The following is a 115,343-nucleotide window of genomic DNA, read 5'->3' on the forward strand; positions in this document are numbered from 1 at the left end:
TGCTTTTGGGCGGGCGTGCACCATCGCTCTTCGATGTGCTATATCATTGAGACCGCGCGCGGTAGGGTTGCCGTTTCGGATTGCGTCTTCAAGTACGATAATCTGGAGCAGATGATCCCGCTCGGCATACAGGAGAGCATGGAAGAGTTCTATCGCACGTGCCGGCGCATCAAGCGCGAGGCGGATATCTTCATCCCGCTCTACGAACCGGAGGTCGCGCGCCGACATCCGCAAGGGATCATCGCGTGAGCTTTCGCGCCACGATCTTTCACCGGTCGCCGCAAAGGCGGCATAGGTCAGAATGAGCGAGCGTTTGAGCGGAAAAGTTGCGATCATCACCGGCGGCGCTTCAGGGATAGGACGCGCGACGGCCATCCTCTTTGCCGAAGAGGGCGCGCGCGTCGTCATCGCCGATGTAAACGAAACGGCGGGCGCGCGCGTCGCCGCCGAGATCGAAGGGCGAGGCGGCAAAGCCCTGTTCGTGCCGACCGATGTCGCACAAGAGGCGGATGCTCGGCGCGCGTGCGAGCGGACTCTGAGCGTCTATGGTCAACTCGATATACTGGTCAATAGCGCGGCGATCTTCAGTTTCAGGGGATTGACGACGTCCGTCGCCGAATGGCAGCGTTCGTTAAGCGTGAACGTCATCGGGACGGCGCTCATGAGCCGTCATGCTGCAGAAGCGATGAAAAATCGCGGCGGCGCGATCGTCAACCTCGGCTCGATTTCGAGCTTCGTCGCTCAACCTTCCTTTATCCCTTACAGCGCGACCAAAGCGGCGATCGTGCAGATGACGCGCAACATGGCGATGGATCTCGCGCCTTTCAACATCCGCGTCAATTGCGTCTGCCCGGGAACGATCCTGACGCCGGCGAGCGACGATTACGTCAAACAGGCCGGCATGAACCTCGAGCAGTATATCGCCGCCGAGAGCGAGAAGACTTTGCTCAAAAGAGTCGGTCAGCCGCGCGAAGTCGCCTGCGCGATCCTTTTCCTCGCCTCGGACGAAGCTTCGTTCATCACCGGGACCTATCTGCTGGTCGACGGCGGTTACACGGCGAAGTGAGAGGGCACGTTCGCCCATCCGCGGGGCGAGTCTGAATATTCGCATATCATCTTATAACCTTGTAATGCTTCGATGATCGTGTGATAATGTGTCCCGCGTTCGTGTCGGGAAGAGTCGAAGACTTCTTGAGCGCGGGAGGATTTCCGGTGGAAGCGAAAGAGCGGATGTTGAAGTTGATCCAACCGATTTCGAAGAAGGATCAGGTTGTGTTGGCGATCAAAGAGGCGATCCTTTCCGGCGCCATCGCTCCGGGCGATCAGATCGTCGAAAGTCGGCTCGCGCAGCAGCTAGGGACGGGGATACCGCTGGTCCGCGAAGCGCTCATCGAGCTCGAGCATCAGGGATTCGTGCAGAAGACACCGTATAAGGGAACGACCGTCACCAAACTCGGGCCGAGCGAGATCCGTCAGATCTTCGAGCTGCGCGTCGAGCTCGAAGCGCTCGCCGTTCAATGGGCGAAAGAGAAGGCGACGGAAGAGGATCTTGCCGAGCTGCAGAGTCTCGTCAAGAAGATGAAGCGCGCCGCGACGGATCTCGAACTCGATCTTTTTTACGAGAACGATCTGGCATTTCATCGCAAGTTGTGGCAGATATCAGGCAACGTCTATCTGGCCGATGCGTTGGAGAGGATCGTCGTTCCGCTCTTCGCTTTCTTCGTGATGAAGACCAAGCGTCGGCGCGAATCTTACGTCGAGAGCGCCAATTCGCACGCGAAGATCGCGGAAGCGATGCGCAGCGCGAGCGCGAGCGAACTGCGTCGTTTGATGAAGCGCTCGCTCGCCAGCTGGCAGGATGAGATGCTCGAACTTCTCTTCAAGGAAGAAGAACCGCAAAAGTCATAGCTCTGCGCCTGAAGGCGAACGCTTCCAGCGCCGGACGATTCGGTGAGATGGGGGAGATGTTCGCCGAAATCGTCGCGTGTGGACCGAGGCCGATCGCTGCGCTTCGGAGCGCGAGACCGTTGACTGGGGCTTTTTGAAAGTCGATATTGGCGCGTCGATGCGCTTTCGTTTCGAAAGGACATGGCCGAAAAGATCTCTCTTCGCACGGCATTCTCTTTGCTCATCTTCGTCTCGCTTCTTTCGACGAATATCCGCGCCGATCTTGGCGACCTCGAGCGCGGGTTTGAGCGCCCGCCCGACGATTGTCGGATCATGATGCGCTGGTGGTGGTTCGGTCCAGCGGTGACGACGCGCGAACTCGAACGCGAGATGCGGTTGATGAAAGATGGGGGCATCGGCGGGTTCGAAGTGCAGCCCGTCTATCCGCTCTTGCCTGACGATCCGGTCAACGGATTTCGCAACCTCCCTTTCCTCTCTGACGAGTTCATCGCCGCGCTGCGCTTCACTTACGAGAAGGCGCGAGAGTTGGGCTTGCGGATGGATCTGACGCTCGGCAGCGGGTGGCCGTTCGGCGGCCCACAGGTTGGGATCAGCGATGCCGCCGGGATGTTGCGCGTCGAACGCGCCAAAGTCCGTGCCGGAGAAAGGCGCGTTCCGTTGCCATACGTCACATCGGGAGAGAGGTTGATCGCCATCTTCGTCGCCCGTACGGATGAGCGCGGCGAACTCATCGCGAGCAGTCTGCGTGAGATCACGGAGACCAGAGATGGGGCGGTTTATCTCGATGGTGAGGATGCGCCGCGCGAATTGCTGTTTTTCATCTCGAGTCGGACCGGGATGCAGGTCAAGCGTCCGGCTGTGGGTGCCGAAGGTTACGTGCTCAACCATCTGGACCGGTCGGCGGTCGAAAGGTATTTGCAGAACGTCGGCGAGCGTTTGCTGAGCGCGTTCCCGTCGGGAGCGCCGTATGCCGTCTTCTGCGATAGCCTAGAAGTTTACAATCAAGACTGGACCGATGATCTGCTCGAAGAGTTTAGGAGGCGACGCGGTTACGACCTGAAGCCGTATCTGCCAGCTTTGGTCGCGGACATCGGTCCGCAGACGGCGGCGATCCGGCACGATTGGGCGAAGACGCTGACCGAACTGCTCAACGAGCGCTTTCTGGCGCCGCTCGAGTCATGGGCGGCGCGGCACGCGACGCGCGTTCGCGCGCAGGTCTACGGTGTTCCCGCCGCGGTGCTTTCGAGCAACGCGCGCATTGATCTGCCGGAAGGCGAAGGTCATCAGTGGCGCTCGTTGAGCGCGACGCGCTGGGCCTCTTCCGCCTCGCACATCTACGGGCGTCAGGTGACCTCATCGGAAACTTGGACGTGGCTGCACTCGCCCGTTTTTCGCGCCACTCCGCTCGACGTCAAGGCCGAAGCCGATCTTCACTTCCTGCAGGGCATCAACCAGTTGATCGGGCACGGCTGGCCCTATACGGCGGAAGGCGTCGAATATCCGGGATGGCGGTTTTACGCCGCCGGAGTCTTCAACGAGAAGAACCCGTGGTGGATCGTCATGCCGGATCTCGCGCTCTACTTGCAACGGCTGAGTTTCATGATGCGACAGGGGCGCCCGGTTAACGACGTCGCCATCTATCTGCCGACCGATGATGCGTGGGCGCGCTCTTCCGCCGGGCGCGTGAACATGATCGAGCACTTGCGCGCCGCGGTTGGCCCAGATGTGGTCGCGCGCGTGCTCGAGGCCGGGTACGGATTCGATTTCTTCGATGATGAAGCTTTGATGCGCGCCGGGCGCATCGAACGCGGCGCTCTCGTCCTCGGCGATAACCGCTACCGCATCGTGATCTTGCCGGGAGTCGAGCGCATCCCGCTAGAGACGTTGCGCCGGTTGGAAGATTTCGCGCGAAGCGGCGGCGTGCTCGTCGCCACACGGCGACGCCCGAGCCTGGCGCCGGGTTTCGCGGCGAGCGAGGAGGAGAGGCGCGCCATCGAGGATGTTTCGCGCCGATTGTTCGAAGGCGAAGGAGCCCCGGCGCGCTTCATCCCCATGGAGGATCAGGGTTTGACCTCCGCGCTTCAGACGCTCGCGCAACCCGACGTGCAGCTTTCGCCGAAGATCTCCGAGATAGGTTTCGTACATCGTCGAACTGACGATGCTGAGATCTATCTCCTCGTCAACACATCGAACGCGAGGCGAATATTCAAAGCGACTTTCCGTGTGCAGAAGGGGCGAGCCGAGCGTTGGGATCCGTTGACTGGGCGCCGCATCGCCATCGAAGCGGAACGAACGCCACAGGGCTTGAGCGTCGCGTTGGATCTTGCGCCCTATGAATCGTGCCTGATCGTCTTCACTGACCGCGCGCTGCCGATTGCGCGAAATGACGAGCTTCAGATCGGCGCGCTCGATTTGAGTTCCGATTGGAATGTCGCGTTCGCTGGCGGCCCATCGATTCAGATGCGCGAACTTCGCTCGTGGACCGAGTTGGAAGCGACGCGCTATTTCTCGGGCACGGCGACGTATGAGAAAGAGTTCGATCTGCCGGCTGAATTCGCGCGCTCGGGCGTGCGCGTCAAGCTGGATTTGGGCGAAGGCCGCGCGCTCGAACCGAAGATTCTGCGCTCGGGGATGCAGGCTTGGTACGAGGGGCCGGTGCGCGAAGCGGCGGTCGTTTACGTCAACGGTCAGCGCGTCGGTTCCGTCTGGGCTCCGCCATACGCGCTCGACGTGACGGGTTTTTTGCGGCCTGGGCGAAACCGGATTCACATCGAGGTCGCCAATCTCGCAGTTAACTACATGGCCGGGCGCAAACTTCCCGATTACCGGCTGCTTAACTTGCGCTACGGCGAACGCTTCCAACCGCAGGATATGGACAAGATCCAAACGGTGCCAGCCGGATTGTTCGGCCCCATACGTCTGATCGCTACGCGAGACCGCGCCGCCGGTCGATAGGGAAGCGCTTTACGGAGACGATCGAGTCAGGCTGAACGATCTTTCAGAGTCGAAGCTATATTTCGAAATGATCGCATCAGGTCGCATCATCAAAAGCGCCCTTCGTTTAATATTCGTCGTCGCTTGCGCGACTGCGGTCAGCTTTGCGGCCTCGCCGCCCAGAAGAAAGTTCAATTTCAATGTGGACTGGAAGATCTGGGTCGGAGACCTGCCTAACGCGGCGGATCCGGACTTCGATGATTCGAAGTGGAGGACCGTCACTTTGCCTTATGCGTGGAACGAGGACGATGCCTTTAGGAAAGATATCAAAGATCTGCCCACGGGGATCGCCTGGTACCGCAAGCATTTCAAGCTGCCGGAGAGATTCCGCGGGAAGAAGATATTTCTGGAGTTCGAAGGCATCAGGCAAGCCGGCGACTTCTACCTCAACGGCCAGCACATCGGACTGAGCGAAAACGGCGCGATGGCCTTCGGTTTCGACATCACGGACTACGTGAAATTTGGCGGTGAGGAGAACGTGCTTGCGGCGCGCATCGATAACGATTGGAACTACAGGGAGCGCGCCACGCGCACGAAGTTTCAGTGGCAAGATCGAAATTTCAACGCCAATTACGGCGGGATCGTCAAGAACGTCTATCTGCATGTGACGGAGAGGCTCTATCAAACTTTGCCGCTCTACTCCTCGCTGGGGACGGTTGGCGTTTACATCTACGCGGACGATTTCGCTATCCCGAAGGGTGAGGCGACGATCCATGCTGAATCACAGATCAAAAATGAAGAGGATGTTACCCGCGAGGTTCAATTCGAAGTCGAGCTATTAGATCTCGACGGGAAATTGGTAGCGCGCTTTGCGGGTGAGCGAATCGCCATCGCGCCGGGGGAGGTGAAGATCGTTCGCGCCGCGAGTCGTATAAGCGGCTTGCGCTTCTGGAGTTGGGGATATGGTTACCTTTACACGGTGCGAACCATTTTGCTGGTGAATGAGCGCCCCGTAGATGTTGTGGAGACAAAAACGGGCTTTCGGAAGACCGAGTTCAAAGATGGGATGCTTTATCTCAACGATCGAGCGATTCACATCCATGGTTACGCGCAACGATCGACCAATGAATGGCCCGCCGTGGGATCGGCTGTGCCGGCTTGGTTGAGCGATTACAGCAACGGTTTGATGGTTGAGGGCAATGCCAATCTCGTCCGTTGGATGCACGTCACCCCTTGGAAACAGGATATCGAAAGCTGCGATCGCGTCGGATTGATGGAGGCGATGCCGGCGGGAGACGCCGAAAGCGATGTCAGCGGCGTGCAGTGGGAGCAACGGAAAGCGTTGATGCGCGATGCCATCATCTACAATCGCAACAATCCGAGCATCATCTTCTATGAATGCGGGAACAAAGGGATCAGCGAAGAGCATATGAGGGAGATGAAGGAGATACGCGATCTGTATGATCCTCACGGAGGGCGAGCCATCGGCGCCCGCGAGATGTTGGATAGCAAAGTCGCCGAATACGGCGGCGAAATGCTCTACGTCAATAAGAGCGCGACTAGGCCATTGTGGGCGATGGAGTATTCACGTGACGAGGGGCTGCGCAAGTATTGGGACGATTTCACTCCGCCATACCACAAAGATGGCGATGGGCCGCCTTACAACGGACAGCCGGCTCAGGCCTATAACCGGAATATGGAATCGCACGCCGTGGAAGACGTCTTGCGATGGTATGACTATTGGGAACAGAGGCCCGGCACCGGCAAGCGCGTCAACGCTGGCGGCGTCAATATCATCTTCTCCGATACTAATACTCACCATCGCGGCTCGGAAAACTATCGGACCAGTGGCGAAGTGGATGCGGTTCGGATCAAGAAGCAGAACTTCTATGCCAACCAGGTGATGTGGGATGGATGGGTCGATGTCGAAAGGCCGCGCATACACATCATCGGACATTGGAACTACCGCCCCGGAGTGGTGAAGGATGTCTATGTCGTCTCGTCCGCCGTGAGGGTCGAGTTGAAGCTGAACGGGCGTTCGTTGGGTTGGGGCGAGCAAAGTCATCGTTTTCTGTTCGCCTTCCATCGCGTGAAGTGGGAGCCGGGGATGTTGGAGGCTATCGGCTACGACGCGAACGGGAGGATCGTCTGCACCGCACAGGTGAAGACCGCGGGACCGCCCGCGGCCATCCGCTTGACCCAAATTGAAAGGCCGACTGCATGGGTCGCCGATGGACATGACCTGGCGCTGATCGAGGTGGAGGTCGTGGATGCGGAAGGTAACAGATGCCCTGCGGCGCTGAACCTGATCCATTTCGACATCGAAGGACCCGCTGAGTGGAGGGGAGGAATAGCTCAGGGGCCGAATAACTACATCCTTTCAAAGGATCTGCCGGTTGAAGGCGGAGTCAATAGAGTCCTGATCCGTTCGAGAAGACAACCGGGCCTTGTCACCGTCAAAGCGACGGCGGATGGTTTGCGCTCGGCAGCGCTTGCGCTGGTTTCGAAACCCTTTCCCGCTCAGGACGGCCTCAGCCAGATACTCCCTTCCGATGGACTCCCATCTCGCTTAGATCGTGGGCCGACGCCGATGAGTCCGTCGTTCAAAATGACGCGCATCCCGGTCAAAATCCTGCGCGCCGTGGCTAGAGCGAATGCGGAGCGAGCGCAGGCCAGTTTTGATGATAACGAACGCACGGCTTGGACGAACGACGGAAAGCTTTCAACCGCATGGATCGAATACGAACTTGCAAAAGAGGCAACCGTAAGCGAGATCGTTCTCAAATTGAATAATTTCCGCACTAAGACCCATCCGCTCGTCGTCACCGTCGATGGACGCGAGGTCTTCAGAGGGATGACGGCCGTTAGTTACGGATACTACACGATCAGATGTAGACCCCATAAAGGTCGGCGAGTCAAGATACAGCTGTCATCCGCGGTCGAACAGAAATACCTTCCTACGACTGAACTGTCGGGCAAAAAACTGAGCGATGGCCTCACCGAAGGAGCCGCCAGTGAGTTGGGTATCATCGAGGCGGAGATCTATGAGGGCGCGTCACCATAGGAGGTGAAGCCAAGTCGGGATGCAAGTGGGCGATGTAGAGGACGACTGGGATTGCGACTTCAGCCCGCGAGAGAGGGAGCGGGCCGTGCGCCATCGGCGCGATTCAAACATCATAATATGATCTTGCGTTCTTAAAAAAAGACGATATAATCGATCCTCTTCCAAAGGCTTAGGCCAGATGTCCGGCATAGCAAATCGGTGAAAGGTTAAACCAAAAACGCCGAACAGTCCGTCAGTTGGAGAGAAGTTGATCTACTAGTTTCCGTATGAGTCGAGATGATTTGTATGTTGGTTGAACCATTTGAGTGTGATCCGATCTATTGGTTTGAGAAAAGATCTTGACAGCCGCGGGCCATTGACGCAAAATGGGCGCCCATCGGGCGAGTCGAAGGGCCATTTTTGTTCAAACGCCTAACATAGACCCGAAGGCGAGATTGCGTTTTGGGCCTCGCGAAAGATTTTAATGCGACAGCCATGGGTGGAAGCGAAGCGCTGGCTTTCGCCCGTCGTGCGATCTGGCCACGAGGCAGCGTACCTTCCTGCATTGGTTCGAATCAAGGGGCAAAGCATGCGAGTTTTTAGGAGGAGAAGATGAGACTGTTAATCTGTAAACCGGTGAACGCGCTCGTCATCGCGCTCGTCGCCGCGGTCATCCTCTGTTGTCCGCTCAAAGCGGCTGCTCAAGAGACGCGCGGCACAATCCGTGGCACGGTGACGGATCAGAACGGAGCGGCGGTGCCAGGTGCCGTTGTCACCGTAACGGATCTGGCCCGCGGAACCTCGATCACGTTGACGACGAACGGCGAAGGCTTCTATCAGGCGACCTATCTTCTGCCCGGAACGTACCGGATCACGGTCGAGAGCTCCGGGTTTAAAAAGTACATGCAGAGCAACGTCGTGTTGCAGATCGGGCAGACGATCGAACAGGACGTGACGCTCGAAGTCGGAGGGACGCAAGAGGTGGTCAACGTCACGACCGATAATCCACCTCTCGAGACGGCCAAATCCGATTTGAGTCAGACGGTCGATCGGAAGCGGATCTCGGAGCTGCCTTTGGTCCACGGCGATCCGTATACGTTGATCAGTCTATCGCCCGGCGTTTCGTTCACGGGCAGCGCGCGGCTCGATCGCCCGTTTGAGCCGACACACATCGTCGGCTACGCGATCGATGGGACGCGCGGCAACCGCAGCGATTTGACGATCGACGGCGCGCCGAGCACGGCGACGGCCAATGCCAACGAGGTCATCGCCTCGTATGTCCCGCCGACCGACATCATCCAGGAGTTCAAGGTGCAGACGGCGACCTTCGATGCGCAGTTCGGCAACACCGAAGGCGGCGTCACCAGCATCAGCATCAAATCGGGCACCAACCAGCTTCACGGTTCGATCTACTATTGGACGGAACCGGGAGGATTGGCGGCGAACGACTTTTTCGGCAATTCGCGCGGCCAAGCGCGGCCCTACACGTACTCGAACCGTTTCGGCGGAAACGTCAACGGTCCGGTCTATCTCCCGTGGCTCTATAACGGTCGCGATCGAACCTTCTTCCTCTTCGGTTACGAGGGGATCAGGGATTCGCGCCCGCGTTTCGATGCCGGCGCGAACACCTTCGTTCCGACCGAGGCCTTGCGTAACGGAGACTTCTCGGCTTACGCGAGCAACATCACGATCTACAACCCGTACACGCGGCGTCCGAACCCGAACGCGCCAGGTCAGTACATCGCCGATCCGTTCCCGGGGAACATCATCCCGCAGAACCTGATCAGCCCGGTGGCGAAGGCGATCTTGAAATACTACTCGCTTCCCAAGCAACCGGGGCTTCTCGGCAACATCTTCGATTCCACGTTGACCGAAAAGACCGATCCTTACGATAACTTCACCTTCCGTGTGGACCAGGTGGTCAACAGCAAGAATCGGCTCTTCGTGCGCGGCAGTTGGTATAACCGCGACAGCCACTACAACGATTACATGGGGACGCCGGCGACCGGCGTGAACTTCAAATTCATCTCGCGCCAAGGGGTGATCGATGACGTACATGCGTTCAATGCGACGACCGTGTTGAACGTGCGATACGGCTACAATCGCTTCATCCGTTGGCAAGATCAAGAAGAGGATGCGCGCGGATTCGATCTGACGTTGCTCGGATTCCCAGCCTATTACAACAACCTCGTGCCTGCTGATGTCCGACGGTTCCCGCGCTTCGATTTCCCAGCGAACACGATCTTGGGGACGGGGTTTTCGAACGAGTTCAGGCCGAACGACATCCACTCTTTCTCGGCCATCTTGAACAAGACGATCACCACACATTCGGTGAAATTCGGCGGCGAGTTGCGCATCTATCGCGAGGACTCGCGCTTTACGAGCAATGACCAGACAGGGCAGTTCATCTTCGACAACACCTACACGCGACAGAACAGCGCGAGCGGCACGGACTGGAACGGGCTGCAAGCCTTCGCCGCATTCCTTCTGGGTTTGCCGACGACGATGCAGATCGTTCGGCGCGCCGATTATTCCGAGTACTCGAAGACGTGGGGCTTCTTCGTCCAAGACGATTGGCGCGTCAATAGCCGTCTGACGCTGAACCTCGGCTTGCGTTATGAAGTGGAGACGCCGCTCGTCGAGCGAAACAACAAGAGCGTTTCGGGGTTCGATTTCAATTACGTGCAGCCGGTCGAGGCGATCGCCCGGGCCAGACTGGCCGCCAATCCCGTGCAGGGGATCGATCCGAATAACTTCAACGTCCGAGGCGGATTGCTCTTCGCCGGCAAAGATACGGGAAGCGGTCTTTACGAGACGCCGAAAGACACGTTCCTGCCGCGACTCGGTTTCGCCTATCAGTTGAACGATAAGACCGTCCTGCGCGGCGGATTCGGCCTCTTCGCCGGCTTCCTCGGCCAAAGGCGCGGCGACGTGATCCAGCCCGGTTACACGCGCACGACCGTCATGCCTTTGACCGTGAATGCCAACGGCGCGCCGATCCCCTATTCGATGTCCGCGCCGTTTGCTAACATCACGATCCTCGAACCGGTCGGCAACGCCTTGGGGCGCCAGACCGGCTTGGGAACCAGCATCTCGTTCTTCAATCAGCATCCGAAAGTCTCGAAGCAAGCGCGTTGGCAGATCGGCATTCAGCGTGAGTTGCCTGGCGGTTTCGTCGCCGAGGCCGTCTATGTCGGCAACTACGGCTATGACATCGAAATCTCGCGCAACATCAACGCGCTGCCCAATCAGTACTTGAATACGGACAACTTCCGCAGCGCGGCGATGAACAGCACGAACTCGTTCTTGACGGCGCAGGTGCCGAACCCGTTTGCCGGCTTGCCGGAGTTCCAAGGGACGTCGCTCTTCAATGCGACGATCGCGCGCTCGCAGTTGCTGCGGCCTTACCCGCAGTTCGGCGACATCACGACGACGAACAATGACGGGAAGTCTTGGTACAACGCCGGCCAGTTCTCCTTGCAGAAGCGCTTCTCGCAAGGCTACACGGTGCAGCTGAGCTACACCTTCTCGAAGTGGCTGCAGGCGACCGAGTACTTGAACGCGGGCGATCCAAAACCGACGAAGATGATCTCGGATCAGGATGCGCCGCATCGATTGTCGGTGAGCTGGATCTACTCGCCGCCTTTCGGCAAAGGGCGACGGTTCCTTTCGGAACCGAACTGGCTGCTGAACGCGCTCGTCGGCGGATGGCAACTGCAGGGCGTCTATACCTACCAGAGCGGATTCCCGGTCAATTTCTCGAACGACGCCTTTTACAACGGCGGCAAAATCTCCATCGACCATCCGACGGTCAGTCGTTGGTTCAACACGGATGCCTTCACCTCGGTGTTGAACGCCAGCTCGAACGCCGCGACGCCCGTTTCGCACCTGCGGACATTGCCTTTCCGCTTCAGCGATGTGCGCGTCGATCCGATCAACAACGTCGATCTCTCTTTGCTCAAGGATATCTTCTTCCGCGAGGAGATGCGTTTGCAGTTGCGGTTCGAGGCGATCAACGCCTTCAACGAACCGCTCTTCCCGGGGCCGGTCGTCAATCCGACCTCGCCGACCTTCGGCCAAATCTCGGCCTCGAACCAGAACAATTACGCGCGGCGCGTTCAGCTCGGGATCAAATTCCTCTTTTAGGCTCGGGCCGAAAGGTCGGATGAGAGGGGGCGGAAGGTCTTCCGCCCCCTCTTTTCGTCTCTCCGAGCCGCATCCTCAGAGGATTCCGTCAGCGGGCGGCGAATCGCGCGCCTCCGGCAATTCAAAAGATCATATTATGATCTTGCATTCTTAAAAAAAGGTGATATAATCCGCTTCGCTCTGCGCCGCACCGGCGCGCGGTTCATCTCGCAAAAAAAGGCGTCGAGCCCGACGAAGAAGAGTTTGCGTCTGCACGGCTGGGAACGTCCGCTTCGCTGACGAACGCAAGACGATCGGTGGGCGATCTGTTCGCCAGCGCCGCGATTTTCGGCGCTGGGAGTGCGCGCGTTCGTCTTGCGGCGGTGAGTTTATCGTGCGGATCTCACTGGGCCAGCGAGGGAGTCACACGGATCGAGGCTGGAGCGTCCGTGAAACGAATCTTAAGGAGGAGTAGACACATGCGCCTGACGCGAGTGTTCATCGCTATGGTCTTCTCGGTTTGCGCCGCGTTCGCGCAGACCAACAAAGGTGGCATCAGCGGGACGGTCTTCGATCCCAATGGTGCGGCGGTCGCTGGCGCGACGGTGACGATCACCAATCTCGGCACGAATCAAAGCATACAGGTGACGACTTCGGAGAGCGGCGCCTATTCGGTGTCGAATCTCGATCCGGTCACCTATAGCGTAACGGTCGAGGCCGCTGGCTTCAAAAGGGCGGTCGTCGAGCGTGTGAAGGTCGACACGGCGGTCACGACGACCGTTAACGTGACATTGGAGCTAGGCGGCCTCGGCGAGCAGGTGACGGTCGTTTCCGATGCGCCGCTCATCAACGTCGAATCCGGGACGACGAGTCAGACGGTGATCGAGCGTGAGATTCAGGACATCCCGCTTAACAACCGGAGCGTATTGGATCTGGCCGTGACGTTGCCGAACGTCTCGGGCGATGCCGGTAGCGAGGATCCGACAGTGACATCGGGGCAGCCTGTCCCCGGATTCAATTTGAGTTTGAACGGCGGGCGGCCCGGCAGCACCGTGATCTTAGCCGATGGCGTCAACAACACGGGCGTCGGCATCGCGCGCGCCGTGGTGAGTTTCACGCCGGAGACAGTACAAGAATTCACGGTGCAGACCTCGGCTTACGATGCTTCTTTCGGCAGCACGGGCGGCGGCGTGATCAACGCGACGACCAAGTCGGGGACGAACAGATTCAATGGCGTGGCGCTCTGGTACACGCGCAATCCGGCGACCAACGCGCGCGTCTGGACACAAGGGAGCGTCCGTCCGCCGAACAACCTGCGCTACAATCAAGTCTCGGTCACGGTCGGTGGGCCGGTCTATTTGCCGCGCTTTGGCGAAGGCGGGCCTTTCTGGTATGACGGACACAATCGCACCTTCTTCTTCTTCGCGTATGAGCCGCGGTGGCGACGCGATTTCGTCGTGACCGACGCGCTTTTGCCGACCGACGCGATGCGCGCCGGCGATTTCAGCAATCTGGTGCGCTTGAGCAACGGTTGGGCGCCGAAGGATGTGGTGGCTCAGTTTCCGCAGATTCAAAATCAAATCATAGATCCGAATCCGGCCATCTACCGGCAGTTCAATTTGGATCCGGTGACGCGCCGTTTGACGCCGATCATCTTGCAGTCGGGCCAGACCTATCCGCAATTCAGCTACAACGGGCGTTTGAACGTCATCCCGCCAGAGTATTTGGATCCGACGGCGTTGAAGGCCTTGCAGTATCTGCCGCATGCTGGCAGCTATTTCATCAACAACAGCGGGCAGCTTGCCAACTACATCGTCAACCGTTTCGTTCGACAGGACGAGACGCGCTATACGTTACGTTTGGACCACAACTTCACAGCGAGCAATCGCGCCAACTTCCGATTGACCGTGACGCCAGCCATCGGTTTGAGAGGGTTCGGCAGCGACGTGAACGGTAACACGGGCGTTTACAGCGACGCCAAGCAGATCGTCATCGGCGACAATCACACTTTCTCGCCGCGAGTGGTCAACGATCTGCGTCTGAGTTATACGCGCGGCGTCTTCAGCGAAGATTTCTGGCCCGAGTTTTCGATCAAAGGCGGGCGCAATCTCGCGACCGAGCTCGGCATCCCGAGCTTGACGGCGGGCGGCATCCCGCTCTTCAACACGAACGCCGATGGCGTCAACGCTTTCGCCTCGATCGGTTCATCGGGTTCGACCAACAACTTCAACGTCGAGGAACGCTATAACATCAACGACACGATCTATTGGACGCGCGGCAATATGAGCTGGAAATTCGGCGTAGATCTATCGCATGCGCTGCTGAACGTTATCCCGTTCTTCGGCGCGACGGGTGGGCGCTGGGATTTCCGTGTCGTCAACACGAGCAGCAACCGCACAGCCAACACGACCGCTGGCGGCAACGTCTTTGCCAGTCTCCTGCTCGGCGTTCCCAATCAGGTGCTCGCGCGCCCATTGCTCATCCCATACTACTACCGTTGGAACAGCGCGGCGGCCTTTGTGCAAGACGATTGGAAAGTGCGTCCCAATCTGACTTTGAATTTGGGATTGCGATATTCGCTGCAACTGCCGCGCACGGAGAAGAACAACCTGCAGGGCGTCTTCCTGCCGGAACTCGCCAAAGAGTTTCCGTTGCCTACTCCGATCACGGTTGCGGGGCGGACCTTCACGACGGCGCTCGTGCCGCCGTTTGCTTTCGCCGGGCGTGGCGGGCGTTCGAAGTACATCTTCCCGCCCAACTATCTCGATTTCGAGCCGCGTTTTGGATTCGCTTGGAATCCGGGCGTGCCCGGTTGGATGAGAGGGCGTTCGCTTGTGATCCGTGGCGGTTATGGTCTTTCGCACCTTCCGCTGACGGGTAACAATCGATTGCCTAATCCTGATTTCGGGGCGACCAACACGATCAGCACGACGGCCACCGGGTCAACTGGGGCGGTCGATCCGACGCAGCCCGTGCGGATGTGTTGCAATCCGCCTCTTTACAACCCGGTTTCGCCCGAAGCGGCGCTCAACATCCCGCCTGACGGCTTGATCTATCTCAACAGCCTCGCCATCCCTGGCTTTGCCGTTCCCAAAGATGTCAAGACTCCTTATGTGCAGAACTGGAACTTGACTTTGCAGTACGAGCCGATTCGCAATCTGGTCGTCGAGATCGCTTATGTCGGAAGCAAAGGGACGCATCTCTTCATGCCGCTCATAAACCTCAATCCGCGCGATTTCGATTTCGTCGAGTTGCTCAATGCGAACAACATCAATCCCGACAACACGCGCACGGATCCGCTCGGCCGTCGAGGGTTGAATGGCGCCGTTCTCTCGATCCCGAATGGGACACTGGGCTCGAGGTATTTGGGCTTCGATCGTCTCTTCGAGTTCTATGATACCTCGGCCAATAGCATCTATCATGCTGGCTATATCAGCGTGCGGCGGCGCGTCTCGCGCGGGTTGACTTTGAATGCCAACTACACGTATGGCAAGTCGATAGACGACGCATCGGATGCCAGTCCCGACACTCGCGTCTTGGCGGTGCCGAGCGTTCAAGGGCACGTCAGCTTCGGTGCCCCGCGCAGCGCGGATCGCGCCGTTTCGACCTTCGACATCAAACACAACTTCAATACCACTTTCATCTACGATCTGCCTTTCGGGCGCGGACGGCAGTTCCTCGCGCACGCCAACCCGCTAGTCGAGGGAACGCTCGGCGGGTGGACCGTCTCGGGCGTCTTCCGCTTGCAGGGTGGGACGCCGTTTGTGCCTTCGATCGTCGATGCGAACGGTTTGAGCGGTATTACGCACACGATCCGTCCGGACATCGTTCCCGGTGTGCCGCTGAAAAACCCGCTTTGGTCTCCAAACTGTCGCGTCGGTCAGACTTGCGAGCCGTACATCAATCCAGCGGCCTTCATGCGCCCGGTGAAAGGGGAACTCGGCAATGCGCCGCGCACGCTCGATGTTCGTGGGCCGATGCAGCAGTTCTTCGACTTCTCATTCCAGAAGAACTTCCCGCTCCCGTGGATCGGAGAGGATGGACGGCGGCGCGTGCAGTTCCGCGTCGATCTGATCAACGCCTTCAACCATCCGGTCTTCCGTTTGAACAATCTGGATTTCATGGGAATGCCGGATGAGACGCCGCTTTCGGCTGCCGAGTACGATGCGTGGGTCGCTTTTTCGCCTTCAACTAGGCCAGCGCGCTCGACGCCGGCAGGCGCACAGCTCTTCTCGACCATTCAAAGCTTCATCACGAGCAATCGTTTGCCGAGCGGCGCGTTACCGCCCGATTACTATCACATCCGATTGCCGCAAGGGTTCGCGACGCGCGATCCGAACTCGTTCGACATCAGCACGCTTGAAGGTTTCAAGCTCTTCCGTTTGCGGAAGGCTTATAGTCCAAACTTCGGGACGCTGCGCGAGCTCGGCAATCCGCGTTACATCCAATTTGGTATTAAGATCTACTTCTGAGCGTGGGGCGAGGTGAGGATGGGCATCTTGCGATCATGCCTTGGGGAGAGGAGGGATCGAGCTAGGCGAGATGCGATGAAGATCGCATCTCGCCTTTTTCTATGGGCGATCCTCTTTTCATCGTTCATTGCCGTTTCGAGTTCGGCGCAACCTTCCTACCGGCGGATACTCTTCGACCGTAATGCGCATCCCGCCGTGCGCTCAGCGGCGGAGATCTTGGCGCGCAAGCTCGGGCTTTCGACCGAAGAGATCGTCAGCGTGGACCAGAGCGCGCTCCCGCGCCGCGGAGAGATCGTGCTCGAGGTCGCGGCGGATCTTTCTCCGGACCAGTTGAAAGAGCTTGGCCCGAAAGCCAGATCGTTGAAGTATGACGGTTACATGATCGCTTTTCGGGATGGCGGCGCGCTCATCTGCGGGGCGCGTCCCCGCTCGCTGCTTTACGCGGCGGGGGATTGGCGACTTTGGAAAGATATATCGGCGGGCGACTTCGTGCGTGAACCTTCATTCGCCATTCGCACCGGACAATATGATGAGAATCGCTCGGTCGCCGAGTATGTCGCCGAACTGGGCGTCAACGTCATCATCGGAAAGCCGAACGATCACGTCGTCACGCTCAGGGAGACCTTGCCTGAAGTTTATGCGCGCCTCGACCCACAAGAGAAAGAAAGGCTCGAGGCGGCGCGTGCGGCGCGCATGCGGGAGAATCTGGAGTTGGCGCGAGCGTGTCACGATGCGGATGTAGATTTCTATGCTTTTCTTTTCGGCAGCGATTTCGCCCGCTGGTCGCCTGCGCTTTATCGTGCGGCTTTGAAGGCGTTCCCTTCGATCAGAGGCGTCGCGGCGCCATCCTCTTTCGAGAAGGCCTCTTTGTGCCCATCCGATCCGCTGACATGGAAGCTCGTGCGCGCATACATCGAAGACCTCATCGCGCAGACCGGAGCCGATGGTCTCTACGTGACTTTCTGGGATCATTATGGCCTTTATTGTCAGGATGAGCGTTGCCGTCATAATGGATTGAACAAGTTCCCGAATGAGCTTTACGAAGCGGTCAAGCAGTACGATGCGGCTTTGCGGCCTTTGAAGAAGAGGCTCGTCGTGCGCACGTGGTCCTCGGGCGTGCCGCACTGGTTGCGGGGCGAGTTCGTCCATGCGCCCGGTTACGGCCATTTCGGCGGCACGGGCGTCGAATTGTGGGGGCGCGTCATTCGCGAGACGCCGCCCGACATAATCCTTCAAACGAAGGTCTACAACGCCGATTGTCAACCTGACGCTCCTTTCAGTCCGCTGATCGGACAAGCCAGACCGCACGCGGAGATCGCTGAATACCAGATTTCCGGTCAGACCATCGGCCGTTTCTACTTTCCGGCTTCGACCGTGGACTACATTGCGCGCACGATGCGCCGCGTCCATGAGTTGGTGGGAGGCGAAGGCGGGGTCAACATCTTTCCGGGCGGCACGCGACAATCGAACTATTCGGTCTTCGATGACATCTTGAACAGCGTGAACCTGTACGCTTGGCGGGAGCTTTCTTGGAACGTCAACGCCAACGTCGAAAAGATCTGGACCGATTGGGCGCTCCCCATTTATGGCGAACGCGCCGTTCCGCACGTCATCGAAGCGCTGCGCCTTTCGGAAGAGGCCGTCTATCGCACCTTCTCGACGCTCGGCATGGGGTCGGAAACTAACTCATCTTTTGCCGAAAACATCGAGCGACGCGAGACGTTGCTCAAATACACGAACCGTTACTACCTGCCCGAATATGCGCGATTTCTTGAGCCGACCAAAGAGAACATCGAGCGCGTCATCGCGGAGAAAGAGGAGAACTTACGCCGCATAGATCGAATGTTCGCGGCGTTGGAGCGCGCGCGTCCCCACTTGCGTGCTGAACAGTATGCGGAGATGCGGACGCGATTCGATTGGCTGAAGGAATATGCCATTTGCGCGCGTTACCTCGATGAGAGTCTGTGGCGCTATCGCTACTTGCGCCATCTCGCTTCGATGTTGACGACCGATCCCGAGCAGCTCAAATACATCGCCGCCGCCTACGATGCCGTGATGGAGCACGAGAAGCGCCTTTTCCGTTACGATCCGGCGCAGAAATTCAGTTGCTATAACACGACCTTGGGCCAGTTGCGAATCAAACCGTCGCTCGGCAGCCCGGTGCCGTTGATGAAAGAGCTTTACGAGAAATCGAAGCAGTTGATCGAAAGCGCGGTTGGACCGGACTATTTGCCAACCGAATGGCTTCGCTGAAGCGGCTCTGTGTGGTGGAGAGCGGACGGTCGCGATGAACGACAGCTTTCGGCGGAGTGCGATGATTCGAATTAGCTTCCATCCGTTTAGGAGGTCACGACGATGAGAAACCGGACCGATCTTTCCCGAAATTCTTTGGCTCTCATCTCGCTTTTAATTTTCGCTAGGTGCGTTCGGGCGCAAGTCGAGCCGCCGCGCGAGTGGATCGATCCCGACACGGGCCATCGCGTCATCCGTTTGTCGGAAGAGCCGGGCAGTCAGAGCCTCTACTTCCACCAGAACGCTTATACGCCCGATGGCCGCAAGTTGATCATCTCGACGCCGACGGGGATCGCCGCTGTCGATCTTCAGACGCGCGCTGTCGAGAAGATCGTCGAAGGGCGCGTGCGCATCATCATGGTCGGAAGGAAGACCGGCAGCGTCTACTACATGCGAGGCAACGTCGTTTACGCGACCGATCCGCGAACGCGCGCGACGCGTGAAGTCGCCAAGCTTCCGCCGCGCGCTTCAGTTTCAACGGTCAACGCCGATGAGACGTTGCTCGCCGGGGCCATCACCGAAGGCGCGTTCGACGCCAGACCGGGCGCAAATGGACCAGCCGCCGCGCCGCAAGACAACTATCCAGGCAAAGGCGAGATGATGGAGCGGCGTCTTGCCGCGCGCATCCCGATGCAACTTTTCACCATAGATACCCGAACGGGCGAGATGAGGACGCTGTTGCGCAGCACCGATTGGCTCAACCACATACAGTTTTCGCCGACCGATCCGACGCTGCTCATGTTCTGCCACGAAGGGCCGTGGCACAAGGTGGATCGCATCTGGACGATCCGCACCGATGGCACGGGCTTGAAAAAGATCCACGAACGCACGATGAAGATGGAGATCGCTGGCCACGAGTTCTTCAGCGCCGACGGCAAGTGGATCTGGTACGATCTACAGACTCCGCGTAGTCTGGTCTTCTGGGTCGCAGGCTACAACATCGAAACAGGCGAGCGCGTGTGGTACAACTTGCAGCGCAGCGAGTGGTCCGTGCATTATAACATCTCGCCCGATGGGAAGCTGTTTGCCGGGGATGGCGGTGGACCAAATAGCGTCGCCGCGCCGGGGAATGGGCAGTGGATCTACCTCTTCCGTCCGGTAGCTGTGCCTGATCGTACGGAAGGGGCGCTGCCCGAAGCCGGGCTGATCTCTCCGGGCCTCTTCCAAGCTGAGAGGCTGGTCAATCTCTCGAAGCATGATTACCGGCTTGAACCAAACGTGACGTTCACGCCCGATGGGCGATGGGTCGTCTTCCGCTCGAATATGCATGGGCCAACGCACGTTTACATGGTCGAAGTGCAAAAGAGCGGCGGTCAAGCGCGGCGTGCGAATTGACTTCGTTCGCCGCATCCAGAAGATCGGGCGAAAGACGTTCTACCTCATGAGCACGAAACGTGATCCGTCAGAGGCGATGATGCGAAGTTGGAGACGATGGTTTCGCGTCGCGGCGTGGTCGGTTTGCGCCTCGCTCCTCCTGATCTCGGCGAGTTTTGCGCAGCGATCGGAGGTTGGTCCAGATACTTTCGTCGGGGAATTTCGCCAAGAATCTCAACCGCCGGACGAACCGTTGAGCCTCTGGTACAGGCGACCGGCGAAACGTTGGGTTGAAGCGTTGCCCATCGGCAACGGGCGGCTCGGCGCGATGGTCTTCGGCGGGATCGAACGCGAGCGGTTGCAGCTCAACGAAGACACGCTCTGGGCCGGTGGGCCATATGATCCGAACAACCCTGAGGCGCTGGCGGCGCTGCCCGAAGTGCGTCGTCTGATCTTCGCCGGGAAATACACGGAAGCGCATCGGCTCATCGGCGAGAAGATGATGGCCAAGCCGATCAAACAGATGCCCTATCAACCGGTCGGCGATCTGATCCTCACTTTCCCGAAGGTCACAGCCGTCTCCGATTACCGGCGCGAACTCGATCTCGACGAAGCGATCGCGCGCGTTCAATACGTCGCGGATGGCGTGCGCTTCGCGCGCGAAGTCTTCGCCAGCCCCGTGGATCAAGTCATCGTCGTTCATCTGAGCGCGAGCGCGCCCGGACGGCTCGCTTTCAACGCGAGTATGCAGACGCCGCAACGCGCGACCATCGGCGTCGAGGGCTCCGATACGCTCGTGATGAGCGGGACGAGCGGAGACGCGCAAGGGATCAAAGGACAAGTCCGCTTCCAAGCGCGCGCGCGCGTTCAAACGCGAGGTGGGAGGTTGGTCGCGACGCGAGATTCTATCGCCGTCGAAGGCGCGGACGAGGCCGTGATCTTCATCGCCATCGCGACGAGCTACAGAAGCTACAAGGACGTCGGCGGCGATCCTGAAGCTTTGGCGAAAGCGCAAATCGCCTCCGTCAGTCGGAAAGAGCTAAGCGAGATCGAGCGCGCCCATATCGCCGAACATCAACGACTGTTTCGGCGCGTGCGCCTCGATCTCGGAACGAGCGCAGCCATGCGCCTTCCGACTGATGAGCGGATAGAAGGATTCGCGCGGGGCGGAGATCCGCAGCTAGCCGCGCTCTACTTCCAGTTCGGGCGTTATCTTCTGATCTCGAGTTCGCGCCCCGGAACGCAACCCGCCAACCTTCAAGGCATCTGGAACGAGAGCATGACGCCTCCGTGGGAGAGCAAATACACGATCAACATCAACACGGAGATGAACTACTGGCCCGCCGAGCCGACTAATCTTTCGGAGTTGGTCGAACCGCTCGTGCGGATGATCATGGAGCTTGCGGAAACGGGCGCACGCACGGCCCGCATCCACTACGGGGCGCGCGGCTGGGTGGTCCACCACAACACGGATATTTGGCGCGCGACGGCGCCGGTGGATGGTCCGCAATGGGGGATGTGGCCGACCGGCGGCGCCTGGTTGTGCTTGCATCTTTGGGAGCATTACGAATTCACCGGGGACAGGAGTTTCTTGGCGCGCGTCTATCCGGTGATGAAAGGCGCAGCTCAATTCTTCCTCGATACGTTGGTCGAGGAGCCGAAACATGGTTGGCTCGTCACCTGTCCGTCGCTCTCGCCTGAGAACAGGCATCCCTTCGGCACGAGCATCGTCGCTGGACCGACGATGGACAATCAGATCATACGAGATCTTTTTACAAACACCATCCGCGCGGCGGAGATCCTCGGCGTAGATCGCGCTTTTCGCCAACAATTGGCCGCCGCGCGCGCGCGTCTGGCGCCGAATCAGATAGGCAAAGCCGGACAGCTTCAAGAGTGGCTGGAAGATTGGGACATGGAAGCGCCCGAGATCCATCATCGTCACGTTTCGCATCTTTATGGACTCTTCCCCAGCGCGCAGATCACCGTCCGCGGAACGCCGGAGTTGGCCCAGGCGGCGCGTCGATCTTTGGAGATACGCGGCGATGAAGCGACGGGTTGGGGATTGGCGTGGCGGTTGAACTTGTGGGCGCGATTGCACGATGCCGAGCATGCCTACAAGATCCTGACGATGTTGATCTCGCCGGGGCGCACCTATCCGAACATGTTCGATGCGCACCCGCCTTTTCAGATCGACGGGAACTTCGGCGGCACTTCAGGGATCGCCGAGATGCTTCTCCAAAGCCACGCCGGAGAGATCGAGCTGTTGCCGGCGTTGCCTAAGGAGTGGCCGAGCGGCAGCGTCATGGGGCTACGCGCGCGCGGCGGGTTCGAAGTCGATATAGCTTGGCGAGAAGGGAAGCTGGTTTCGGCTCGCATACGCTCTCTGAACGGCAACCCGTGCCGCTTGCGCTATGGTGATGTAACGCGCGAAGTCAAACTGAAGCGCGGCGAAACTTTCGAATGGGATGGGCGCTGATGTCCGACAAGGAGAGGAGCGTTCAACGCGAGCAGATGCGCTCCGGCGCGAAACGTCGGCTCACGCCACATCCATTCGCGCGCAGCCAATCGGGAGCGCGCCAGCATACAAGGAACTGGAGACGTACGTTCGATCCATTCGCGCGCGGCCAATCGGCCCAATTTGACGCCGACACCGGTCCAGCTCGGCATGCGATCCATTCGCGCGCGGCCAATCGGGACATTTTCAATATGCCAACTCGTTTCAGTGAGGAGAGAGATGAAGACGTCGTTTGAAAGATCTCTTTTCGTGTTTCTCTTGATCGTCTTGGGCATCGCGGAAGTCAGAGCGCAGTCAGACTATTTCGCTCGCTGGCCCGCCGGAGCTTCGCCGCGCGAGGTGGGCCGGCGCGTGGCGGAAAACTTTCTCGCACGGCCATTCGATTTCGAAACCAATCCGCGCCGCGCTTATGTCATCTATCCTGAAGTCTGCACGTGGTACGGCGCGTTGCGCGTGGCGCGCTTGACGGGCGATCGCGAGTTGCAGCGCCGTCTGATCGCGAAGTTCGATCGTTTCTTGACGCCTGAGGGAGCAAAGCGCATCTCGCCGGAAGCGCACGTTGATTTTCGCGTCTTCGGCGTCGTGCCGCTGGAGATCTACATGCAGACCAAGGATCGTCGTTACCTGGAGATCGGGAAGAGTTTGGCCGATCGGCAGTGGGAGAAGACGACGCCCGACGGGATCACGGCGGAAGCGCGTTACTGGATAGATGATATGTACATGATCACCGCCGTGCAGGTGCAAGCTTATCGCGCAACCGGCGATGCGCGTTACCTTGAGCGCGCGGCCCAAACCATGGTCGCCTATCTCGATAAGTTACAGCAGCCGAACGGGCTCTTCTACCACGCTCCCGATTCGCCCTACTTCTGGAGTCGCGGCAACGGGTGGGTCGCAGCCGGCATGACGGAACTGCTCATCTCCTTGCCGCGCAACCATCCGAAGCGTGAGCGGATCATGGAAGGTTACAGGAAGATGATGGCGACGCTGCTCAAGTATCAAGGCGAGGATGGATTGTGGCGGCAGCTTATTGATCATCCGGAAGCGTGGGCCGAGACTTCTGGGACGGGGATGTTCACCTTCGCGATGGTGACCGGCGTTAAACGCGGCTGGCTCGACGCCAAGACTTATGGTCCAGCCGCGCGTAAGGCTTGGCTGGGATTAGTCAGTAGGTTAGACGAAAAGGCCAATCTGCGCGATGTGTGCGTCGGCACCAACAAAGGCTATTCGGTCCAGTATTATCTGGACCGTCCGCGCAGCACGGGCGATCTGCATGGTCAAGCGCCGCTCCTGTGGAGCGCCGCCGCTTTGCTCGAACATTAACGTTGGCCGCGAAAGTTCGATCCGCCGTCGTCCATCGCGCCGCGTTTGCGAGTCAAGACGCGCGCCAGTTCATCATAAAGCTCTTCAGGCGATCGAAGACGAGGTCGAGCGTTCTTTCGTCGGGCAAGTAGACCAAGCGAAAATAGCCTTCACGCGGATCGGCGCCGAATCCCGAACCGTGCACGACGAGCATGTCGGTCGATCTGAGTAGATCGAGCACGAATCTCTCGTCAGTTCGCCCGCCGAGCTCCTTAACCTTGATCATCATGTAGAAGGCGGCTTGCGGTGGGACGCATGACAATCCCCGGATCTCGCTGAGGCGCGATAGGGCGAGATCGCGCCGGCGCCTCAACTCGCGCCTGAAGTCGAGCTGAAAGCTTCTGTCGCCTTCAAGCGCGGGGCGAATGGCATATTGCGTCGGCGTCGGCGCGCATAGGCGTCCGCCGGCCAAACGCAAGATGGCGTTCGTCAGATCCTGAAGCCGTCCCGCGTGTGTGAAGCGCATCCATCCGACGCGCCAGCCCGGCACGAGATGGGTCTTCGAGAGGCTTTCCAGCGTGACGAGCGGGATGCCGATCTCTTCTGCGAGAACGGACGCAGGGGTGGGACGATCCGCGAAGCATAATTCGCGATAGACTTCATCGGCGATGACGAGCAACCTATGACGCGCGGCGATCTCCAGCAGTCGAGCCACTACCGCATCGGGAATGATCGCGCCTGTCGGATTGCTCGGATTGATCAACACGATGGCGCGCGTTCGCTCGCCGATCAGGCTTTCGATCTCGTCGGATGATGGTTGCCATCCGTTCTCCTCATACAAGCGGTACTTGATCGGTCTGGCTCCGAGCTTGTTGAGAATGGCTGGATAGAGAGGGTAACCGGGGGCTGGGATTAAGACCTCTTCGCCCGGATTGACGAGAGCCGTGAGCAGTAGATCGGCGGCTTCCGAAGCGCCCGAAGTGATAAAGACGTGGTCCGGTTCCGTGCGCGCTCCAAGTCCGGTCGCGTAGGCGGCGACCGCTTCGCGCGCCTCCAGAAGTCCTTTCGAAGAGGCATATCCGGTGAATCTGTCATGAAGCGCCCGCGCGACAGCCTCAATTAAATGTTCTGGAGGACGAAACCCATAGATCTGCGGATCGCCGATGTTCAGGTAGATGACTTGTCGTCCGGCCCGCTCGTGCTCTTCCGCCGCACGGACGATGTTGCGTATAGCATAGTGAAAGTTGTCAGTTCTGCTCGATGGCGCGATCATCGTCAAAAACTCGATGCCCTTAGAAGTGAAGATCGCTGGCCGCAGCGATCGAACGCTTTGTGTAACATATAACGCGAGAGAAAAACAACAAGCGAGCGCCCTAAAGATCGCGGGAGACATGTGAGCGTTCGGCTCCGCATCGCCACGGATGAAAACGGTTGGATCCCGCCGGTGGCGGTAGTATCATCATGATGGAGATCTAAACGGCCATGAACGGCGATAGGTCGGCTCTCGTCAATCCGTCAGATCGAATGGGGCAGGTGGTCCTACCGTCTTTGATTGACGGTAAGCCGCAAGAGGTTATCTCATATGGCAAATGCTCTTCGGTCATCGCGTCAATCCATGGCCTTTCATGCGCCGCCTGTCGCCGCTATCTCGAAGAGCTTGCCGCCAGGGCGCGAGAATTCGCCGAATGGGAAGGCAGAGTGGTCATCGTTTCTGCGGAAAGGTCAGGGGGGCTTGAAATCCCGTTCGCCTTGTTGCTCGACTCTGATGGTCAACTCAAACGCGCGGCTCGGATCGGCATCCCTTCCATCTTGATCGTCGATAGGTGGGGAAGCGTCCAGCTTCGTCATGAAGCTAGGGAGGCGCATGACTTTCTCGCGCCGTCGGAGATCGAGGATTGGTTACGCTATCTGGCCATTCAGTGTCCGGAGTGCCAAGGTGAAGTCTTCTGAAATGCGCTGAGATCATGATGAAGAGCGGGGCGGGAAAGATCGCCGTCAAGCGAGTTTATGAGGAGAGCGAGCCAGAGGATGGAGCGCGTTTCCTCGTCGAACGATTGTGGCCCCGTGGGATCAAAAAGGAGTCGCTGCGGATCGATGCTTGGTTGAAGGATGTCGCGCCGAGCGATGAGTTGCGCCGCTGGTTCAAGCATGATCCGGCGAAATGGTCAGAATTCCGGCGACGATACTTCGCGGAATTGGAATCTCACCCGGAAGCGTGGCGGCAGTTGCTGGAGCTCGTCCGGCGCGGAGAGCGCGTAACGCTGCTCTACAGCGCGCGCGACCGCGAGCACAACAACGCCATCGCCCTCAAAGAGTTCCTCGAAGCGAGGTTCAAAAAGTAGGAGCGTGCGTTACAATCTTTGTGCCCGCCAGAACGTCTAGGCGCGGTCTCGGCGAGGGGATTTTTAGTCGGCTGAGGGGTATATTAACGCGGTTTGAGGTAGAATAAATATCGTCTATATCTCTTCGCGCGAGGTGATTTGAAGGCGAGAATGAACTTCGAGCTGACTGAGGATCAGAAACAGATACGGATGAGCGTGCGCGAGTTTGCGGAAGCGGAGATCGCGCCGCGCGCGCGCGAGTGGGATGAAGCGCAGCATTTCCCCATCGAGCTTTTGCCGAAGCTTGCGGAGTTGGGCTTGATGGGCATCATCTTCCCCGAGGATTACGGCGGGGCGGGGCTGGGATACATCGAGTATGCGATAATCATCGAGGAGTTGGGGCGCGTCGATGGTTCGATTGGTCTATCGGTCGCTGCGCACAATTCGCTCTGTTCGAATCACATCTACATGTTCGGCACCGAGGAGCAGAAGAGGAAGTATTTGATCCCGCTCGCGCAAGGTCGGCATCTTGGCGCTTGGGGATTAACCGAGCCGAGCGCGGGATCGGACGCTTCGGGCACGCGCACCGTCGCCGTGCGCAAGGATGGCGGTTGGGTGGTCAACGGTTCGAAGAACTTCATCACACATGCCATTCATGCGGATACTTGTGTGGCGGTCGCTTCCACGGATCGTTCTAAGGGGAGCAAAGGGATCACGGCGTTCATCTTCGAGAAAGGGATGAAAGGTTTTTCGCCATCGAAGAAGGAGAACAAGCTCGGGATGCGCGCTTCGGAGACCGCTGGCGTCGTGTTTGAGGATTGTTTCGTGCCTGATGAGAATCGTTTGGGGGAAGAGGGCATGGGGTTTATCAACGCGATGCAGGTGCTCGACGGCGGGCGCATCTCGATAGCGGCTCTAGCCGTCGGGATCGCGCAAGGGGCTTATGAAGCGGCCATCCGATATGCCAAAGAGCGCGTGCAGTTCGGGCGTCCGATCGCGGAGTTCCAAGCGATCCAATTCAAGCTCGCTGACATGGCGACGGCGATCGAGGCGGCCAGATTGTTGACCTACCGTGCAGCTTATTTGAAGGATCGCGGACAGCCAGTGACCAAACAGGCGTCGATGGCGAAGCTCTTCGCTTCTGAAATGTGCGTGCGCGTTTGCGAAGAGGCGATTCAGATCCATGGCGGATACGGTTACACGAAAGATTATCTGCCGGAAAAATGCTGGCGCGATGCGAAACTCCTTACCATCGGCGAAGGCACGTCTGAGATCCAACGCATCATCATCGCGCGACAGCTTCTCCGCGAGTTGGGCGAATGAGTGAGATGACTTTCATCGAGCGAATCCTTGCCGGTGAGGAGCGGGCCATCGCGCGCGCCATATCAAAGGTCGAAGATGATGCGGAAGGCGCTGCCGATCTGATGAAGGCGCTTTTCCCGCATACCGGCCGTGCGTTCGTCATCGGGATAACGGGCGCTCCCGGGGCGGGCAAATCGTCGCTTGTCGATCGTCTCGCCGCCTTGTACCGCGAGCGCGGCGAGCGCGTCGGAGTCGTCGCCGTCGATCCATCGAGCCCTTTTTCGGGCGGAGCGATCTTGGGCGATCGGATTCGCATGAACCGTTTAGGGCTCGATCCTGGGATCTTCATCCGTTCGATGGCGACTCGCGGCCAGCTCGGCGGACTCGCCCGGGCCACCGTCGATGCCGTCACGATACTGGACGCTGCTGGATTCGGGCGCGTCATCGTCGAAACGGTCGGCGTCGGTCAAGATGAGATAGAGATCGTCAAAGCGGCTGATGTCACTTGCGTCGTGCTCGTGCCTGGGATGGGCGATGATGTGCAAGCGATCAAAGCCGGAATCATGGAGATCGGCGACATCTTCGTCATCAACAAAGCCGATCGGGACGGCGTCCTTCGGACGGAAAAGGAGCTCCAAGCTTTGCTCTCGTTGAGCGCGCGCGAGGATGGATGGCACCCGCCGATCGTCAAAACGGTCGCGACGGAGAACAAAGGAGTGGATGAATTGGCTGCGGCGATCGAAAGGTTCCGCGAGTTCCAGCGAAATGAACGGCGAGGGAATGAGCGTCGGGCGGCGATCGCGCGTTGGCGTATTTTGGATCTGTTGCGCGAACGCCTGCTTGCGCGCGCACTAAACGAGCCGGGAGCGGTCGAGCGTTTGAATGAGTTGGCTGCCGAAGTGGCGGATAAAACGCGCGATCCGTACTCGGCTGTGGACGAGATGATGCGAGATTTGATTTGAGGGGGCGAGGTTCGCATGGAGCTAGAGCATATCGGGATTGCGACGCGAAGCATCGCTGAGACGTTAGCCTTCTGGCGGGATGCGCTCGGGCTAGAGAATCTACAGACCGAAGAGGTCGAAGAACAGCGCGTGCGCGTCGCCATGCTTCCGCTCGGCGGAACGCGCATCGAGCTATTGGAAGCGACTGGACCAGATTCGCCCATCGCTAGATTCATCGAAAGGCGCGGCCCGGGGATTCACCATATCGCCATCCGGGTTTCCGATTTAAGGGCGACGCTTCAACGTTTGAGGGAGAGGGGCGTGCGTTTGATCGATTATGAGCCGCGGCGTGGCGCGGATGGCACCCTGATCGCCTTCATCCATCCTTCCGCGGCTGGTGGCGTCCTTGTGGAGTTGGTCGAACACCAGTCGGATCGGGCCCGAGAAGATTCCGCCGAAGCGCATTTAGATTGAGCGCCGAAACGGTGTTAAGATGAAGGGCTTTTGTTTGAATCGAATCTTGCGGCAATTAGGATAGTTGAGATGGAACAAGAACCGTTGAGCGGAAAGAAGAAGGCCGCGATCGCAGCGATTCTAACGGTCATCGTGGCCTTCGCTTTGATCATTTGGTGGACGCGCACCTGGCGCGTTTCCGCCGCCGAGTTGACGGCTGAGGACATGTCGCTTCTTGCGAGCGACATGCCCGCGCAATTGCGCGTTCAATTGGCCTCGAGCGCGGAGGCGCGCAAGCAGTTCGCCGAAGACTTGAAGCGTTTGTTGGCCGTCGCTCAAGCGGCGCGTGCGGCGGGGATCGACAATCGTCCTGAAATCAAAAAGCAGCTCGAGATCTTGCGCGCCTTCGTCATCGCGCAGGAGTACGAATTCGAGCAGCGCAAGGCGGGGAAATCGCCAGAGGAGATCGTCTCGTCGGCGGAGCTCGATGCTTTTTGGAAAGAACCGGGACAGGATGCGCGCTTCGATCAATTCTTGGCGACGGCGCGCGAGATGGGACTCCCCTTGCCGGTCCACTTGAGCGACGAGCAGCTCAAGGAGTTGAAGCAAGAATGGGGGCGAGCCGAGATCGCGGCGCGCAAGGGGGTGGCTGCTGGTCTAGCGCGCGCGCGGCGCGTGCAATTGCAGATCGAACTGCAAGAAGCGCGCTTGCTCGCCGGTCTCTACTTCAAAGAGTTAGAACCGCGCGCGCGCGCGACCGATCAGGAGATCGACGCTTATCTTGCGCAACATCCGGAGCTCGATCCGAAGCGCGCGCGCGCCAAAGCTGAGGAGGTTCTAAAGCGCGCGCGCGCCGGAGAGGATTTTGCGACTTTGGCCAAAGAGTACTCATCCGATCCGGGGAGCAAGGATCAGGGTGGCGATCTCGGCTGGTTCGGTCGTGGCGTGATGGTAAAACCGTTCGAGGATGCGGCCTTCGCTCTGCAACCCGGACAGATCAGCGATATCGTCGAGACGCCTTACGGTTTCCACATCATCAAAGTCGAAGGGCGGCGGACGCAGAACAAGAATGGTAAGCCGGAAGAGGAGATTCACGCGCGCCACATCCTGATCTCTTCTGGGACCGAGCAGCAATTGAATCCTTTCATGCCGCCGCTTTCGCCGCGCGAGCAAGCGCGCGTCGCTGTCGAACGGGAGAAGCAGCAACGGCTCATCGATGAGATCGTCAAACGTTCGCGCGTGCGCGTGGCGGAGAACTTCAATGTGCCGATGCCGTCACAACCGAATGAAGGAAGACCGGCGGTGCCGTGATTTCGATCGCGCGATGAGGCGGTAGGGAGGGACGGAAAGGCGAAGGTGCGGTTTGGCGATTATCGCATAGAGATAATCAGAGACGCGGAATTCGGTCTGGATGGTGGAGCGATGTTCGGCATCGTGCCGCGCGTCCTTTGGGCGAAGGTCAGCCCGCCCGATGAGCAGAACCGCATTCGACTCGGCCTCAACTGCTTGTTCATCGAAACGGGAACTGAGCGCATCATCATCGAAACAGGGATCGGCGATAAATGGGCTGAGAAGTATCGTCAAATCTATGCGATTCGTCGCACGCGGAGTTTGCCGGAGACGGTTCGAGTTGTGACCGGTTACAGTGCTGAACAGATAACCATCGTCGTCAACACACATCTTCATTTCGATCACGCTGGCGGCAACACGTCGCGCGACGAAGCGGGGCGCGTCGTCCCGACTTTCCCGAACGCGCGCTATCTCGTCTCGCGCGGCGAATATGAGCATGCTGAGGCCCCGACGGAGCGCGATCGCGCAAGCTATATCGCCGACGATTGGCAGGTCTTACGTCGGACGGGGCAACTGGAGTTGATGCCTGCTCATTATGAGGTCGTGCCCGGGTTGCGCATGGAGACGGTTCCCGGGCATAACCGCACGATGCAATGCGCTAGGTTGGAGCAAGGTGGGCAGACGCTCTACTTCTTCGCTGATGTCGTGCCGACGCGCGCCCATGTTCCATACGCTTGGATCATGGGTTATGATCTATTCCCTTTAGAGACGCTCGCGGCGAAGAAACGCTTGCTACCTCAAGCGGTGCGTGAAAACTGGTTGGGCGTTCTCTATCATGATCCCGATATGCCTTTGTGTCGGTTCGTAGAAGAGGGCGGGAAGATCAAGGCGGTGCGGGCCGACGTTTGAGCGATTCGGTGACAATCGTTCGGGAATTTCGCTAGAGGTGAAGAGAGGATGGCGAAAGCTCAGATCGGAATCATCGGCGGCAGCGGGCTCTATCAGATGCCCGAGTTGACAGACGTGGAGGAGGTGAGGGTTGAAACCCCCTTCGGCGATCCTTCGGATGCGTTCATCATCGGAACGCTCGAAGGCGTAAGGGTCGCATTCCTTCCGCGGCATGGGCGCGGGCACCGTATCCTTCCGACGGAGTTGCCGTTTCGCGCGAACATTTACGCATTGAAGCTGTTAGGCGTCGAGCGCATACTTTCCGCTTCGGCGGTCGGCTCATTGCAGGAGCGCTATGCGCCGCTCGATATGGTCATCCCGGACCAGTTCTTCGATCGCACGCGCGCGCGCGCGCGCGAATCGACCTTCTTCGGCGATGGGATCGTCGCGCACATCAGCTTCGCGCACCCGGTCTGCTCAGATCTCGGCGATGTGCTCGAGGAGTCTTGTCGCGCCGTCGGCGTTAACGTGCATCGTGGCGGAACCTATCTTTGCATGGAGGGGCCGGCCTTTTCCACCAAAGCCGAGTCGAACGTCTATCGGGCGTGGGGGATGGATGTGATCGGCATGACCAATCTGCAGGAGGCGAAACTCGCGCGCGAAGCGGAGATCTGTTACGCGACGCTTGCGCTTGTCACCGATTATGACTGCTGGCACGAATCCCATGATGTGGTGACGGTCGAGACGGTCGTTGAGAATTTGAATAAGAACGTGCGCCATGCGCAACTCGTCATGCGCGAGGCGGTCAAGCGTTTACAGGGAAGGCCGCGCGCTTGTGAGTGCGGCTCGGCGTTGAAGAACGCCATCTTCACGGCGCCGGAGCTGTGGCCGGAAGCGACAACCAAGCGGCTCGAAGCGATCATCGGAAAGTACAAGAAGGCCGACTGAGGGGCGGCTTGTATCCGAAACGAGAAGGAGTGGCTGATGGGACTGACGAAGGTGATCTGCGTTTGCCTCTTCGCGCTCGCCTTTTCGCTCGGCGGAATGGCGCAGACCGGCGTGCGTCGTGGACCCGATCCGGCGGTCATCCGTGACCCGGAATTGGAGAAGGAGGCGATGCACAACCTCGAGGTGGCGCGCCACTATTTCAAAATGAAGAAAGCCTATCGTGCTGCGCTATCCCGCGTCGAAGAGATCATCGCCGGATATCCCAACTTCTCGCATTTGGATGAAGCGCTGTACATCGCCGGAATGAGCAGCCTCTATCTGGCCGAGAACAAGGGGAAGCAGTCTCCGCAGATCTCGGCTGATAAGTTGCGTGATGATGCGCGCACCTACTTTACGCGGCTGGTTCGGGAGTTTCCGGATAGCGATTTTCGCAAAGAGGCTGAAGAGCGCTTGCAGAAGCTCGGCGGGCCGAAGCCCGACGCCCAATCGAGCGGCAAAGTTTCGCCATAAGCGCTTCGCGGCGTTTGCGCGAAGGCAGCTATCGAAGGATAATCTCCCGTTGCTCTACTCTCATCGCTTAGGGAGAATCGAAGCAAAGTGTCTCTGCTCGTTGTCGGTTCGATCGCTTTCGATGCCGTCGAGACGCCTTTCGGTAAAAGGGAACGCATGCTCGGCGGATCGGCGACGCATTTCTCGCTCGCCGCCAGTTTCTTCGCGAACGTGCGTATCGTCGGCGTTGTCGGCGGCGATTTCGGGGCGGATAACGTGGCGCTTCTCCAACGTCACGGCGTGGACACGACCGATCTCGAATGCCTTCCTGAAGGAAAGACCTTCTTCTGGCGCGGACGTTACGATTATGATTTGAACACGGCGCACACTTTGGAGACGCAGCTCAACGTCTTCGCCGATTTCAAACCGAAATTGTCGGAAGAGTCCAAGCGCGCGCGGTTCGTCTTCTTGGGGAATATTCAGCCCGATCTGCAATACGAGGTGCGCGAACAGGTGAAAGACGCGCAGTTTGTTGCGCTCGATACGATGAACCTGTGGATCGAAACGGCGCGCCCCTCTCTGATCAGGGCCATCGAGCGAGTTGACGCCGTCATCATCAACGATGCCGAAGCGCGTCAACTGGCCGACGAGCCGAATCTCATCCGCGCCGCGCGCAAGATCCTTTCTTGGGGACCAGCGGCTGTGGTCGTCAAACGAGGCGAATACGGGGCTGCGTTATTCACCTCTGATGCCTATTTTGCGATCCCCGCCTATCCGCTCGAATCGGTCTTCGATCCGACCGGCGCGGGCGACACCTTCGCCGGAGGGTTCATGGGATATTTGGCCAGTTGCGGCGAAGTGGATGAGGCGGCGATGCGGCGGGCCATGATCTTCGGCTCGGTCATGGCTTCGTTCAACGTCGAGGAGTTCGGCACGGAGCGAGTGCAACGCTTGACCTACGCGGAGATCAACGAACGCTTCCGCGAGTTCAAACGGATGACATCTTTCGAGGAGATCCCCTTCGAGCGCGTCGTGAAGGCGCTCGGCCCTTCGGCGATAAAAGTCTGATCGCCATTTGCACGAAACGTCGGCTCCGGGCTAGACTAGCGGACTAAAAACAGAGGCAGGTCATGACCATGTTCTGTCCGGTATGCGAAGCGGAATATGAGCCGGGCATCACACGGTGCCCCGATGATGGCGCGGAGCTCGTCGAGAGGTTGACGCCGGAAGTGACTGCACACGATCACAGCGAAGCCAGATTCGTCCCGTTGCACGCTTTCGGGAATCCGGCGGAAGCCGAGATGGTCGCAGATATCCTGCAGAAGAATGGGATTCGCGCCGTCGTGCAATCGGGCGGCGCCGATGCCTTCGCGCCGCTTCTATCGAGCGCGGCGCTCGGCTCATCCGTCTTGATCGATGAACGCGATCTGGATCGCGCTCGCGAGATCTATCAGGCCTTCTTCGGTGAGGACGAGACGCCGCTGACCGGCTCAGCCGAAGATGGCGAGCGATCTTAGAAGCCGGAGCGCGCTATGGGGAACGAAACGGAGGCCATCGTCGTTCTGATTTCAGCGCCGAATCGCGAGGAAGCCTCGCGATTGGCTGAGATGCTGGTCGGGGCGAGGTTGGCGGCCTGCGTTCAAATCCTGCCGGAAATGGAATCTGTGTACCATTGGAAGGGGACTATACACAGAGATCCGGAGATCCTCCTGTTGGTCAAGACCGCGCGCGCGCGATTCGCCGAACTCGAACGCCAAGTGCGCGCTCTGCATAGCTATGAGACTCCGGAGATCATCGCATTGCCTATCGTCGAATCTTCCGCGCCTTATCTTGCTTGGCTTCTCGAGAACACTCATGGCCTCACTAAAGCCAAGATCGCTCAGGACGAAAGCGAGGCATAGTCGTTCGGCCTCGTATGATCGAGCTCTCTTAAGGAGTTCTGACTCTGCTCGACGATGGCGACCGCTTCGGTTGGGGAATCGGTCACGTGCATCAAGAACAGATCTTCGCGCGAGATGTTCTGCTCGGCTAAAACCGTTTTCTCGAGCCAGTGGCGCAGACCGGCCCAGTACGCTGATCCGAAGAGGATGACGGGGAAGTTCTTGATCTTGCGCGTTTGAATGAGCGTCAGGGCTTCGAACAGCTCATCGAGCGTCCCATAGCCGCCGGGGAAGATGATGAAGGCGGTGCTGTATTTGACGAACATCGTCTTGCGGACGAAGAAGTATTTGAACGTCAGCGAGCGCGTTTGGTAAGGATTGGGCTTCTGCTCGAACGGCAGTTCGATATTGCACCCGATCGAAGTGCCGCCAGCTTCGAACGCGCCGCGATTGGCGGCTTCCATGATGCCTGGCCCGCCGCCTGTGATGACCGTGTAGCCCGCGCGCACGAGGAGCGCTGCTGTCTCCTGCGCCGCGCGGTAGTATTCGCTGTCTGGGCGAGTGCGAGCTGAACCGAAGATGGAGACGCCGCGGGTGACGGTCGCCAGCTCATCGAAGCCGGCGACGAATTCGCCCATGATGCGGAAGACGCGCCACGTATCGGTGTGTGTGAACTCGTCCGGTTTGGGAGTTTCAAGCAGTTGTTCGTCTTGTGTGACGGGGCGCTTTAAATTGTTCTTGCTCCTCGTTTCAGCCATAAGCCCATCTTTCGAAGAGTCGGGATCGGAAAGCCTCCTGGACGAGCTTTCAAAATGCCATGATGTTGTATCCGCAATCGACGTGGATGACTTCGCCGGTGATCCCCGAAGAGAGCGCGCTGCAGAGAAAAAGGGCCGTGTGGGCGACTTCGCGCGCTTCGACGTTTCGCCGCAGCGGGGCGCGCTCGGCATGGTGTTTCAGCATGGTCGTGAGGTTGCCTATCCCGCGCGCGGCGAGCGTTTGGATCGGCCCAGCGCTGATAGCGTTGACGCGAATGTTGCGCTGGCCCAGCTCTGCCGCCAAGTAGCGCGTGCTCGCCTCGAGAGCTGCTTTCGCCACGCCCATTACGTTATAGTGAGGGACGACCTTCTCCGCGCCGTAATAGGTCATCGTGACGATGCTTCCGCCGTCGGTCATCAGCGGGGCGGCGGCGCGCGCCAGTTCCGTCAGCGAATAAGCGCTTATCTCCAGCGCGGTCAAGAAGGCTTCGCGCGAAGTCTGAAGATACTCGCCCTCTAACGCCTCGCGCGGCGCATAAGCGATGCTGTGGATGAGAAAATCGAGCCGCCCGAACTCCTCGCGCACGCGCGCGAAGGTCTGCGCGACCTCTTCGGGTCGCGTCACATCGCACTGCATCGTGATCGAACCGGCGAGCGATTGCGCGAGCTCTTCGACGTTCTCGCGCAGGCGTTCGTTCTGGTAGGTGAGTGCAAGTCGCGCTCCCGCTTCGGCCAAGGCTTGCGCCGTCGCCCAAGCGATCGAACGTTTGTTCGCGACGCCGAAGATGATGCCAAGTTTGTTCCGCAAGTCTATCATAAGCTCTCGCCTCTGGTGGTTTTCTATCCGCGAAAAACGAAGCTACGATCTCAAACGCGCGAATTTCGCCGCCTGCCCTTATAGCGCGATCGATGGGCTTTTCAAGCGTCGATGCTGGCGTTCGCTCCGTTCAGCAATCGTTTATACTCGCCGCTATCGACCCATCTCAAGATTTCAGACACGCGCCAAACGGGGAACGGGTGCGTCAGGCCAGATGAGATGACGTCGGCCCAGAAGCGATCCAGCATATGTTCGTCATAGTTCTTCTGAAAATCGCGCGCTTGATTCAAGAACTCTCGGTAATCGACTTTAGAGGCGAAAGTGCCTCCGCACAGCTTCATCAACGTCCGTCCGACCACGTCAGGGTCTTGAGTGACGAGCAGCGCCGCGCGGTCACACGATAGTTCGGCGCGGCGCGCCCAAGCCAGAAGGGCGGCGCGCATCGTGCCTGACAGGATGGTCGTCGCCGCTTTGGCGATCGGGGCATTGGCGAGCGCGACGTTGGCGAGCGCTTCGAGAAGGCGCGCCGCGGTCAGATAGAGCACGTGTTCGGCATGAATGTGGCCCACTTCGTGGGCGATGACGGCCAGTACCTCTTCGTCCGTCAAGCGTTCGATGAGCGAAGAGTGAAGGACGATGACGGGGCGCTCGACGCCGCCCGTGAAGGCGTTGACCGTCGGATTCTGTTGTACGAAGAGTTCCGGTAGATCGACGCCCAAAGTGGTGCAAGCGACCTGAAGTTTCGCGTACAGGTCTGGACATTGTTTGGGCGTGACGTGGACCGCGCTCGCCATAAAGATCACACGGATGGCCGATTCGCCCGTCACGGCCAAGAACTTCTTCAACGCGGAATCGATGCCCGGAATCGCCCGCAGCGCGGCGAGCGCGCGGCTATCGGCTGGGTGTACATATTCATGTTTGTTCAGCTCGGGGAATTTCTTGTGTGGTCTATCGGATAAGGGAAGGCGGCACCGACCGCAACGGGCTTCGCCAGTCCCTTCGGCGCGCGTTTGATTGAGTTGACCGCAATAGCGGCAGCGTATGGTTCCGTTCCGATCTGGAGCGATGGCCATCTTCTTCTCCGCGCGGAGCCCGCGCAAGATAAAAGTATCGTTGATCTGTGGCGGCGAGAGCAAGCGGCGAAGGCGATCTTCGCCCTTATGATCGTCTTCGCATCGCAACTCTGCTAGAATCCCTTCGCGAAGGTCGAACGGCTGAAAGTGAACGCACGTAATTTAGGTTTCGCGCTCATCGGCTTCGGGCTCGGTCTCTTGTTCGGCTTCCTGCTCGCCAATTCGCTTGGTGTGAGGAACGCTCTCTCGATCGGGCAAACTCCAAATACCGCTCAGGCGCCGAAGGGGAAGTCCGGTGAACTCACCTTGTCGGAAGAGGAGCTACGCCGGGCGATCGCGCGGGCCGACGCTGAACCGCAAGATCTCGAATTGCAAAGGTCTTTGGGGCGCGCTCTTTACCTCTATGCCGCGCAGACCGGCGACCGACAGGCTCTGGCAGCTTCCGTTAGATTGTTGCGCCGCGCCTATGAGATCGGGGCTACTGAGTATGATGATCTGATAGCGCTAGCCAACGCGCTCTTCGAAGAGGGAAGGGCGATGGATCGCTCGCAATTAACGGAAGCGCGCGCCTTTTATCAAAGGGCGTTGGAAAGACGGGCGAACGACGCAGACGCGATCGCGCGCATCGGGTGGACCTTCTATTTCGAGCGCCCGCCAAAACTCGAACAGGCCATACGCGAATTCCGCCGCGCCCTCAGTCTCAATCCCAAACAGGAACTCGCTCTCCACGGATTGACCGTCGCCCTCATCACAGCCGGAGATCTCGACCGCGCGCAGAAAGCGTTGGCCGATCTGGAGCGGGCGAACGAAATCTATCCGGCATTGCCGGATTTGCGTGCTTACCTGGAGCAGAAGAAGAATGCGGGGGCCGCGATCGCAAAGCCGTGAAGCGAGCGCGGCCATAAAGGGTATCTTCCGATGAAAGTTCTCATCATCGCGCTTTTCGTTTTGCTTTTGATCATCTCTCTTTGGCGATTGCGCCCTTACATCATCATCGCGCGCGAGTTCTGGCGCTTCATGCGCGAGATCAAAGACTCGCAGAACGCCGCTCGCGCGCGCTCGTCTGGCACCGAGCGCCTGTTACGTTGTGCCTCTTGCGGCGTTTTGATTCCGGCTTCGCGCGCGCTCGTCGGGCGCGCCTCCTCGGCGATCTTCTGCTCCAGAGAATGCATGGAGAAGAAGGAAGCCCTATAACGTGTGGACCATCGAGCTTCGAGGATCGTTGTGGAGACGGATGCCGCTCATTTGTTAGAGGGCAGAGCGCTTCGTTGTGAGTGCACCCCAAAAGAAAAACAGCGTCGATATCACCAAAGATGCAGGAGCGATGAGCAGCGCGACGGATAGGTGCTCTCGTGCGGGATCGATCCTGAGCCATGCCCCGATCGCGGCCAGTTGCGGAAGGCTGCCGTTCCCGATCAGATCTGATAGCACCCCGACGGCCGCGCGCGAGATCGCGTCGCCGAAAGCGTGAATGGCGACGATGTTAAGCGCGACAGCGGTAGCCCTCTCTTCAGGGGGGACGCACTGTAGAAGTATAGCATTGAGGGGCGCATTGCTGATGAATAGCAGCACGACAGCGATGAATGTGGCTGGGAGATAAACCCTCTGATCGTCGGCTGCTAGCGCGACGAGCGTCGGCGCGATCGCCAGAAGGGTGCTCACTGCGCAGACGCTGAAGTAAGCTTCACTTCTGCGGCGGGGGATGAGATCAGCGAGCCACCCGCCGCCGAACGTGCCGATGGCGCCGCCGATGAGCGTGATGATACCGAGCGTGATCGCCGCGCTCGCTTCGGGCATCCCCTTGTCGCGCGCCAGGAGCACTGTGGCCCAGGTGGCGAAGGCTCCGAGCGCCGCCGTGAGCGCGGTGTAACCGATGGTCGAAAGCAGCCAATCCCGTGTGCTCAGGATGCGTTCTATGGTGGTCCACCAGGAAATCTTCGTCTTCGGGGCGAGCGAATCCGAAAAGCCATCGAGCGCCCCTCTATGCGGTTCGCGGAGATTCCAGATCGAAATGGCCGTGACGATGCCGGGCAGGCCGACGAGCGTGAAGGCTACGCGCCAGCCGAAAAAGTGCGCCAGCACGCCGCCGATCACGAATCCCAAAGAGAAGCCGATGGGGATCGCCGCTTGAAAGATACCCAACGCCGTCGCGCGTCGTCTCGGCGTAAAGTAATCGGCGATAAGGCTCGGCGTGATCGTCGAGTAAGCTGATTCGCCGATGCCAACAAGAGCGCGTATGAAGCAGAGCGCGACCGCTGCGCCCGAAAGGACGGAGCCGAGGACGGGTAAGCGGAATCGAAAGTCCGCGGTCTGTCCGACAAGCTGGGGGATAAGGCCGGTCGCTGCGGTGGCCAAACTCCAGATGAGGGCCGCAACGGTTATGAGGCGTGTGCGGCGGAAGCGATCGCCGAGCAGCCCAAAGATGGGGGCGAAGAAGGTGAACGATAAGAGCAACGCGGCCTCGATATAACCTAGCTCTGAATCGGTCAGATGTAGCGTCTCATCGCGTAACATCAAGGGCGCGACGGCGGGCAGAACCTGTCGATCGATGTAGTTGAGAAGGTTGACGAGGGTGAGGAGCGCGAGCGCATAGAGCGGATAATGCTTCGCGGTCGGCAAAGATTCGAAGAGCTTTTCGATCCACCGCATCTACTGGATCCTCGTCGGTCGATCTGCCTCATCCTCTGAGCAGAGCGAGGATGGTCGGTGCGATATCTGCGAGCGAGCGGACTCGCTCGGCGACCAGTTCGCTTCTCGCCCCCCAAGCGATCGTCGGCACATCGTTGAGCGTATGATTATGCGTGCTCAAGTCTTCGATGTTTCCGTGATCGCTCGTGACGATGACGGTGGTCCGTTTCAAGTCGACCGATTCGATAGTGGCCCGCACGAAACGCGCAAGCTGCCGCAGCGTTCGCCGCGCGCTTTCGCTGTCTTGTGCGTGCCCGATGCGATCAGTCAAAAAATGTTCGTAGAGGGTGAAACGGTGTTCCGCCGCCAAGCGGGCGAGGATCGCCGCCGCTTCTTCGGCTGAACGGATCTCGATCGATTCGCCGCGCGAAAGAAGCTCGGCGTTGGTGAAATCATGAAAAAGGGCGCGCGCTTGTCGCAGATCATCGAGGGTGCGAAAACGAAGTCCGGCTGATTCGACGGCGACGGTCGTCGCCGATACCCAGCGGGGTCGTTCGTTGAAGAAGCGTGGTGTGTAAGCGTTGGCGAAAGTGTTCGGTTCGATGCCAGCGCGCCTCAGTTGGAGGAAGATCGAATGTTCGTTCAGTATCTCGCGCAGAGGTTGATTCGGAAAGCCGTGTTTGTGATAGCCGAGTCTGGCTGGCGCGTTGATGCCCGTCAAGATCGTCGTTTGACCGGAGGCGCTTTGCGGGCGACCGGCGATGCCTAAGCGGGCATCGGTGCGCGCGAGCGTCCCTCCGCCCCAGACTTCGGTCTCTTCGCCATCGAAGACGGCGAGCGGCGCCGCCTCTTCGCCGAGCAGGTGAAGCGGGTTGTGTGCGCCGCGCGTGCCGATGCCTAGACCGTCGATGAAGATCAGAAGGACCGAGGACATCGGACGATTGTGTAACACCGAAGCGGTTTATCGCGCAAGCTACGATCGCCATTTGGGTGATTCGGTCTGGGCCTCATTTCGACCTCGAATTGAACGAGCGTTGGTGATTGTTTTCGGCGATCAGACCGCGTTCGCGGTAAAGGCGGAGCTTGTTATGCAGGGTTTTCAGGCTGATCTGTAGCAGTTCGGCCGTGCGCGTCTTGTTACCCGCGCATTTTTGCAGAGTTCGCAGGATCATCTGCCGTTCGACCTCTTCGAGCGGCGTGCCGATAGGCAACGTGATCGTATCCTCATCTCTCGAGCGCGCCCGCTGGTCCACGGGATAAGGGGCGACGTGGTGGCGCTCGATCTGTTCACCGGAGCAGATGATGACGGCCCTTTCGATCGTGTTCCTCAGCTCGCGCACGTTCCCGGGCCAATTATAAGCTTGCAAGGCTTCGATGGCCGCTTGACTCAGAAAGCGCGCGGGACGATTGTGTTTCGCCGCAAGCTGTGTGACGAGATGTTGGGCGAGGAGCGGGATGTCCTCTTTGCGCTCGCGCAGCGGCGGGAGCGAGATCGTGATAACGTTCAGGCGGTAGAGCAGATCCTCGCGCAGCGTTCCGGCACGCACGGCTTCGACCGGATCCTTATTCGTTGCCGCCAGAACGCGCACGTCGACCGGTATCTCTTGTGAACCGCCGAGACGGCGCACCTTCCGCTCTTCGAGCACGCGCAGCAGTTTCGCTTGAAGCAGGGGCGGCATCTCTGCGATCTCATCGAGCAGCAGAGTGCCTGAATCGGCCAGTTCGAAACAGCCTTGGCGTTTGGCGATCGCACCCGTGAACGCGCCTCGCTCGTGTCCGAAGAGCTCAGATTCCATCAGCGTTTCCGGGATCGCCGAACAGTTGATGGCGATGAATGGCGCGTTGCGGCGCGGGCTGAGCGAGTGGATCGTGCGTGCGACCATCTCTTTGCCCGTCCCCGATTCGCCCGTGATGAGGACGGAGGCCGAAGATGGAGCGACCTGTTCGATGAGCGCGTAGATTTGGCGCATCGCTTCGGACGCGCCGACGAGTTCGCCAAATGCGCCGTGGTCTTGCAATTGGCGCCGCAGCGCTTCGTTCTCACGCCGCGCATAGCCGTATTCGACGGCGCGTTCGATGACTAGACGTAATTTGCGCATGTCGATCGGTTTTTCAAAATAGTGATAGACCCCTTCGTCCTGAATGGCGCGGGCCGCCGATTCGACGGAGCCCGGCGCGGTCAAGACGATGACGACGACGTCGGGGTAGCGCGTTCGGATCTGCTTCAGCAGCGCAAAACCATCCAGTCGGGGAATGGACAGGTCGGTGATGACGACCAACGGGCGAAAGTCTTCGGCGCGACGCAAAGCCGCCAGCCCGTCGCGCTCAACGGCTATCTCGAAGTCCCAAGACCGTAGATACTCGCACAACTGAGCGACGGAATCAAAATCGTCATCGGCGATCAAGATCCTTCCCTTGCTCATAGTCATCGGCAGTTTAGCATATAGCGAAGCGCTGGCGAGTCATCTTTGCCGTTCGAAATAGGCCACGATGGCGCGCACAAGCGCGGCGGTCGTGTACTCTTCGGGCTGGATGTGCGTCTGGAGCCCATATTCTGCCGCGGTCCGCGCGGTGATCTCGCCGATACAGGCGACTGCGACGCCCTCGAGCAGTTTGCTCAAGTCGGTCGTGTCGAAAAGTTGCGCGAAGTTCGTGACGGTCGAAGAGCTCGTGAAGGTGATGCAATCGACCGAACCGCCGATGAGCAGCGCTTCGATGCGCGCTCGGTCGGTCGATTGCGGGCGCACCGTCCGATATGCGGGGACGACATCGGCGCGCGCGCCAGCCTCTTCCAGGGCACGCGGCAAATAGTCGCGCGCGACCGCCGCGCGCGGAAGCAGGAAGACCATGCCGCGCAGGTGGTCGCGTCCCCCGACGGCGGTTTCGATCGCGGCGAAGACGCCTTCCGCGGTGAATCTGTTCGGGATGAGATCGACGCGAACCCCTGCCTCGCGCAGGCTGCTGGCTGTCGCTTCGCCGATGGCACAAACGCGCAGTTCATCCAGCTCGCTCGTATCATGTCCGAGTTCGCGGAAGCGCCGCAAGAAGTATTCGACGCCGTTGACGCTCGTGAAGATCAGCCAGTCGTAGCCGTAGAGGTTATCTATCGCCTCATCGAGCAGATCGTAGCTCTCCGGCGGCACAATCTCGATCATCGGACAATGGATGACTCTCGCGCCGTGGCTTTCGAGCGCGGAAGCGAATTCGCGCGCTTGAGCTTCAGCGCGCGTGACGATGATCGTGCGCCCGGCGAGCGGGCTGGAGGGCGCATCAGCGGTTCGCGCTAGATCGTCTCGTCTCGCTTCCATCGTATGCTAGCCCCTAAAATGAGAGGTCGGTTGCGCTCGCTTCTTTGATCTTCTCAGCCAATCTCTCCCCGATCGCTTCGGCTTGATCGCGCCTGCCCTCTAGCGAAGAGCGAACCACGTGTGCGCCGTCTGCGGAGGCGATCATCCCTTCGATGAGGAGCCTTTCGCCTTCGCAGCGGGCATGGGCGGCAATCGGCAGGCGGCAGCCGCCACCGAGGGCGCGAAGGAAAGCGCGTTCTGCCGCTGTCGCACAGCGCGTCGGCCCGTGATCGAGCGGAGCGAGCAAGCGTTCGAGATCGAGATCGGCGGCGCGGATCTCAACGGCCAACGCGCCTTGTCCAACGGCGGGCAGCATCTCATCCGTAGAGAAGAGCGCGGTGATGCGATGCGCGAGTTGCAGGCGATTCAAGCCCGCCGCTGCCAAGATGATGGCATCGTAACTTTCGTCATCGAGTTTGCGCAAGCGCGTATCGACGTTGCCGCGTATTTCGCGCACCTCTAGATCAGCTCGCATCCGCTTGACTTGGACCAGTCGGCGGAGGCTCGAGGTGCCGATGACCGCCCCCGATCGGAGCGCGCGGAGATGAGCGGTGGCCGAACCATCCGCTTTCGCGCGCGCGATGAGCGCGTCGCGCGGATCCTCACGTTCTAGGATCGCGCCCAACTTCAATCCTCGGGGAAGCGTCGTCGGCAGATCTTTGAGCGAGTGGACGGCCAGATCTATGCGCGCCGCAAGCAGCGCCTCTTCGATCTCCTTGGTAAAAACGCCCTTCCCGCCGATCGCTGAAAGCGAAGCCGTTCGGGCGACATCGCCCAAGGTTTTGATGACTTCGACCTCGAAGGCGATCTCCGGATAGAGTTCGCGCAGTCGCACGCACACCAACTCTGTCTGCGCCAAAGCTAACCGTGAGCCCCTCGATCCGATGCGCAACCGCCGCTTGGTCATGATTCGAAGATCAGCCCGTTTCGGTCGTCCCCTGAAGCTGGCGAAGTTCGACGGCGGGTGCGTCGACGCCTCTTTGCGCGATTCGACACTTCGGTTTGTCGCCTCAATCGTCGAACTCTTTGCCCAGCCCTGAATCTAATTCGAAAATATCTCGCCATGCTTGTACGTTATCGATGTTGCCCGCTTCGTATGAACGGCGCAATCGGTGGATGATCGGATGGGAGATCTTGTTGACCGTCGCCATCAGCATCGTCTCGATCGCCCTCTCTTGCTCGGGCGTGAGATGGCCGAGACGCGGGCGTTGACGGGCGTATTCGTGACGGGCGATTTCGATCAGCTTCTGCTTAAGGGCGCTTACGATCGGGCCGAAATCCATATTGCGCAGTTGCTGCTGGAAGCGCATCACTTCCGCATCGACGATCAACTCCGCCCGTTGCGCCTCACGCTCGCGCTCGCGGATGTTCGACTCGATCACCGCCTCCAGATCGTCTATATCGAAGACGAAGAGGTTGTCGAGTTCGCCGACCTTCGGATCGACGTTACGCGGGACGCTGATGTCGATGAAAAAGGCGGGCTGATGGCGACGCGCAACCAACGCTTGGCGGGCCATCTCGGATGTGATGACGTATCGGTCTGCCCCGGTCGAGCAGATGATGATGTCGGCTTGGGCCAGGTTCTCGACCAGGCGCGCGTAATCGACCGCTTCGCCGCCGAATCTCGTAGCCAACTCCTCCGCCTTCGCGTCCGTCCGATTGGTCACCAGAATGCGCGATGCGCCAGCTTTGACTAGGTACTTGAGCGCGAGTTCGGCCATCTCACCGGCGCCGATCAGCAACACCGTGCGCCCGTCCAGCGATCCGAAGATCTTGCGCCCGAGTTCGACGGCTGTGTAGCTGACGGAGACCGCCGCCGCGCCGATCCCGGTCTCCGTCCGCACGCGTTTGGCCGTGCGGAAGGCGTGATGCAGAAGCCTGTGGAGCACCCGCCCGACCGTACCGGTTTCGACGGCGAGCGCGTAAGCCCTACGCACTTGTCCGAGTATCTGCGGCTCTCCGACGACCATCGAATCGAGCGAGGCGGCGACGCGAAAAACGTGGCGCACGGCTTGCTCGTCGGAGTGGACATAAAGATGGCGATGGAGAAGATCTTGTGGAACTTGACGAGTCTCGCTCAGAAAGTCGCTGATGCGCGCGGCGGTATCGGAGACTTGCCGCCCTTCGGTCGCGGTCAGGATCTCGACGCGATTGCAGGTCGAGAAGATCATCCCTTCGCGTATGGCGTCGCCATCGACCAACTTGCGGAGCGATTCGGCACATGCCTCTTCGGAGAAGGCGAGGCGCTCGCGCACTTCGACTGGCGCTGTGCGATGGTTGAGTCCGACAAGTACGATCGACATAAAGGTGATCAACGCTCCAACTTAACGATCAACTATTTCTCGCGACCATCTACCGAACGCCCTCAGTCCCCCTTTCAGAAGACGTGATATCCGCCCATTAGTCGCGCCCCGAAGAAAGTGCACAGGACGAGCGCGAACCCGGCCACTCCGACCCAAGCGGCCCGGCGCCCGCGCCATCCCGCTAAGTGGCGTTGGCTGAGCAGCGCGAGATAAAGCAGCCACGTCGTCGCGGCTAAGACCTCTTTCGGATCGTTACGCCAGACGCGCCCATCACGCGCGAAAGACCAGCTCATGCCCGCGATGATGCCGAGCGTCAAGAAGGCGAAGCCGATGCTTGCCGCCACGGCGCTTATCTCATCTATGGTGGCGAGCGCAGGCAAGCGATGGAAAGCGATGCCGAAATGTTTGAGCTTCAGTTCGCGCTCTTGCAACAGATACATGATACTGGCGATGAAGACGACGACGAAGGCCGCATATGCGAAGAAGAGCGACGTAGTGTGAATGGGAAAGAGCCAAGTCGCTTCGCCCCGCATCAGCGCATGAGGCCTCAAGTCTCCCTCTTTCTGGCTGATGTTCGCTGCTAGGACGAGCAACGCGACGAGCGGCAAGGTGAATCCGCCGAGAGCGTGCGCGCGGTAGTGGCGGAAGAAGATGGCGTAGGCGATCACGAGCGCCCAACCGAGAAAAGAGAAGGTCTCGCTAAAATGGAAGAGAGGATAATATCCGCCGCTCGCCCAATCCATGATGAGCGCGATCGTGTGCGCGGCGAATCCGAATCCGAGCGAGAGATGAGCGACGCGCTCGAGCGCGCGCTTCTGGTTGATGAAGCCGAGGACCGAATGGATCGCCGCGACGATGTAGGCGGCGAGCGCTGTCAACAAAAAGATCTTCATCGCTCGGTTCGACTCTAGAACAGACCTTCAAACATTTTATCTGCCCCCGTGGAAAGCGGCAAGCGGTGGCGTATTCTCGCCGCTTTCGTTTGCCGTGAAGGTTTCGGTAATATTCAGATCTAATCAATCGAATCAGGGGAACCGTGAAGATGGGAACAGAGGAGCGCAATTTCGATCGTGAAGAGGCCTGGAGGCTTCTTTGTGAGTATACGAAGAATGAGGCTTTGCGGCGTCATGCGCTAGCCGTTGAGGCCGCGATGCGCGCTTGTGCGACGAAGTATGGCGGACCAGAGGATGATCCGAACGTCTGGGGATTGGTTGGCTTGCTGCACGATCTTGATTATGAGATGTATCCGACGCCGGATCAGCATCCATATCGCGGAGCGGAGATACTACGTGAGCGCGGCTATCCTGAAGATTTCATTCGCGCCATTTTAAGTCATGCGTCCTATACGGGAGTGCCGCGCGACACGCAGATGGCGCGTGCGCTATTCGCTTGCGACGAACTATGCGGTTTCCTCGTCGCCTGCGCGCTTGTGCGCCCCTCGCGTAGCTTCGACGATATGGAGGTCTCTTCGGTTAAGAAGAAGTTGAAGGATAAGGCCTTCGCGCGTAACGTCAGCCGCGAGGACATACGCCAAGGGGCGGCGGAGCTCGGTGTCGATCTCGATGAGCATATAGGTTTCGTCATCCAAGCTTTGCGCCCGGTGCAGCGTGAGTTGGGGCTTGGGGCGATCAGCCGAGGAATCTGAGATATGCGAGGAGGATGATCGCCATCCAGAGAGCGGAGAGAAGGCAGGTGAGGAGGGCTTGCCATTTGCGCCAACGCGCCGTGTGGCGGTAGATGAAGATGGCGGCCCAGAGCGTCGTCAGCAACGGGAAGACGAGGAAGCTCAGTTCGAACCACCGATCGCGGCCCGGCGAGGCGGAGTCGGAGAGCAGGAATAGAAGCAAAGCATCCACGCCCGCGCTCGTCATCGTAGCCAGTGAAGATGCGGCGATAATAAACTTCCATCGCATGAGAGATAGCTGGCTTGCGGCTGCCGGTCAAAAGATGTCATGGCGCCAAAACGCTGCCAAGGATATCACAGGCTTCGGGATTTTGAACCCACAGTTTTCAGGGGAACATGCATCAATGGTGACAAGAAACGCGCTCCTTTTTCTCGCGCAGCGCGAAGAGGTAAAGGGCATCATCACGCGCTTTCGCCCGTTCAGGAAGCTCACCGAACGCTTCGTCGCGGGCGAGGAGATGGAAGAGGCTATCGCCGTCGTCAACGAGCTGAATTCGAGCGGTTGTTTGGCTTCCCTGGACCACTTGAACGAGGCGGTCACTTCAGTCGCCGAAGCGGAGGCTGAAGTGCGTGAATATTGGCGTTTGCTCGCGCGCATCGACGAAGCGCGGGTGCGTTCCAACGTTTCGATCAAGCTGACGCAACTTGGTTTGAACATCGATCATGAGCTCGCTTACCGAAATGCGCGTGCGGTTGTGGCCGAGGCTGCGCAGCGTGGCAATTTCGTCCGCATAGACATGGAATCGTCCAACGTCACGCAGATCACGATCGATATTTTCAAACGTCTGCGCGCGGAGTTTGGCTTGAACGATGTGGGCATCGTCCTGCAGGCTTATCTTCGCCGGACTTACGATGATCTGCTCGACCTTTTGAGACTGCCGGCGCGCATCAGACTCTGCAAGGGAGCTTATAATGAACCGCCAACGGTCGCCTTCCCGGACAAAGGTGAAGTCGATCGGAACTTCATCCGCCTTATGCAGATCCTACTTTCGAGCGGCATCTATCACGGGATCGCGACGCATGATGAGAGGATGATCGCCGCAACCATCGATTACGCACAACGTCAAGGCATCGGCAAAGAGGCGTTCGAGTTTCAGATGCTCTACGGGATAAGGCGCGACCTGCAGGAGCAACTTGCCCGTGAAGGGTATAACGTGCGCATCTATGTGCCGTATGGCAAGCATTGGTATCCGTACTTCATGCGCCGTTTGGCGGAAAGGCCGGCAAACATCTGGTTTGTGGTGAAGAACTTGTTCAAGGGATGAGGATATCTCTCGGGTAACGAAGGCGCCTTTTGGGTGTAAACTCTTGGTGACGCCGTCTATGCGACCGCATGCTCGGCGCGGGTGAACGGGAGGCGCTCGCGGGCGTGGAGAGGATTATGATTTGGATATTGTGGATCGTGTTCGGCGTGATCTTGATCATCGCTGAGATCTTCACCACGGGGTTCGTCCTTCTATGGTTCGGGATCGGCGCATTCATTGCGGCGCTCATGAGCCTTTTGGGCTTCGGGTATGTCGTTCAGTTCATCGCCTTCTTCTTCGTTTCATCCGTTTTGACCGCCGCTTCGCGCACCATTTGGGCCAAGTATCTGTTCCGCGAGGAGGGCGGGACGGGCCTCAAAACCGGGGTCGATGCGCTGCCCGGAAAAGTGGGAACCGTCGTGCTGCCGAGTCGCGGCGCGCTCAACGAAGGTGCGGTGAAGGTCTATGGTTCCGTGTGGACCGCATATCCGGTCGAGGGGGAAGCGCCGCTCGAGGCTGGCGAGCGAGTGATCGTCGAGCGGGTCCAAGGAGCTTCGATCTATGTGCGTCGTTTCGATGCGTTACCCGAGTGGCGGAGATCAGAGTTGAAGGATAAAAACGAATCGGCGTGAAAGTTCGCTTCTCAAAGGAGCTTGAGTAGCTCTTCGGGGATCTCGTCGAAATGGGTCTCCTCCTCGACGGTGATCTCATTCGATTCAGCGACCTTCAGCTCATCTCCCGTGAAACGGGCGAGGATCAGGGTGATGTTGTCTTCACCGCCGCGTTGATTAGCCCGTTCGATCAGCGCCTCGCCTGCGGCTTGAAGATCGGTCGCGCGATTGAGCGTGTCGAAGAGCTCTTCGGCCTCCAGTTTGTTCGAGAGCCCATCGCTGCAAAGCAGCAACGTATCGGACTCGCGCAACTTGAGCTTGCCGGTTACGGGATTGATCTCGCGCTGGGCCCCTAAGGCTTGGAGGATGACGTTGCGGAACATGTGTATCCTCGCCTCTTCTTCTGTGATCTGGCCCATGTCGATCAGGCGTTGGACGAGCGATTGATCGCGCGTGAGCAATTTGATCTGCGCGCCGCGGATGAGGTAAGCGCGGCTATCGCCGATTTGGATGAGGCCGAGTTCGCCTCGTTTGATGGCTGCGCCCGTAAAAGTCGCTCCCATACCGTTGCAACATGGATCATTGAGGCTGCGACGGTGAATGGCGAGATTGGCGTAGAGCACGGCTTCGCGCAACCGTTCGAGAAGCGGCCGTTCGCTTCGGCTTTCCATCGCGAGCCGGTCGCGCACGGATTCGACGGCCATACGACTGGCGATATCGCCGGCGAGCGCGCCGCCCATCCCATCTGATACAGCCAAGACGATCCCTTCCGGCCCGACCTCGAGCCGCCTCATCTCGGGCGGAAAGCTCCCTTCGGAAGCTGTTAGGGCGCGACCCGTGTGCAGATCGAGGACGAGGAAGTTGTCCTCGTTATTCTTCCTAGTGCGCCCGATATCGGTCTTGGCGTAAACTTCGGCGATCATATGGCGGAATGGGACCAAACGCGCTTCAAATCCGCGCGAGTGCCTGGTCCAGATCGGCGATGATATCTTCGACATCTTCGAGGCCGACGGAGATGCGCACCAAACCGTCGGTGATGCCGAGCCGTGCGCGCACTTCGGGCGCGACGGCAGCGTGGGTCATCGTCGCCGGATGCGAGATGAGCGTCTCGACTCCGCCTAGGCTCTCGGCCAAGGTGCACAGGCGCACGGATTCAAGCACGGTGCGCGCTTTCTCCAACGATCCGGCGTCGAATGAGACCATGCCGCCGAAACCGCGTTGTTGGCGTTGGGCCAGTTCATGTTGTGGATGCGAGGCGAGCCCGGTGTAGTAAACCTTCTCGACCTTCGGATGTTCGGCCAAAAAGGCGGCGACGGCGCGCCCCGCGCGATCGTGTTGCTGCATGCGAAGGGCGAGCGTCTTCGTTCCGCGCAAGACGAGCCAAGAGTCGAATGGCGAGAGGATCGCTCCCGCGCTGTTTTGGATGAAGCCGAGACGCTCGGCGCGCTCTTCGTCATTCAGGACGACGATGCCGCCCACCCCATCGGAGTGTCCGTTCAAGTATTTGGTCGTCGAATGGACGACGATATCGACGCCGAATTCTAGCGGTCGTTGCAGATAAGGCGACATGAAGGTGTTATCGCAAACGACGATCGCTCCGGCGGCATGCGCGATGTCGGAGACGGCGCGCAGGTCTGTGACGGCCATCACCGGATTGGTCGGCGTTTCGACGAAGACCATGCGCGTATTGGGCCGCAGCGCGCGTTCGACGTTGAGCGGATCGGTGGTGTCGACGAAACTGAACTCTATCCGGTAGTTGGAGAGGACGCGCGTGAAGAGGCGAAACGTCCCGCCATATGTGTTATCCGAGACGATGACGTGGTCATCCGCCTGGACCAAGCGCAGGACCGCATCGATCGCGGCCATCCCCGAAGCGAAAGCGAAACCGAAACGCGCGCCCTCGAGAGCCGCGATGTTCCGCTCCAATGCCGAGCGCGTCGGATTGCGAGTGCGCGCGTATTCGTAACCTTTGTGCTTACCCAAGCCCTCTTGGGCGAAGGTCGATGTCTGGTAGATCGGGACCGTCACCGCGCCCGTCGTCGGGTCGGGTTCGTTGCCAGCGTGAATCGCGATCGTCGAAAAGCCCATAACCTCAAAGTGAAGCCAGCGAGCGAAACGCGGAAGATCATTTCGGGATTCGCTCGTCTAGCATTCGTTACCAAAATCGAAGATCCCTTGACTCATGTAGCGTTCGGCGCCATCGGGGAAGAGCGTCACCACGCGCTTGCCTTCGCCCAGCCTTTCGGCGACGCGCAGCGCCGCCGCCGCCGCCGCGCCGCTCGATCCGCCGCAGAGCACGCCTTCGGTGGCCGCCAATTTGCGCACCATCGCAAAGGCCTCGTCATCCGTAATCATGATGATCTCATCGACCACGTTCCAGTCAAGCACGGGAGGGATGAATTGCGATTGACCGATGCCCTCGACCTTGTGATCTCCGGGTGGACCACCGCCGAAGATCGAACCCTCGGGTTCGACCAGCACGCAAAGGGCGCGAGGGTTTATCTTCTTGACCGCGCGCGCGACGCCGGTGAAGGTTCCGGCTGTGCCCGCGCCGAGTACGACGGCATCGATCTGGCCCTCTAACTGTTCGATGATCTCTTGGGCTGTGGTCTGCTCATGAAAGTTCGGGTTGGCCGGATTGGCGAACTGTTGCGGGATGAAGCTGTTGGGGATCTGCCGCGCGAGTTCTTGCGCGCGTTCGATGGCGCCTTGCATTCCGGCCTCTTTGGAGACGTACTCGATCTCTCCGCCCAGCGCCTCCATCACCTTCATCTTCTCGCGCGAGTATCCTTCGGGGACGCATAAGATGACGCGATAGCCGCGCGCCGCTCCGATCAAAGCTAAACCGATGCCCGTGTTGCCAGCCGTCGGTTCGATGATCGTCGCCCCCGGTTTCAAGAGGCCGCGGGCCTCGGCATCTAGGATCATGCCGAGCGCGGCGCGGTCTTTCACCGAACCTCCGGGATTGAAGTATTCGAGCTTCGCGTAGACTGAAGCGAGCGGTGGGCGAGCGAAACGTGCGAGATGTAACAGTGGTGTGCGACCGACAAGATCGATGATCTGTTCCGTTACCCCGAGCGACATCAATCCCCCTTAAAGATCAGGTCCCACGCTTTGCGCGACCGCAATGCGAAAGAGCCTCGCTGGCATGTTAGACGCGCTTTGCGCGCACTGTCAAACGTCGTTTCGCGCCGCGTGTGCCGATCGTCGGAAGTTCGGCTCGCGAATCCGCCGGATCTGTTGACAGAGATCGCACGCTCGGTTTATCGTGAAGACCCGTGGATCACACGGCGGGCCTTCCTGCAAGCGAACGATCTGACGCGCAAAAGGAGCGCGCTTGCGTCATCATCCCCGCTCGATACGGTTCGACGCGACTTCCGGGAAAACCTCTGCTCGATATCGCCGGTCGTCCGATGATCGTGCGCGTCGCTGAGCGCGCCGCGTCGGCGCGCTCGGTCGAGCGCGTCATCGTTGCGACCGACGATGAGCGCGTATGTCTGGCGGTGCGCGCAGCCGGGTTCGAAGCGGTGATGACGCGCGCCGAGCATCGAAGCGGCAGCGATCGCGTGGCGGAAGTGGCTCGCGAGCTTGTAGATTTCACTTGCATCGTCAATCTGCAGGGCGATGAGCCGCTGATCTCGCCGCAGACGATCGAACGGGCGGTGCGCGCGCTCATCGCCGATCGCCGCGCGCAGGTCGTGACCTGTTACGAGCGGATCGCTGAACCAGGCGAGGTGCTCGATCCGGATGTGGTCAAAATCGTCATCGATGAGCGAGGGTATGCCCTCTACTTTTCGCGCGCGCCGATCCCTTTCCCGCGCGACGCTGTGCAACGATACGGCTCTTTGGAAGAGGCTTTGCGCGCGGAGCCAGCGTTGCTCGCGACGTTTCGCAAGCATACGGGGTTGTACGCCTATCGGCGCGACTTTTTGTTAGAATACTCGCAAGAGCGGGCGTCAGACCTTGAATGCATCGAATCATTGGAGCAGTTGCGCGCGCTCGGGATGGGCGCGCGCATCCGGGCCATCGAAGTCAACGCGCCGACGATCGGCGTAGATACTTTCGAGGACCTCATGCGCGTGCGGGCGATTTGGGAGCGTGGCGAGAGCGAGGAGCGCATCAATCTGGCTGGAGGAGGAGATGCCTAAATACATCTTTGTGACGGGCGGTGTGGTTTCGAGCCTCGGCAAGGGGCTGGCGGCGGCGTCGGTCGGTTGTCTTCTCGAAGCGCGCGGACTTCGCGTGGCGCTCATGAAGTTCGATCCTTACATCAATGTCGATCCCGGGACGATGTCCCCGTTCCAACACGGCGAGGTCTTCGTCACGGACGATGGCGCTGAGACCGATCTCGACCTCGGCCACTACGAGCGCTTCACGAGCGCGCATCTGAGTCGCGCCAACAACTGGACGACCGGCAGGATCTATTTATCGGTCATCGAAAAGGAACGGCGTGGCGACTTTTTAGGCAAAACTATTCAGGTCATCCCGCATATCACCGATGAGATCAAACGTGCGGTGCGCGCCGTCGCCGAAGATGGCAACCCGGACATCATCATCGTCGAGATCGGCGGGACGGTCGGCGATATCGAGAGTCTCCCGTTCCTCGAAGCGATCCGTCAGATGGGGTTAGAGGAAGGTCACGAGAACGCGCTTTACATTCATTTGACGCTAGTCCCATTCATCGCCGCTTCAGGGGAGTTGAAGACAAAACCGACACAGCATTCGGTCCGCGATCTCCGCGAGATAGGCATCCAACCCGACATCCTGCTCTGTCGGTCCGATCGTCCCTTGCCGAAGGAGCTACGCGCCAAGATCGCGCTCTTTTGCAACGTGCGCGAAGAGGCGGTCATCGCGGCTGAGACGGTCGAAACCATCTACCAAGTGCCGCTCGTCTTTCATGAGCAGGGACTCGATGATCTGATCATCGAGCGGCTCGGATTGAGCGGACGGGCTCGACCGCATGCGGATCTGGCGCGTTGGCGCGATCTCGTCGCCACGATCCTCGATCAATCGGCGAGCGAGGTGACGATCGGGGTGGTCGGCAAGTATGTCGAGCTCGAGGATTCTTACAAATCATTGCGCGAGGCTTTGACGCATGGCGGAGTGGCCAATAAGGTGCGCGTCCGTGTGCGGTGGATCGAGTCCGAGAGTCTGCTCGATGGCAACGTCGATGAGGTTCTGCGTGAGGTTGACGCCATCCTCGTGCCCGGCGGTTTTGGGCGGCGCGGGATCGCCGGGATGATTCGCGCGATCAACTTCGCGCGGCGCACGCGCACGCCTTATCTCGGCATCTGCCTCGGCATGCAGACCGCGATCATCGAGTATGCGCGGCACGCCTGCGGACTCGTGGACGCCGACTCGACGGAATTCGCGCCTGACACGCCGCATCCGGTCATCTTCAAGCTCCGCGATCTGATCGACACTGAGGAGTTAGGCGGAACGATGCGCCTCGGCGCTTGGATCTGTCGGTTGGCCTCTGGCAGTTTGGCGCGCGACATCTATGGCGGCGCTGCGGAGATAAGCGAACGCCATCGCCACCGCTATGAATTCAATCCCGAATATCGCGCCGTTTTAGAGCGCGCTGGGTTGGTCTTCAGCGGAGAATCGCTGGATGGTCGGTTCGTCGAGATCGTGGAACTGCCGCGCGATGTCCATCCTTGGTTCTTGGGATGCCAGTTTCACCCCGAATATAAATCGAAACCTTTGGCGCCACATCCCGTCTTCATCAGCTTCGTGCGCGCGGCTTATGAAAATCGATTGCGTTCGGAAGCCGCGGTCGAAATGGAGGGGACGTTATTAGGGCGAGCGGCGGCGGGCGAAGATTGAGGGCGAGGTGAAGGGTTGAAGATGAATGAGGCGACGGTTATGCCTTTCAGCGTCGGCGATGTGGTCTTCGGCGATGGACGGTTAACGGTCATCGCCGGGCCGTGTGTCATCGAATCGCGCGAACATACTTTGATGCTGGCCCATGAGTTGCAGCGTCGCGCGCAGCGCGCCGGCCTCGATTTCGTCTTCAAATCATCTTTCGATAAGGCCAATCGCTCTTCGCATGAGAGCTTTCGCGGGCTCGGCATGCGCGTCGGTTTGGAGATTTTGCGCGCCGTGCGCGAGGAGACCGGAGCTCCCGTGACGACCGACGTGCATGAGACAACGCAGGTCGAAGAGGTCGCTGAGGTCGCGGATATTTTGCAGATCCCCGCTTTCCTCTGCCGTCAAACCGATCTGATCGTGGCAGCGGCGCGGACCGGGCGCGCCGTCAACGTGAAGAAGGGGCAATTCCTCTCGCCTTACGATGCGCGCAACATCGTGCGCAAAGCGCGCGCTGCCGGTTGCGAACGCCTCTTGCTGACCGAGCGCGGCACGACCTTCGGATATCACAACCTCGTCGTCGATATGCGCTCCTTCCCGATCATGCGCAGCTTCGGCGTGCCTGTGGTCTTCGACGTGACGCACTCCTTGCAACTGCCCGGCGGATTGGGGCATGCAACTGGCGGGCAAGCCGAATTCATCGAACCGCTGGCGCGCGCCGGAGTCGCCGCCGGAGTCGATGCCGTCTTTCTCGAAGTGCACGATGATCCGGCGCATGCCCCTTCGGATGGACCGAATATGCTGCCATTAGAGCGTTTCGAGCCGCTGCTCGAGATGCTTCGCGCGATCCATGAGTTGGTCCGCCGTAACGCTCCAGGATGGTGATTCGTCGTCCCATCGCGCGACGAAGGGATTGAGCGAGTCTTCTGATTTGCAGATGTTCCGCCTTTCACGCTCGGTTATGGTCATGAGGGGATGGGTATCTTCTTTCGTCATCATCTTCTTGCTCTTCGGCACAAAGGCGTTCGCTCAAGAGGAGGCTCGAGCGGCGTGGCAGATAATACGTTTCGAAGTCGCAGCGAGCGTCTCAGCGGCGACGCGCGCTTTGACCGTGCGGACGAAGCTCGCGGCGCGTAACGTCGGCCAGGGCGTCGGTCGCACTTTCACCGTGCGGTTGAATTCTGCGGCGCAAGTGAAATCGGCGTCCGTCAATGGCGCGAGCGCGACTTTCCGCTCGCGCGAAGAGCCGCGGACGAAGCTTCAGCAGACGACGGTCAATCTCCCGTCCTCGGTCGCGCCAAATCAGACGGTCACGCTCGAAATCGAACATAGCTTACCGGTCCAGCGGAACACGGGCTTGGCCGCCATCTCGCCGGAAGGCGCGCAATTCCTCCCGCTCGCTTTCTGGTATCCGATGCCGAACACGCCTTATTCCGCGCGCGGCGCTGATACGGCACCTTTTCAGTTGACCATCAGCGGTCTGAACGCGAACGAGAAGCCAGTTTCATCGGGGCGCGCTAACGGCAATTCTTTCGACCAACCGCTTAACGCTCAACCGTTCTTCTTGACCGGGCGTTGGGAGGTGATCGAAGGCGCCGACGCTTCTCGTAACGTTAGCGCTTGGTTGCTCGCCGGTCCAACCGAGGAGGAACGGCAGGCGGCGGAGAGGCTGGTCAAACTGGCGAGTTCGGCGCGCGCTTTCTTTCAGGATCTTTTGGGGCCAGCGCCGGATGTGCCGATACGTCTGATCGCGGTTCGCCGCGGCGCCGGATTCAAAGATGGCGGGACACTGCTTTTGGAAGCCGCGGCGTTCCGTCGTTCGAAGATAGATTCATCGACCGCGCTGCTCATCGCCGAAACGGTCGCTGAATTGTGGCTCGGCGGCGCGACCCCGATCCGCGGCGAAGGATCGAGCGTGGTGCGCGAAGGGCTGGCGCGCTACTTGGCTCTGCTTTTCATCGAGAAGGAGTTCGGCAAGGAAGCGGCTGATGCCGAGCGCGACCGACAGCGGAGCGCCTATGCGGCTTTAGCGCGTCGCGATGGTCCGCTGTCGCAATCGTCGCCGCTCTTCGAGACGCATTTCGTCGCTGTGCCGAATAAAGGGGCGATGGTTTGGCGATTGGCGGAAAGAACGCTCGGTCGTGATGCGTTCTTGAGCGTCCTTCGCGCGCAATTGCAAGCCGGTCGCGAAAACGGCATCTCCTTATCCTCGCTTCGATCCGCGCTCGTCGAACGCGGCGGCGAGCGGCTTAAAGTTCTGCTCGATTACGAGTTGGATCAGCCCACCACCATGGATCTGCTCATCGGCTTGCCGCATCAGCAAGGGGGAGAGTGGGTCGCCGCTTTGCGCAACACTGGCCCAATCGATGCTTCGGTGACGGTACAGGCGACGACGGAGGGCGGCAAGAATCTATTGGCGGAGGCTGTTATCCCAGCGCGAGATTTCGGCGAAGCCCGTTTCCGTACCGCGGAGCGAATCGCGCGCGTCGAAGTCGATCCGGAGAAATTCTATCCGCAGATAGATTACTCGAACGATGTCGCCCCGCACATGCCTTCAGTCGAAGAGGCTTTGAGCGAAGCTACGCGGCTTTTCACGCGCCAAGACTATGCGGGGGCGGAACGGATCGCCCGCGAGGGATTGTCGCGCTCGCCGCATGCCCAAGAGTTGCGTGTGATATTGGGGCGCGCGTTGCTCGCACAGAAGCGCTTGGATGATGCCGAACGAGAGTTTCGCGCCGTCATCGATGAAAAACTCCCAACCCCAGCCACCCTCTCTTGGGCGAACGTCGGTTTGGGAGAGATCGCTCTGCAAAGGGGGCAGACTGCGGAAGCCATAAAGCGTTTCGATGAGGCGGTCAGGAGCGAAGGACTACTCGCTGCCGTCATCGCGGCGCGGCAAGCGAGACTGCGCGCCGAATCTTCGCAAAGCTCGCCGCCGATCGATGAATCGGCGCGCGCTTTCTTCGCACAACTGGACCAGGCAATCAAAAGCGGCAGAAAAGCTGAGATCGAAGCGCTGATCATGCCCGGTGAGCTCAGCACGTTCGCCAGCGGGATCGTCGGCACGCAACCCGAACTTTGGCAAACGCATCTGTTGCGAACGGAACGCCAGAGCGGAGATCGGCTCGTCGCCGAAGCGACGATCAACGTCCGCGCGCTCGGACAGGAGAAGACCATCTCCGCCGTCCTTGTGCTCGCTCGCGCTGGCGCCGATTGGAAGCTCGTCGAAATACCCATCTTCGAGGAGCGCTGACCTGGCGATGATGGGACGAGAAAGACTGCTGGATCGCGCCGCGCGAGTGCGTTTGCTTCTGATGGATTGCGATGGAGTGCTTACCGACGGGCGCATCTACCTGTTGCCGGACGGCGAAGAGATGAAAGCTTTCCATGTCCGTGATGGTCATGGATTGGTCATGTGGCATAGCGTTGGGGGGATCTCCGCGATCGTTTCCGGACGCTCATCTAAGGTGGTCGAACGTCGCGGGCACGAACTCGGCATAAGTTTCGTTCGCCAAGGAGTTGACGACAAGCTCGCGGAGCTCACGCGGATCTTGGCGCAGACGCGATTGAGTGCCGAACAGGCGGCGTTCATCGGCGATGATCTCGCTGATATTCCGCTCATGAAGCGAGTCGGGTTGGCCATCGCCGTGGCTGATGCGAGCGAAGAGGTGCGGCGAATCGCTCATTACGTTACGCGGCTTGCCGGCGGTCATGGTGCGGTTCGCGAAGTGACGGAACTCCTGTTGAAAGCTCAAGGCAAGTGGGCGGAAGCGTTGAATCATTATTTGGAAGAAAAGTAGCTCGAAAGATCGAAGTTTGAGCTACAATGGAGTTGGCCTTAGAGGCGATTAGTTGTTATTGGGTTTGGTCATATGATGAAAGATGTCGCCGATAGAAAGACCGTGCTTTTCGTCGACGATACGGCCGATACGCGAGACCTCGTCACGTTCAGTCTGAGTCGCGAGGGGTTCAATGTGGTGACGGCGCAGACGGCGGAGGAAGGGCTCGCGCTCGCCCATCGCGGGGAGTTCGCCCTCATCCTGCTTGACATAGGGTTGCCGGATATGGACGGGCTCGAGCTGTGTCGCGAGATACGACGTTTCGATCAGCAAACGCCGATACTCTTCTATACAGCGTTCGCCGATCTCTTGGACCATGAGGAGGCCAAGCGCGCCGGAGCGCAAGGGTGTCTACGTAAACCTGAGGATACTTCGCGGCTCGCGCAGGTCGCGCGGATGATGGTCGGCAAGTGAGCCCTAATTTTAGACCGAACCATCTCCCATTGACAGTTAGCCCCGTTCTGAGTATCCTTACCATCTTCCTTGGTAGATCCTTCGAGCGAGCGGGTGTGGCGCAACGGTAGCGCAACAGCTTCCCAAGCTGTGGGTTGCGGGTTCGAATCCCGTCACCCGCTCCAGTGCGAACCTCAAGTCACTTAACTTTGACCGCAGAAGGCCTAGGATCGTTTTCTTCCCTCAATCGCTGCAGCGCCGTTTAGGCTTTATCGAAATGCTTCTATCGGTTGCGATCGGCGCCCGAGCGGCAATCGAACGAGGGATGACGTTTAGGCTTTGGCGACGGCAGATCTTCAGGTCAAGGGGCGAGTCTTTTGATCTCCCACGTTGGGCCGTCCTTGAGGTATAGGATTCTGTCATGTAGCCTATTCTCTCTTCCTTGCCAGAACTCGAAGCTCGTCGGAACGAGACGATAGCCGCCCCAAAATGGCGGGCGCGGGACTTCGTTGCCGCGGAAGGATTCTTCCGCCTTGGCGAAAGCCTCTTCCAACGCGCGCCTCGACTCGATCACTTCGCTTTGATGGGAGATCCACGCGGCGATCTGGCTCTCTCGCGGTCGGGTGCGGAAATATGCATCGGACTCTTCATCCGTAGTTCGTTCCGCGACCCCCTCGATTCTGACTTGCCTGTTCAGTTCCGGCCAGAACAGGAGCCCAGAAACGCGCGGGTTCTCGGCGATCTCTTTCGCTTTCCGACTGGCATAGTTCGTATAGAAGACCAATCCGCGTCTATCGAAACCGCGCAGTAGAACTGCTCTTATCGACGTGATCCCCTGCGCCGAAGCCGTCGCCAAGATCAACGCGTTCGGCTCAAGGACCTGGCTTTCGATGGCCTCCTTCAGCCAGAGCTCGAGCTGTTGAAACGGATCGCGATGAACGCTCGCCTCATCAAGCGGCTTCCCGGTATATTCGCGCCGGACCGTCAAGATGAAATCCTGTATTGACATAAGCCGATCTTCGATCCTCATCTCTATAAGCTCGGACCGACCCGCAGGTCAAGTGTGGGTGATCGCAAGGTCCCACTCTCTGCGTCAAACCGAGAGCAGCACTCTTAAGTCACGAACGTTCGTCCCTGTCGGTCCGGTGATGATCGCATCGCCCAAGAGACGAAAGAAGGTGTAAGAATCGCTCCTTTCGAGAAAATCGCGCGCGTCCAATCCAGCAATGCGCGCGCGCGCTAAAGTCGTATCATCGCTTATCGCCCCCGCCGCTGGGCTGTTGCCATCGATGCCGTCCGTTCCCATTGAGAGGGCGAGAACATGTGGCGAAGCTTCTGCCGGGCGCGATAAGCCTTGCGCTTCAAACTCCAAAGCGCAACGCAGGGCCGTTTCCGCGTTGCGTCCGCCTTGACCATCTCCGCGTTTAGGGCAGCCGAACTCGCCGCCGGAAATCAAACATACTCGATAATGATCCCGTCTCCTTTCGCAAAGTCGGCGGACGAGCTCCGCACATCCTTCTTCGATCCTCTGTTCGACGATGTCGCTGGCAATCTGCGTGCTGAAGCCGCAGGCGCGCGCCTTCACCGCAGCCGCTTGAACCGCATCCGAGTTGCTCAGCAGAACGTAATGGCGGCGTAGCGCGCGACTCCCCGTATCTTGAACCTCTCGTTGTGCGATCGCCTTTCGAATCGCGTGAATGATCGAGGCGGGGAGCCGCGTTCCGAGTTCGTATTTGGTGATGATGGTCCATAGTTCAAGTTCGTCGGTTTGCGGTTGAGGGATCGTTGGGCCTGAGGCGACGTTCATCTCATCGCCGGAGTTAGTGTCGGAGATAATTAGCGTGACTTGGTCCGTATGCGGAGCTGCATCGCTCAATCTACCACCTTTGATCGCAGAGAAAGCGCGCCGCACGGCATTGATCTCCGCGATCGTCGCGCCGCATGTCGTCAGAACGAGATTAGCGGTGCGTAAGTCCTCCAATGAGATGAGTTCATCGCGCGGCCATTCCATCATCGCTGATCCGCCGCCTGAGACGAGGAAAAGAACCAAAGCTCTTCTTTCGTCCGCCTCGCGCAGTAGCGTTAGGGCGGCGCGTGCGGCTTCAAGGCTTTCGCGATTGGGGAGCGGATGGCCCCCGAGGAATATCCGCCATCGCCTCGATATCGGCTGAGCGGGCGGCGCGATCGAAGCCACTCCCGCGGTCAGTTGATCGCCTAGAATCGCATCGAGCGCCGCGGCCATTGGCCCAGCCGCTTTGCCGAGGGCGACAGCATAGATCGGGCGCGACGAGGAGAGGTCAAAAGTCGAATCGAAAATCCTCATCTTGCGATCTTTTACCGAAACGGCGCGGTAAACCGCTGCCTTGGCATCGACCGCTTGAAGCGCGTAAGCCAAGATCTCGCGGGCCAGTTGGCGCAGATCATAAGTTTCCATCGTGACCGATAGCCCTAAGCCTACGATTGAAGTGCAAGCCATATTCTCACATAAAATTCGCAGATTGCGTCGCAAAATCCGCGATAGTTCCACTCGCTCACCGATCGCATCGACACGACGAGCGCCGCGGGCAAGCTCGTGTTCCATATCTTCGCCGCGCTCGCCGAGTTCGAGCGCGAGCTGATCCGCGAACGGACGCGCGCCGGGCTAGTGGCGGCGCGCGCGGGGGCGCGTCAGCGGTCGGCCTCGCATCCTCGCCGCGGAGCGGTTGGAGATGGCGCGGGCCGCGCTCACCTCGGGCCAGAGCGCGCGGCAAGTGGCCCGGGCGCTCGGCGTCAGCGAGCGGACCATCCGGCGCTACTGTCGAGGATCCCGGTGAGACCTGCGAGCTTCTCTACTGCCGAGGCCTCAGTCTCCGAGGCCTGCGAGCTGAGAGCCTCTTCTGGTGGCCACCAGCGAGGTCTTCGCTACTGTCGTAGGGCGAACGATAGCTGAACGGATTTCACGCCAGACCATTGACAAGCGCAGGTATCATGGATAGGATACGCGCGGCTTAGTCCGGCGCGGGCTAGCCATGAGACGAGCTAGCTACTCTCTCATGTTGACGGGGTTGACGCTGCTGATCCCGCCCGCGCCGCACCACTGCAGCAGCGGCTCTGTGACGCAGCGGAGAGATGACGATGCACCACCACCAACCACCATCCATCTATCTCAGCGATCAAGGAACCTCAGGGAGCGCTCGAGGGAAAGCGCCCGCGATTTCCACAGAGTTTGTGGAAAAGTCTGTGGAAATCTGCCCTTTGAAAGTTACAAGTTTATGAAAAATTTGGACTTCTAGCATTTTGCACACGATCGCGGCAAAATGGATAAGTCGTTCGGATTCAAACATTTGACTATTACGACCGGGGCATTCCCGGCACTAATCCTGTTTTTCTTTGTCCTGCCTCTTTGTTTTCTAGGGCCAACTGCTTGTGCTCTTTTATCTCCCTCAGCAAGGAAGCTGTCTGAGGCGAAAACAGATGTGGTCTCGACCCCGAGTGACTTAGCCGTTACTCAGGGCAGCTTGCCAAATGAATCATCCAATTTGCGCGTCAATATCAACAAAGCGACGCAAAGCGAATTGGAGAGGCTGCCCGGCATAGGGCCTGCCCTCGCTGCTCGCATTATCGAATATCGCCAGCGCTACGGCCCTTTCCGTCGTCCGGAAGAGATCATCTTAGTTCGCGGATTCAGTGAACGGCGTTTCTATCAACTGAAGCCTTACATCACCGTCGAGTAATGTCTATCCTTGGCCTCAGAAACAGCGACCTCTAGCAGATTAGGTCGTTCGACCCGCAAAATTCTTGACTTCCTCCTTGGAGCTAAAGCCTAGAAGTTCTTTCGAACGACTTAGCTCTATTTTCGCCTTCCCATCTCCCGGGCTTGTGAGCGTTGGGGAACCGGACTAAGCGGGCGACTTTGTAGCTCTATCTTCTTTGGAGTGTTGTAACTTCTTCTTTTTCTTCTCCGTCTAAGCCGGCGACTTTGTAACTCTATTTTTCGCCTCTACGTCTCCCAGAGCCGGGCTGAAAGAGTGCGCGTGGCGGTCGCACCGTCTTTAAGATTATCGGGCTTCGCCTTCATTTAGAGCGGCGATGATCAGCGGGACGGCGAGCAGTTGCACGATGATCGAAACTGTGACCAGCAAAAAGATCGAGCGATCGTAAAGGTATCCGAGCAACAAACTGCCCAGAAACCAAGCGAACCCGTAACCTGCGTCGAAGATGCCGTAAGCCGATCCGCGCCTCGTAGGTGGAACCATATCGGCGATCGCGGCGCGCATCAACGATTCTTGCGCTCCCATGCCGAATCCCCAGAGACCAACGCCCAACGCTGCCCAAACGAAGCCGCCGTAGAAGGCTAGCGGCGCGAACATCGCGGCAAGCAGCACGCTCGCGGCGAGCACAGTGAAGCCGATCCGATCGAACAATCTGCCGAGCACCAACGCGGCCAACGCATCTATGCCCATCGCGACGGCATAAAGTAGTGGGATTGAGCCGTTGGAGACGACCGCTGTGCGCTCGAAATGGTACGCGATGAGCGAAAAATCGGCGTACCCGATGGCGACCAAGGCGAAAGCGAGCAGGTAGATCCAGAAACGACGATCGAGCCCTTGGGTCTCGAGTCTAGCGGTTACGGGTTCAAGATCTTGCGGGCGTGGGTAGAGAGCGCGCGCAACCGTTAACGTTGCAAGCGACAGAAGCGCTGGCGCGAGCAGGATGAGGAAACTTAGTCGGTAGTCGTTCTTGAGATAGAGCACGAGCGCGACGACCAAGGGACCGAACGTTGCGCCGATCTGGTCCATCGCTTCATGCACGCCGAACCCCCAGCCGCGTCCCGTTTCGCTGGCAGCGTGCGAAAGCATCGCATCGCGCGCTGGCGTGCGAATGGCGCGCCCGGCCCTCTCCAAGATGAGCAACGCCGCTGCCGCTTGCCAGTTGTGTGCTAAAGCGAGCGCGGGCACGGCTAATAGATTGATCGCGTAACCGATGAAGGTGATCGTCCAGTAGCGATGCAGGCGATCGCTGAGGTAGCCTGAAAGAAGGCGCAAGCCGTAGCCGGCGAATTCGCCGAAACCGGCGACGAACCCGACGACCGTTGCGCTCGCGCCGAGTAGGCTCAAATATGGACCAGCGATGCTGCGCGCGCCTTCGTAGGTCGCATCGGCGAACAGACTGACGACGCCAAGCAAGAGAATGAATCTAATCGCCGACCTCTTCGCCGTCGCGGTCCGTTCGGCAGCGCTCGAAGCCGCAAGATCTTGTCCCACTTCACCGCTCATCGCACGTGCATCCTACAGATCCCCCCTTTCGCTTTCAAGTCGATAGCTATCCGGGGCAATATCACATCGCGCCGTCAACGCCATGCTTACGGGCGACTGAAGACTGCATCGAACCGATTATACCGGAAGCGATTTTCGGGCCACCTTCTGCGATGGCGGCTGCGTTGTGCGCTTCAATTCCTCTCTTCTTCAAGCGCATATCCTCGATCGCCCGCACGGCGGCCAGACTGCTGCATTGTGCACTTCAATTCTTCTCTTCTTCGAGGACTGCGTACACGGTCGGCGTGACGACGAGCGAGAAGAAGAAGCCGATCGCCAATCCGCCCATCACGGCGATGGCCAAAGGCTGCAAGAGGCTCGCGCCAGCGCCGATCGCCAACGCGAGCGGAAGAAGGCCGAGCATCGCCGCCAGACTTGTCATCAACACCGGGCGAAGGCGGCGACGTCCGGCATAGAGCAGAGCGTCTTTCAAGGCGTCTCCGCGCGCGCGCCGTTCATCCGCCGCGTCGAGCAGAAGGATGCCATTTTTGGCGACGATACCGACCACCATGATGATGCCCATCAGGCTGACGACGTTGAGCGTCATCTTCGTCAGAAAGAGCGCGGCGAGCGCGCCGCTCAAAGCGAGCACCGCTCCAATGACGATCGCCGTTGGGTGAACGAAGGAGTGGAATTCGATGAGCAGGACGAGAAAGACTAGCGAAGTGGCGAGCACAAGCGTGATCAGCAGTTCGCGGAAGCTCTCTTGCTGTTCGCGATATAATCCGCCGAATTCCATTTCGACGCTGGGCGGCAAGATGACTTCTTTGGCCAGCCGTTCTTTGATGCGCGCGATGGCCGTGCCGAGATCCGTTCCCGACAGTCGTGCCGTAACCGCGACAGATTGTCGGAGACCATCGCGCGCGATCTCCGCTTGTCCGGGATCGTATTCCAGATCGGCCACTTGGTCGAGCCGAAAGAGCGCGCCCGTGGCGCTCGATCGAACGAGCAGATTGCGCAGGAAATCGAGCGAATGGCGCGCCGTTTCAGGCATGATGACTCGAACTGGCAGCACGCGATCTTGTTGCAAGACGTTCGTCGCCGCGTCGCCACTCATCGCGATCGTGATCGCATTGGCGACTTCGGTCGCATCGACGCCTAATTTAGCCGCGCGCGCGGAATCGATGCGGAAGGTGATGGCTGGGCCGCTGACGATGACGCCGTTGAAGGTGTCTACGACGCCTGGGACGCTCTTGATAGCTTCTTCGATCCGGCGCGCCGTTTGGTGCAACGCAGCCGGATCTTCGCCGAAGAGCCGGATCTCGATGGGCGCCGGTGAGCTCGTCAGATCGCCGATCAGATCCGACAAGATCCCGACGAATTCGACGCGCAACGCGGGCTCGCTCTGTTCGATCTGTTGTCGCAGATCGTCTATGACTTCGCTCGTCGGGCGAGCGTGATCGGGTTTGAGTTTGACGAGAAAGTCGCCGGTGTTCGGTTCGGTGATGGCCAGCCCCAATTGCAGACCTGTACGTCGCGAATAGCTTTCGACCTCGGGCGTTTCGCGCAACATCTGTTCGACGTGACGCAACATGCGATCGGTTTCGGCGAGCGACGTCCCCGGCGGCGCGACATAGTCGAGGACGAAGGCGCTTTCGTCAAACTCCGGAAGGAATTCCGATCCGGTCGCGCGGTAGAGAAAGAGCGCGCCAAGGACGATGGCGAGCGAAAGGATCGCCACCGCAGAGCGATGCGCAAGCGCCCAGTTCAGCAATCGCTCGTATCCATCGAGCGCGGTTCGCCACAAACGCCCGTCCGCCGATCCCTCAACCGGTTCATCGCTCAGCTCGCCCTTCGGTTTGTGATCTTCGATTTCGCCCTCTTCTCGCTCATCATGTGAGCGGACGAAGATGCGCGCGAGCGCCGGGGTCAAAGAGAGGGCGAGGGCGAGCGAAGTCAGCAGCGCGACGGCCATCGTCAGGGCGAGCGAACGGAAGAAGACTCCCGTCACGCCGCTCAGCAGCGAGAGCGGCAAAAAGACGACCACCGGCGTGATGGTCGAACCGGTGATCGGAGCAGCGATCTCCGCTAGCGCCTGTTCGATCGCTTGACGTTTCGTTTGTCCACGCGCTAGGTGCGTGTGGATGTTCTCGACGACGACGATCGCATCGTCTATCACCAAACCGATGGCCGCAGCTACCCCGCCCAGCGTCATCAGATCGAACGATAGTCCGACCAGGTACATCGCCAGAAAAGCGACGAGCACGGTGACAGGGATGACCATGGCGGCGATCAGCGTCGTCCTCCAGTCGCGCAGGAAGCCGTAGATGACGAGCGCGGAAAGGATCAGCCCGAGGATGATCGCATCGCGGACTGACTTCATCGCGTCGCGCACGAGCAACGATTGATCGTAGAAAGGCGTGATCTTCACGTCTTTGGGAAGTTGCGCGCGCGCCTTCTCCAGCGCTGCCTTTACGGCATCGGCGACGGCGACGATGTTCGCGTCCGGTTGGCGCAAGATGTTGAGCAGAACGGCGGGTTGCCCATCGGCGGTGACGATGGTGTATTTCGGTTCGGCGCTCGCACGCACGTCGGCCACATCGGCGACGGTGACCGGCGCGTTGTTCGCGTTGGCGATGACGATCGAACCGATTTGATCGGGCGTTGCGGGCTGACCATTGATGAGCACCAATTGAAGCTGATGGTTCTCTTCGACGAGACCCGGCGAGGCGATGAGCGAAGATCGCTTGATGGCATCGGCTACTTGTTGCGGAGTCAGCCCATGCGCGTTCAAGCGCTCTGGATCGAGGACGACGTGATATTCGCGCACGTCGCCGCCGACGATCTGAACGTCAGCGACTCCGGGCAGACGCGCAAGCTGCGGTTTGATCGTGTAGACCGCCAGATCGCGCAAGAAGGCCGGATCGCGCGCCGTCGAGGTGAGGCTATAACCCATGATGGGAAAGACGGCGAAGGTCAAACGTTCGACGCGACGGACCGACACGGTCGGCGGCAACGTCGTCAGCAGTTGCGACAGTCGCGCCTGCACGAGTTGCAGCGCTTGGACCATATCCACATTCCACGCGAAGAAGAGGTTGATCTCACACGAACCGCGCCCGGTCGCCGATTTGATGCGGACGATGCCGGGGATGCCTTTCATCGCTTCTTCGACAGGGCGCGTGACTGAAACGAGCATCTGTTGTGCCGGGACGACGCCGTCATCGAGAATGATGATGATGCGCGGAAAATCGGTCTGCGGGAAGAGGGCCGATGGCAGACGCCAAGCGGCCAGCAACCCAGCTGCGCACAGGAGAAGCGCGAGGACCAGAACGGCCCGTTCCTGTTTGATGATGAAGGACATCGGATTCATCGTCGATTTGACCGATCAAGTGGCGCGTCGTTCGATCGACCCTTGATTCTTGATCGCTTGCGCGTCGTTTCGTGCGAGCGGCGAACGAAATGAAATCACGATCTTTCCTCTTCGATCTTGACTTTCGTTCCGTCGGGCAGAGCGTAGTTGCCTTCGACGATGACCAGTTCGCCTCCTTGCAAACCGGATCTGATTTCGGCGAGCGACGACGTGCGGATGCCGACCGTCACTTTCACTTCGTGCGCTATCTGTTGCTGATCGACGACCATTACTATCCCTTCGTCGAAGCCCCCGGTCGTGAAAGTGATCGCTGAAAGCGGGACGACTATGGTGTCATCCGCTCTTCGCGTCGTGACGGTGACGCGCGCGGCGCTTCCGACCCGCAGCCTTCCACCGGCGTTATTGAGTGTGATCCAAACCTCGACCATCCTGTTGTTGGGATCGCTCGAACGGCTGACGAGCGTCACCGGTCCAGTCAAAGTCTCTCCGGGCGAGTCCATCGGCTGGACCGTCGCCGCGTCGCCGACCTTCAACTCATCGGCGACCGTGTCGGGGAATTGAGCCTTCACGATCACCGAAGATGTGTCGGCGATGGCGACGAGGCGCGAGCCGGGCGCGACGTACTCGCCTTGGAATTGATATTGATCCGTGATGATGCCGGAGATCGGCGCGCGCACGGTCGCGTAACTGATCTGCGTGTTGAGCGAAGCGAGACGTTCTTCAGCCTGTTTGACGCGCGCTTGCGCTGCCGCGCGATCGGTCGGATTGATCGTGCGCGCGCGCAATTCCGCCGTCCGCTCCGCCAGACGTAAGCGGTTCTCTGCGGTGGTGAGCGCAAGCTGCGCCGCTTCCAACTCTTTCAACGCGATGCCGCCCTGTTCATAAAGCGCGCGCCGCCGTTCATACAAAGCGCGCGCGTTCTGCAGTTCGGCGCGCGCATCGCGCAGTTCACGCTCCGTCTGTACGTCAGTTTGCGGGATCGAACCGGCGCTCAAATTGCGTAGATTCAATCGCGCCTCCTCAAGCGCCGCAGCGGCTTCAGCCCGCTGCGCTTCGAGATCGCGCACGTCTATCACGGCGATCACGTCGCCTTTGCGGACGAAAGCGTTTTTCAGGAGGCGCATCCGTTTGATCTGGCCACTCGTGCGCGCGCTCACCACGGCCTGCTCGTGCGGTGAAATGGTGCCGAGCGCCGCGACCTGCGCCGCGATCGATCGGCGTTCGGCGCGCGCAACGCGGACGCTGACGATCGGATTGGACGATTGATCTTCCTCGCCGTTACGGTTCGTAGCGAACCATGCGGCGATGAGCGCGAGCGAAACCGTTGAAGCGATCAATAGGAACCGCCTTCGATTCGCTTTCGGTTTGAGCGATGGATTCAAAGCTGAACCCACGCGTGCCCCATCTTCGGCATCCGCCTCATGCGAGGCGACGGTTTCCGCTGTAAGATGCGCTTTGTTCTCTCGTTCTGACATGGTCGAACTTCGCTCCGCCGTCACTTCCCAGTAGCCTGTTTTAGACGCGCTCGTGCGACTTGATAGTCGTAGATCGCTTGATAAAGCGCTGCTTGCTGGGCGACCAGCGTCGTTTGCGCGTCGGTCACTTCGATGATGCTGGCTTCGCCAGCGCGATAGCGCGCGATTGACGTGCGCAGATTACTCTCCGCCGCTTTGACGCTCTCGCCGATCGTGCGCAGCCGGCGCAGCGCGGCGAGCGCTTGCGCGCGCGCATCGTTGAACTCTTGGATGAAACGGCGGCGCGCGAGCGCAAGTTCGGAATCGGTCACTTGCGCGCGAAGCAGGGCTTGTCGTTCGCGACTGCGGCTTGCGCCCCAATCGAAGATGGGTATCGCGAGGCCGACGGTCGCCGTCAGTCCGGCATTTTGACCTGCGTGAAACAGCGAGCTTGAGTCGCTGCCGCCGCCGAAAGAGTAAGTGATCTGGGGACGGCGTTCGGCGCGGGCCAGTCTGGCTTCTTCGAGCGAAGCGCGCCGTTCGGCTTCAAGCTGAGCCAGCTCCGGTCGTTGCTGGACCAGATCCGCAGCATAGCGTTCGAGCTCACCTTCTTGCGGCATGGCGGCGAGCAGGTCGCGAACGGCGATCGGTTGCGCCTCGCTATAACCGATGAGCGCGCGTAAGAGATTGGCTGCGACCGTCTCCTCGGTTCGGGCGCGCTCCAGCTCATCGCGCCGCGTCGCCGTTTGCACTTGCGCGCGCACGAGATCCACTGGCGCTACTTCGCCGCCGTCCAATAGAAGCCGCGTGATCCGTTCGAACTCTTCCGCCGCCGCTAGGTTGCGTTCGGCAGCTTGCCGCCGCGCCGTCGTTAAAGCCAGTTGATAATAGGCTTCTGTCGTCGCAAAGATGAGTTCACGACGCGCAGCTTCGGTTCCAGCTCGTGCCGCTTCTAGCAACGCGCGCGCACGCCCGAGATTGGCGCGCAAGCGCCCGGAAAGGTCCACTTCTCCGCCGACCGAGAGCAGCAGTTGATATTCGTTAATGGCGTTAGCGGCGATGAAGCTCGGCGCGGTCGCGCCCTGCATGCCGCTCGGCGAGGTATAGATGTATGAAGAGCCGAGTTGCACGCGCGGGCGAAAAGCCGCGCGCGCCTGGGCCAGTTCCTCCTGCGCGATGAACTGATTGAGTTCAGCTTGCCGAAAGGTAGAGACCTGTCGCAGCGCAAGATCGATGGCGTTCTCCAGCGAGAGCGGAGACTCGGTCGGCTGGCGATCGCCAATGGATACGGATCGACCTGTCCCGACCGCCGAAAGAGATGGTCCGGAGGTGGGTCGTGAAAGTTCATCTTGGCCGCGGGCGGTTGGCTGTAGAGCGATGAACAGGGCGAGCGTCAAGCAACGTGATCGGATGAATCTCATCTCTATCGCAACGACTGATTTCCCTTTTGAATGATTCGGCGCGACCCGTCGCTCGTATCGCGCGTCCTCTGGCGCTCAATCGAAAGACAGGATTTCGCTCTCGCGCGCGGAATAGATTCCTCGAAACTCGTCCTCAAATTTCATCCAAAATCCTCCCCGTAAAGCGCGCCTTTTCGACAGCGCATTCTACGTTGCAGAAGATAAACGGAAGATTAATTCCTTCGGAAGCGACGATCCACTCGAGAACGTATTTGAACTGCACCTAGGATTGCACAACCGAAGCGGCGACGATCTCGGAAGCGACGGTCGGCTGGAGAGTGTATTTGAACCTTATGCGCGAACTTTCGGGGATCTCGGCCCATCCGGTCATTCGTGCCGGAATCGGCTGACGGATTCGCCTCGTAACGCAGGCTAAGCCACGATGATGATCGCCCTTTCGCGGGCCGTGAAGAGGCGAGGACTTATCCGGCCACTTGGTTTTGCGCGGCTAACTCGGAGCGTAGGGGCAAGCGGGCGGCGAAAGTGCTGCCGGTTTCATCTGATCGGACCAGCTCGATCTTCCCACCGTGCACAGCAGCGATCCATGCGGCGATGGAAAGGCCGAGGCCGGCGCCGCTTCCTGCTCCCGCCATCTCGGAGCGCGAACGCGCTGGGTCCAGCCGCCAGAATCGCTCGAAGATGCGCGATTGCGCCTCGGGCGGAATGCCGGGACCGGCATCGCTGATCGTGATCACGTAGTGCGTCGAATCGCGCTTGCAGATCGCTCGTACCGCGCTCGCCCGCTTCGTGTACTTTATCGCGTTGTCGAGCAGGTTGATGAGCATTCGCCGGATCAAATTTTCGTCGCCGTTGAAGATGAGTTCGCGATCGTATTCGGCGCAGAGCTTGACGCCGCGATGGGCTGCGAGCGTACGCATGGCGTGAACGACCTCTTCGAGCAATTCGTCCAGATAAAAGTTCGTCGGCGCAAGCGGGTACTGTCCGGCATCGGCTCGCGCGAGCAAGAGAAGATCTTCGACGATGCGCGCCATGCGTCGTCCTTCGTCGTAGACGATCTCTAGCGATTCGCGCAATTCTTCGGAAGAGCGATCTCCGCGCGAGAGGGCCACCTCCGCTTCGCCGCAGATGATCGCCACAGGCGTGCGCAGTTCGTGTGAGGCGTCGGCCATAAAACGCCGCTGCTGTTCGAAGGACGTTTGCAGGCGAGCGAGCAGTCCGTTGATCACCGCAGCCAACTGGCCCAGTTCATCGTGTTCATTGATGATGGGCAGTCGCTCGTCGAGATTGGCGGCGCTGATCGAGGCCGCCCGTGCGCTCATCTCGCTCACCGGAGCGAGGCTGCGGCGCGCGAGAAAATAGCCGCCGAAGCCGGCAAGCAGCAGTGAGAGCGGAATGGCGGCGAGGAAGACCAGGCGCAATCTTTGCAGAGTCTCATGCCGGTCATGGAGCGAGCGAAGCGCTAGCACCTCATAAGTCTGGCCGCGGAATTTCAAGGTGCGGGCGAAGGCGCGCCATTCCTCTCCCCCAAGGCGCAGGCTCGCATATGCCTTCCCATCACGCGATGCTCGAGCGAGCAAGGACTCGACCTTTCGAGTCAGTCTCTCTCTGCTAGCCCATGGTAATTGAGAATTGGGAGCGAATATGAGTCGGGCGTTCGCATCGTAGACGAACAGGCGGTAGTTCTCCATCTGAAAGTCGCTCGCTTCGCGGGCGACCAATTCCGCATCGGATCCAGCGTTGCTTTCTGTCTGCGCGTTGTTGATTTCGCGCTCTAGGGCGCTAGCCGCTTCGGCGAGCAGCTTATCTATCTGCGCATCGGATGAGTTGATGAACAACAGAAAGGCGGAGGAGGCGAAGGCGAGAAGCGTTAGGGCGAGGATGATCGAATACCACAAAGTCAATCGCGCGCGCACTGACATGCGACGACCTTTCGTCAACCACTCGGCGAAAAGGCGCGCGCAGCTAGCTTTCATGAAGATCCATCGTGTCCGCGGGCTCCAGTAAGACATATCCTGCGCCCCGTCGCGTGTGAATGAGCGGTGTGCCGAAGGGCTCGTCAATTTTGCGCCGCAGGCGATTGATATAGACTTCGATCAGGTTCGAGAACGGATCGAAGCGCTCATCCCAAACGTGTTCGGCGATCTCTTCGCGCCGGACGATGCGTCCGGCATTGCGGGCTAGATACTCAAGCAGCGCGTATTCTTTAGCCGTAAGCTCGATAGGCTGCCCGCCGCGGCGGACACGCTGCCCGTTGGTATCGATCTCGAGATCGGCGATCCTTATGATGCTCGGTCGAAGTTCATCGCTGCGGCGCAGTAGGGCACGCAAACGAGCCATCAGCTCTTTGAAAGCGAAAGGCTTCGTCAAATAATCGTCAGCTCCTAAGTCTAACCCGCGCACCCGATCTTCAACCGCATCGCGCGCGGTGAGAAGAAGGATGGGGCGGCGCCACCCCTTTTGGCGCAATTCGCGGCAAACTTCGAAGCCATCTCTTTTGGGCAGCATTACATCGAGAATGGCGATGTCGTAGTCATTGATTTCGACCTTGTAGAGCGCTTCATCGCCATCTGCGGCGACATCAACGGCATAAGCCTGTTCCCGCAGCCCACGCGCGATGAGACGCGCCATACGCGGATCATCTTCGGCAAGTAAAACGCGCATAAGGAGTCGCTCTGGCGACGATGTGATTAGTCTAGCGATTGCGTTCGGGGAAATAAAAGCGCGCGGCGTCTAAAAATCGCCCCCGGGGCGGACCGTTTGCGGCTCAGGTCGCTGCGATCTCCCAATCGGTTGCTAGAGTTCTTCGGACGTGACCTCTTGTTCGGTCTTCTCTTTGGGGGCGGATAGAGCGCGCCGGGGCCAGATGAGCGAAGCGATGATGGAGATAGCGAGCACCGCTACGACGATCGAAAGCGGGAGGATCGGCGAGATATGATAACCATACCGCTCTTCGATGACATCTTCGGCCAACATCTTGAACCCGATGAAGATCAGGACGATCGAAAGGCCAATCCTAAGGTAGTGGAATCGCTCGACGACTTTCGCGAGGAGAAAGTAGAAGGTGCGCAGCCCCAGGATGGCAAAGACATTCGAGGTGTAGACGATAAATGGATCGCGCGTTACAGCGAAGATGGCCGGGATGGAATCGACGGCGAAGACCAGATCGGTCGTCTCGACCATCACCAGAACGAGGAAGAGTAGCGTCCCGTTCAAACGACCGCGGACGCGCGTGAAGAACTTCTCGCCTTCGTAATGCTTCGTGATCGGAACGTATCGGGTGACGAAGCGCACCACGGGATTCTGCTCCGGGTGAATCTCCGTCTCCTCTTCGCGCAACATGCGAATCCCCGTGAAGATGAGGAACGCGCCGAAGATGTAGATTATCCAGTGGAAGCGGTTGATGAGCGCCGCGCCCATCAGGATCATCACCGCGCGCATCACCAGCGCGCCCAACACGCCCCAAAAGAGGACGCGGTGTTGGTATTCGCTGGGGACGCGAAAATAAGAGAAGATCAGAAGGAAGACGAAGAGATTGTCGACCGAGAGCGAGAGTTCGATAAGATAACCGGTCAGAAACTCTACGCCTTTGACGTGGCCGAGTTGATGGAAAACGCCCGCCGCAAAGATGAGCGCCAGCGAAATCCAAATGATGCTCCAAGTGATCGCCTGACGCGAACTAATAACGCGCGATCGGCGATTGAGGAGCCCAAGATCGACAGCGAGCAATAGAAGGATGAAGAGCGTAAATCCGCCCCAAGCCCATATCGAGTGCTCCATGCTGGTTAGATATAGCATCCGCTCTTCGAGAGAGGCAATCTGCGACGCGGCGAGCTTGCGCTGCGGCGAATAAACTCCTTAAGCTGTGATGGCGAAGGGAGCGCAAAATAGACGATGGACCGCTTCAGGCGTCATCCGCAGAATCCGATCATAACGGTCGATGATCTGCCGTTTCCGGCGATCGGTGTCTACAACCCCGGTGTCGCTGAGGTGAAGGGCGAGATCGTCCTCTTGCTCCGCGTCGAAGGGGTTGACGGCAGATCGCGGCTCCATGTCGCACGTAGCCGTGATGGCATCGGCAGTTGGCGCATCGATGAGACGCCGCTGCTCGCCCCGGAAGATCCGGAAAGTCCATATGAAGAACTCGGCTGCGAGGATCCGCGAATCACCTATGTCGAAGAGATAGATGAGTATGTGATCGCCTATGTGGTGGTCAGTTCGCCAGGGCCGGGCATCGCTCTCGCTCGCACGAAAGATTTCCGTCGGGCGAGTCCGATCAAAATGGTCTTATCGCCGCCCAACAAGAACGCAGCCCTCTTCCCGCGGCGGATCAACGGCGAATGGGTGATGCTGCATCGCCCGTCATCAAACGGCGTGGCGCATATTTGGATCGTTCGCTCGAAGGATCTGGTTTATTGGGGGCATCCGCAACTGGTCTTAGCCGAGCGCGGTGGGACGTGGTGGGATGGCGCGCGCGTCGGGGCTGGCGCCGTCCCGATCGAAACGCCCGAAGGCTGGTTGCTTATCTATCATGGCGTGAAGATGGTCGCCGGGACGCCGAACTACCGCCTCGGCTTGGCGCTGCTCGATCTGGACGATCCGACGCGGGTCATCGCGCGCTGCCGCCATCCCGCTTTCAGCCCTAATGCGCCTTATGAGCGCGTCGGAAACGGAATGAACATCGTCTTCACCTGCGGAGCGTTGCTGCGTGGCGATGAGGTTTGGATGTACTATGGTGCGGCTGATACTTGCATCGGGTTGGCGACGGCGAAGTTGAACGATTTGCTCGAATTCGCGCGCGAGACATGATGCGGTAAAGTTGCGACCGAGCCGCGCTCTCTTTTACAATCCGCCGGTTCGGGAGCGATTAACCGGTACGCCGAGAGCGTACGACACCGAGTTAAGTCTTTGAGAGAGTGAAGACATGATCAAATTGTTGAGCCGCATGGAGCGGACGCGAAGCCTGATCATCATCGGATTCGCGCTGTTGATGGGAGTAAGCCTCGTGCTCTTTTACGCCCCCGGGCGAGGTGGCAGCGTCACGCCTGCCGCCTTAGCCAGAGAGGTCGTGGCCCGCGTCGGGCGTGAAGAGATCACCGTCGGCGATCTGAACGCGGTCAAGCAGATCTACAGCCAGATGTTCGGCGGACCGTTAGGATTGCTTCAACTTGGCGGCGATAAGCGGATCTTGGATGGGCTGATACGCGATCGCGTCATCGCTCAAGAGGCGGCTCGCTTAGGGCTTGCGCCTTCGGATGCGGAAGTGGCCGATGCGATCCGCCGTCAGTTCACCGATGCTTCGGGAAAGTTCATCGGCTTCGAACGCTACAAGGAGACAGTCGTCGCGCGGTACGGTAGCGTCGAGAATTTCGAGCGGCAGATGCGAAACGCGGTCGCGGAAGAGAAGTTGCGCGCCTTCGTCACCGCCGGAGTGCAAGTTTCGGAAGAGGATGTTCTGGATACCTTCAAACGGCGTAATACGAAGTTTGATCTCATTTACGTGCCCGTGACGGTCGATAAACTGGCCCAGAAGATCCAACCGTCCGAAGACGAATTGCGCGCTTTTTACGAAGAGCATAAGACCGATTTCCGCATCCTCGAACCGCAGAAGAAGATCCGCTATATCTACATCGATCAGGAGAAGGTCGGACAGAGGATCAAAATTTCAGACGATGAGTTGCGGGCCGAATATGAGAAGCTGTCGCCGGAAAACAAACAGGCCGGCGTGCGCGTGCAGCAGATCGTGCTGAGGGTCGCGCGTCCCGAACTCGACTCGACGGTGCGTGAGAAGGCCGATGCGCTGGTGAGCAAACTTCGTGGCCCAGATGGCAAAGCGAGCGAAGAGGCGTTTGCCGAGGCCGCTCGCGGCAATTCGGAGGATCCGGCCACAGCGCGCGCGGGCGGATATCTGCCGCGGCCTGTTCGTCGTAATCCGAATAAACCTGACGATCCTTTGCAGCGAACGCTCGATGCCGAAGAGGGACAAGTCATCGGTCCAATTAAGTACGGTAACGCTTATTACATCTTCCGTCGCGGAGCGGCGGTGCCGAAAACCTTCGAAGAGGCGAAGCGCGAGCTGGAAGTCTCTTTGCGTAATCGCAAATCTTATGATGCGGCGGCGAAATTGGCCGATCGCGCCGTCGCTCTTTTGAAAGAGACGAAGGATGTGCAGCGGGTCGCTCAGGAGCTGGCTCCCGAAGCGAACATGTCGCCGCAGGAGATGGTGCGCGAAACGCCATATGTAAAGCCGGGCGACGATGTGCCCAACATCGGCGTAAATCCGCAATTCGAGGAGACGATCGCCCCGCTCAATGAGGTTGGCGATGTCGGAAATCGCGTCGGCGTGCGTGGCGGCTTCGCCATCCCGATGCTCGCCGATAAGCGCGATCCGCGGATCCCCGACTTCGCCGAGGTGAGGGATAAGGTGCTCGATCGCGTGCGCCGAGAGCGCGCTCGGCAGCAGCTCGAACAAGTGGCTCGCGAAATAGCTGACGGCGCGCAAAAACCAGAGGACCTGAGAACGCTCGCCGAAAAGCATGGCCTGCAGGCTCAAACGAGTTCAAATTACACGCTCGGGACGCCGATCACCGATGTCGGCACGAGCGCCGCCGCCGATGAAGCGATCTATGCGTTGCAGGCCGGACAGGTGACGAAGAATCCGATTAAGGTCAGCGATTCTTTGGTCGTCGTCGGCGTCACTAAGCGGACGGAGGCGGATCTTGCGGAGTTCGCCAAACAGCGCGATACGTTGATGGAAGAGGCGCTCGCCGAACGGCGCGCGCAGATCTTCAACGACTACGTCGAGCAGGCGCGCGCGCGCATGGAGCGTGAAGGGAAGATCAAGATCTACGACGATGTGCTTAAGCGCGCCGCCGAGTTCGATCAGTCGCTCTCCCGCCTCATCGAATTCGGCAAACCCGAGGAACGGCTCGTTTGAGCGACATAAGCTTAAGTTGGACCCAGGGGGCGAATTTGCGCGGATTGCCAACTCGTCCAAGCCCTGTGCCTCGGATAGGAGTCGACCTTCACAATCCGCGCATCAATTCGGCCATCTCCGTTTGAGCCAATTCAAGGCGTAGCAAAACTTCGTCGCCCTGTGTGGCGATGCTCAAGTTGTTGAGCGCAATCTGGGCCAGGCGCCCGCGATTGCCGGGCAACTGTGAAGCCAACGCTCCGCCGATCTGTTTCACTGCGACGATCGTATCGCCCAGATATTTTGCGTTTTCCGGCGATTGCGACCGCGCCGTTAGCAGAAGCTCAAAGCCTCGCGCCGTCGTGCTGATCGATCCGTAAAACTGCTTGACGGCGCGAATCGCGTTCGCCACTTCATCGTTGCCCATAATGTCGGCATCGAAGATAGCCGGTGGGACGGTGCCGCCGAAGCCGATGATCGCGTTGGCGTTGCGCGCTGCGAGCGCGACCAGATCATTGTTGACGCGATTGCGCCCCTTTTGCGCATCGAGCAGAGCCCGCACGCGCGCTGGCGTTCCCAACGCTAACGTGTGCGCGTCGAACTCCGTGACCGCGATCTCGCCCAGTTTAGCTGGCAGCAGACCTAAAAGCTTCACCTGTTCATCCGGAGTGAAGATATAGATCGAGCGCCCGCCGTAACGTTCTTCGCGGTACTTGCCTTTAGCCGCGATCCGTCCCGCGGCGATCATCGCGCCAGCGTTGAACCTGCCGCGCGCCAGGACCGCCGGTTCAACCTTCGTGGCCCCCGACGGCGCGCTGGTGAAATTGGCCCCGATGGCGATCCGTTCGAACGATCGCGGATCGATCCCCGTGCGTGATTTGAACTGATCCAGTTCTGAATTGATCTGATTGAGCTTCGCTGTATCGTTGGCATAGAGGCGCGGGAGCGCTTCGTTCAAGAGGCGTTGCGCATCGACGAACATTATCGCGTCAGAAGCCGGCAGCGCGGCCAACAGCGGATCGCTAACGCTTGAAGAAGCGCTTCGTTGCGCTGAGCCAACCGGCGAGAGGAGCAGCGAGATTAGACAGAGCGGGAAGAACGCGATTCTTCTTCTCATAAATCGTCACCTCGGAGAAGATTCGATCGATGACACGGTTGCGATCGGTTGTTCGGATGCTGTGCCAACCGTTCGGGTTGGCCGTTGCGGATCAAAGGTATCCGCTGGGCCGTGACCGAGCGAAGGGCGAGCGCGCGCATCTGAGCGGAACGCCCCTCACTCGGTTTCATGGCGCCTCGACGAGCAGCGCCAGACCCATGCCGCCGCTGACGCAGAGCGTCGCCAACCCGCGCCGCGCGCGCCGTCGCCCCATCTCATGCAGGAGCGTGACGACGATGCGCGTGCCGGTGCAGCCTATCGGGTGGCCCAGTGCGATCGCCCCACCGTTGACGTTCAATCTCTCCGGATCGAATTGTAGTTCGCGATCGCAAGCGATGACTTGGGCGGCAAAGGCCTCATTGAGTTCGACGAGATCTATCTCGTCGAGCGAAAGCTTTTGTCGTTCGAGCAAATTGCGCACAGCCGGCACTGGACCGATGCCCATCAGGTCCGGCGCGACCCCCACGATCTCATAATCGACAACGCGCCCTTGCGGGCGAAGTCCCATCCTCTCGACGGCGGTTTCGTCTGCCACTACGATGGCTGCCGCCCCATCCGTGATCCCTGAAGAGTTGCCCGCGGTCACGGTTCCATCTTTGGCGAAGACCGGCGGCAGCTTGCGCAGCGCTTCGAGCGTTGTATCGGGGCGCGGATGTTCGTCGTGAGAGAATAACTCGGGTTCACCGCGCGGCCCTTTGATCTCGACGGGAACGATCTCGGCTTCGAACCGTCCCGTGCCGATCGCTTCCGCCGCCCTCTTTTGCGAGCGCAAAGCGAAAGCATCTTGCTCCTCGCGCGAGATGGCGTAAATCTGGGCCAGTTTCTCCGCCGTCTCGCCCATCAACATTCCCGAAAGGGGATCGAGAAATCCGTCGCGATACATCGCATCGCTCAACTCCGCATGGCCCATGCGCAGTCCCCAACGTGCGCCCTCGACCAGATAGGGCACGCGCGACATCGTCTCTACGCCACCGGCGAGCACGATTGAAGCGCGCCCTAACATGATCTCTTGTGCCGCGAGGATGATCGCTTTCAGTCCAGAGCCGCACGCTTGATTGACCGTGTAAGCCGGGATCTCCTCCGAAAGGCCAGCCCGATAGGCGATCTGGCGTGCGACGTTAGGGCCGAGGCCGGCTTGTCGTGCCGAACCCCAGATGACTTCGCGCACCGCGGCGGGATCGATATGCGCGCGTCGCAAACTCTCGCGCGCGACGATGGAACCGAGTTCGGCTGCGCTGTGCTGGGCCAAAGAGCCGCCGAAACGACCGATCGGCGTGCGCACAGCTCCAAGCAGGTATACGCTCTTCATCTTGCGGCCTCGATGGCGTATCTCATATCCTTCTTCGCTCGCTTCTTTCGTTGACGACGGACTCAAGCGAGCCATCCTCTGTTACGCTCTCGATATCTGCGGGGAGGACAATCCCTGCTCGGTATGGAATCTGCTTCATGATCAGGCGGAATATTAACATAGATGGGCGGTAGAATCGATCAGCGCCATGCAAGGCGCTTTTGACGAGGAACGGTGGCGAGTCGAGGGTTGAGCGAAGAGTTCGCGCGCCAATTGGCCGGCGCGCTCGATGAGAGAGAGGAATGGGTGTGTGCGGAGGTGCCTGATGGCCCCGCCGTACTTTTGCGGCGCGGCGAATGGGAGGTGAGCCTAGCGCATGGGCAAGCGTTCCTCGCCTTCTGGACCAGAGCGGGAACGGCGATCTGGCGCGTTCTGTCGTGTGAGCGATCGGCAAGGGGACTGATGGTCGAGGTCGAGCGGCGTGCCGGGGCGGAAAAGTGTTGGCTGCGTTTTATGCCGCGCGCTTCCGAAGGGAGAACGCAAATTGAAGAGGCCCGCCGGGCGCGTTGTGCGCAGATCGTTGAGCTATTTCGCCAGCGTTTTGCTGGCGCGCGGATCTTGAGCCAGCGTTTGAGTAGAAGCGCGCGGCCTGGTGAAGCGGGCAGATTCGCGCGCATTCTTCTGTCGCAAGGGCGCACGCTTCGGGCCATCACTGGGCCGGTAGCTGAGTTGAAGACTCATGAGACGGATGCTTTCCTCGCTTCATCGCTCATCTGGTTCGCGCGGATCAATAGGCGCGACCACTCGGCGAAATTGTGTCTCGCAGTCGATTCGCCCCTAGCCGAAGATCTGGCCGAGCGCGTCGTGCTACTTCGTGAATCATGGCGACGGTGCATTGAGGTCTATAAACTGAAAGACCGTTCGCTCGAGCCTCAGCCTATCCCCTCGCTTGAAGATCTGCTCGCCGATGCTCCACCGCTTCGCGTGGCGCGCGCGTTCGAGTTGAGTCAAACGGCACGGCGCATCCAGATGCTCGCTCCCGAGGCCGTTGAGATCGCGCGCGCGCGGCATGGCGAGACGCTGCGTTTTCGCGGCTTGAGTTTCGCGCGCGTAAGGCGCGTCGTCGGTGGCGAGCGCGCTTGGTTCGGCATTGAGCGGCGGCGGCAACTCGATGAGTCATCTTGGCCGGAACTTTGTCGTTTGGTCGAGGATCTGCGCGCGCATCGAAGGGCTGGAGCGGAGAACAAAGAGCACGCTTTCTATCGTGCGGAGCCGGAAGCTTGGCTCGAATTCATGTTGAAACGGGAGATCGCCGCGCTCGATGCGAACTTACGGCTATCGCCGCTCCACGCGCAATTCCGTGTCGCCCAGAGCGGAGAGTCGGGTCGTCCTATCGATCTGATCGCGCAACGGCGAGATGGTCGGCTCGTGGTGATCGAGTTGAAGATCAAAGTGGACGCCGGTTTCGTCATTCAAGGCGCGGATTACTGGCGACGGATCGAGGCCCAACGACGGAAAGGCAATTTAGCGCGTTTCTTTCCAGATGTGCCGATCGCCGACGATCCCCCTATGCTCTACTTGGTTGCTCCGATGCTCGCTTTCCCGCGAAAGCTGCATGCGATCGCGCGCCTCATCAGATCCGAAATAGAGATCCACCGCATCGAGTTGAACGAAGATTGGCGCGCTGGAGTTCGCGTCGTCAGGCGCGTGCGGGTCGGCGATGAAGAGTGTGCCTGAGCTTCATCGAGCTGCGTGGCGTTCATTCGCCGTTGATCTTCATCGCGCCTTCGACCGACATGCGCGCTTTCTCCTTAGCTTTAGCGCGCTCCATCTCGTCGCGCGCTTGGTCTGAGGTCGAGCGTATACCGGCCACTCTTAGGCGGAATTCGTCCGGGTTGCTCGCGCCACGCAACGCCTCTTCGAGCGTAATCAAACCTGATTGATAGAGATGGAAGAGCGATTGATCGAAGGTTTGCATCCCGTATTGCGATGTGCCGGCGGCGATCGCGTCGCGGATCAAAGGGGTCTTCTCTTCGTTGGCGATGTAGTCGCGGATGAGGGCGGTCGAGACCATCACCTCGACGGCAGGCACGCGCCCGTTACCGCGTGCGGCGCGCACCAGACGCATCGAGATGACGGCTTTGAGGATTCCGGCCAGTTGAATGCGCACGCTCTTTTGTTGGTGCGGCGGAAAACTCGAAACGATGCGCGTGATGGTCTCGGTCGCATCAAGCGTGTGAAGAGTCGAGAGGACGAGATGGCCCGTCTCCGCGGCGGTGAGCGCCGTTTGGATCGTCTCGAAGTCGCGCATCTCGCCGACGAGGATCACGTCCGGATCTTGGCGCAATGCGCCGCGTAGAGCTTCCGCGAATGAGCGCGTATCGACATCGACCTCGCGTTGTGAAATGAAAGACTTCTTGTCGCGATGCAGGAATTCGATCGGGTCCTCGATCGTGACGATGTGCCCGCTGCGCGTCGAATTGATGTGATCGATCATCGCTGCGAGCGTGGTCGATTTGCCGGAACCGGTCGTTCCCGTGACGAGGATCAAACCGCGCCTTTCATCGGCGATTCGCTCGATGACGGGCGGAAGGCTGAGTTCGCTGATCGAACGGATCTGATCGGGGATGACGCGCAAGACCATGCTGACCGAGCCGCGTTGTTGAAAGATGTTCGCGCGAAAGCGGCCCAGCCCCGACACCGCATAGGCGATGTCGACCTCGGAAAATTCCTTGAAGCGCTGCTTCTGACGATTCGACATCATGGCGAAAGCCATGTCGAGCGTATCGTCTTTGGTCAAGCGCGGAGCATCGACGAGCGGTTTCAATTCGCCGCCGACGCGGATGAAGGGTTGAGCCCCTGCCTTGATGTGTAGATCGGAAGCGCCGTAATTGACCGCCGCGCGCAGTAGATCGTCTATTTTGATGGCCATGGTTCTTAAACGATCCGCTAGGAGTTAAGTTCTCATCTTCGGTCGATGTGAGGCTCTCCGCTTCGGGGCCGAACGATCTTTGGCGGGGCAAGAGAAAGGCGCGACCCAACAGCGGAAGTCGCGCCTTGCGATTTTACGAAGCTTTTCTGGGCTCGTCAACGATCAGTTTTCGCAGGCAGGATCTTAGGCGTAGCGCCGATCATGCGGCGTAATGATGCTCGTTGACGTAAGTCAGCCATTCGCCCGGCGCCGGGCGTTGCCCCGAAGTGATCTCGAAGAAGACTTGCTGAATGCGCGCCGTGATCGGGCCGCGTTTGCCCGACCCGATGACGATGCGATCGACGGAGCGAATAGGCGTGATTTCAGCGGCGGTGCCGGTGAAGAAGAGCTCATCGGCGAGGTAGAGGGAGGCTCGCTGAATCTCTCGCTCTTCGACCGGGATGCCTAGTTCGCGACAGATTTGAATCACGCTATCGCGCGTGATGCCGAGCAGTATTGAGGATGAAAGCGGAGGGGTTAGAATCCTCCCATCGGTGACGAGGAAGAGGTTCTCGCCCGAGCCTTCTGAAACGTAACCGCGATCATCGAGCGCGATGCCTTCGGCGAAGCCGTTGAGGATCGCTTCCATCTTGATCAGCTGCGAGTTCATGTAGTTGGCTCCGGCTTTCGCCAACGGCGGCATCGAATTGGAGGTCATCCGATTCCAAGACGAAACGCACACATCGACGCCGCGCTCGAGCGCTTCATCGCCGAGATATTTGCCCCAATCCCACGCGCAAATGTAGCAGCAGAGCGGGTTAGGGAAGGGATTGACGCCGAAAGCCGGGGCGCGTTCATCGAGGCCGCGAAAGATGACCGGACGAAGATAGCACTGGTCCAGGCCGCTCCTTGCAACCAATTCAACGCACGCATCGCAAAGCTCGTCGAGCGTCCAATTGTGCTCCATGCGATAGATCTTCGCCGAGTTCAAAAGCCGCTGGATATGCTCGCGGAGGCGAAAGATCGCCGGACCTCGCTCGGTCTTGTAACACCTGATCCCTTCGAAAACGCTCGAACCGTAATGTATGACGTGTGACATGACGTGGACGCGCGCCTCATCCCATGGGATGAAACGCCCGTTGTGCCAAACTTCAGGCGCGATGCGTATGGTGCTGACATCTTTCTGCGGTGCGTTTTGGGCGAGCATTACGATTGCTTCTCCTTAGTAGCTTTCGATCGTGGACTGTCAATTTGAAGTTTTTAGCCTGCCACGATACCGTAAGTAGCGGGCGCTTGGCAAGCAGAGTGGGTTCTCCGGTTTGAGAGCTTTGAGGTTCGAAAAGGGCGAGGATTTCGATGGCATGCGAATCTCTATCGGCTTGTTCCGCGCTTGTGGCATCGCCGCATCTCTTTTGCTGGGTTGCCATATCTCGAAGGTGATGAACGAAAGACAGGATAAATCGCCGGATGCGCGCGCTACGCACTTCGCCGCTATCGTCATAGACATGCACGCTGATACGGCGCAGCGATTGCTCGATGAGGGCGTCGATCTCGAAGAGCGATTGCCGGATGGTCATCTCGACGCAGTGCGCATGCGCGAGGGAGGGCTCGACGCTCAATTCTTCGCCATCTGGGTCGAGCCGCAGTTTTATGGCTTAGGCGGGCGACGGGCGATGGAGCGCGCCGATCGCCAAATCGCCGCAGTGCGCGCCTTCGTCGAACGTCATGCGGATAGATGGGCGCTAGCGACGACCGCCGAGGAGGTCAGACGCGCCGCGCGCGATGGGAAGCTCGCCGCGCTCATGGGACTCGAGGGCGGGTACGCGATCGATGAGAGACTCGAGAACGTCGAGCGCTACTATCGCCTTGGCGTGCGTTACATGTCGCCGACGTGGGTGGTGAGTTTGCGCTGGGCCGGCTCTTCGGGCGATGAGGTGGGAAGATCGCGCGGACTCAGCGAATTCGGGCGCGCCGTCGTGCGCGAGATGAATCGCTTGGGGATGATGGTCGATGTCTCGCACGTTTCGGATCGAACCTTCTGGGATATCATCGACACATCACAAGCTCCGGTCATCGCTTCGCATTCGGGAGCGCGCGCCATCGTCGACCACCCGCGGAATCTGACGGATGAGCAACTGCGCGCCATTGCGCGCACGGGCGGTCTGTGCGCGGTCGCCTTCTATCCGGCCTTCTTGGAACCGGGATGGGAAGAGAGGAAGGAGCGCGTCGAGGCGGAGATCGCGCCGCTCGTGCGTGAGGAGACGCAGACCATCCGCGGCAATCCATCGCAAAAGCGCGCGGCGCGTGACCGTGTGCGCGCGCGTGAATTCGCCAAAAGATTGCCGCCCGTTCCCATCGCTCGCGTCGTCGATCACATCGACCACATCGTGCGCGTTGCTGGAATCGATCACGTCGCGCTGGGTTCGGATTTCGACGGCATTCAGGCCGTCCCGCAGGGACTCGCCTCCGTCGCGGAACTGCCGAACCTGACGGCGGAGTTAGTGCGGCGCGGATATTCCGTTACGGATATTCGAAAGATCCTCGGCGAAAACGTCTTGCGCGTCATGGAGGAGGTCGAGCGTCGCGCTGCGGAGTTAAGGCGGCTTCGCTGATCGCGCATCTGGACCGTGAATGGCGCGGTCGGTTGTGGATATCGTCTGGCGTCAGATCTTCGCGAAAGGGTTGACAACCGGCGACCGTTTTGGTGAATCTTAAAAGGCGGCTCCCGATTTGAGGAGCCGAGAGCTGCTCGATCCGATCATCTCCCTTCGTCGAATGATGAGATATCGTCTTCTCATCTGCTGTTTGTTGGCTTCATTCTTTTTGCTGGATGGGCGCGCGCGATCCTTTGGCCAAGACCCTTCATCGGGTACGAGGCCGCGAATCGTCTCGCGATCGGCATATCCACAAACGCACACGGCACCATCTCCTCCTCAGCAATCGCTGCCGCCTAAGTTGATGGCCCCGCTCGTCGGCGCGGGGGCGCCGGCATTGCCGATTGGGACCTCGGCCCTTACGCCAACGATCGCCGTGCCGATCGCTCCGCCGAAACCCTTGCGTCCGCTATCTTATGACAAAGTCAAAGTCAAGTTGGAGGAAGCGAAACGCCTGCTCAGATCGCGTCCGGTGTTAGCGGCGGCGGGGAGCCCGTCAACCTTCTTCGTCACGTTGACAGCCTATGATCCGCTGACCTCGCAACTTCACTTGATCACTTTGCCGAAACAGACGTTCTTGACGCGCGGCGCGGAGGTGACAGTGCAAACATCGGCCGGTAAATTGGTCCTCGTGCGCGTCCTGCGCCCGAACTATGTCAATACCGCGGTCGAAATCCGCGACGTCGTGACGGGAGAGCATCTAGCTCCTTTGATCGTCGAATATCCGATCGAGAAGGGCGGCGCATTTCGCGAGATGGCTTACTACGTTTCGGCTCATCCGGCGCTTTTGACCGACGAGCTTATTCGCGCCGGGCGCGAGTATGTGCGGAGCATGGTCGATCTAGCGGCGAAGCGTTTGCGCGATAAAGGGGTGAGCATTTCGCCGCAGATCCTCGACATCGCCGAGCGATTGTGCGTGGTCGAGCACGTCGATCACGAACGATTCATGCGCGAAAGCCGTCTGCAGTTGTTCGAAGAGATCTACGCGCTTTACGGATTGAACGAGCTTGACGCCTATCGATATTCGGTCAGCGCCGCTGGAGCCGGCGGCATGGTCCAGATGATACCGTCAACCTACCAGATGATTCGCAATCGGCATCCAGCCGTTGGGCTCAACCCCGATTTCGTTTTGGGGATGCGTAACCACGGGAACGCGCTCGAAGCCATGCTCCTGTACATGCAGGATACGTGGAACGACTTGGCGCTAGATCCTGACATCGCTTATGCGTTGAGCGTCGGATGGGCGACGCAGGATGATCTGGTCGCCGCCGGATACAACTCCAACCCGGCGCGCTTGCCGTCGTACATACGGCGCGGTGGGGCGACTTGGCGCTCCTTCCTCCCGCGCGAAACGCAGATCTACTTGCAGATCTATCAATCGCTGGATAGTTTGATCCCGCTCAAAAGGCGAGCTGACAAGCAGGTGCCAGCGGCCAACTCTTCAGGTGATGTCAGACAGCGACGTGAAGCCTCTGACATTACGCGCCGCAATCCATAAACGAATTGGTGGACAGGAAACGCCTCACGTGAGCGCATCCTTAAGTTCGGCATGCATGGTCCTGTCGCTGTACTGTAGCCGGTAGAGCCGCCAATAGAGGCCGCGCCGAGCGAGCAGTTCTTGATGCGTTCCCTGTTCGCGGATTTGGCCGTGATGCAGCACGATGATGCGATCGGCGTTCTGAATCGTCGAGAGCCTGTGGGCGATGACGAGCGAAGTCCGATCGCGCATCACGCGCTCAATCGCTTTTTGAATGAGCTGTTCGGTCTCCGTGTCTATCGAGCTGGTTGCTTCGTCGAGGATGAGGATGGCCGGATCGAAGGCAAGCGCGCGCGCGAAACTGATCAGTTGCTTCTGCCCGACGGATAATCCGGCGCCGCGTTCGCGGACCTCGGCTTTGTACCCACCGGGCAAGCGTTCGATGAAGCGATCGGCTTGAACCTCGCGTGCGGCCCAGCGCACCCGTTCTTCCGTGATATCGTCTCGCCCCAGTCTGATGTTGCTTTCGATCGTGCCGCTGAAGAGGAAGACATCTTGGAGGACGACGGCGAAATTCTGTCGCAGCGAGCGCAGATCCCAATCGCGCACATCGACGCCGTCGAGCAAGATGCGCCCGCGTTGCACGTCGTAGAATCGCATCAACAGGTTCGTGATGGTGGTTTTACCAGATCCGGTGTGGCCCACGATCGCAACCGACTGGCCCGGCTCGATGGTGAAGGAGACATCACGGAGGACCCATTCTTCGTCGTTATAAGCGAACCAGACGCGCTCGAACTCGATCTTCCCGCGCGCCCGCCCAGACTTGCGCGCGACCGTTGGCGGCGTGATCGAGATCGGCTGATCGAGCGTGCGGAAGATGCGGTGCGAGGCGACGACCGCCGCTTGCAGTACGTTGTACTTATCGGAGATGTCGCGGATCGGCTGAAAGAGCTGCTGGAGATACTGAATGAAGGCGACGAGCGCTCCTAGCGAAAGGGTCTGCGTGAACGGCGCGCTCTGCATCACGCGCCAGCCGCCGTACCAGATAATCAACGCCGTGCCGATGGCGCCAATCAGATCGACGAGCGGGAAGAAGATGGCGTAGTAGAAGATCGTCTCGATGTTGGCGCGGCGATAGTCATCGTTCAGTTCATGAAACTGCGCGCGCGCCTTCTCCTCGCGGTTGAAGAGTTGGACGATCTGGGCGCCCGATAGATGTTCTTGCAGGAAAGCGTTGATGCGCGCTAGGCGCGTCCGCACGCGATCGTAACCGCGCCGCGCGTGGCGACGAAACCACATCGTCACGGAGAAGAGCATCGGCACGGTGAGCAGTGTGACCAGCGTCAAGCGCCAGTCCATCCAGAACATGAGCGCCGCGATCGCTACGATCATCACCAGATCGCCGAGGACATCGATGACGCCGGAGGTGAAAAGTTCGTTGAGCGCATCGACATCCGAAGTCAGGCGGGTCATGATCCGTCCGACGGGAGTTTTGTCGTAGTAGGCGACGTCTTGCCGCTGAAGTTTGGTGTAAAGTTCGCTGCGCAGATCATACATCACGCGCTGCCCGACCGTTTCGAGCAGCACCGTTTGCACGTAGGAGAGGATAAACGTGAGAAGGAGAACGCCGAGGAACGCGAGGGCGAGCCAGCGCAACCCGCCGAGTCGATGCGGGACGATGTACCAATCGATGGCATATTGCGTGAACTTCGGTTGCAGTATGCGCAGCGCGTTTAGGATGAGCGTGAGCAGTAGCGCCGGAACGAGCGTGCGCGCGTATGGACGCAGGTAGCGCAGCAATCGGCGCGCGATTTGCCAATCGTAAGTCTTACCGATGGCTTCTTCCTCGTGAAATTGTTTGACCGCTGTCGCCATGCCTCTCCTCACGAAAGCGGGACGGATTCGAGATGTTCGCGCCGCGGATAATGTGCGGCGATGGCCATCGCCGCGAGCGCGAACATCAGATAGGCTAAACGATCGCGCGTCAGAAAGAAAACGACCACTCCGAAGATCGCCGCCGCCTCGCACAAGGCAAAGGCGATGATGTAAGCGCGTACGACCTGCCAAATCTTGCGCCGCGCGACGGCCAGGGCGAGCAACACGCGCTTGACGATGACAGATGAGGCGACGCTCACCAGACCCATAAAACAGAGAAGCCAGTTAAGGGTCAAGCGACCCTCTTCGCGGGCTGATCCCCTGCGTTCGATGAGCCAAAGCATGATCGCGTAAAGGGCGATCGAGCCGAGGAAGATGAGCCAAAGCAGAAAAAGGATCTTCAGATTACGCTCCACGACTTTCGCTTGACGATCAGGTTGCAGCGAATCCATGCCTTCACATTTCCCCGCTGAGGTTGGATCGAAAGACGGCTCGATCAACTCGCCGCCAACTCTTCTTCGAGCAACTGGCGTTCATAAAGCGCCGCGTATTCGCCTCCGCGAGCGAGCAGTTCATCATGAGTGCCCATCTCGATGATCTCGCCCTCATCGAGGACGTAGATCATGTCCGCGTCGCGAACGGTCGAGACGCGATGCGAGACGATGATGCTGGTCCGCTCGCGCATCACTTCGCGCAACCTCGTGAGTATCCTCTCCTCCGTGTAGGTGTCAACGGAAGAGAGCGCGTCATCGAGTATCAGAATCTTCGGTTGACGAATGATGGCGCGCGCGAGCGTCGTGCGCTGTTTCTGCCCCCCCGAAAGCGTGATGCCGCGTTCGCCAACGAGCGTATCAAACCCCGCCGGAAACTCGCGCACATCGTCACTCAATCCGGCGACTTCGGCGGCCCATTCGATCTCGGCGCGCGATGCTCCCGCGACGCCAAAGGCGATGTTCTCGGCTAGCGTTTCGCTGAACAGGAAAGGTTCCTGTGGCACGTAACCGATGCTCGCGCGAAGCTGGGCCAGAGGTCGCTCGCGCACATCTACGCCGTCGACGAAGACCGTCCCGGGCGGCGGATCCAGAAGGCGTGGGATCAGATTGATGAGCGTCGATTTGCCGCTGCCGGTGCGCCCGACGAAAGCGACCGTCTGCCCGGCTTCGATCGTCAGATTGATGTCGCGCAGAACCGGAGGCGCGTGTTCGTGATAGCGGAAAGTCAAATTGCGAAACTCTATTCGCCCGTTGATCGGCGGATGCGCGCGCGCGTGCGGGCTATCTGTGATGCTCGGTTGAATGGCGAAGATGGCGTTGATCCTTTTTAGACTCGCGGTGCCGCGTTGATAGAGGTTGACGACGTAGCCCATCGCGATGAGCGGCCAGATCAGGCGCGTCAGATAGAGGTTGAATTCAGTGAACTGACCGACGCTGATCTCGCCGCGCGCGGCCAGCGCCCCGCCATACCAGATGATGAGCATGAATCCTAGCCCAATCAGAAATTGAAGCAGCGGGCGCATGGCTGCGGAGATGCGCACAAGACTGAGATTGCGCTCGGCGTAGAGCCGGTTCAATCTGTTGAAAGCCTCGATTTCAGCCTCTTCCTGAGCGTAGGCGCGCACGACGCGCACGCCCGTGAAATTCTCTTGCGCGCGCGCGGAGATCTGCGCGAAGAAATCTTGAATCTTCTCGAACCGCAGGTGGATCTGCTGGCCCAGGTATTTGACCGTCAGCGAAACGAGCGGCATCGTGGTGAAGAGCAACAGGGTCAAACGCACGCTGATGCGTAACATCAACGGCAGAATCAGCAAGATGACGAAGAGCGTCTGCAACGAATACATGATGGCTGGGCCAGCCAGTTGACGCACGGCGGATAGATCGTTAGTCGCGCGCGCCATCAGGTCGCCGATGCGGTGCGAATGGAAGAAGGAGAGCGGCTGTCTCTGCAGGTGAGCGTAGAAGTCGCGCCGCAGGTCGTACTCGATATGGCGCGACATGCCGATGAGGATGAGTCGTTGCAGGAAAAGAAATATCCCGCTCACCGCGCTCACGCCGAGGACCGTGAGCGCATAGCGCGTCAATTTAGCCCAGGTTACACCGGCGCTTAAGTCATCCACGGCGTGACCGACGATGAGCGGGACGAGCAAGCCGATGATGACGGAAGCGAAGACGCAAAACGTTCCGAAAATCAGAGACCGTCTATAAGGGCGAAAATATCGCGCGAATTTACGTAGATCGTCCATGGCCGAGTGATCGCCGCGAAATCTGATGCCCTTCTATGATGCGCCATCTTCGCGTTCAATTCAAAATGGGGGCGCCGCTCTCAGTCGAACGGCTGTTATGTGGACGGGCCTGAAGCCACTCATCCTGCGATTTCAAGTGGGTTGCAGAGAGCATCAGGATGATTCAGCTTCACTCTCCGTTCGCTCGCCCTCTAAAGGCGCGGCGGGAGGTTGCAGATCGCTTTTGGGAAGTTGGGATTCGAGTTCAGCGAACGCTTCTGCGGTCGAACTGAAATCCTCATCCGGCGGCGTGCCGATTCGGTTGCGCCCCGCACGCTTGGCCGAGTAGAGAGCTTGATCGGCGATCTCGATCAACTTTTCGCGCGAGATCGTGTGGCGCGGGAAGGTCGCCACGCCGAATGAGGCCGTAATGCGCCCCACATCCGGGATCTCGATCCGCTCGATGCGTTTGCGGATCCGCTCGGCTACGGTCAACGCGCCTTGGGTATCGGCTTGCGGAAGGATAAGCGCAAACTCCTCGCCGCCTAGTCTCGCTGCCGTATCGACGCCGCGGAGTTCATCGCGTAGGACGTCGGCCAGAGTGCGCAGGACGCGATCTCCGACCTTGTGCCCGAAAGTGTCGTTGATGCGCTTGAAGTGGTCGATGTCGAGCATGACTAGCGATAACGGTTGTCGCATCCTCATCGCCAGATGGATGTCGCGATCCAGTTGCATCTCAAACGAGCGGCGATTGACGCAGCCGGTGAGCTCGTCTGTGAGCGCTTGCTTCTGCACCCGCTCGAACAACCGCGCGTGATTGACGGCGACGGCAACCTGATCGGCGACCGTGCGCAGAAGAAGCAATTCGTTCTCCTGCCAGATGCGGCTCGGATCGTCGGATTGGACCATCAATGCCCCGATAACGCGCTCGCCATAGATCAATGGGACGACGGCGAAGGGATGGAAAGAGGGTTCGCTCGATAAACTCTCGTCCCGCCCATCGACGACGTAGTTTTGCAGATTGTTGGCAAAGCGCGCGCAATAGGCGCTCAAATCGCCATAGATCTCCACTTCATCGGCTTCAGCGCGGTCGCCGCCGCGGAAGTAGATTTTGGTTAAGGCCGCATTGTGATGCCCTTCTTCGACGCGCAATGCGCAGCAGCGGACGCTAAGCGCACGCCCGACCTCGTTGACGGTGGTCTGAAGGACGCTGTCAAGTTCAAGCGAGCTGCGAATCGCCGTCGCGATCCGGTTGATGGCGATCTCGCGCCCGGCCTGCTCTTGAAGCAGCCGCGCTAACTTGGTCGTAACCGCTACGGTCAACTGCAACGAAGTCGCCTTCGGCATGCACGCGCGAACGGCACTGGAAAAGAGCGAGGCTTGGAACGGGCGCTCGGCCATGACCCGCGCCATCAAATACTCTAGGGCCGAATAGACGATGTCGGGCTCGAAGGTCCATATCACCTCATCGCCCGCATCCGCTTCGCTCGCCCTCCCGTTGCGCACCGAAGCCAACACGCCGGAGAAGCGCGAGTCGGCGATCACGACGAAACGTTCTTCCAGATCATCATGGGCTGTATGCTTGATCAGCATCGGTTCGCGGTCATAATCGCTCTCGCGTAGAGGTAGATGGTGAAAGGCGTCATCCGGATCGAGAAAGAAGAAGGCATAACGCGCCGCGCGCCCAATCGCCCGCGCGCGCATCAGCTCGCGCAAAGGCCGCTCCGGGGCGTAAGGCAGCCCTTCGACCACAAGGGCTGCCAGTTTGTTCTCTAAAACCACGTCCTCGAAGTAGCGATGAAGTTGAACGATCGTCTGTTCCGCGCACTTGACGGGAGTCAGTTGGCGCGGATGCTGTGCGAGCAGGCTGTGGTAAAGCGATAACATGTGGCGAAGAGCGACTCGAGCGTCCGAATTGCCAAGGGGGCGAGATCAACTAGGCAAAACAGATTTTTACACGGCTCCGACCTTCTTGTCCACTGTCCGGTTTAGAAGAGCGCGCCTTGGGTCTCATCTTCTTTCGCTTCCGGCGACCAGAGGTAGCGCGCCAAGTCGCAGCGGCCTCGCGCGTCGAAGATCACGCCTTCGGCTTCGAGCATGCGCTGTTGTTTATCTGGCGGCAACATGATGCGGCTCGTCGAACAACCGCCTTGCGAATTGATGACGCGATGCCAGGGGACGGAGTCATCTGCTGAATGCATGACGAAGCCGACGGTGCGGGCCGAATACTCTGGGCCGAGTAGTCTGGCGATTTGTCCGTAGGTCATCACGCGTCCAGGCGGTATGCGCCGCACGATCTCGAAGACGCGCTCGCGATAGTTGGGATCGTCGGCGCGTGTAGGATCAGCGTTTCGGTTGCGTTCCATGACCTTAGCCTTTCGGGATCATTCCGATCGCGCCCTTTCGATCAGCACGGCGCGTGCTGGAGCGCCATCGCCTGCGCCTTCGGCAATGAGCAGCGGCAGGCACACCAGTTCGTAAATTCCGCCGGGGACCTCGCTCAGGTTCAAGCCTTCGACGATGACGACCCCGTTGTTGAGCAGGATCTTGTGGGTGGGGAAATCGGTCGAGCCGTAACCTTCGATCGACAGGTAATCTATTCCAACCAGCAGCGTTCCTCGCTCGACGAGCGCGCGCGCGGCTTCCGGGGTTAAGTAGACGTAGTCTTCGCGGAATCGATCCGTTCCGTTCTTCCACCAAGAGGAGTTGCGCGTTCTGAAGAGTATGCGCCCATAGCGCGGCAGGTCCTGTTTTTCGAGGAAACTGACCTCGATCGCCCGCTCTTCTTCGGGCACTTCGACGACGACGGCTTCGCCGATCAGGGCTTCGAGCGGCAGATCTTCAGCTTTCATCCCATCGGAGATGAAGTGCGCCGGAGCGTCGACATGCGTTCCGGTGTGCGCGCCGAATCTGAGTTGCGAGACGTTGGCCACGTCGCCGCGCGCGAGCGCCATCCAGGTTTCGATGGAGATCGGCGGATCCCCCGGATAGACAGGGGTTCGCGATCTGATCGGGACGCTGATATCGTAAATGCGCATCTTGCGCGACAAATCTAGCCGCAGCGCTTCGGCCTTGTCAATGGGCCGTTTTCGATAGGTCGAAGCTTGCGCCGATCGTTCGGCTGGGTTAGCATCGGGGTGAGGTGTCGGAACAGGGGAGGGAAGCGAGGATCGTTTCAGGGCACCGGCGTTTGCGCATCGCCGCTTCGATCTATCTTAACTCAGCGCCGCTCATCTGGAGTTTCAGGCGAGGTTCTTTACGCGAGCGCGTCGAACTGTGGACCGATGCGGCTCCGGCGCGTTGCGCAGACATGCTGGCGCGCGGGCTGGTGGATGTGGCTTTGGTTCCGGTCATCGAATATCAGCGTTTGCCGGAAGCGCTTCTCATCCCCGGCGTTTGCGTCGGCGCGCGCGCGCGCGTGCGGAGCGTCGTCATCGTAACGCGCGGCATGGCGTTGGAAGAGGTCGAAAACGTTGCGCTCGATCTTTCTTCGCGCACTTCGGCTGCGCTGGTTCAGATCATCTTCCGGGAGTTCCTCGGGCGTAGGCCGCACTTCGTGCCCGCGAAGCCTGATCTTGAACTCATGTTGAGGGAGCATGATGCCGCTTTGCTGATCGGCGATCCGGCGATGACTTTCGCGCGTGAGGGGAGGCGAGTGTATGACCTGGCGGAAGTTTGGCGCGCGCACACCGGTCTCGGTTTCGTTTTCGCGATGTGGATGACGCGCATGGGGAGCGAAGTCGAAGTTGCGGATTTCGCCCGCGCGCGCGCGGAGGGGTTGGCGCGTGTCGAGGAGATCGTCGCCGAATATGCTGAAAAGCTGGCATTGCCCCCCGCCGAATTGCGCGAATACTTGTTGGAGAACATAAGCTTCATCCCGGATGGCGAGATGCGTGCGGGTCTCGAACTCTATTTTCAACTAGCGCACAAGCACGGTTTGATCGATGCGCTGCGTCCGCTCGCGTTTGTCGGCGGTTGAGTTTGGCGTTCTCATCGGTAGGCCTAACCTGCCGTATCGCTTGCGCGAAGCTCGCTTCGCGGGCGAAAATTTACGGGTTTCGCGCGGCCTTTCGCGGATTCCAATCAGCGGAGCGTTAGATTTGAAGATGGTGAGCGCAGAGAAGGATATTCAACCGATACTCGATCGCGCCCTCTCGGGCGAGCGTTTAACATCGGAGGATTGCGCCGCGTTGCTCGAATCTCACGATTTCGTGCGCATCGGCCTAGCCGCCGATGAGATTCGCCGACGTTGGCATCCCGACAACGTCGTCACGTACATCATCGACCGCAACATCAACTACACGAACGTGTGCAACGTCGTCTGCACGTTTTGCGCCTTCTATCGGCGGCCCGGCGCGAAGGACACCTATGTGCTGACGTTCGATGAGCTGTGCCGCAAAATAGACGAAACGCTCGCCGTCGGCGGGACCGGGATCCTGATGCAGGGCGGGTTGCATCCGGACTTCGGCATCGAGTGGTATGAGGATCTATTGCGCAGACTTCATGAGCGCTATCCGACTTTGCAGCTTCATTGCTTCTCCCCGCCGGAGATCCACAACATACACTTGATCTCGAAGCTCTCTTATGAAGAGATCCTTTTCCGCTTGAAGGAGGCCGGATTGTACAGTTTACCTGGCGGCGGCGCGGAGATCCTGGATGATGAGGTCCGGCGTCGGGTCTCAACGAAATGCACGACCGAAGAGTGGCTCGCGGTGATGCGTGCCGCGCACCGCGTCGGTTTACGTTCGACCGCGACGATGATGTTCGGCATCGGCGATCGCCTCGAACATCGCGTGCGCCACTTGCAGCGGATCCGCGATCTGCAGGATGAGACGGGGGGATTTACGGCCTTCATCCCGTGGACTTTCCAGCGCGAGAACACGGCGCTCGGTCGGCGTATCAAAGAGGAGCCGACTGGGATCGACTATTTGAAGATGCTCGCCGTCTCGCGCCTTTTCCTCGACAACATCGAGAACATACAGGTCTCTTGGTTGACTCAAGGGTTGCGTTTGGGCCAGGTGGCGCTGCGGTTCGGGGCGAACGATATGGGGTCGGTCATGATCGAGGAGAACGTCATCTCGGCAGCGGGGGCGCATTTCCGCGCCGACGAAGCGACGTTGCGGCGTCTTATCGAGAATGCTGGCTTCATCCCACAGCAGCGAGACATCCTCTACCGCCATGTCGATCGGCAGCCGGAGGCGACGGCCATCGCCTGATCGAGTTGCATCTCGCCGCGCTCTCGTTCGGTTCGATTCAGTTCGAGCGGCGAGCGCGGAGCGGATCGGTTATGCCGTCAAACGCGGAGGCACAACGCGCGGAAGGGAGCGGCGAGCGCGACGAGACGGCGAGGAGAGGCGGTAAACGGGTCCTTTATCGCCGTTTACGCGCGCTGCGGGGAGAGGGCGTGGTGCGCGCAGATTACGATCTCGCGCCTGCGCTCCCGCCGTTGCTGGTCGGATTCGCTCTGCTGCTCATTCTGGTCCTCGGCCTCGGCGTCCTCAGCGTTCGTCGTTTAGAGATCGTGGGGCGCACGACGCTCGACCTTGAACGCCAGCATGCCGCCAAGATAAGCCTCCTTCTGCGTCTGCGCACGGCTTTGACGGAACTGAACAATCAAGCGCGGGCGCGCGCCGAAGCGGAAGCGCGGCGCGAGCTGCGTCCGCCCTTCGATCTGCCGTTGCGCAACGCGCGCGGCGAAGTGCGCGATCTGCTCGACGCTTTCCAAAAGACGGCCCTCTGGCAGACAGATCTGGGCCAGCAGCTTGGCCGTCAAGTCGCGGATTTCGTCGAAACGGCGGTTGACTCCGAGCGCTTTTCGCTCGAAGGCTTTGAGCGTTTCCGCGCGCTTGAGGCGACGCTCGATCAGATGTTGCGCGATCTCGGGCGCGAGCAGGATGAGATCTTGCGCACAAGCGAGGAACTGGAGCGTGAAGCGGCCAGTCGTATACGGCTGTTGACCTATCTTGCGGCGCTCACCGGCGCCTTTGTCGCCGCTGGGACGATCTGGGAGGTGCAGCGTCGGTTCCGACAGGCGAAGCGGAGCCTACGCGAGGTGGAACGCCAGCGTCGCTTTAACCTGCAGATCCTTGAAGGGATGGTGAGCGCCGTCGCGGTCATCGATGCGCACGAGCGGATACGTAGCGCGAATGCCGCTTTCCTACGCCTCTTCCCGAAGGCCCAAATCGGCTCTTCGATCGATGAACCGCTGGCTCAACCCGAAGCGATGCGTATGCTCGAAAGAGCGGCGCGTGCCAATGCTGAACGCGCGACATATTGTGGGCGTTGGGTGATCCGATCGGGCGGAAGCGACGGTGAGGCGCGTACCTTCGATCTCTATGCTTCTCCGCTTGAGGTTGACGGCGAGCGCGCTTCCCTTGTGACTATGGTGGATGTGACGGAAGCGGCTCGGGCGGAAGCCGAATTGCGGCGTAAAGAGGCTCTGGCCGCGGTCGGGCAAGCGACGGCGCAAGTCGCGCACGAGATCAAGAATCCGCTCGGCAGCATCCGCTTGGGCGTGACCTTGTTGCGCGATATGACGACCGATGAGAGGGCCCTCTCGACCATCGAACTGCTCGAGCGCGGCATAGAACATCTGAACAAGATCACGCTCGATGTGACGCGGTATTCGCGGCATAAACCTCTCTCTCTCTCCGAAGTCGAGCTTCAAAACTTGCTCGAAGATAGCATCATGTTGGTGCGCGATCGCCTCGCCGAAAAACGCGCCCATATCGAGCGACGTTATTCGGCTGAACCGATCCATGGATTGTGGGATGCCGATCAATTGCAAGAAGTCTTCGTCAATCTTTTGGTCAACGCGCTCGACGCGAGCGATGATGGCAAACCGATTGTGGTCGAAACGAGGCTTATCGAAAATAGCATCGCTGGCGGCCAGGCTGGGCGCGGGTGGGCCGTTATTTCGATCGAGGACTTCGGCTGTGGCATGGACGCGGCGACGCGCGCGCGGATCTTCGAACCTTTCTTCACCACGAAAAAGCGCGGCACCGGATTGGGATTAGCCATCGTCAAACGGATCGTCGAAGAGCACGGCGGGAAGCTCGAGGTCGAGAGCGAAGTTGGTAAGGGGACGCGTTTTACGATCAAATTGCCGCTCGTCGCGCCGGTCGAGAATACGGCAGATCGGTGGGCCAGCGCGCCCGGCGGCGCCCCTTTGAAGTGACGGCATCACGGTTGAGCGGATTGATCGCTCAGAAGTTCCGGGTGCTCATCGGCTATGCGTAACAGTTCGGCCACGCTCCACGCCTGCGCGATGCAGCCGCGCGGCATATGTGGCGCATCTCCGTCGAAGATCTCTGAGACCTGTCCCACGCCCGCTTCGAACAGATGTTCGCGAAATCCATTGAGCAACTGACGCGCCGCCCTCGCCTTCTCTGACGAAGGGCCATAGATCTTCAGGCATGCGGCGATAAATGGGCCGATCAGCCACGCCCAGACCGTGCCTTGATGGTAAGCGGCGTCGCGTTCAACTGGACCGCCCGCGTAACGCCCTCGATATCGCTGATCTCGAGGGCTGAGGCTGCGCAGCCCTCTTGGTGTGAGAAGCTCGCGTTCGACTATGGCGAGAACTTTGCGCGCGCGCTCCGTGTCGAGGAGCGAATGATGAAGGCTCACGGCGAAGATCTGATTGGGGCGCACGGACGCATCGCGCAGATCGCGATCGACGACATCGTATAGGCACTCGAGCTCTTCGTTCCAGAAGAGTGCGTTGAACTGATGGCGCACATCATCGGCCAAGCGTTTGAACCATCGGTTGTTCGCGCTATCGGCGACCATCTGCGCGAAGTCTTGCATCGTGCGCAGCGCGTTATACCAAAGGGCTTGGATCTCAACTGGTTTCCCGCATCTTGGCGTGACGACCCAATCGCCGATCTTCGCGTCCATCCATGTCAGTTGAACGCCAGCTTCGCCCGCCGCGAGCAGGCCATCCTCATCCATGCGGATGCCGAATCGCGTCCCGCGCGTATGCCAGCGGATGATCTCGACGAGTTTCTCGTAAAGCTCCTCGCGTATCAGATCTTCGTCTTGAGAGCGGGCGAGGTACGCGCGCACCGCTTCGAAGAACCATAGCGTCGCGTCCGCCGTGTTGTACTCCGGCGCTTCGCCTTCGTCGGGAAAGCGATTGGGGAGCAGACCGCGGTCGAGATGGCGCGAGAATTCGAGCAGGATGTCGCGCGCGATAGCGAAACGGCGCGTGCTTAACGTCAAGCCGGGGAGCGAGATCATCGCGTCGCGTCCCCAATCGCTGAACCAATGGTAGCCAGCGAGGATCGTCTTCTTCCCATCGCGCGCGACGATGAACTGGTCCGCGGCGGCGAACAGTTGCCTGATCAGATCGTTTTGGGGAGCCTGGGCGATGAGCGCGCGCCTACGCGCCAACTCCTTTTCGCGAAGCTCGTCGGCGTAAGAGCCTTCATGCGGCGTGAGCGAAACGATGAGGCTCGCCCTTCGCCCCGGAATCAGAGAGAAACGCATGGCGAAGGGGCTAAATAGATCCTCGAGGCAATCGAAACCCCGTTCGCGTTCGACTCTGTACAGAAAATCGTCGTACCAGTAGCTCATCATATCGAGCGCGTCGGCTGTGTGCCCGAAGTGCAGTTCCGGCGCGCCGTCGATCATTCGAAATCTGACTCCGTTTGCGCTGACCAGCGATGCCGGATTCGATAGGTCGGTCTTTCGCGCAAGATGATGGTGGTCGCGAAAGGTCGCAAATGGCCGCACCTCGAGTTCGACGGTTCGCCCGCGCGCCCCTTCGACCTCATACTGAACCACTACGGTGTTCGTTCCGTGTACCATGAAGACCGTCTTCTCTAACTTCAGATCAGCGATCTCATAGGTGAAGATCGGGAACGGGTCGAGGCGGAAACGCACCTGATGGCGAAAGCCTTGCGGATGAATCGCATCTTTATACTCATTGGTCGATAGATCGAAGTGGCGCCCATCGATAGTCAGAGTCTCTTCGAGTTTGGAGAGGAGCGCGACGCGCTTGACGGGTGGGCTGAGCGCGGCGATGAGCAGTCCATGATAACGGCGCGCGTTGAGCCCGATGATGGTGGAAGATGCATAACCGCCAAGGCCGTTCGTCTCCAACCATTCGCGTTGAATCGCGCCGTCAAGATCGCGGCAGATCTCCGGTCCGAATTCGATCATCTTTAGTCTGGATGCACGGTGATCTCGAATCAGATCGGCGGAGCCTCGAGGCTCGCGCATCGCCGATAAGCTTTGATCCGTTTGTCGCCAAGCGCTCGCTGCGTTTGGCGAAGCTTCGCTTCACTTCCTTGATTCCCGGTGTATGATTATCTATTCTAAAGTCAGTCGTCGGCAGAATGCACCAGCTCGGCTAAGCGGCACCTGCGCAAGCTGGCCGGGAAGGTCAACCGCTTCCGGCGCGACTGCGACCATGTGCTCAGTCGGCGTATCGTCGATTCCGTCCAGCCCGGCACCGTGATCGTCGTGGAGAACCTGACGAACATCCGCACGCGCACGAAACAGCGTGGCAGACAATCGCGTCGTCGTCTGCACTCCTGGAGCTTCGCGCGACTCAGAAGCTTCCTGGCATACAAGGCGGAAGCCAGGGGATGCAAGGCGGTTGGCATTGACCCATGCCACACGTCGCAGATGTGTTCCCGTTGCGGCCATGTCGATCATCGAAATCGACGTTCCCAATCACGGTTTCTGTGCCGGGCTTGCGGGTTCGAGCTCAATGCTGATCTCAACGCTGCCCGCGATATTGTCCGGAAGTACCTTGCCAGCGGTGGCATGCCTGCCGCTGGTGGGCCGCCGTCAACCGGCCTCGCGTGCCAGCCTGCGCAAGCGGGCTAGGCACAAGCCCCCAGCTTTAGCTATGGGGTAGTTGACAGCTTATAACATTTGTTTCCCGATGAATGAAGAACTTCTACAAGCCTTAACCGAAGAGATCTCATCGGCGCTCGTCGGGGGCGTATTCGGTCAGGTCTTCCAACTCGGGCCGACCGAATTAGCGGTCGATTTCAGACCGGGGGATGGGAGATACCTTTTTATCTCCGTTGCGCCTTCTGCGCCGCGCCTCTATTTGATCCGGCGCACAGTGCGAGAGCTCGAACGGCAGGCCATCGCTCCATCGCCGTTCGTCCTATCGCTGCGAAAGCGTCTCGCCGGCGCTGCGCTTCAAGCGGTCGTGAAGGACGAAGGTGATCGCATCGTGCGGTTCCGTTTCGAAGTGCGGACGGAGGCCGAAGGGGTAAGGGAGCGCGTCCTCGTCGCGCAACTGACGGGACGTTCTTCCAATCTCTTCCTGCTCGATGGAGAAGAGATGATCCTCGATTCTCTGCGCGCTTCGCCGGTCGAAGGGCAGCGTCCTGGGGAGGTCTACAAGCCGCCCATCGCTGTCTCGCTCAAGCGTTCGCCGTCGCCGTTTGAGCGAGGTGAGCATCCTTCATTGTCAGACGCGGCAGATGCGTACTATCGAAAGCTCGAAGCGGAGCGGCGTTTCGATGAACGAGTGGCGAAAGAGCTGGCGCGGCTGCGGCGCGAAATCGAAAAACGTCGCAAGCTGCTCGTCAAACTCGAAGAGGATCGCGCGGCGCACGGTGACGCGGAAGAGCACAAGAAGATCGGTGAGCTTTTGCTGGCGAATCTCGCGACCGCAGAGCGAGATGGCCGCATCGCGAGGATCCGCGATTTTTATGCGGAGGGCGCGCCGATGATCGAAGTAGAAGTAGGCGAGGGGCGCACGTTGCAGGAGGAGGCTGCGCATCGCTTCGCGCGTTACGCGCGGGCTAAACGAGCGGCGGCGGAGATCGCCGCGCGCTTGGGATCGGTCGAGGAGGAGTTGCGCAAGCTCGAATCGCGTTTGGCTGAACTGGAAAGGATCAAGGAAGCGCGCGACGAAGGAGCGCTGGCCCGGATCTTGCCTGAAAAGGGGCGGGAGGGGCTATCCAGATCGCGCGTTGCGAAAGAGCGATTGCCCGCTGGGATTCGGCGGTATCGTTCGTCAGATGGTTATGAAATACTCGTCGGGCGAAGCGCGAGCGAGAACGATCTGCTGACTTTTCGCCTCGGACGCCCGCATGATTTGTGGTTACATGCGGCGGATTATCCGGGCGCGCATGTTCTGGTTCGCAATCCGACGCGCGGCGAGATACCGCATCGCACGCTCGTCGAGGCGGCACAGCTAGCCGCCGCTTTCAGCCAAGCGCGCAACGATCGCAAGGTCGCCGTTAACTACGTTTGGCGAAAGTTCGTCGCCAAGCCGCGTAACGCTCCGCCCGGCACGGTGACGCTCGCCGGTCCGCGAACCATTCTGGTCGAACCGCGCTCGGATCTTGAGCGCATGGCTGAAGATTGATAGGCCATTTTGGAGCTCGGTTGAGGCAGATTGAGCGATGGCTGCTCGGTTCGATGATCCTGTGGAAAGATTGATCGCGCGAGGGTTGGATAAACTGGCCGATTTCATCGTCGGTCCGGCCTCATCGTTGCGCGATGGCACGGAGCATCGCGAAGTCGAATTGCCGCGCGATATGTATGCGCATCGCGAGGCGCAGACCGAATGGTGGTATTACACCGGTCACGTCGATACGGAGAGAGGGCATCGCCTCGGGTTCGAGTGGGTCTTCTTCAAAAGGCGCACGGATCTGGATCGGTTCGGTGTGGTGCCGCTCCGCTTGATCGGCAACCCGCTCTATCTCGCTCATTTCGCTATCACAGATGTGACTCGCGGTCGTTTCCGGTATGCGCATCGCAAAAGCGCCAATGGCCCGTTCGATCGCCCCGCGGTCGCCAGCGTGCGCCGCTACTATCTGCGTTTAGGCGATTGGACGGCGCGCGAGGTTTACGGGATCCATCTGCTGCGCGGCACGCTCGATGATCTGGTCTTCGAAGTCGCGCTCAAGCCGGAGAAACCGCCCGTGCTCAATGGGCGCAACGGCGTCAGTTTTAAGGATCATGGCGAAGCCTCGCGTTATTTCTCCTACACGCGCATGAAGGCTGAGGGGGACATTCGCTGGAAAGGCAAGGTGGAACGTTTTGTGGGCGAAGCCTGGATGGATCGCGAGTTCGGCACGTGGCGCGCGACGAAGAATCAGAAGGGTTGGGATTGGTTCAGCATCCAACTCGACGATCGGACGGAATTGATGGTCTATCACATTCGCGATGAACGGGGCCGCCCATCGCCGTTTTCGAGCGGGACCTTTGTCGATGAGGAAGGGCGGGCGACACATCTTCGATTGGAAGATTTCTCCGTCGAGGCTCTCGGCTGCTGGCGCAGCCCGCGGACGGACGCGCGCTATCCGCACGGTTGGCGCATTCGCGTTCCGCGATTTGAGCTCGATCTGGTGGTCCACCCAGTCCTAGCTGATCAAGAGCTGGATACACGCGGGACGACGATGATCATCTATTGGGAAGGGGCCTGCGATGCCTTCGGGCGAAGAGGCAATAGAGAGAGCACAGGACGCGCTTACGTCGAATTGGTCGGATACGACCGATCGCACGAACGGCCTTCGTTCACGACATTTCTTTTCGGCAGTTCGTTGGACCGCAGGTGGCGGAGCATATTCGGAGCGGCGGCAAGATGAAGAGGGATCGTTCTGAAGAGCTGTTTCAAAAGGCAATTCGCTTGATTCCCGGAGGCGTGAACTCACCCGTCCGCGCCTTTCGGGCGGTGGGCGGCACTCCGCGCTTCATACGCGAGGCGAAAGGGGCTCTCATCACCGATGTCGATGGACGTTCGTATATCGACTACGTCTGTTCATGGGGGCCGATGATCCTGGGCCATGCAGACGGGGAGACGGTCGAAGCGCTGCGTTCGGCGATAGAGCGCGGGACGAGTTACGGTGCGCCGACTGAGCTCGAAGTGCTGATCGCCGAGGAGATCATCGACGCCGTGCCATCGATCGAAATGGTGCGCATGGTCAACAGCGGCACCGAAGCCGTCATGGCGGCCATTCGCCTTGCGCGTGGCGTGACGGGGCGAAACAAGATCGTCAAGTTCGAAGGTTGCTACCACGGTCATGTCGATAGTCTGCTCGTGCGCGCCGGTTCCGGAGTCGCGACGCTTGGCCTGCCAGATAGTCCGGGCGTGCCCGCGCATCTAGCGCGCGACACCATCACCGTGCCGTTCAATGATCCGGAGGCGTTAAAGCGCGCTTTTGCCGAGCACCGTGACATCGCGGCGGTCATCGTCGAGCCGGTGGTGGGGAATATGGGCTGCGTGTTGCCGCGCCCCGGTTATCTTGACCTGATGCGTGAGTTGACGCGCCGAAACGGCGCTTTGCTTATCTTCGATGAGGTGATGACCGGCTTTAGGCTCGCACGAGGCGGAGCGCAAGAGCTTTACGGCGTGACGCCGGATTTGACCACCTTGGGGAAGATCATCGGCGGCGGGCTCCCCGTCGGCGCTTATGGCGGAAGCCGCGACATCATGCAGTACGTCGCGCCTTCCGGCCCAGTCTATCAAGCCGGCACGCTATCGGGGAATCCGCTCGCCATGACCGCCGGCTTGGTGACCTTACGGCGATTGCGCGACCCCGATGTGTATCGGCGGCTCGATCTCGCGGGAGCGAGATTATGCGCTGGGTTGATGGAGGCCGCGCGCGAAGCCGGAGTGGAAGTGACGATCAATCGCGCCGGTTCGATGTGGACCGTCTTCTTCACCGCCGGGCCGGTCGAGGATTGGGCTTCCGCCGCAAAAAGCGATCGCGGGCGCTTCGCGCGCTTCTTCCACGCGATGCTCGATGAAGGGGTTTATCTGCCGCCTTCGCAATTCGAAGCGGCGTTCATCAGTTTGGCGCACGATGATGCTGTTCTGGACAAGACCGTAGAGGCAGCGCGCCGCGCCTTCGCTCGCGCGATTCGAGATGTAGAAGCGCGAGCGCGGTCGGCTCAATGATCATTCGCGCACGACGATGGTTCCTGACAGAAGATCGTGCACGGCGCGCCCCTCGGCGTTCCCGAGCGCGTAGAGGAAGGTTAGTCCGAAAGTTATCGGCGATAACATGAGCGCCAGCGCGCGACGTGCGCTCTGGCCAAGCGTCGGCACCATCCCTGTTCTCACATCGACGACACGGATCGAGACGAGCTTCATCCCGCACGTCCGACCGGCGAGCGTTACGGATGCGGCGAAATAGAGGAAGGTCAGAACGAGGAGGATGCCGAGCATCGAACCGCGAACGCGCGGATCGGACCAGTCGCTGCTCGTTATCTCGATGATCGCGGCAAACGGCGAAGAGAAGAACGCGATGATCAGCAGATCGATCGTCGCGGCCATGAGACGCGCGGCGAATGGCGCGCGGTCGTCGATCATCTGGCGTACGGACGCGATCCTTTGTTGCGCCTCGCGCTCCGCCTCGAGACGGGCGAGCAAAGCGTCATCAACGACTTCGTTGAAGACGCGCCGCGGCTCAGTTCGGTTCGCGTTCGGCGCGCTCGTCGATGGCGTGCGACTCTCGCTCGCCACTTCGACCGCCTTCGCTTTGCTAGTTGCCTCAGCCGTTCGAGGTGGCGGAGAGCTTCTGCTCGATTGAGAAGAGGGCCTCCCGTTCTGAAGTGGGGATGGCCGCGCTCTCTCCGGTTCCTGCCTCAAGGGCTTTCGCTCTCGTTGCGCCAAGGGGATCGGCCTGGGCGGCGCTTCGGGGCGAGGCGGTTTCTCCTCGCGCTTCTTCTCCACGTCGCTGATCTGCTCTAACTCGCGCTTGAGTGCTTCAGGGCGAGGCGGTTTCTCCTCGCGCTCCTTCTCCAGTTTGGCTTCAACTTGCGGTTCTTCAGCGCGAGCCAGAGCGGTCGCCGCTCCTCCGCTGGCTCGTCGTGTCACGGGTGGCTGTTGACGCGCGCGCTCTAGACGGCGCAGAGCGGCTGCGACAATCGGATTGGTTGGCGTTGGATCCGAACGTGTGACGACGCCGAGCGTAGGATGAGCGCGATGTCCCTCTGCGGCGCGCGTCGCTTCGCGGGCGCGGCGTTCTTGGATCTCTCGCACGCGCGCGCTCAGTTCCTTACGCCAGGCCGGTTGTTGTGTGCGGGCCGCTCGTGGAAATTCGATCAACGTGGATGAGCGTTTCTCCTCTTTCCGCTCTTCGCCCGATGGCTCCGCTTTCTGTGACGCGACAGGTGTTTGGCACTGCGGGCAGTGGTCCAGAGAATCGGAGAAAAAGGCACGGCACGCAACACACTGCATCGTCTAAATCAACCTCCGTTCGCGGAAACCTAGTTCGTCAAACGCGCTCGCCGGATCGATCCTTCTTGTGATCGGAGCGGCTCCTGATAACTCTAAACGCATTGCGGAGTCGCGGCGGATGCTATCAGAAACCACTTTAAGTCGTCAATCGGAAAATACACTAGGGCCTGTGGTTTCGGCACGCAGGTCTACAAGATGCAGAAGGCGGCGAGCGGATTAAAAGGTTACGAATCAGCTAGTTGGAGGCTCTCAAAGCCGTTGACGCCCGGCGAACCCGGCATCCCACTCATGCCACCATTCGATCTGATCCCCTTCGCCGACGTGCCAGCAGAGGAGCACGACCCTCCCGTCGCGTAAATGTGGGAAATCGACGAGGCCGCGTTCGCAATCTTTGAGCTGAACGCCGAGCGTTTCGAGTTCGAGGATGCGCTCGCTCATCCCAACCAACGCCGCCGCAAAGAGGGCTCCCCCGTCGATGCCGCCATTCGCTTCGGACTTTTGGGCGGCGCGGCGGGCTTCTTCGCGAAACGCGCGCAATTGCCGATGGGCGCGCTGAATCTCTTCGACGATGGCGCGCACTTTGGGAAGCAGCCTGTTCGCCTCTTCGACCGTGAAGAGTTTCATGGCGCTTTCCGCAATCCGTTCTTCACGCGATCTGATGGTCTTTCGGGCCGCATGCGATTTTCACTCATCCGTTACGCGTATCAAATCCGGTGAATCGTTGCTTTCATCCGATGATCGAAGTTGCGCTCCGGTCGATGGGAAGGATAGCCGATTCGCCTCCACCGAAGGTTGCGATTCGGACTGATCGGCGCCGCGCGGGTAATTCGCCTCGTTGCGTTGGTTCTCGGCGAAGGATGGGGTGGACGATTCTCCGTGATGCGAATCGTGCAGATAGCGTTCGTAGTAACGTTGATGATGGTTGGGATCTTTGCGTATTCGATCAGCTATTTCACCAAGATCTATGAAGTAATCGGCAACGTCGATCAGCTTCGGCGCAGTGTTGGATCGAAAGCCGGCGACCTCGACGCGGCAACCCTTGTAAGCGACCGCGTTCACGGCGTAGACGAAATCTTCATCGCCCGAGACGAGCACAGCCGTGTTGTAGCGACCGGCGAGCGTCAGCATGTCGACGGTGATCTCGACGTCGAGATTGGCTTTGCGCGTGCCGTCATAGAAGGTCTTCAATTCCTTTTGGACGACGCGAAAACCATTGCGCCTCATCCAAAGCAGAAATCCTTGTTGCCGTTCGGCGCCAGCATCGACGCCCGTGTAAAAGAACGCGCGCAGCAAGCGCCCATCGCCGAGAAGGACGCGAAGCAGCTTGTTGTAGTCGATATCTATGTTGTGGAAGCGCGCCGCGTGGAAGAGGTTATTCCCGTCGATGAAAACCGCGACGCGTCCGCGATAACCTAACTGCCATGAGATATTGTGATGCGGGTCGTAATACATAGCTGAAGATCGCTCCTCAAAACGAGGTTTATTTAAATCTTGTACAAATAGGATGCCGTCTTATGACGGAGAGGTCAAGCAACGATCAAAGCGCGGGCCGATCATCGTTCATCGCTTGCGCGGCGTCCGAGCGTCTCTCCCGTCAGCGCATCTATGTAAAATGCTCCGCGATCGGATGCAACGGCTTCCCACGCTAGGTGAAGTTCGAGTTTGCGCGGCGCGCGCGCGATCGGGTAGATGACCAAGCGGCGGATAGAGGCGCCTTGTTCCCCATCCGGTGTCGTCTTCGCGATTCGGGCGGCCAGTTCGGTTTGAATTTCGGCCAGCGGAGCTTGCGCGCGTTCGGCCTCAGGGATGGCGGAACTCGATAATTCGATGAGGCGCCCGTCAGATCTAACGCCGATCTCGACGACGCCGAACCCATCGCCTAGTGGGTAAGTGAAGGGCACTTGGCGATAGCGTAGGCGAAATCCCTCGCCTCTTTTGTCGATCGAGATGAGCGACAGTTGATTCGGATCGGCTCCGAGCAGTAACGTGACGGTCGAGAGGAAACGGCGCGCGGCTTCGCGCAACTCCTCCTCGTCCATCTCTTCCCGAGCGCCGATGTGGGGCAGTCGCAAAGGCGAAGTGAGCGCGGGCAGGCGGATGATGGTTGAGGTGATGGGGTGAAGTTCGGGGGATGGCGGATTGTTTATCCCTTGGGAGCGGACGAGCTGCGCCCAAGATGCGAGCGCGCGCTCGCGCCGGTCCTCCGCGTAATCCAGAACGATCGGGTAGGGCAAAGCTCGCCGTTTCGGCGAGCTGGCCGGACGTTGGGCCAGAAGCCCACAGGCAGATGAGAGAAGCGCCAACGCGATGGCGCATAGCGTCCGACGGAAGATCGATTCTGTTCGGCGCGCGATCATTACGGGCGATTATAGCCGAGGAACGGCGAAAATGGACTGTTTAAACGAAGAGCGCCGATCGCGGCGCTTTCGTTGGAGCGTATAATCGTTGTACGATGCCGTTTCGATGGAACGCGATCCCGATCTGATCGAGTGTGAAAGTTGTGGACGACGTAACGCGCCTCGGCGTATGAGCTGTCTTTACTGCGGCGCGAAACTTGTTATACCGGTCGAAAGATTTGCTCGTCGCCCACGGCTGCAGCGTTTGGAGGAGTGGGAGCGCGGCTTCAACATCGGCCTTCTCCCGCAGATGCTGGATGGTGAGAAGCTCGCTGATTTGGTCGAATGGTTGGGTGATGCGGAAGGTGGGGTCGCGCGAATTCTGCAATCGAATCGTGGATTGCCCTTCATTCGCCTCTCGACGTCCGAGGAGCGGGATCTCGTCTGCACTAAATTGAAGTCGTTAGGGTTGCGCTTCATCTCGCTCGCTGATGATGAGCTCCTTCGTGAGCCATCGCGCCTTCGCAGTCTCCGATTTGCCGATCTGGTCTGCGTCGGCCAAGATATCGCCGGGCGATCGTTCATCATCGGCTGGGACAGCATAAGGCTGATCGTCAAAGGGAGACTCTATGTGCGGCGGATCGAATCGGTCGAATCGAAGAAAGGCCGGAGAGAGCGCGAGACCATAGATGAGCGCGAGCTTATCTTCGATCATCCGGCGCTCGATCTTTATGATCGAACCGGACGCTCTTGGCGCATCGTCGCCTCAAGTTTCGATTTCCGTTGTTTAGGCGAGCGCATGCTCTTGACTGCTGAGGGGAACTTCCATCTGTTAAGCGAAGCCATTCGAGAGCGCGCAAGCTGTGCTGTGTACGACGACTACGATAGCGTGCGTCGCTTGCTCGATGATGTGTGGCCGCCGGCGGAACAGAAGGCGTCCATCGGTTGGCGGCGTGGTGGATTTCTTCGAATCAACACCGCGTCAACCACTCTTTTGACCAACGAGGCGCAGCTTACGCGTTACGGTCGGTGGCGTTATCTCTTGCTCGAGAGAGAGGGCGGTCCGCTTAATTCGTCATGAGGGATAAGGGGCGAATTGACGCTGATGAATCCGTGCGGCGCGCTTTGCGGGGAGGGAGTTTGATTTACGGCGTGATCCCTGTGGTCGAAGCCCTGCGCGCGCGTGCGCGCGACATCGATAGAATCCTGGTCGCCGAGGGTAGTGAAGGGAAGCGTGTGGCCGAAGTCATGCAGGCCGCGCGCGACGCTCATATCCCCATCGTGCGAGTGCCGCGCGCGGAGCTGGAACGTTTGACCTCTGGGGCGGCCCATCAAGGCGTCGTCGCGTTTGCTTCGGCGGTCCGCTATGCGGACGCTGCGGAATTGTTGAAGCGTTTGGCGGAACGGATCGGCACGGATGACCCGCCGCTCGCCCTTGTGCTGGACCAGGTCGAAGATCCGCGCAATCTGGGGGCGATCGTTCGCACGGCCGAATGCGCTGGCGCGCATGGCATCTTCATCCCGATGCGACGGGCGGTCGGTTTGACGGATGCGGTCGCGAAGACGGCAGCCGGCGCGCTGGAACATCTGCCGGTCGCGCGCGTTCAGAATATCGCGCGTCTCGCGGAAGAGTTGAAAGAGCGCGGCATTTGGGCCATAGGGACGGCATCTGACGGCGAGACGATCTATACTGAATGGGATTGGACGCAACCATCCGCGATCTTCCTTGGAAGCGAAGGTGAAGGGTTGCGCCGTCTCGTCCGCGAACGCTGTGACATGCTGGTGCGTATTCCAATCTATGGACGGACGGAGTCGTTGAACGTCTCGGTCGCCGCGGGCGTGATCCTCTACGAAGCCGTCAGACAGCGCAGGTTAGCTGGAAAGGTCGCCGGTTAGCGGAGCGTTCGATTCATTCAATGATGGGGAGCGAGTTTGCGTAGCGGAGGTGAGAGATGTACTGTCCGAAGTGTGCCACGAAGAACGCCGATGATGCGAGATTCTGCCGCGCTTGTGGGGCCAACATAAGCCTCGTATCGCAGGCTCTCGAAGGCCGTTTGCCGAGCGGGAATGCGCCCGATTGGTGGAAGGAGGTGGAATTTTTGAAGCGCGCCGAGCTGGAGAAGCTCGAATTGCGTCGCAAGAAGAAGATGTTGCAGGATCCACCGAGCCTCGAGGGCGGGATCGTCAAAACATTCACCGGACTCGGATTCCTATTGGTCGCTCTATCGATCTTCGTTTGGGCTCCCGCCGGGCACCTTTGGTGGTTCTGGATGCTCATCCCGGCGTTCACCTGTTTCGGCAAAGGCATCAGTCAGATCGTGCGTTGGCAGCGGGAGGAGCACAGGCGGAGTGCCATCATCTCTGGGCCTGATGTCAAGGGCGAGGTAAACGCCGAGTTGCCGCGGGCGCCAGTTCTGCAAGTGCCATCGAGCGTCACTGAGGGAACGACCAAGCTGTTCGACAGTGGCGAGTCGGCGCCATCCTCGCGTTATGCTGGACCGGTCGGGGCGACGGACGAGTTAAAATGAGAGGTTGGCGCATCACTGGACCGAAACAGGGTTCGCATCGTTCGACGAAATGGGGAAGGAGACGCGATGGATATGATGAGCGAGAGAGCGTCTGGGGCGAGGATTTGCGTTCCATTGTGCGCCGATGATTTCGAAGGGGCGTGGCAACTCGCCGCGCGGGCGCATGCTGTGGCCGATATGTTTGAGCTCCGGCTCGATTGTTTTGATGAATTCGCGCGTGCAGATCGGGCGCCCGTCGAGTTGATCCAGGCCCTACGCCCGTTCATCCGTGAACGGACGCGCCCCTTGATTCTGACCTTGCGACCTGAAGAACAGGGCGGCTGGAGCCATCTCCGCGCCGAGGAACGCGCGCGGTTCTGGCGCGAACTCTTCGCTCGGGGAGAGGCTCCGGACTTCGTCGATTTGGAGTTAGATTTGATCGAGGGGTTGGGACACGAGGCGCTCGACTGGTCCAGAATAATCTGCTCGCACCATGAATTCCTAGAATCGCCGATCGATCTCGAGGCGTTATACGAACGGATGGCACGACTTCCGGCGCGCCTTTTGAAGATCGCTGTGAGCGTGACCGATGCGGTCGAATGCCTGCCGATCTTCCATCTGCTTGCGCGCGCGCGCCGTGATGGTCGGCAGTTGATCGCCATCGCGATGGGATTTGCCGGCGTCGTTACGCGCGTCCTCGGACCAGCTCACGGGGCGTTCTTGACGTATGCGCCTTTGATCAAAGAGGGCGCGACGGCGCCTGGGCAAGTGACGGCAGCGGAGTTGCGCGACCTTTACCGCATCGACGCGATCAACCGCGAGACGCAAATCTACGGGATCATCGGTTCTCCGGTGGCTTACTCGATCTCGCCGCAGATCCATAATCGCGCTTTCGCGTCTCGCAACATGGATGCGGTCTATCTCCCTTTCGAAACGCGCGACGTCGAGTCTTTCATCCGCCGCTTGGTCCACCCACGCACGCGTGAAGTCGATTGGCGCTGGCGAGGGCTGAGCGTGACGATTCCGCATAAGAGCGCGATTTTGAACCTTTTGGATTCCGTCGATGAAGCTGCTCGGCAGATAGGGGCGGTAAATACGATCGTCGTCGAGGAGGATGGGTTACGCGGATACAACACGGATGCGGAAGGAGTCCTCGCCCCTTTGCGTGAGGCGATCGATTTGAAAGGCGCGCGCGTCGCCATCATCGGCGCCGGCGGAGCCGCGCGCGCCGCTTTGTGGGCGTTCAAGCGCGAAGGGGCGCGCGTGACCTTGTTTGCGCGCGATCTGCCGAAGGCGCAGCCCGTCGCGCGCGAGTTCGGAGCCGATCTGCAATCGCTCGCCGAAGCGCGGTTCGCCTCTTTCGACCTGGTCGTCAACGCGACGCCCTTGGGCGCGCGCGGTGCGAACGAAGGTCGCACTCCGGCGACGGCGGAGCAATTGCGGGGCGCGGGCATCGCCTATGATTTGGTTTATAATCCGAGTGAGACGCTCTTCTTGCGCGAGGCCCGACAGGCAGGTTGCCGAACGATCGGCGGATTGTCGATGTTGGTCGCACAGGCGACGCGCCAATTCGAACTGTGGACGGGAGAAGAAGCGCCAGTCGATTTAATGCTGGAGGTGGCAACGCGCGCGCTGGAAAAGAATTGATCTCACGCTCCTGTGCGAACGTCTAAATCGGAGTGGTCTTGAGCTGAGCGATGGATCGATACAGTCGGCAAGTACTCTTCGCTGAATTGGGTTCCGAAGGGCAGAGGCGGATACGCGCATCGCATGTGTTGATCGTCGGTTGCGGCGCTTTAGGATCGCTACAGGCGGAGATGCTTGCGCGCGCCGGGGTCGGGGCCTTGAGGATCGCCGATCGCGATTTCGTCGAGGAATCGAATCTCCAGCGACAGACGCTCTTTACAGAAAGAGATGCGCGTGAGCGTGTGCCTAAAGCGGTCGCGTGCGTGGCGCGATTGCGCGAGATAAATTCCGAAGTGGAAGTCGAAGGGCGTGTCCTCGATGTCAATCAGACCAACATCGAGGATCTGATCCGCGATTGCGATCTGGTGCTTGATGGGACGGATAATTTCTTGACGCGCTATCTCATCAATGACGCCTGCGTAAAGCAGGCTATCCCTTGGATCTACGGAGCGGCGGTCGGCTCCTACGGCGTGACGATGACGGTTCGCCCGCACGAGACGCCTTGTCTCCGTTGTCTTTTCCCGGAGATGCCGGCGCCGGGCAGCGCGCCGACTTGCGATACGGCGGGCATCATCATGCCGGCGGTTGCGACGGTCGTTGCCGTGCAAGTCGCCGAGGCTTTGAAGCTCTTGACGGGAAATGTGGAGGATCTTCACGGGGCTTTCATGCAGTTCGATCTCTGGCGGAACGAGTGGCGGAGCATTAAGCTCGGTGAGCCGTCGCCGGAATGCCCCGCGTGTGCTTCGGCGCGCTTCCCGGCGCTTGAAGCTGAGACGGGTAATTACGCCACGGTCTTGTGTGGCCGACAGGCCGTACAAGTTACGCCGATCAACAGAGGTAGGCTTAACTTGGCGCAGCTTTTCGAACGATTCAGCGCCGTCGGCGAAGCGCAGGCGAATCAGTATCTCATACGGTTGCGCGTCGATGGATACGAGTTGACGGTCTTCGAGGATGGGCGCGCGATCATTCGTGGAACCGAAGATCTCGTCCAAGCCCAGACGCTTTACGCGCGATACGTTGGCTCTTAAAGCGACCTTTCTCTTGCGATCTCATGTGCAAATCTTAGCGTGAAACGGACGATATAGATGGGGAAAAAAACGGCATCTTTCTGTCCTCTTCTTCTCGGCACAATTATTTCGCTCTGTTCGTTAACGGCGCAAGCCGGTGGCCCAGTCGTGTGGGAGATCGATTCGCGTGCGGAGCTTCTGCGTGGTGAGGCGCGCGGCGTGTCGATCTCCGATACCGGGGCTTTGATGCTCGCGCCGCGTTTCACTCAACTGTTCGATACCGGGCAGACCTACGTCTGGTCCAGCGCCGTCGATGCTTCGGGCAACGTCTATCTTGGGACGGGGCACGATGGGAAGATATTTCGTGTGACCGGCGAGGGGCGCGGCACGCTCTTCTACGATGCGCCGGAGTTGGACGTCACCGCTCTGGTGATCGGGCGCGACGGGGCGCTTTACGCGGGAACCTCTCCTAACGGCAAGGTCTATCGCATCACTATGGATGGGCGTGCGGAGGTCTATTTCGATCCGCCTGATAAGTATATCTGGGCGCTCGCCGTGTTGCCGGATGGAGCGCTGGCGGTTGGGACGGGAGATCAGGGCAAGATCTACCGCGTGCGCAGCGCAGGCGCGAAGCCGGAAGAGAGTCTGTTGGCGGATGTCAACGAGATGAATGTCGTTTCGCTTGCCGTCGATGCGCGAGGGGATCTGTTGGTGGGAACCGATCCGAACGGTTTGGTTTTGCGCATCGGCCCCGATGGGCGCATCTTCGCTCTCTTCGATTCGCCTTTACGCGAAATCCACGCCCTCGCGCCGGCGGCGGATGGTTCCGTCTATGCGCTCGCTTTGGGCGATACGACTTCGACCTCGCGAGCGACGCAAGCGGCGACGCAGACGCAATCTTCTGCATCAGCGCAAACGAGCGTCTCGGTGACGGTCGTCGAAGATATGGGCGGCGCGCCAGTCGCGCAGCCTACGCCGGCGCGAAGTCGCAATGATCTGGGTAACGCGCGGAGCGCGGTCTTCCGCCTTCTGCCCGATGGCGGCAACGACATTTTGTGGAGTTCGAACACGGTGGTCGCTTTCTCGATCGTTCCGGCGCCGCAAGGCGGGCGCGTGTTGATCGGGACTGGCGATAAAGGGCGCATCTATTCCGTCACGAATGACGGGCGCGACACTTTGCTCGTGCAATCCACAGAGGATCAGATATCAACGCTCGTGGCGCGCGGCGAGGAAGTTTATGCCGCTTCCAGTAACCAAGGCAAGCTCTTTCGTTTAACCCCAGAGATCGTGGGCGAGGGGAGTTATGAATCTCCCGTGCGCGATGCGAAATTTGTCGCTTCGTGGGGGAGGATCTGGTGGCGTGGTAGCGGAGATGTCGAGATCCAAACACGCACTGGCAACACTGAGCGACCTGATAAGACCTGGAGCGAATGGAGCGCTCCGTATCGAGATCCGAGCGGAACGCAGATTACAAGCCCGCGCGCGCGTTTCATCCAGTGGCGGGCAGTCTTGCATATCGGTAAGGCGCACGAGATGGCGCGCGTCGAAGAGGTAAAGCTCGCCTACTTGCCGCGCAATGTCGCCCCTGAAGTCACTTCCATCACGGTTTTGCCGATCGGCGTCGGCTTGCAACCCGCAATTCAACCTCAAGTCGATCCGAATATAGAAGCATCCGGACTCGATCCATCCTTGTTCGGCGCTCCGACGCAGACCATGCCGCGGCGCATCTATCAGCGCGGCGCTGTATCGCTTCAGTG

92 protein-coding genes, 1 tRNA gene and 2 pseudogenes (2 of these 95 only partly in view) are annotated in these 115,343 nt (G+C 59.6%); 56 read left to right on the forward strand and 39 right to left on the reverse strand.

Translation table 11 applies throughout. From position 1 onward, the window contains the following. The 11 genes from PYK22_RS00890 to PYK22_RS00945 all read left to right on the forward strand — a co-directional run. A protein-coding gene (locus tag PYK22_RS00890; RefSeq protein ID WP_041973225.1) for an MBL fold metallo-hydrolase crosses the window boundary here: on the forward strand, positions 1-249 show its end. Its footprint begins 525 nt before the window's first position; 249 of the gene's 774 nt are visible here — the last part of the coding sequence; the start codon falls outside the window, past its left edge; it ends in the stop codon at positions 247-249. Between the two features lie 64 nt (positions 250-313). Continuing rightward, entirely contained in the window at positions 314-1,066 is a 753-nt protein-coding gene (locus tag PYK22_RS00895) for an SDR family NAD(P)-dependent oxidoreductase (RefSeq protein ID WP_211197570.1), read from the forward strand. A 146-nt stretch (positions 1,067-1,212) separates the two neighbouring features. Continuing rightward, on the forward strand, positions 1,213-1,908 hold the full coding sequence (locus tag PYK22_RS00900; protein WP_162199762.1) for a GntR family transcriptional regulator: 696 nt from the start codon (positions 1,213-1,215) through the stop codon (positions 1,906-1,908). A 180-nt stretch (positions 1,909-2,088) separates the two neighbouring features. Further along, positions 2,089-4,863 (forward strand): glycosyl hydrolase, encoded by a 2,775-nt coding sequence (locus PYK22_RS00905; protein ID WP_041973235.1) that lies wholly within the window; start codon positions 2,089-2,091, stop codon positions 4,861-4,863. 67 nt (positions 4,864-4,930) lie between these two features. Next, on the forward strand, positions 4,931-7,906 hold the full coding sequence (locus tag PYK22_RS00910; protein WP_060635187.1) for a sugar-binding domain-containing protein: 2,976 nt from the start codon (positions 4,931-4,933) through the stop codon (positions 7,904-7,906). A gap of 591 nt (positions 7,907-8,497) precedes the next feature. Further along, on the forward strand, positions 8,498-12,031 hold the full coding sequence (locus PYK22_RS00915) for a TonB-dependent receptor (protein WP_083437485.1): 3,534 nt from the start codon (positions 8,498-8,500) through the stop codon (positions 12,029-12,031). Between the two features lie 458 nt (positions 12,032-12,489). Beyond that, complete coding sequence (locus tag PYK22_RS00920; RefSeq protein ID WP_041973241.1) at positions 12,490-16,482, forward strand: outer membrane beta-barrel protein; 3,993 nt, start codon at positions 12,490-12,492, stop codon at positions 16,480-16,482. Between the two features lie 75 nt (positions 16,483-16,557). After that, positions 16,558-18,735, forward strand: a complete 2,178-nt coding sequence (locus PYK22_RS00925; RefSeq protein WP_041973244.1) for a hypothetical protein — start codon at positions 16,558-16,560, stop codon at positions 18,733-18,735. Positions 18,736-18,837: 102 nt separating this feature from the next. Then, a complete protein-coding gene (locus PYK22_RS00930; RefSeq protein WP_041973247.1) occupies positions 18,838-20,109 on the forward strand; it encodes an oligogalacturonate lyase family protein in 1,272 nt (423 codons plus the stop codon). A 46-nt stretch (positions 20,110-20,155) separates the two neighbouring features. Beyond that, positions 20,156-22,564, forward strand: a complete 2,409-nt coding sequence (locus PYK22_RS00935) for a glycoside hydrolase family 95 protein (protein ID WP_211197571.1) — start codon at positions 20,156-20,158, stop codon at positions 22,562-22,564. A 258-nt stretch (positions 22,565-22,822) separates the two neighbouring features. Further along, positions 22,823-23,923, forward strand: coding sequence for a glycoside hydrolase family 88/105 protein (locus tag PYK22_RS00945; RefSeq protein ID WP_041973252.1), 1,101 nt, complete (start codon positions 22,823-22,825; stop codon positions 23,921-23,923). A 52-nt stretch (positions 23,924-23,975) separates the two neighbouring features. Here PYK22_RS00945 and PYK22_RS00950 read toward each other — a convergent pair whose 3' ends face one another. Then, positions 23,976-25,175 (reverse strand): pyridoxal phosphate-dependent aminotransferase, encoded by a 1,200-nt coding sequence (locus tag PYK22_RS00950; RefSeq protein ID WP_041973641.1) that lies wholly within the window; start codon positions 25,173-25,175, stop codon positions 23,976-23,978. A gap of 209 nt (positions 25,176-25,384) precedes the next feature. Here PYK22_RS00950 and PYK22_RS00955 point away from each other — a divergent pair, with 209 nt between their 5' ends. The 12 genes from PYK22_RS00955 to cutA all read left to right on the forward strand — a co-directional run bounded on the left by PYK22_RS00955 (position 25,385) and on the right by cutA (position 34,435). After that, positions 25,385-25,852 carry a TlpA family protein disulfide reductase gene (locus PYK22_RS00955; RefSeq protein WP_041973255.1) on the forward strand — a complete coding sequence of 156 codons (468 nt, stop codon included), beginning with the start codon at positions 25,385-25,387 and terminating at the stop codon, positions 25,850-25,852. A gap of 14 nt (positions 25,853-25,866) precedes the next feature. Continuing rightward, complete coding sequence (locus PYK22_RS00960; protein WP_211197573.1) at positions 25,867-26,244, forward strand: DUF488 domain-containing protein; 378 nt, start codon at positions 25,867-25,869, stop codon at positions 26,242-26,244. A gap of 150 nt (positions 26,245-26,394) precedes the next feature. Beyond that, positions 26,395-27,546, forward strand: a complete 1,152-nt coding sequence (locus PYK22_RS00965; RefSeq protein WP_041973258.1) for an acyl-CoA dehydrogenase — start codon at positions 26,395-26,397, stop codon at positions 27,544-27,546. Then, the gene (gene meaB / locus PYK22_RS00970) at positions 27,543-28,487 is read left to right on the forward strand and encodes a methylmalonyl Co-A mutase-associated GTPase MeaB (protein ID WP_211197574.1); all 945 of its coding nucleotides are present in this window, start codon (positions 27,543-27,545) and stop codon (positions 28,485-28,487) included. Before PYK22_RS00965 ends, meaB begins: the two co-directional genes overlap by 4 nt. Positions 28,488-28,502: 15 nt before the next feature. Beyond that, a complete protein-coding gene (gene mce, locus PYK22_RS00975; protein ID WP_041973260.1) occupies positions 28,503-28,940 on the forward strand; it encodes a methylmalonyl-CoA epimerase in 438 nt (145 codons plus the stop codon). Between the two features lie 69 nt (positions 28,941-29,009). Further along, positions 29,010-30,230 carry a peptidylprolyl isomerase gene (locus tag PYK22_RS17885; protein ID WP_060635188.1) on the forward strand — a complete coding sequence of 407 codons (1,221 nt, stop codon included), beginning with the start codon at positions 29,010-29,012 and terminating at the stop codon, positions 30,228-30,230. Positions 30,231-30,275: 45 nt separating this feature from the next. After that, on the forward strand, positions 30,276-31,118 hold the full coding sequence (locus tag PYK22_RS00985; protein ID WP_041973264.1) for an MBL fold metallo-hydrolase: 843 nt from the start codon (positions 30,276-30,278) through the stop codon (positions 31,116-31,118). Positions 31,119-31,166: 48 nt separating this feature from the next. Further along, positions 31,167-32,045 (forward strand): S-methyl-5'-thioadenosine phosphorylase, encoded by an 879-nt coding sequence (locus tag PYK22_RS00990; RefSeq protein WP_041973267.1) that lies wholly within the window; start codon positions 31,167-31,169, stop codon positions 32,043-32,045. A 36-nt stretch (positions 32,046-32,081) separates the two neighbouring features. Continuing rightward, a complete protein-coding gene (gene bamD, locus PYK22_RS00995; RefSeq protein WP_041973269.1) occupies positions 32,082-32,555 on the forward strand; it encodes an outer membrane protein assembly factor BamD in 474 nt (157 codons plus the stop codon). An 87-nt stretch (positions 32,556-32,642) separates the two neighbouring features. Further along, positions 32,643-33,602: a PfkB family carbohydrate kinase gene (locus PYK22_RS01000; protein ID WP_041973272.1), complete on the forward strand. Its 960-nt coding sequence runs from the start codon at positions 32,643-32,645 to the stop codon at positions 33,600-33,602. 68 nt (positions 33,603-33,670) lie between these two features. Beyond that, entirely contained in the window at positions 33,671-34,051 is a 381-nt protein-coding gene (locus tag PYK22_RS01005) for a putative signal transducing protein (RefSeq protein ID WP_041973275.1), read from the forward strand. A gap of 15 nt (positions 34,052-34,066) precedes the next feature. Continuing rightward, positions 34,067-34,435, forward strand: coding sequence for a divalent-cation tolerance protein CutA (gene cutA / locus PYK22_RS01010; RefSeq protein WP_041973278.1), 369 nt, complete (start codon positions 34,067-34,069; stop codon positions 34,433-34,435). On the opposite strand, the gene PYK22_RS01015 is transcribed toward cutA, so the two are convergent. The 3 genes from PYK22_RS01015 to PYK22_RS01025 form a co-directional block, all read right to left on the reverse strand. Further along, positions 34,414-35,172 (reverse strand): LOG family protein, encoded by a 759-nt coding sequence (locus PYK22_RS01015; RefSeq protein WP_060635189.1) that lies wholly within the window; start codon positions 35,170-35,172, stop codon positions 34,414-34,416. The two genes, cutA and PYK22_RS01015, sit on opposite strands and share 22 nt — an antisense overlap. 49 nt (positions 35,173-35,221) lie before the next feature. Next, on the reverse strand, positions 35,222-35,989 hold the full coding sequence (locus tag PYK22_RS01020) for an enoyl-ACP reductase FabI (RefSeq protein WP_041973280.1): 768 nt from the start codon (positions 35,987-35,989) through the stop codon (positions 35,222-35,224). A gap of 101 nt (positions 35,990-36,090) precedes the next feature. Then, positions 36,091-37,062 (reverse strand): M48 family metallopeptidase, encoded by a 972-nt coding sequence (locus PYK22_RS01025; RefSeq protein WP_162199763.1) that lies wholly within the window; start codon positions 37,060-37,062, stop codon positions 36,091-36,093. Between the two features lie 147 nt (positions 37,063-37,209). Here PYK22_RS01025 and PYK22_RS01030 point away from each other — a divergent pair, with 147 nt between their 5' ends. Together PYK22_RS01030 and PYK22_RS01035 are read left to right on the forward strand one after the other, a co-directional pair. After that, positions 37,210-37,950 carry a tetratricopeptide repeat protein gene (locus tag PYK22_RS01030; RefSeq protein WP_041973283.1) on the forward strand — a complete coding sequence of 247 codons (741 nt, stop codon included), beginning with the start codon at positions 37,210-37,212 and terminating at the stop codon, positions 37,948-37,950. Between the two features lie 30 nt (positions 37,951-37,980). Next, positions 37,981-38,256 carry a hypothetical protein gene (locus tag PYK22_RS01035; RefSeq protein WP_041973286.1) on the forward strand — a complete coding sequence of 92 codons (276 nt, stop codon included), beginning with the start codon at positions 37,981-37,983 and terminating at the stop codon, positions 38,254-38,256. A gap of 54 nt (positions 38,257-38,310) precedes the next feature. Here PYK22_RS01035 and PYK22_RS01040 read toward each other — a convergent pair whose 3' ends face one another. From PYK22_RS01040 to PYK22_RS01070, 7 genes are all read right to left on the reverse strand, one after another. Beyond that, the gene (locus PYK22_RS01040; RefSeq protein WP_041973287.1) at positions 38,311-39,711 is read right to left on the reverse strand and encodes a spinster family MFS transporter; all 1,401 of its coding nucleotides are present in this window, start codon (positions 39,709-39,711) and stop codon (positions 38,311-38,313) included. 28 nt (positions 39,712-39,739) lie between these two features. Continuing rightward, complete coding sequence (locus tag PYK22_RS01045; RefSeq protein ID WP_041973288.1) at positions 39,740-40,624, reverse strand: alkaline phosphatase family protein; 885 nt, start codon at positions 40,622-40,624, stop codon at positions 39,740-39,742. A gap of 73 nt (positions 40,625-40,697) precedes the next feature. Further along, on the reverse strand, positions 40,698-42,113 hold the full coding sequence (locus tag PYK22_RS01050; RefSeq protein WP_041973289.1) for a sigma-54-dependent transcriptional regulator: 1,416 nt from the start codon (positions 42,111-42,113) through the stop codon (positions 40,698-40,700). 39 nt (positions 42,114-42,152) lie between these two features. After that, positions 42,153-42,998: a uroporphyrinogen-III synthase gene (locus PYK22_RS01055; protein ID WP_060635191.1), complete on the reverse strand. Its 846-nt coding sequence runs from the start codon at positions 42,996-42,998 to the stop codon at positions 42,153-42,155. Positions 42,999-43,011: 13 nt separating this feature from the next. After that, positions 43,012-43,944 carry a hydroxymethylbilane synthase gene (hemC, locus tag PYK22_RS01060; protein WP_041973290.1) on the reverse strand — a complete coding sequence of 311 codons (933 nt, stop codon included), beginning with the start codon at positions 43,942-43,944 and terminating at the stop codon, positions 43,012-43,014. A 103-nt stretch (positions 43,945-44,047) separates the two neighbouring features. Further along, on the reverse strand, positions 44,048-45,340 hold the full coding sequence (gene hemA, locus PYK22_RS01065) for a glutamyl-tRNA reductase (RefSeq protein WP_041973291.1): 1,293 nt from the start codon (positions 45,338-45,340) through the stop codon (positions 44,048-44,050). Positions 45,341-45,414: 74 nt separating this feature from the next. After that, entirely contained in the window at positions 45,415-46,233 is an 819-nt protein-coding gene (locus PYK22_RS01070) for a cytochrome C assembly family protein (protein ID WP_060635192.1), read from the reverse strand. A gap of 149 nt (positions 46,234-46,382) precedes the next feature. Here PYK22_RS01070 and PYK22_RS01075 point away from each other — a divergent pair, with 149 nt between their 5' ends. Then, positions 46,383-46,985, forward strand: coding sequence for an HDIG domain-containing metalloprotein (locus tag PYK22_RS01075; RefSeq protein ID WP_041973292.1), 603 nt, complete (start codon positions 46,383-46,385; stop codon positions 46,983-46,985). On the opposite strand, the gene PYK22_RS01080 is transcribed toward PYK22_RS01075, so the two are convergent. Beyond that, positions 46,969-47,196: a hypothetical protein gene (locus PYK22_RS01080; RefSeq protein WP_157770595.1), complete on the reverse strand. Its 228-nt coding sequence runs from the start codon at positions 47,194-47,196 to the stop codon at positions 46,969-46,971. The two genes, PYK22_RS01075 and PYK22_RS01080, sit on opposite strands and share 17 nt — an antisense overlap. A 172-nt stretch (positions 47,197-47,368) precedes the next feature. Between PYK22_RS01080 and PYK22_RS01085 the strand changes: the two genes are divergently transcribed. Both PYK22_RS01085 and PYK22_RS01090 read left to right on the forward strand, forming a co-directional pair. Next, positions 47,369-48,289: a proline dehydrogenase family protein gene (locus PYK22_RS01085; RefSeq protein ID WP_041973295.1), complete on the forward strand. Its 921-nt coding sequence runs from the start codon at positions 47,369-47,371 to the stop codon at positions 48,287-48,289. Positions 48,290-48,405: 116 nt separating this feature from the next. Continuing rightward, positions 48,406-48,900: an NfeD family protein gene (locus PYK22_RS01090; RefSeq protein WP_157770596.1), complete on the forward strand. Its 495-nt coding sequence runs from the start codon at positions 48,406-48,408 to the stop codon at positions 48,898-48,900. An 11-nt stretch (positions 48,901-48,911) separates the two neighbouring features. On the opposite strand, the gene PYK22_RS01095 is transcribed toward PYK22_RS01090, so the two are convergent. From PYK22_RS01095 to cysK, 3 genes are read right to left on the reverse strand one after another with little or no spacing between them, the layout of a single operon-like run. Further along, complete coding sequence (locus PYK22_RS01095) at positions 48,912-49,877, reverse strand: PP2C family protein-serine/threonine phosphatase (RefSeq protein ID WP_083437488.1); 966 nt, start codon at positions 49,875-49,877, stop codon at positions 48,912-48,914. Next, entirely contained in the window at positions 49,828-50,967 is a 1,140-nt protein-coding gene (locus tag PYK22_RS01100) for a cystathionine gamma-synthase (RefSeq protein ID WP_041973299.1), read from the reverse strand. Before PYK22_RS01100 ends, PYK22_RS01095 begins: the two co-directional genes overlap by 50 nt. Positions 50,968-51,024: 57 nt before the next feature. Then, the gene (gene cysK, locus PYK22_RS01105) at positions 51,025-51,963 is read right to left on the reverse strand and encodes a cysteine synthase A (protein ID WP_041973302.1); all 939 of its coding nucleotides are present in this window, start codon (positions 51,961-51,963) and stop codon (positions 51,025-51,027) included. A gap of 260 nt (positions 51,964-52,223) precedes the next feature. Between cysK and kdsB the strand changes: the two genes are divergently transcribed. The 7 genes from kdsB to PYK22_RS01140 all read left to right on the forward strand — a co-directional run bounded on the left by kdsB (position 52,224) and on the right by PYK22_RS01140 (position 59,104). Continuing rightward, on the forward strand, positions 52,224-53,027 hold the full coding sequence (gene kdsB, locus PYK22_RS01110; RefSeq protein WP_041973662.1) for a 3-deoxy-manno-octulosonate cytidylyltransferase: 804 nt from the start codon (positions 52,224-52,226) through the stop codon (positions 53,025-53,027). Then, entirely contained in the window at positions 53,020-54,705 is a 1,686-nt protein-coding gene (locus tag PYK22_RS01115) for a CTP synthase (RefSeq protein WP_041973305.1), read from the forward strand. Before kdsB ends, PYK22_RS01115 begins: the two co-directional genes overlap by 8 nt. Positions 54,706-54,726: 21 nt before the next feature. Next, on the forward strand, positions 54,727-55,572 hold the full coding sequence (gene kdsA / locus PYK22_RS01120) for a 3-deoxy-8-phosphooctulonate synthase (RefSeq protein ID WP_041973307.1): 846 nt from the start codon (positions 54,727-54,729) through the stop codon (positions 55,570-55,572). Between the two features lie 82 nt (positions 55,573-55,654). Beyond that, positions 55,655-57,940 carry a tetratricopeptide repeat protein gene (locus PYK22_RS01125; RefSeq protein WP_162199764.1) on the forward strand — a complete coding sequence of 762 codons (2,286 nt, stop codon included), beginning with the start codon at positions 55,655-55,657 and terminating at the stop codon, positions 57,938-57,940. A 10-nt stretch (positions 57,941-57,950) separates the two neighbouring features. After that, a complete protein-coding gene (locus PYK22_RS01130) occupies positions 57,951-58,487 on the forward strand; it encodes a KdsC family phosphatase (protein WP_041973664.1) in 537 nt (178 codons plus the stop codon). A gap of 72 nt (positions 58,488-58,559) precedes the next feature. Beyond that, positions 58,560-58,940 (forward strand): response regulator transcription factor, encoded by a 381-nt coding sequence (locus tag PYK22_RS01135; protein WP_041973311.1) that lies wholly within the window; start codon positions 58,560-58,562, stop codon positions 58,938-58,940. A gap of 89 nt (positions 58,941-59,029) precedes the next feature. Further along, positions 59,030-59,104: transfer RNA gene (locus PYK22_RS01140), tRNA-Gly, on the forward strand. A gap of 176 nt (positions 59,105-59,280) precedes the next feature. Here the strand turns inward: PYK22_RS01140 and pdxH are convergent. Both pdxH and PYK22_RS01150 read right to left on the reverse strand, forming a co-directional pair. Then, complete coding sequence (gene pdxH / locus PYK22_RS01145; RefSeq protein ID WP_041973313.1) at positions 59,281-59,928, reverse strand: pyridoxamine 5'-phosphate oxidase; 648 nt, start codon at positions 59,926-59,928, stop codon at positions 59,281-59,283. A gap of 84 nt (positions 59,929-60,012) precedes the next feature. Then, the gene (locus PYK22_RS01150; RefSeq protein WP_162199765.1) at positions 60,013-61,395 is read right to left on the reverse strand and encodes a glycerate kinase type-2 family protein; all 1,383 of its coding nucleotides are present in this window, start codon (positions 61,393-61,395) and stop codon (positions 60,013-60,015) included. A 45-nt stretch (positions 61,396-61,440) separates the two neighbouring features. Between PYK22_RS01150 and PYK22_RS18275 the strand changes: the two are divergent. From PYK22_RS18275 to PYK22_RS17115, 3 genes and pseudogenes are all read left to right on the forward strand, one after another. Next, positions 61,441-61,610, forward strand: a pseudogene (locus PYK22_RS18275) (recombinase family protein); the annotation flags it as partial. 17 nt (positions 61,611-61,627) lie between these two features. Continuing rightward, complete coding sequence (locus tag PYK22_RS18280) at positions 61,628-61,732, forward strand: helix-turn-helix domain-containing protein (RefSeq protein WP_157770597.1); 105 nt, start codon at positions 61,628-61,630, stop codon at positions 61,730-61,732. A 483-nt stretch (positions 61,733-62,215) separates the two neighbouring features. After that, positions 62,216-62,632, forward strand: coding sequence for a ComEA family DNA-binding protein (locus PYK22_RS17115; protein ID WP_083437490.1), 417 nt, complete (start codon positions 62,216-62,218; stop codon positions 62,630-62,632). A 324-nt stretch (positions 62,633-62,956) separates the two neighbouring features. On the opposite strand, the gene PYK22_RS01165 is transcribed toward PYK22_RS17115, so the two are convergent. The 7 genes from PYK22_RS01165 to PYK22_RS01195 all read right to left on the reverse strand — a co-directional run bounded on the left by PYK22_RS01165 (position 62,957) and on the right by PYK22_RS01195 (position 74,175). Beyond that, positions 62,957-64,174 carry an MFS transporter gene (locus PYK22_RS01165; protein WP_083437491.1) on the reverse strand — a complete coding sequence of 406 codons (1,218 nt, stop codon included), beginning with the start codon at positions 64,172-64,174 and terminating at the stop codon, positions 62,957-62,959. A 244-nt stretch (positions 64,175-64,418) separates the two neighbouring features. Beyond that, on the reverse strand, positions 64,419-67,514 hold the full coding sequence (locus PYK22_RS01170) for an efflux RND transporter permease subunit (RefSeq protein WP_041973669.1): 3,096 nt from the start codon (positions 67,512-67,514) through the stop codon (positions 64,419-64,421). 104 nt (positions 67,515-67,618) lie between these two features. After that, positions 67,619-68,998, reverse strand: a complete 1,380-nt coding sequence (locus tag PYK22_RS01175) for an efflux RND transporter periplasmic adaptor subunit (RefSeq protein ID WP_041973318.1) — start codon at positions 68,996-68,998, stop codon at positions 67,619-67,621. A 20-nt stretch (positions 68,999-69,018) separates the two neighbouring features. Next, positions 69,019-70,398 (reverse strand): TolC family protein, encoded by a 1,380-nt coding sequence (locus PYK22_RS01180; protein ID WP_041973321.1) that lies wholly within the window; start codon positions 70,396-70,398, stop codon positions 69,019-69,021. Between the two features lie 461 nt (positions 70,399-70,859). Further along, a complete protein-coding gene (locus PYK22_RS16180) occupies positions 70,860-72,371 on the reverse strand; it encodes a sensor histidine kinase (RefSeq protein ID WP_060635197.1) in 1,512 nt (503 codons plus the stop codon). Then, entirely contained in the window at positions 72,361-73,059 is a 699-nt protein-coding gene (locus tag PYK22_RS01190; protein ID WP_041973324.1) for a response regulator transcription factor, read from the reverse strand. Before PYK22_RS01190 ends, PYK22_RS16180 begins: the two co-directional genes overlap by 11 nt. Positions 73,060-73,191: 132 nt before the next feature. Beyond that, complete coding sequence (locus tag PYK22_RS01195; protein ID WP_041973326.1) at positions 73,192-74,175, reverse strand: TerC family protein; 984 nt, start codon at positions 74,173-74,175, stop codon at positions 73,192-73,194. Between the two features lie 114 nt (positions 74,176-74,289). Between PYK22_RS01195 and PYK22_RS01200 the strand changes: the two genes are divergently transcribed. Both PYK22_RS01200 and PYK22_RS01205 read left to right on the forward strand, forming a co-directional pair. Then, on the forward strand, positions 74,290-75,204 hold the full coding sequence (locus PYK22_RS01200) for a glycoside hydrolase family 130 protein (RefSeq protein WP_041973328.1): 915 nt from the start codon (positions 74,290-74,292) through the stop codon (positions 75,202-75,204). A 115-nt stretch (positions 75,205-75,319) separates the two neighbouring features. Then, on the forward strand, positions 75,320-77,332 hold the full coding sequence (locus PYK22_RS01205; RefSeq protein ID WP_041973331.1) for a peptidyl-prolyl cis-trans isomerase: 2,013 nt from the start codon (positions 75,320-75,322) through the stop codon (positions 77,330-77,332). An 88-nt stretch (positions 77,333-77,420) separates the two neighbouring features. On the opposite strand, the gene PYK22_RS01210 is transcribed toward PYK22_RS01205, so the two are convergent. Both PYK22_RS01210 and PYK22_RS01215 read right to left on the reverse strand, forming a co-directional pair. Beyond that, entirely contained in the window at positions 77,421-78,425 is a 1,005-nt protein-coding gene (locus PYK22_RS01210) for a hypothetical protein (protein WP_041973334.1), read from the reverse strand. Positions 78,426-78,591: 166 nt separating this feature from the next. Continuing rightward, positions 78,592-79,773: a thiolase family protein gene (locus tag PYK22_RS01215; protein ID WP_041973674.1), complete on the reverse strand. Its 1,182-nt coding sequence runs from the start codon at positions 79,771-79,773 to the stop codon at positions 78,592-78,594. 213 nt (positions 79,774-79,986) lie between these two features. On the opposite strand from PYK22_RS01215, the gene PYK22_RS01220 reads away from it, so the two are divergent. After that, positions 79,987-81,489: a hypothetical protein gene (locus PYK22_RS01220; RefSeq protein WP_041973336.1), complete on the forward strand. Its 1,503-nt coding sequence runs from the start codon at positions 79,987-79,989 to the stop codon at positions 81,487-81,489. Positions 81,490-81,511: 22 nt separating this feature from the next. On the opposite strand, the gene PYK22_RS01225 is transcribed toward PYK22_RS01220, so the two are convergent. Beyond that, positions 81,512-82,678: a type IV pilus twitching motility protein PilT gene (locus PYK22_RS01225; protein ID WP_041973676.1), complete on the reverse strand. Its 1,167-nt coding sequence runs from the start codon at positions 82,676-82,678 to the stop codon at positions 81,512-81,514. 205 nt (positions 82,679-82,883) lie between these two features. Then, positions 82,884-83,870, reverse strand: coding sequence for a branched-chain amino acid transaminase (locus tag PYK22_RS01230; protein ID WP_041973339.1), 987 nt, complete (start codon positions 83,868-83,870; stop codon positions 82,884-82,886). Between the two features lie 154 nt (positions 83,871-84,024). Here PYK22_RS01230 and PYK22_RS01235 point away from each other — a divergent pair, with 154 nt between their 5' ends. Further along, entirely contained in the window at positions 84,025-85,275 is a 1,251-nt protein-coding gene (locus PYK22_RS01235; RefSeq protein ID WP_083437515.1) for a dipeptidase, read from the forward strand. Positions 85,276-85,621: 346 nt separating this feature from the next. After that, the gene (locus PYK22_RS01245; protein WP_041973344.1) at positions 85,622-86,815 is read left to right on the forward strand and encodes a lysozyme family protein; all 1,194 of its coding nucleotides are present in this window, start codon (positions 85,622-85,624) and stop codon (positions 86,813-86,815) included. A gap of 24 nt (positions 86,816-86,839) precedes the next feature. Here the strand turns inward: PYK22_RS01245 and PYK22_RS01250 are convergent, their stop codons facing one another. The 6 genes from PYK22_RS01250 to PYK22_RS01275 form a co-directional block, all read right to left on the reverse strand. Next, positions 86,840-88,669, reverse strand: a complete 1,830-nt coding sequence (locus PYK22_RS01250) for an ABC transporter ATP-binding protein (RefSeq protein ID WP_041973346.1) — start codon at positions 88,667-88,669, stop codon at positions 86,840-86,842. Positions 88,670-88,677: 8 nt separating this feature from the next. Beyond that, positions 88,678-89,121: a hypothetical protein gene (locus tag PYK22_RS01255; protein ID WP_041973348.1), complete on the reverse strand. Its 444-nt coding sequence runs from the start codon at positions 89,119-89,121 to the stop codon at positions 88,678-88,680. A 44-nt stretch (positions 89,122-89,165) separates the two neighbouring features. Beyond that, positions 89,166-90,908: an ABC transporter ATP-binding protein gene (locus PYK22_RS01260; protein ID WP_041973351.1), complete on the reverse strand. Its 1,743-nt coding sequence runs from the start codon at positions 90,906-90,908 to the stop codon at positions 89,166-89,168. A gap of 153 nt (positions 90,909-91,061) precedes the next feature. Next, positions 91,062-92,774, reverse strand: coding sequence for a GGDEF domain-containing protein (locus PYK22_RS16185; RefSeq protein WP_060635199.1), 1,713 nt, complete (start codon positions 92,772-92,774; stop codon positions 91,062-91,064). A 101-nt stretch (positions 92,775-92,875) separates the two neighbouring features. Then, on the reverse strand, positions 92,876-93,253 hold the full coding sequence (locus tag PYK22_RS01270; RefSeq protein ID WP_041973353.1) for an MGMT family protein: 378 nt from the start codon (positions 93,251-93,253) through the stop codon (positions 92,876-92,878). Between the two features lie 18 nt (positions 93,254-93,271). Then, positions 93,272-93,925, reverse strand: coding sequence for a cyclase family protein (locus tag PYK22_RS01275; RefSeq protein ID WP_041973683.1), 654 nt, complete (start codon positions 93,923-93,925; stop codon positions 93,272-93,274). Between the two features lie 104 nt (positions 93,926-94,029). On the opposite strand from PYK22_RS01275, the gene PYK22_RS01280 reads away from it, so the two are divergent. The 3 genes from PYK22_RS01280 to PYK22_RS01290 all read left to right on the forward strand — a co-directional run bounded on the left by PYK22_RS01280 (position 94,030) and on the right by PYK22_RS01290 (position 98,064). Continuing rightward, positions 94,030-94,866, forward strand: coding sequence for a menaquinone biosynthetic enzyme MqnA/MqnD family protein (locus PYK22_RS01280; RefSeq protein ID WP_060635200.1), 837 nt, complete (start codon positions 94,030-94,032; stop codon positions 94,864-94,866). Between the two features lie 127 nt (positions 94,867-94,993). Beyond that, positions 94,994-96,103, forward strand: coding sequence for a cyclic dehypoxanthinyl futalosine synthase (gene mqnC, locus PYK22_RS01285; protein ID WP_083437516.1), 1,110 nt, complete (start codon positions 94,994-94,996; stop codon positions 96,101-96,103). A 71-nt stretch (positions 96,104-96,174) separates the two neighbouring features. After that, a complete protein-coding gene (locus PYK22_RS01290) occupies positions 96,175-98,064 on the forward strand; it encodes a two-component system sensor histidine kinase NtrB (RefSeq protein WP_157770599.1) in 1,890 nt (629 codons plus the stop codon). Positions 98,065-98,069: 5 nt separating this feature from the next. On the opposite strand, the gene PYK22_RS01295 is transcribed toward PYK22_RS01290, so the two are convergent. Next, complete coding sequence (locus PYK22_RS01295; RefSeq protein WP_060635201.1) at positions 98,070-100,052, reverse strand: amylo-alpha-1,6-glucosidase; 1,983 nt, start codon at positions 100,050-100,052, stop codon at positions 98,070-98,072. Between the two features lie 210 nt (positions 100,053-100,262). Between PYK22_RS01295 and PYK22_RS18285 the strand changes: the two genes are divergently transcribed. The 4 genes from PYK22_RS18285 to hemL are packed head-to-tail and all read left to right on the forward strand — an operon-like array spanning position 100,263 to position 104,766. Further along, positions 100,263-100,724 (forward strand): RNA-guided endonuclease InsQ/TnpB family protein, encoded by a 462-nt coding sequence (locus tag PYK22_RS18285; RefSeq protein ID WP_408003159.1) that lies wholly within the window; start codon positions 100,263-100,265, stop codon positions 100,722-100,724. Positions 100,725-100,782: 58 nt separating this feature from the next. Then, a complete protein-coding gene (locus tag PYK22_RS01300) occupies positions 100,783-102,228 on the forward strand; it encodes an Rqc2 family fibronectin-binding protein (protein WP_041973358.1) in 1,446 nt (481 codons plus the stop codon). A 37-nt stretch (positions 102,229-102,265) separates the two neighbouring features. Continuing rightward, the gene (locus tag PYK22_RS01305; RefSeq protein WP_060635202.1) at positions 102,266-103,453 is read left to right on the forward strand and encodes a lipocalin family protein; all 1,188 of its coding nucleotides are present in this window, start codon (positions 102,266-102,268) and stop codon (positions 103,451-103,453) included. Next, entirely contained in the window at positions 103,450-104,766 is a 1,317-nt protein-coding gene (hemL, locus tag PYK22_RS01310; RefSeq protein WP_041973361.1) for a glutamate-1-semialdehyde 2,1-aminomutase, read from the forward strand. Before PYK22_RS01305 ends, hemL begins: the two co-directional genes overlap by 4 nt. On the opposite strand, the gene PYK22_RS16190 is transcribed toward hemL, so the two are convergent. From PYK22_RS16190 to PYK22_RS01330, 4 genes and pseudogenes are all read right to left on the reverse strand, one after another. After that, positions 104,767-106,050 (reverse strand): RDD family protein, encoded by a 1,284-nt coding sequence (locus tag PYK22_RS16190; protein WP_083437494.1) that lies wholly within the window; start codon positions 106,048-106,050, stop codon positions 104,767-104,769. It abuts the gene before it with no gap. 249 nt (positions 106,051-106,299) lie between these two features. Then, the gene (locus PYK22_RS01320) at positions 106,300-106,674 is read right to left on the reverse strand and encodes a DUF2203 domain-containing protein (protein ID WP_041973363.1); all 375 of its coding nucleotides are present in this window, start codon (positions 106,672-106,674) and stop codon (positions 106,300-106,302) included. A gap of 282 nt (positions 106,675-106,956) precedes the next feature. Next, positions 106,957-107,502: pseudogene (locus PYK22_RS01325) on the reverse strand (LabA-like NYN domain-containing protein); the annotation flags it as partial. Positions 107,503-107,603: 101 nt separating this feature from the next. Then, the gene (locus PYK22_RS01330) at positions 107,604-108,407 is read right to left on the reverse strand and encodes a hypothetical protein (RefSeq protein WP_041973365.1); all 804 of its coding nucleotides are present in this window, start codon (positions 108,405-108,407) and stop codon (positions 107,604-107,606) included. A gap of 169 nt (positions 108,408-108,576) precedes the next feature. Here PYK22_RS01330 and PYK22_RS01335 point away from each other — a divergent pair, with 169 nt between their 5' ends. From PYK22_RS01335 to PYK22_RS01360, 6 genes are all read left to right on the forward strand, one after another. Next, a complete protein-coding gene (locus tag PYK22_RS01335) occupies positions 108,577-109,467 on the forward strand; it encodes a hypothetical protein (RefSeq protein WP_157770601.1) in 891 nt (296 codons plus the stop codon). Then, on the forward strand, positions 109,464-110,282 hold the full coding sequence (rlmB, locus tag PYK22_RS01340) for a 23S rRNA (guanosine(2251)-2'-O)-methyltransferase RlmB (RefSeq protein WP_083437496.1): 819 nt from the start codon (positions 109,464-109,466) through the stop codon (positions 110,280-110,282). Before PYK22_RS01335 ends, rlmB begins: the two co-directional genes overlap by 4 nt. Before the next feature lie 56 nt (positions 110,283-110,338). Next, on the forward strand, positions 110,339-110,914 hold the full coding sequence (locus PYK22_RS01345) for a zinc ribbon domain-containing protein (RefSeq protein ID WP_041973369.1): 576 nt from the start codon (positions 110,339-110,341) through the stop codon (positions 110,912-110,914). Between the two features lie 75 nt (positions 110,915-110,989). Then, positions 110,990-112,540 (forward strand): shikimate dehydrogenase, encoded by a 1,551-nt coding sequence (aroE, locus tag PYK22_RS01350; protein WP_162199766.1) that lies wholly within the window; start codon positions 110,990-110,992, stop codon positions 112,538-112,540. Between the two features lie 50 nt (positions 112,541-112,590). Continuing rightward, on the forward strand, positions 112,591-113,607 hold the full coding sequence (locus tag PYK22_RS01355; RefSeq protein ID WP_041973370.1) for a ThiF family adenylyltransferase: 1,017 nt from the start codon (positions 112,591-112,593) through the stop codon (positions 113,605-113,607). A 57-nt stretch (positions 113,608-113,664) separates the two neighbouring features. Further along, positions 113,665-115,343, forward strand: the 5' portion of a protein-coding gene (locus tag PYK22_RS01360; protein ID WP_157770602.1) for a ligand-binding sensor domain-containing protein. Its footprint extends 523 nt past the window's final position; the window shows 1,679 of its 2,202 coding nt (coding positions 1-1,679); its start codon is at positions 113,665-113,667; its stop codon lies off the right edge, out of view.

Origin of the sequence: Pyrinomonas methylaliphatogenes (assembly GCF_000820845.2) — a bacterium.
GTDB classification, from domain to species: Bacteria; Acidobacteriota; Blastocatellia; order Pyrinomonadales; family Pyrinomonadaceae; genus Pyrinomonas; species Pyrinomonas methylaliphatogenes.

Excerpts from the sequence above, each read along its gene's own strand:
- cutA (WP_041973278.1), top strand. The coding sequence starts at position 34,067 with ATGGGGAACGAAACGGAGGCCATCGTCGTTCTGATTTCAGCGCCGAAT.
- PYK22_RS01200 (WP_041973328.1), top strand. The coding sequence starts at position 74,290 with ATGGACCGCTTCAGGCGTCATCCGCAGAATCCGATCATAACGGTCGAT.
- PYK22_RS01165 (WP_083437491.1), bottom strand. The coding sequence starts at position 64,174 with ATGAGCGGTGAAGTGGGACAAGATCTTGCGGCTTCGAGCGCTGCCGAA.
- PYK22_RS01135 (WP_041973311.1), top strand. The coding sequence starts at position 58,560 with ATGATGAAAGATGTCGCCGATAGAAAGACCGTGCTTTTCGTCGACGAT.
- PYK22_RS01100 (WP_041973299.1), bottom strand. The coding sequence starts at position 50,967 with ATGGGCTTTTCGACGATCGCGATTCACGCTGGCAACGAACCCGACCCG.
- PYK22_RS00935 (WP_211197571.1), top strand. The coding sequence starts at position 20,156 with ATGAGCACGAAACGTGATCCGTCAGAGGCGATGATGCGAAGTTGGAGA.
- PYK22_RS01300 (WP_041973358.1), top strand. The coding sequence starts at position 100,783 with ATGAATGAAGAACTTCTACAAGCCTTAACCGAAGAGATCTCATCGGCG.
- PYK22_RS01255 (WP_041973348.1), bottom strand. The coding sequence starts at position 89,121 with ATGGATTCGCTGCAACCTGATCGTCAAGCGAAAGTCGTGGAGCGTAAT.
- PYK22_RS01190 (WP_041973324.1), bottom strand. The coding sequence starts at position 73,059 with ATGCGCGTTTTACTTGCCGAAGATGATCCGCGTATGGCGCGTCTCATC.
- PYK22_RS00930 (WP_041973247.1), top strand. The coding sequence starts at position 18,838 with ATGAGAAACCGGACCGATCTTTCCCGAAATTCTTTGGCTCTCATCTCG.
- hemA (WP_041973291.1), bottom strand. The coding sequence starts at position 45,340 with ATGTCGATCGTACTTGTCGGACTCAACCATCGCACAGCGCCAGTCGAA.
- PYK22_RS00905 (WP_041973235.1), top strand. The coding sequence starts at position 2,089 with ATGGCCGAAAAGATCTCTCTTCGCACGGCATTCTCTTTGCTCATCTTC.
- rlmB (WP_083437496.1), top strand. The coding sequence starts at position 109,464 with ATGAGGGATAAGGGGCGAATTGACGCTGATGAATCCGTGCGGCGCGCT.
- PYK22_RS01055 (WP_060635191.1), bottom strand. The coding sequence starts at position 42,998 with ATGGAAGCGAGACGAGACGATCTAGCGCGAACCGCTGATGCGCCCTCC.
- PYK22_RS00910 (WP_060635187.1), top strand. The coding sequence starts at position 4,931 with ATGATCGCATCAGGTCGCATCATCAAAAGCGCCCTTCGTTTAATATTC.
- PYK22_RS01015 (WP_060635189.1), bottom strand. The coding sequence starts at position 35,172 with ATGGCTGAAACGAGGAGCAAGAACAATTTAAAGCGCCCCGTCACACAA.
- aroE (WP_162199766.1), top strand. The coding sequence starts at position 110,990 with ATGAGCGAGAGAGCGTCTGGGGCGAGGATTTGCGTTCCATTGTGCGCC.
- PYK22_RS00955 (WP_041973255.1), top strand. The coding sequence starts at position 25,385 with ATGAACGGCGATAGGTCGGCTCTCGTCAATCCGTCAGATCGAATGGGG.
- PYK22_RS01005 (WP_041973275.1), top strand. The coding sequence starts at position 33,671 with ATGTTCTGTCCGGTATGCGAAGCGGAATATGAGCCGGGCATCACACGG.
- PYK22_RS01290 (WP_157770599.1), top strand. The coding sequence starts at position 96,175 with ATGCCGTCAAACGCGGAGGCACAACGCGCGGAAGGGAGCGGCGAGCGC.
- PYK22_RS01320 (WP_041973363.1), bottom strand. The coding sequence starts at position 106,674 with ATGAAACTCTTCACGGTCGAAGAGGCGAACAGGCTGCTTCCCAAAGTG.
- PYK22_RS01215 (WP_041973674.1), bottom strand. The coding sequence starts at position 79,773 with ATGAAGAGCGTATACCTGCTTGGAGCTGTGCGCACGCCGATCGGTCGT.
- PYK22_RS01070 (WP_060635192.1), bottom strand. The coding sequence starts at position 46,233 with ATGAAGATCTTTTTGTTGACAGCGCTCGCCGCCTACATCGTCGCGGCG.
- PYK22_RS01245 (WP_041973344.1), top strand. The coding sequence starts at position 85,622 with ATGGCCCCGCTCGTCGGCGCGGGGGCGCCGGCATTGCCGATTGGGACC.
- meaB (WP_211197574.1), top strand. The coding sequence starts at position 27,543 with ATGAGTGAGATGACTTTCATCGAGCGAATCCTTGCCGGTGAGGAGCGG.
- PYK22_RS01195 (WP_041973326.1), bottom strand. The coding sequence starts at position 74,175 with ATGGAGCACTCGATATGGGCTTGGGGCGGATTTACGCTCTTCATCCTT.
- PYK22_RS16190 (WP_083437494.1), bottom strand. The coding sequence starts at position 106,050 with ATGCAGTGTGTTGCGTGCCGTGCCTTTTTCTCCGATTCTCTGGACCAC.
- PYK22_RS00925 (WP_041973244.1), top strand. The coding sequence starts at position 16,558 with ATGAAGATCGCATCTCGCCTTTTTCTATGGGCGATCCTCTTTTCATCG.
- PYK22_RS01205 (WP_041973331.1), top strand. The coding sequence starts at position 75,320 with ATGATCAAATTGTTGAGCCGCATGGAGCGGACGCGAAGCCTGATCATC.
- PYK22_RS01295 (WP_060635201.1), bottom strand. The coding sequence starts at position 100,052 with ATGATCGAATTCGGACCGGAGATCTGCCGCGATCTTGACGGCGCGATT.
- mce (WP_041973260.1), top strand. The coding sequence starts at position 28,503 with ATGGAGCTAGAGCATATCGGGATTGCGACGCGAAGCATCGCTGAGACG.
- mqnC (WP_083437516.1), top strand. The coding sequence starts at position 94,994 with ATGGTGAGCGCAGAGAAGGATATTCAACCGATACTCGATCGCGCCCTC.
- PYK22_RS01260 (WP_041973351.1), bottom strand. The coding sequence starts at position 90,908 with ATGGACGATCTACGTAAATTCGCGCGATATTTTCGCCCTTATAGACGG.
- hemC (WP_041973290.1), bottom strand. The coding sequence starts at position 43,944 with ATGACCAAGCGGCGGTTGCGCATCGGATCGAGGGGCTCACGGTTAGCT.
- PYK22_RS00960 (WP_211197573.1), top strand. The coding sequence starts at position 25,867 with ATGATGAAGAGCGGGGCGGGAAAGATCGCCGTCAAGCGAGTTTATGAG.
- PYK22_RS00965 (WP_041973258.1), top strand. The coding sequence starts at position 26,395 with ATGAACTTCGAGCTGACTGAGGATCAGAAACAGATACGGATGAGCGTG.
- pdxH (WP_041973313.1), bottom strand. The coding sequence starts at position 59,928 with ATGTCAATACAGGATTTCATCTTGACGGTCCGGCGCGAATATACCGGG.
- PYK22_RS01020 (WP_041973280.1), bottom strand. The coding sequence starts at position 35,989 with ATGATAGACTTGCGGAACAAACTTGGCATCATCTTCGGCGTCGCGAAC.
- PYK22_RS01355 (WP_041973370.1), top strand. The coding sequence starts at position 112,591 with ATGGATCGATACAGTCGGCAAGTACTCTTCGCTGAATTGGGTTCCGAA.
- PYK22_RS01335 (WP_157770601.1), top strand. The coding sequence starts at position 108,577 with ATGAGCTGTCTTTACTGCGGCGCGAAACTTGTTATACCGGTCGAAAGA.
- PYK22_RS01170 (WP_041973669.1), bottom strand. The coding sequence starts at position 67,514 with ATGTCCTTCATCATCAAACAGGAACGGGCCGTTCTGGTCCTCGCGCTT.
- PYK22_RS01330 (WP_041973365.1), bottom strand. The coding sequence starts at position 108,407 with ATGATCGCGCGCCGAACAGAATCGATCTTCCGTCGGACGCTATGCGCC.
- PYK22_RS01235 (WP_083437515.1), top strand. The coding sequence starts at position 84,025 with ATGCGAATCTCTATCGGCTTGTTCCGCGCTTGTGGCATCGCCGCATCT.
- PYK22_RS01305 (WP_060635202.1), top strand. The coding sequence starts at position 102,266 with ATGGCTGCTCGGTTCGATGATCCTGTGGAAAGATTGATCGCGCGAGGG.
- cysK (WP_041973302.1), bottom strand. The coding sequence starts at position 51,963 with ATGTCGCTCGGGGTAACGGAACAGATCATCGATCTTGTCGGTCGCACA.
- PYK22_RS00945 (WP_041973252.1), top strand. The coding sequence starts at position 22,823 with ATGAAGACGTCGTTTGAAAGATCTCTTTTCGTGTTTCTCTTGATCGTC.
- PYK22_RS01130 (WP_041973664.1), top strand. The coding sequence starts at position 57,951 with ATGGGACGAGAAAGACTGCTGGATCGCGCCGCGCGAGTGCGTTTGCTT.
- PYK22_RS01270 (WP_041973353.1), bottom strand. The coding sequence starts at position 93,253 with ATGGAACGCAACCGAAACGCTGATCCTACACGCGCCGACGATCCCAAC.
- PYK22_RS01210 (WP_041973334.1), bottom strand. The coding sequence starts at position 78,425 with ATGAGAAGAAGAATCGCGTTCTTCCCGCTCTGTCTAATCTCGCTGCTC.
- hemL (WP_041973361.1), top strand. The coding sequence starts at position 103,450 with ATGAAGAGGGATCGTTCTGAAGAGCTGTTTCAAAAGGCAATTCGCTTG.
- PYK22_RS01075 (WP_041973292.1), top strand. The coding sequence starts at position 46,383 with ATGGGAACAGAGGAGCGCAATTTCGATCGTGAAGAGGCCTGGAGGCTT.
- PYK22_RS01150 (WP_162199765.1), bottom strand. The coding sequence starts at position 61,395 with ATGGCTTGCACTTCAATCGTAGGCTTAGGGCTATCGGTCACGATGGAA.
- PYK22_RS01250 (WP_041973346.1), bottom strand. The coding sequence starts at position 88,669 with ATGGCGACAGCGGTCAAACAATTTCACGAGGAAGAAGCCATCGGTAAG.
- PYK22_RS01050 (WP_041973289.1), bottom strand. The coding sequence starts at position 42,113 with ATGAGCAAGGGAAGGATCTTGATCGCCGATGACGATTTTGATTCCGTC.
- PYK22_RS16185 (WP_060635199.1), bottom strand. The coding sequence starts at position 92,774 with ATGTTATCGCTTTACCACAGCCTGCTCGCACAGCATCCGCGCCAACTG.
- PYK22_RS01085 (WP_041973295.1), top strand. The coding sequence starts at position 47,369 with ATGGTGACAAGAAACGCGCTCCTTTTTCTCGCGCAGCGCGAAGAGGTA.
- PYK22_RS16180 (WP_060635197.1), bottom strand. The coding sequence starts at position 72,371 with ATGAAAGCTAGCTGCGCGCGCCTTTTCGCCGAGTGGTTGACGAAAGGT.
- PYK22_RS01045 (WP_041973288.1), bottom strand. The coding sequence starts at position 40,624 with ATGTCCTCGGTCCTTCTGATCTTCATCGACGGTCTAGGCATCGGCACG.
- PYK22_RS01345 (WP_041973369.1), top strand. The coding sequence starts at position 110,339 with ATGTACTGTCCGAAGTGTGCCACGAAGAACGCCGATGATGCGAGATTC.
- PYK22_RS17885 (WP_060635188.1), top strand. The coding sequence starts at position 29,010 with ATGGAACAAGAACCGTTGAGCGGAAAGAAGAAGGCCGCGATCGCAGCG.
- PYK22_RS01025 (WP_162199763.1), bottom strand. The coding sequence starts at position 37,062 with ATGGCCATCGCTCCAGATCGGAACGGAACCATACGCTGCCGCTATTGC.
- PYK22_RS17115 (WP_083437490.1), top strand. The coding sequence starts at position 62,216 with ATGGATAAGTCGTTCGGATTCAAACATTTGACTATTACGACCGGGGCA.
- PYK22_RS01230 (WP_041973339.1), bottom strand. The coding sequence starts at position 83,870 with ATGCTCGCCCAAAACGCACCGCAGAAAGATGTCAGCACCATACGCATC.
- PYK22_RS00990 (WP_041973267.1), top strand. The coding sequence starts at position 31,167 with ATGGCGAAAGCTCAGATCGGAATCATCGGCGGCAGCGGGCTCTATCAG.
- PYK22_RS00920 (WP_041973241.1), top strand. The coding sequence starts at position 12,490 with ATGCGCCTGACGCGAGTGTTCATCGCTATGGTCTTCTCGGTTTGCGCC.
- PYK22_RS01125 (WP_162199764.1), top strand. The coding sequence starts at position 55,655 with ATGAGGGGATGGGTATCTTCTTTCGTCATCATCTTCTTGCTCTTCGGC.
- PYK22_RS01035 (WP_041973286.1), top strand. The coding sequence starts at position 37,981 with ATGAAAGTTCTCATCATCGCGCTTTTCGTTTTGCTTTTGATCATCTCT.
- bamD (WP_041973269.1), top strand. The coding sequence starts at position 32,082 with ATGGGACTGACGAAGGTGATCTGCGTTTGCCTCTTCGCGCTCGCCTTT.
- PYK22_RS01175 (WP_041973318.1), bottom strand. The coding sequence starts at position 68,998 with ATGTCAGAACGAGAGAACAAAGCGCATCTTACAGCGGAAACCGTCGCC.
- PYK22_RS00915 (WP_083437485.1), top strand. The coding sequence starts at position 8,498 with ATGAGACTGTTAATCTGTAAACCGGTGAACGCGCTCGTCATCGCGCTC.
- PYK22_RS01115 (WP_041973305.1), top strand. The coding sequence starts at position 53,020 with ATGCCTAAATACATCTTTGTGACGGGCGGTGTGGTTTCGAGCCTCGGC.
- PYK22_RS01095 (WP_083437488.1), bottom strand. The coding sequence starts at position 49,877 with ATGTCGAAGATATCATCGCCGATCTGGACCAGGCACTCGCGCGGATTT.
- PYK22_RS18280 (WP_157770597.1), top strand. The coding sequence starts at position 61,628 with ATGGCGCGGGCCGCGCTCACCTCGGGCCAGAGCGCGCGGCAAGTGGCC.
- PYK22_RS01180 (WP_041973321.1), bottom strand. The coding sequence starts at position 70,398 with ATGAGATTCATCCGATCACGTTGCTTGACGCTCGCCCTGTTCATCGCT.
- PYK22_RS01090 (WP_157770596.1), top strand. The coding sequence starts at position 48,406 with ATGATTTGGATATTGTGGATCGTGTTCGGCGTGATCTTGATCATCGCT.
- PYK22_RS01040 (WP_041973287.1), bottom strand. The coding sequence starts at position 39,711 with ATGCGGTGGATCGAAAAGCTCTTCGAATCTTTGCCGACCGCGAAGCAT.
- PYK22_RS01275 (WP_041973683.1), bottom strand. The coding sequence starts at position 93,925 with ATGCGCATTTACGATATCAGCGTCCCGATCAGATCGCGAACCCCTGTC.
- PYK22_RS00950 (WP_041973641.1), bottom strand. The coding sequence starts at position 25,175 with ATGATCGCGCCATCGAGCAGAACTGACAACTTTCACTATGCTATACGC.
- kdsA (WP_041973307.1), top strand. The coding sequence starts at position 54,727 with ATGAATGAGGCGACGGTTATGCCTTTCAGCGTCGGCGATGTGGTCTTC.